The sequence below is a fragment of the Streptomyces sp. SKN60 genome, assembly GCF_026236535.1.
In the GTDB taxonomy this organism is placed as follows: Bacteria; Actinomycetota; Actinomycetes; order Streptomycetales; family Streptomycetaceae; genus Streptomyces.
In genome coordinates this window covers 1-113434 of the sequence record NZ_JAHTMW010000020.1, presented here as the reverse complement: position 1 = coordinate 113434, position 113434 = coordinate 1, and the positions used below count along the sequence as shown (strand labels likewise).

The 113434-nt window shown below is 73.1% G+C and carries 98 protein-coding genes, 1 pseudogene and 1 riboswitch; of the genes and pseudogenes, 34 read left to right on the top strand and 65 right to left on the bottom strand.

The window, feature by feature from the left end; genetic code table 11:
- Window positions 1–61 precede the first annotated feature (61 nt).
- Complete coding sequence (gene glyA, locus KV205_RS28685; protein ID WP_265867591.1) at window positions 62–1360, bottom strand: serine hydroxymethyltransferase; 1299 nt, start codon at window positions 1358–1360, stop codon at window positions 62–64.
- Window positions 1361–1424: 64 nt separating this feature from the next.
- Window positions 1425–1515, bottom strand: a riboswitch (ZMP/ZTP riboswitch).
- A 108-nt stretch (window positions 1516–1623) separates the two neighbouring features.
- On the opposite strand from glyA, the gene rocD reads away from it, so the two are divergent.
- The 3 genes from rocD to KV205_RS28670 all read left to right on the top strand — a co-directional run bounded on the left by rocD (window position 1624) and on the right by KV205_RS28670 (window position 3615).
- Window positions 1624–2838: an ornithine--oxo-acid transaminase gene (gene rocD / locus KV205_RS28680; RefSeq protein WP_265867590.1), complete on the top strand. Its 1215-nt coding sequence runs from the start codon at window positions 1624–1626 to the stop codon at window positions 2836–2838.
- A 109-nt stretch (window positions 2839–2947) separates the two neighbouring features.
- The gene (locus KV205_RS28675; protein ID WP_265867589.1) at window positions 2948–3223 is read left to right on the top strand and encodes a hypothetical protein; all 276 of its coding nucleotides are present in this window, start codon (window positions 2948–2950) and stop codon (window positions 3221–3223) included.
- On the top strand, window positions 3223–3615 hold the full coding sequence (locus tag KV205_RS28670; protein WP_265867588.1) for a DNA-binding protein: 393 nt from the start codon (window positions 3223–3225) through the stop codon (window positions 3613–3615). The genes KV205_RS28675 and KV205_RS28670 overlap by 1 nt, the downstream gene beginning before the upstream one ends.
- A gap of 49 nt (window positions 3616–3664) precedes the next feature.
- Here KV205_RS28670 and KV205_RS28665 read toward each other — a convergent pair whose 3' ends face one another.
- Together KV205_RS28665 and KV205_RS28660 are read right to left on the bottom strand one after the other, a co-directional pair.
- The gene (locus tag KV205_RS28665; protein WP_265867587.1) at window positions 3665–4849 is read right to left on the bottom strand and encodes a glutathionylspermidine synthase family protein; all 1185 of its coding nucleotides are present in this window, start codon (window positions 4847–4849) and stop codon (window positions 3665–3667) included.
- 6 nt (window positions 4850–4855) lie between these two features.
- Window positions 4856–5161, bottom strand: a complete 306-nt coding sequence (locus tag KV205_RS28660) for a hypothetical protein (RefSeq protein WP_265867586.1) — start codon at window positions 5159–5161, stop codon at window positions 4856–4858.
- 133 nt (window positions 5162–5294) lie between these two features.
- On the opposite strand from KV205_RS28660, the gene KV205_RS28655 reads away from it, so the two are divergent.
- On the top strand, window positions 5295–6146 hold the full coding sequence (locus KV205_RS28655) for a hypothetical protein (RefSeq protein ID WP_265867630.1): 852 nt from the start codon (window positions 5295–5297) through the stop codon (window positions 6144–6146).
- Between the two features lie 223 nt (window positions 6147–6369).
- Here KV205_RS28655 and KV205_RS28650 read toward each other — a convergent pair whose 3' ends face one another.
- A complete protein-coding gene (locus tag KV205_RS28650) occupies window positions 6370–7377 on the bottom strand; it encodes a GlxA family transcriptional regulator (RefSeq protein WP_265867585.1) in 1008 nt (335 codons plus the stop codon).
- 99 nt (window positions 7378–7476) lie between these two features.
- Here KV205_RS28650 and KV205_RS28645 point away from each other — a divergent pair, with 99 nt between their 5' ends.
- The gene (locus tag KV205_RS28645) at window positions 7477–8283 is read left to right on the top strand and encodes a dienelactone hydrolase family protein (RefSeq protein WP_265867584.1); all 807 of its coding nucleotides are present in this window, start codon (window positions 7477–7479) and stop codon (window positions 8281–8283) included.
- On the opposite strand, the gene KV205_RS28640 is transcribed toward KV205_RS28645, so the two are convergent.
- Window positions 8280–9719, bottom strand: coding sequence for a PLP-dependent aminotransferase family protein (locus KV205_RS28640; RefSeq protein ID WP_265867583.1), 1440 nt, complete (start codon window positions 9717–9719; stop codon window positions 8280–8282). The genes KV205_RS28645 and KV205_RS28640 overlap by 4 nt on opposite strands.
- A gap of 47 nt (window positions 9720–9766) precedes the next feature.
- Here KV205_RS28640 and KV205_RS28635 point away from each other — a divergent pair, with 47 nt between their 5' ends.
- Both KV205_RS28635 and KV205_RS28630 read left to right on the top strand, forming a co-directional pair.
- Window positions 9767–10291, top strand: a complete 525-nt coding sequence (locus KV205_RS28635) for a carboxymuconolactone decarboxylase family protein (RefSeq protein ID WP_265867582.1) — start codon at window positions 9767–9769, stop codon at window positions 10289–10291.
- Window positions 10288–11034, top strand: a complete 747-nt coding sequence (locus tag KV205_RS28630; RefSeq protein ID WP_265867581.1) for an isocitrate lyase/phosphoenolpyruvate mutase family protein — start codon at window positions 10288–10290, stop codon at window positions 11032–11034. Before KV205_RS28635 ends, KV205_RS28630 begins: the two co-directional genes overlap by 4 nt.
- A gap of 16 nt (window positions 11035–11050) precedes the next feature.
- On the opposite strand, the gene KV205_RS28625 is transcribed toward KV205_RS28630, so the two are convergent.
- The 5 genes from KV205_RS28625 to KV205_RS28605 all read right to left on the bottom strand — a co-directional run bounded on the left by KV205_RS28625 (window position 11051) and on the right by KV205_RS28605 (window position 14649).
- On the bottom strand, window positions 11051–11554 hold the full coding sequence (locus KV205_RS28625; protein WP_265867580.1) for a hypothetical protein: 504 nt from the start codon (window positions 11552–11554) through the stop codon (window positions 11051–11053).
- The gene (locus tag KV205_RS28620; protein ID WP_265867579.1) at window positions 11554–11799 is read right to left on the bottom strand and encodes a helix-turn-helix transcriptional regulator; all 246 of its coding nucleotides are present in this window, start codon (window positions 11797–11799) and stop codon (window positions 11554–11556) included. Before KV205_RS28620 ends, KV205_RS28625 begins: the two co-directional genes overlap by 1 nt.
- Before the next feature lie 113 nt (window positions 11800–11912).
- Window positions 11913–12902 (bottom strand): malate dehydrogenase, encoded by a 990-nt coding sequence (locus KV205_RS28615; protein ID WP_265867578.1) that lies wholly within the window; start codon window positions 12900–12902, stop codon window positions 11913–11915.
- A gap of 347 nt (window positions 12903–13249) precedes the next feature.
- A complete protein-coding gene (locus KV205_RS28610) occupies window positions 13250–13786 on the bottom strand; it encodes a DUF3017 domain-containing protein (RefSeq protein ID WP_265867577.1) in 537 nt (178 codons plus the stop codon).
- A gap of 2 nt (window positions 13787–13788) precedes the next feature.
- A complete protein-coding gene (locus KV205_RS28605; protein WP_265867575.1) occupies window positions 13789–14649 on the bottom strand; it encodes a bifunctional methylenetetrahydrofolate dehydrogenase/methenyltetrahydrofolate cyclohydrolase in 861 nt (286 codons plus the stop codon).
- A gap of 240 nt (window positions 14650–14889) precedes the next feature.
- Here KV205_RS28605 and KV205_RS28600 point away from each other — a divergent pair, with 240 nt between their 5' ends.
- Window positions 14890–15498, top strand: a complete 609-nt coding sequence (locus KV205_RS28600; protein WP_265867574.1) for a hypothetical protein — start codon at window positions 14890–14892, stop codon at window positions 15496–15498.
- Between the two features lie 95 nt (window positions 15499–15593).
- Here KV205_RS28600 and KV205_RS28595 read toward each other — a convergent pair whose 3' ends face one another.
- The 3 genes from KV205_RS28595 to purN form a co-directional block, all read right to left on the bottom strand.
- Complete coding sequence (locus KV205_RS28595; protein ID WP_374214738.1) at window positions 15594–17036, bottom strand: DUF2079 domain-containing protein; 1443 nt, start codon at window positions 17034–17036, stop codon at window positions 15594–15596.
- A 139-nt stretch (window positions 17037–17175) separates the two neighbouring features.
- Complete coding sequence (purH, locus tag KV205_RS28590) at window positions 17176–18741, bottom strand: bifunctional phosphoribosylaminoimidazolecarboxamide formyltransferase/IMP cyclohydrolase (protein ID WP_265867572.1); 1566 nt, start codon at window positions 18739–18741, stop codon at window positions 17176–17178.
- A complete protein-coding gene (gene purN, locus KV205_RS28585; RefSeq protein ID WP_265867629.1) occupies window positions 18725–19354 on the bottom strand; it encodes a phosphoribosylglycinamide formyltransferase in 630 nt (209 codons plus the stop codon). Before purN ends, purH begins: the two co-directional genes overlap by 17 nt.
- 265 nt (window positions 19355–19619) lie before the next feature.
- Between purN and KV205_RS28580 the strand changes: the two genes are divergently transcribed.
- Window positions 19620–20321, top strand: a complete 702-nt coding sequence (locus KV205_RS28580; protein WP_265867570.1) for a hypothetical protein — start codon at window positions 19620–19622, stop codon at window positions 20319–20321.
- Here KV205_RS28580 and KV205_RS28575 read toward each other — a convergent pair whose 3' ends face one another.
- Window positions 20322–21908, bottom strand: a complete 1587-nt coding sequence (locus tag KV205_RS28575; protein WP_265867568.1) for a DUF6350 family protein — start codon at window positions 21906–21908, stop codon at window positions 20322–20324.
- 111 nt (window positions 21909–22019) lie between these two features.
- Here KV205_RS28575 and KV205_RS28570 point away from each other — a divergent pair, with 111 nt between their 5' ends.
- Window positions 22020–23366, top strand: coding sequence for a helix-turn-helix domain-containing protein (locus tag KV205_RS28570; protein WP_265867566.1), 1347 nt, complete (start codon window positions 22020–22022; stop codon window positions 23364–23366).
- Window positions 23367–23453: 87 nt separating this feature from the next.
- Here KV205_RS28570 and sucD read toward each other — a convergent pair whose 3' ends face one another.
- The 5 genes from sucD to KV205_RS28545 form a co-directional block, all read right to left on the bottom strand.
- Window positions 23454–24338 (bottom strand): succinate--CoA ligase subunit alpha, encoded by an 885-nt coding sequence (gene sucD / locus KV205_RS28565; RefSeq protein ID WP_265867565.1) that lies wholly within the window; start codon window positions 24336–24338, stop codon window positions 23454–23456.
- Window positions 24339–24357: 19 nt separating this feature from the next.
- Window positions 24358–25536, bottom strand: coding sequence for an ADP-forming succinate--CoA ligase subunit beta (gene sucC, locus KV205_RS28560; RefSeq protein ID WP_265867563.1), 1179 nt, complete (start codon window positions 25534–25536; stop codon window positions 24358–24360).
- Between the two features lie 418 nt (window positions 25537–25954).
- Window positions 25955–27136 carry a VWA domain-containing protein gene (locus KV205_RS28555; RefSeq protein ID WP_265867562.1) on the bottom strand — a complete coding sequence of 394 codons (1182 nt, stop codon included), beginning with the start codon at window positions 27134–27136 and terminating at the stop codon, window positions 25955–25957.
- Window positions 27133–29616, bottom strand: coding sequence for a DUF5682 family protein (locus KV205_RS28550; protein ID WP_265867561.1), 2484 nt, complete (start codon window positions 29614–29616; stop codon window positions 27133–27135). Before KV205_RS28550 ends, KV205_RS28555 begins: the two co-directional genes overlap by 4 nt.
- On the bottom strand, window positions 29613–30752 hold the full coding sequence (locus tag KV205_RS28545; RefSeq protein ID WP_265867560.1) for an AAA family ATPase: 1140 nt from the start codon (window positions 30750–30752) through the stop codon (window positions 29613–29615). Before KV205_RS28545 ends, KV205_RS28550 begins: the two co-directional genes overlap by 4 nt.
- Window positions 30753–30891: 139 nt before the next feature.
- Here KV205_RS28545 and KV205_RS28540 point away from each other — a divergent pair, with 139 nt between their 5' ends.
- Together KV205_RS28540 and KV205_RS28535 are read left to right on the top strand one after the other, a co-directional pair.
- Window positions 30892–32265 (top strand): SWIM zinc finger family protein, encoded by a 1374-nt coding sequence (locus KV205_RS28540; RefSeq protein ID WP_265867559.1) that lies wholly within the window; start codon window positions 30892–30894, stop codon window positions 32263–32265.
- 183 nt (window positions 32266–32448) lie between these two features.
- On the top strand, window positions 32449–34044 hold the full coding sequence (locus KV205_RS28535; RefSeq protein ID WP_265867558.1) for a DUF5691 domain-containing protein: 1596 nt from the start codon (window positions 32449–32451) through the stop codon (window positions 34042–34044).
- Window positions 34045–34142: 98 nt separating this feature from the next.
- Here KV205_RS28535 and KV205_RS28530 read toward each other — a convergent pair whose 3' ends face one another.
- Complete coding sequence (locus KV205_RS28530; protein ID WP_265867557.1) at window positions 34143–34550, bottom strand: cobalamin B12-binding domain-containing protein; 408 nt, start codon at window positions 34548–34550, stop codon at window positions 34143–34145.
- A 224-nt stretch (window positions 34551–34774) separates the two neighbouring features.
- Here KV205_RS28530 and KV205_RS28525 point away from each other — a divergent pair, with 224 nt between their 5' ends.
- Together KV205_RS28525 and KV205_RS28520 are read left to right on the top strand one after the other, a co-directional pair.
- Window positions 34775–35602: a triacylglycerol lipase gene (locus KV205_RS28525; RefSeq protein WP_265867556.1), complete on the top strand. Its 828-nt coding sequence runs from the start codon at window positions 34775–34777 to the stop codon at window positions 35600–35602.
- A 241-nt stretch (window positions 35603–35843) separates the two neighbouring features.
- The gene (locus tag KV205_RS28520) at window positions 35844–37397 is read left to right on the top strand and encodes a peptidoglycan DD-metalloendopeptidase family protein (RefSeq protein WP_265867554.1); all 1554 of its coding nucleotides are present in this window, start codon (window positions 35844–35846) and stop codon (window positions 37395–37397) included.
- Between the two features lie 92 nt (window positions 37398–37489).
- On the opposite strand, the gene pcrA is transcribed toward KV205_RS28520, so the two are convergent.
- Window positions 37490–39940 (bottom strand): DNA helicase PcrA, encoded by a 2451-nt coding sequence (pcrA, locus tag KV205_RS28515; protein WP_265867553.1) that lies wholly within the window; start codon window positions 39938–39940, stop codon window positions 37490–37492.
- 313 nt (window positions 39941–40253) lie between these two features.
- On the opposite strand from pcrA, the gene KV205_RS28510 reads away from it, so the two are divergent.
- A complete protein-coding gene (locus KV205_RS28510) occupies window positions 40254–41432 on the top strand; it encodes a C40 family peptidase (protein WP_265867552.1) in 1179 nt (392 codons plus the stop codon).
- A 43-nt stretch (window positions 41433–41475) separates the two neighbouring features.
- On the opposite strand, the gene KV205_RS28505 is transcribed toward KV205_RS28510, so the two are convergent.
- A complete protein-coding gene (locus KV205_RS28505; protein ID WP_265867551.1) occupies window positions 41476–41829 on the bottom strand; it encodes a hypothetical protein in 354 nt (117 codons plus the stop codon).
- A 353-nt stretch (window positions 41830–42182) separates the two neighbouring features.
- Here KV205_RS28505 and KV205_RS28500 point away from each other — a divergent pair, with 353 nt between their 5' ends.
- Window positions 42183–43271 carry a C40 family peptidase gene (locus KV205_RS28500; RefSeq protein WP_265867550.1) on the top strand — a complete coding sequence of 363 codons (1089 nt, stop codon included), beginning with the start codon at window positions 42183–42185 and terminating at the stop codon, window positions 43269–43271.
- A 16-nt stretch (window positions 43272–43287) separates the two neighbouring features.
- On the opposite strand, the gene KV205_RS28495 is transcribed toward KV205_RS28500, so the two are convergent.
- Both KV205_RS28495 and KV205_RS28490 read right to left on the bottom strand, forming a co-directional pair.
- Window positions 43288–44001: a response regulator transcription factor gene (locus tag KV205_RS28495; protein WP_265867549.1), complete on the bottom strand. Its 714-nt coding sequence runs from the start codon at window positions 43999–44001 to the stop codon at window positions 43288–43290.
- Window positions 43998–45266 carry an ATP-binding protein gene (locus tag KV205_RS28490; RefSeq protein ID WP_265867548.1) on the bottom strand — a complete coding sequence of 423 codons (1269 nt, stop codon included), beginning with the start codon at window positions 45264–45266 and terminating at the stop codon, window positions 43998–44000. Before KV205_RS28490 ends, KV205_RS28495 begins: the two co-directional genes overlap by 4 nt.
- Before the next feature lie 168 nt (window positions 45267–45434).
- On the opposite strand from KV205_RS28490, the gene KV205_RS28485 reads away from it, so the two are divergent.
- Window positions 45435–46898, top strand: coding sequence for a PspC domain-containing protein (locus KV205_RS28485; RefSeq protein WP_265867628.1), 1464 nt, complete (start codon window positions 45435–45437; stop codon window positions 46896–46898).
- A gap of 156 nt (window positions 46899–47054) precedes the next feature.
- On the opposite strand, the gene KV205_RS28480 is transcribed toward KV205_RS28485, so the two are convergent.
- The 4 genes from KV205_RS28480 to guaA form a co-directional block, all read right to left on the bottom strand.
- Window positions 47055–47609, bottom strand: coding sequence for a DoxX family protein (locus tag KV205_RS28480; RefSeq protein ID WP_265867546.1), 555 nt, complete (start codon window positions 47607–47609; stop codon window positions 47055–47057).
- Window positions 47610–47766: 157 nt separating this feature from the next.
- Entirely contained in the window at window positions 47767–49008 is a 1242-nt protein-coding gene (locus tag KV205_RS28475) for a hypothetical protein (RefSeq protein WP_265867545.1), read from the bottom strand.
- 136 nt (window positions 49009–49144) lie between these two features.
- Window positions 49145–49951, bottom strand: a complete 807-nt coding sequence (locus KV205_RS28470) for a class II aldolase/adducin family protein (protein ID WP_265867544.1) — start codon at window positions 49949–49951, stop codon at window positions 49145–49147.
- A gap of 138 nt (window positions 49952–50089) precedes the next feature.
- Entirely contained in the window at window positions 50090–51682 is a 1593-nt protein-coding gene (gene guaA / locus KV205_RS28465) for a glutamine-hydrolyzing GMP synthase (RefSeq protein WP_265867543.1), read from the bottom strand.
- A 326-nt stretch (window positions 51683–52008) separates the two neighbouring features.
- Between guaA and KV205_RS28460 the strand changes: the two genes are divergently transcribed.
- Complete coding sequence (locus tag KV205_RS28460; RefSeq protein WP_265867541.1) at window positions 52009–52335, top strand: chorismate mutase; 327 nt, start codon at window positions 52009–52011, stop codon at window positions 52333–52335.
- A 661-nt stretch (window positions 52336–52996) separates the two neighbouring features.
- On the opposite strand, the gene KV205_RS28455 is transcribed toward KV205_RS28460, so the two are convergent.
- From KV205_RS28455 to KV205_RS28430, 6 genes are all read right to left on the bottom strand, one after another.
- The gene (locus tag KV205_RS28455) at window positions 52997–54802 is read right to left on the bottom strand and encodes a GMC family oxidoreductase (RefSeq protein WP_265867540.1); all 1806 of its coding nucleotides are present in this window, start codon (window positions 54800–54802) and stop codon (window positions 52997–52999) included.
- Window positions 54803–54842: 40 nt separating this feature from the next.
- Window positions 54843–56498: a succinic semialdehyde dehydrogenase gene (locus tag KV205_RS28450; RefSeq protein ID WP_265867539.1), complete on the bottom strand. Its 1656-nt coding sequence runs from the start codon at window positions 56496–56498 to the stop codon at window positions 54843–54845.
- Between the two features lie 194 nt (window positions 56499–56692).
- Window positions 56693–58450 (bottom strand): serine/threonine-protein kinase, encoded by a 1758-nt coding sequence (locus KV205_RS28445; protein WP_265867538.1) that lies wholly within the window; start codon window positions 58448–58450, stop codon window positions 56693–56695.
- 162 nt (window positions 58451–58612) lie between these two features.
- A complete protein-coding gene (locus tag KV205_RS28440) occupies window positions 58613–61504 on the bottom strand; it encodes a protein kinase (protein WP_265867537.1) in 2892 nt (963 codons plus the stop codon).
- An 80-nt stretch (window positions 61505–61584) separates the two neighbouring features.
- A complete protein-coding gene (locus tag KV205_RS28435; RefSeq protein WP_265867536.1) occupies window positions 61585–64119 on the bottom strand; it encodes a serine/threonine-protein kinase in 2535 nt (844 codons plus the stop codon).
- A gap of 164 nt (window positions 64120–64283) precedes the next feature.
- Window positions 64284–65990: a glycerol-3-phosphate dehydrogenase/oxidase gene (locus KV205_RS28430; protein ID WP_265867535.1), complete on the bottom strand. Its 1707-nt coding sequence runs from the start codon at window positions 65988–65990 to the stop codon at window positions 64284–64286.
- Between the two features lie 307 nt (window positions 65991–66297).
- Between KV205_RS28430 and KV205_RS28425 the strand changes: the two genes are divergently transcribed.
- A complete protein-coding gene (locus KV205_RS28425) occupies window positions 66298–67551 on the top strand; it encodes a nucleotide sugar dehydrogenase (RefSeq protein ID WP_265867534.1) in 1254 nt (417 codons plus the stop codon).
- 572 nt (window positions 67552–68123) lie between these two features.
- On the opposite strand, the gene KV205_RS28420 is transcribed toward KV205_RS28425, so the two are convergent.
- From KV205_RS28420 to KV205_RS28405, 4 genes are all read right to left on the bottom strand, one after another.
- Entirely contained in the window at window positions 68124–69248 is a 1125-nt protein-coding gene (locus KV205_RS28420; RefSeq protein ID WP_265867533.1) for a GuaB3 family IMP dehydrogenase-related protein, read from the bottom strand.
- A 118-nt stretch (window positions 69249–69366) separates the two neighbouring features.
- Window positions 69367–70866: an IMP dehydrogenase gene (gene guaB / locus KV205_RS28415; protein ID WP_265867531.1), complete on the bottom strand. Its 1500-nt coding sequence runs from the start codon at window positions 70864–70866 to the stop codon at window positions 69367–69369.
- A 187-nt stretch (window positions 70867–71053) separates the two neighbouring features.
- Window positions 71054–71656 carry a sigma-70 family RNA polymerase sigma factor gene (locus tag KV205_RS28410; RefSeq protein ID WP_265867530.1) on the bottom strand — a complete coding sequence of 201 codons (603 nt, stop codon included), beginning with the start codon at window positions 71654–71656 and terminating at the stop codon, window positions 71054–71056.
- 258 nt (window positions 71657–71914) lie between these two features.
- Window positions 71915–72526, bottom strand: a complete 612-nt coding sequence (locus KV205_RS28405; protein WP_003948568.1) for a response regulator transcription factor — start codon at window positions 72524–72526, stop codon at window positions 71915–71917.
- Window positions 72527–72997: 471 nt separating this feature from the next.
- On the opposite strand from KV205_RS28405, the gene KV205_RS28400 reads away from it, so the two are divergent.
- Complete coding sequence (locus KV205_RS28400; RefSeq protein ID WP_265867529.1) at window positions 72998–73366, top strand: WhiB family transcriptional regulator; 369 nt, start codon at window positions 72998–73000, stop codon at window positions 73364–73366.
- A 439-nt stretch (window positions 73367–73805) separates the two neighbouring features.
- Here KV205_RS28400 and KV205_RS28395 read toward each other — a convergent pair whose 3' ends face one another.
- Window positions 73806–74738, bottom strand: a complete 933-nt coding sequence (locus KV205_RS28395) for a LysR family transcriptional regulator (protein WP_265867528.1) — start codon at window positions 74736–74738, stop codon at window positions 73806–73808.
- 88 nt (window positions 74739–74826) lie between these two features.
- Between KV205_RS28395 and KV205_RS28390 the strand changes: the two genes are divergently transcribed.
- Complete coding sequence (locus KV205_RS28390) at window positions 74827–75501, top strand: MOSC domain-containing protein (protein ID WP_265867527.1); 675 nt, start codon at window positions 74827–74829, stop codon at window positions 75499–75501.
- Between the two features lie 116 nt (window positions 75502–75617).
- The gene (locus KV205_RS28385) at window positions 75618–76391 is read left to right on the top strand and encodes an SDR family oxidoreductase (protein ID WP_265867526.1); all 774 of its coding nucleotides are present in this window, start codon (window positions 75618–75620) and stop codon (window positions 76389–76391) included.
- A gap of 63 nt (window positions 76392–76454) precedes the next feature.
- On the opposite strand, the gene KV205_RS36450 is transcribed toward KV205_RS28385, so the two are convergent.
- Window positions 76455–77990: a right-handed parallel beta-helix repeat-containing protein gene (locus tag KV205_RS36450; RefSeq protein WP_265867525.1), complete on the bottom strand. Its 1536-nt coding sequence runs from the start codon at window positions 77988–77990 to the stop codon at window positions 76455–76457.
- Entirely contained in the window at window positions 77987–79804 is a 1818-nt protein-coding gene (locus KV205_RS28375; RefSeq protein ID WP_265867524.1) for a DUF2264 domain-containing protein, read from the bottom strand. The genes KV205_RS36450 and KV205_RS28375 overlap by 4 nt, the downstream gene beginning before the upstream one ends.
- Before the next feature lie 172 nt (window positions 79805–79976).
- Here KV205_RS28375 and KV205_RS28370 point away from each other — a divergent pair, with 172 nt between their 5' ends.
- From KV205_RS28370 to KV205_RS28345, 6 genes are all read left to right on the top strand, one after another.
- The gene (locus tag KV205_RS28370; RefSeq protein WP_265867522.1) at window positions 79977–81080 is read left to right on the top strand and encodes a substrate-binding domain-containing protein; all 1104 of its coding nucleotides are present in this window, start codon (window positions 79977–79979) and stop codon (window positions 81078–81080) included.
- Window positions 81081–81218: 138 nt separating this feature from the next.
- Window positions 81219–82529, top strand: a complete 1311-nt coding sequence (locus tag KV205_RS28365; RefSeq protein WP_265867521.1) for an ABC transporter substrate-binding protein — start codon at window positions 81219–81221, stop codon at window positions 82527–82529.
- Window positions 82530–82533: 4 nt separating this feature from the next.
- Complete coding sequence (locus tag KV205_RS28360; protein WP_265867519.1) at window positions 82534–83424, top strand: carbohydrate ABC transporter permease; 891 nt, start codon at window positions 82534–82536, stop codon at window positions 83422–83424.
- Window positions 83421–84287 (top strand): carbohydrate ABC transporter permease, encoded by an 867-nt coding sequence (locus KV205_RS28355; protein WP_265867518.1) that lies wholly within the window; start codon window positions 83421–83423, stop codon window positions 84285–84287. Before KV205_RS28360 ends, KV205_RS28355 begins: the two co-directional genes overlap by 4 nt.
- Window positions 84288–84304: 17 nt before the next feature.
- Window positions 84305–85324, top strand: a complete 1020-nt coding sequence (locus KV205_RS28350; protein WP_265867517.1) for a hydroxyacid dehydrogenase — start codon at window positions 84305–84307, stop codon at window positions 85322–85324.
- A gap of 93 nt (window positions 85325–85417) precedes the next feature.
- A complete protein-coding gene (locus tag KV205_RS28345; protein WP_265867516.1) occupies window positions 85418–86116 on the top strand; it encodes an ester cyclase in 699 nt (232 codons plus the stop codon).
- A 92-nt stretch (window positions 86117–86208) separates the two neighbouring features.
- Here the strand turns inward: KV205_RS28345 and groL are convergent, their stop codons facing one another.
- From groL to KV205_RS28325, 4 genes are all read right to left on the bottom strand, one after another.
- Window positions 86209–87837, bottom strand: coding sequence for a chaperonin GroEL (gene groL / locus KV205_RS28340; protein ID WP_265867515.1), 1629 nt, complete (start codon window positions 87835–87837; stop codon window positions 86209–86211).
- A gap of 119 nt (window positions 87838–87956) precedes the next feature.
- Window positions 87957–88265, bottom strand: a complete 309-nt coding sequence (gene groES / locus KV205_RS28335) for a co-chaperone GroES (protein ID WP_004955293.1) — start codon at window positions 88263–88265, stop codon at window positions 87957–87959.
- A gap of 174 nt (window positions 88266–88439) precedes the next feature.
- Window positions 88440–88655 (bottom strand): hypothetical protein, encoded by a 216-nt coding sequence (locus KV205_RS28330; protein WP_265867514.1) that lies wholly within the window; start codon window positions 88653–88655, stop codon window positions 88440–88442.
- Window positions 88652–89590: a polysaccharide deacetylase family protein gene (locus KV205_RS28325; protein ID WP_265867513.1), complete on the bottom strand. Its 939-nt coding sequence runs from the start codon at window positions 89588–89590 to the stop codon at window positions 88652–88654. The genes KV205_RS28330 and KV205_RS28325 overlap by 4 nt, the downstream gene beginning before the upstream one ends.
- A 133-nt stretch (window positions 89591–89723) precedes the next feature.
- Here KV205_RS28325 and KV205_RS28320 point away from each other — a divergent pair, with 133 nt between their 5' ends.
- On the top strand, window positions 89724–90929 hold the full coding sequence (locus tag KV205_RS28320) for a class I SAM-dependent methyltransferase (RefSeq protein ID WP_265867512.1): 1206 nt from the start codon (window positions 89724–89726) through the stop codon (window positions 90927–90929).
- Here KV205_RS28320 and KV205_RS28315 read toward each other — a convergent pair.
- Window positions 90926–91576, bottom strand: a complete 651-nt coding sequence (locus KV205_RS28315) for a hypothetical protein (protein WP_265867510.1) — start codon at window positions 91574–91576, stop codon at window positions 90926–90928. The two genes, KV205_RS28320 and KV205_RS28315, sit on opposite strands and share 4 nt — an antisense overlap.
- 42 nt (window positions 91577–91618) lie before the next feature.
- On the opposite strand from KV205_RS28315, the gene KV205_RS28310 reads away from it, so the two are divergent.
- A complete protein-coding gene (locus KV205_RS28310; protein ID WP_265867509.1) occupies window positions 91619–93136 on the top strand; it encodes a hypothetical protein in 1518 nt (505 codons plus the stop codon).
- Here the strand turns inward: KV205_RS28310 and KV205_RS28305 are convergent.
- From KV205_RS28305 to tsaB, 7 genes are all read right to left on the bottom strand, one after another.
- Window positions 93124–94374 (bottom strand): RNA polymerase sigma factor, encoded by a 1251-nt coding sequence (locus KV205_RS28305; protein WP_265867507.1) that lies wholly within the window; start codon window positions 94372–94374, stop codon window positions 93124–93126. The genes KV205_RS28310 and KV205_RS28305 overlap by 13 nt on opposite strands.
- Before the next feature lie 46 nt (window positions 94375–94420).
- On the bottom strand, window positions 94421–94786 hold the full coding sequence (locus KV205_RS28300) for a YciI family protein (protein WP_265867506.1): 366 nt from the start codon (window positions 94784–94786) through the stop codon (window positions 94421–94423).
- Between the two features lie 126 nt (window positions 94787–94912).
- Window positions 94913–95782, bottom strand: coding sequence for a polysaccharide deacetylase family protein (locus KV205_RS28295; protein ID WP_265867505.1), 870 nt, complete (start codon window positions 95780–95782; stop codon window positions 94913–94915).
- A 36-nt stretch (window positions 95783–95818) separates the two neighbouring features.
- Window positions 95819–96097, bottom strand: a complete 279-nt coding sequence (locus tag KV205_RS28290) for a hypothetical protein (RefSeq protein ID WP_265867504.1) — start codon at window positions 96095–96097, stop codon at window positions 95819–95821.
- Window positions 96094–97185, bottom strand: coding sequence for a tRNA (adenosine(37)-N6)-threonylcarbamoyltransferase complex transferase subunit TsaD (tsaD, locus tag KV205_RS28285; RefSeq protein WP_265867503.1), 1092 nt, complete (start codon window positions 97183–97185; stop codon window positions 96094–96096). Before tsaD ends, KV205_RS28290 begins: the two co-directional genes overlap by 4 nt.
- Window positions 97175–97645, bottom strand: a complete 471-nt coding sequence (gene rimI, locus KV205_RS28280) for a ribosomal protein S18-alanine N-acetyltransferase (protein ID WP_274710960.1) — start codon at window positions 97643–97645, stop codon at window positions 97175–97177. Before rimI ends, tsaD begins: the two co-directional genes overlap by 11 nt.
- 20 nt (window positions 97646–97665) lie before the next feature.
- Complete coding sequence (gene tsaB / locus KV205_RS28275; RefSeq protein ID WP_265867501.1) at window positions 97666–98325, bottom strand: tRNA (adenosine(37)-N6)-threonylcarbamoyltransferase complex dimerization subunit type 1 TsaB; 660 nt, start codon at window positions 98323–98325, stop codon at window positions 97666–97668.
- Between the two features lie 118 nt (window positions 98326–98443).
- On the opposite strand from tsaB, the gene KV205_RS28270 reads away from it, so the two are divergent.
- On the top strand, window positions 98444–99013 hold the full coding sequence (locus KV205_RS28270) for a L,D-transpeptidase (protein WP_265867500.1): 570 nt from the start codon (window positions 98444–98446) through the stop codon (window positions 99011–99013).
- A 49-nt stretch (window positions 99014–99062) separates the two neighbouring features.
- On the opposite strand, the gene KV205_RS28265 is transcribed toward KV205_RS28270, so the two are convergent.
- The 8 genes from KV205_RS28265 to KV205_RS28230 form a co-directional block, all read right to left on the bottom strand.
- The gene (locus KV205_RS28265; protein ID WP_265867499.1) at window positions 99063–99236 is read right to left on the bottom strand and encodes a hypothetical protein; all 174 of its coding nucleotides are present in this window, start codon (window positions 99234–99236) and stop codon (window positions 99063–99065) included.
- 110 nt (window positions 99237–99346) lie between these two features.
- Window positions 99347–99853, bottom strand: coding sequence for a tRNA (adenosine(37)-N6)-threonylcarbamoyltransferase complex ATPase subunit type 1 TsaE (tsaE, locus tag KV205_RS28260; RefSeq protein ID WP_265867497.1), 507 nt, complete (start codon window positions 99851–99853; stop codon window positions 99347–99349).
- 20 nt (window positions 99854–99873) lie between these two features.
- Window positions 99874–101013: an alpha/beta fold hydrolase gene (locus tag KV205_RS28255; RefSeq protein ID WP_265867496.1), complete on the bottom strand. Its 1140-nt coding sequence runs from the start codon at window positions 101011–101013 to the stop codon at window positions 99874–99876.
- Between the two features lie 13 nt (window positions 101014–101026).
- Window positions 101027–102175, bottom strand: a complete 1149-nt coding sequence (gene alr, locus KV205_RS28250; protein WP_265867495.1) for an alanine racemase — start codon at window positions 102173–102175, stop codon at window positions 101027–101029.
- Between the two features lie 170 nt (window positions 102176–102345).
- Window positions 102346–103803 carry an NAD(P)H-hydrate dehydratase gene (locus tag KV205_RS28245; RefSeq protein ID WP_265867494.1) on the bottom strand — a complete coding sequence of 486 codons (1458 nt, stop codon included), beginning with the start codon at window positions 103801–103803 and terminating at the stop codon, window positions 102346–102348.
- A gap of 4 nt (window positions 103804–103807) precedes the next feature.
- Window positions 103808–104176, bottom strand: a complete 369-nt coding sequence (locus tag KV205_RS28240; protein ID WP_265867493.1) for a holo-ACP synthase — start codon at window positions 104174–104176, stop codon at window positions 103808–103810.
- Window positions 104177–104199: 23 nt separating this feature from the next.
- On the bottom strand, window positions 104200–106047 hold the full coding sequence (gene glmS / locus KV205_RS28235; protein WP_265867491.1) for a glutamine--fructose-6-phosphate transaminase (isomerizing): 1848 nt from the start codon (window positions 106045–106047) through the stop codon (window positions 104200–104202).
- Between the two features lie 95 nt (window positions 106048–106142).
- The gene (locus KV205_RS28230; protein ID WP_265867489.1) at window positions 106143–106898 is read right to left on the bottom strand and encodes a hypothetical protein; all 756 of its coding nucleotides are present in this window, start codon (window positions 106896–106898) and stop codon (window positions 106143–106145) included.
- 297 nt (window positions 106899–107195) lie between these two features.
- On the opposite strand from KV205_RS28230, the gene KV205_RS28225 reads away from it, so the two are divergent.
- From KV205_RS28225 to KV205_RS28215, 3 genes are read left to right on the top strand one after another with little or no spacing between them, the layout of a single operon-like run.
- Window positions 107196–108392 carry an acyltransferase gene (locus KV205_RS28225; protein ID WP_308404106.1) on the top strand — a complete coding sequence of 399 codons (1197 nt, stop codon included), beginning with the start codon at window positions 107196–107198 and terminating at the stop codon, window positions 108390–108392.
- A gap of 56 nt (window positions 108393–108448) precedes the next feature.
- Window positions 108449–109444 (top strand): type I pantothenate kinase, encoded by a 996-nt coding sequence (gene coaA, locus KV205_RS28220; protein ID WP_374214737.1) that lies wholly within the window; start codon window positions 108449–108451, stop codon window positions 109442–109444.
- A gap of 19 nt (window positions 109445–109463) precedes the next feature.
- A complete protein-coding gene (locus KV205_RS28215) occupies window positions 109464–110429 on the top strand; it encodes a DUF389 domain-containing protein (RefSeq protein WP_265867488.1) in 966 nt (321 codons plus the stop codon).
- A 61-nt stretch (window positions 110430–110490) separates the two neighbouring features.
- Here the strand turns inward: KV205_RS28215 and glmM are convergent, their stop codons facing one another.
- The 4 genes and pseudogenes from glmM to KV205_RS28195 all read right to left on the bottom strand — a co-directional run.
- Window positions 110491–111849 (bottom strand): phosphoglucosamine mutase, encoded by a 1359-nt coding sequence (gene glmM / locus KV205_RS28210; protein ID WP_265867486.1) that lies wholly within the window; start codon window positions 111847–111849, stop codon window positions 110491–110493.
- Window positions 111850–112049: 200 nt separating this feature from the next.
- Complete coding sequence (gene rpsI, locus KV205_RS28205; protein ID WP_265867485.1) at window positions 112050–112562, bottom strand: 30S ribosomal protein S9; 513 nt, start codon at window positions 112560–112562, stop codon at window positions 112050–112052.
- A 42-nt stretch (window positions 112563–112604) separates the two neighbouring features.
- A complete protein-coding gene (gene rplM, locus KV205_RS28200; RefSeq protein WP_265867484.1) occupies window positions 112605–113048 on the bottom strand; it encodes a 50S ribosomal protein L13 in 444 nt (147 codons plus the stop codon).
- A 221-nt stretch (window positions 113049–113269) separates the two neighbouring features.
- A pseudogene (locus KV205_RS28195) lies at window positions 113270–113434 on the bottom strand (ABC transporter ATP-binding protein); the annotation flags it as partial.

Genomic DNA, 113434 nt, shown 5'->3' with positions numbered 1-113434 from the left:
CCGCCCACCGCGGGCCGGTGAGACGCGGAACACACGTCTCTCTTCGGACGGGTGAAGGGCGTCAGACGGGCAGGCCCGGGGCCGGGAAGGCGGCCATGAGCTCGGCGACCTCGGCGCGGATCACGGCGAGGGCGTCCTCGTCGCCCTTGCCCGCGGCGGTGACACCGCGGTCGATCCAGTCGGCGACCTGCGGCATGTGCGTGACGTCGAGGCCACGGGAAGTGAGGGACGGGGTGCCGATGCGGACGCCGGACGGGTCGAAGGGCTTGCGGGGGTCGTAGGGGACGGTGTTGTAGTTCACGACGATCCCGGCCCGGTCGAGGGCCTTGGCGGCGACCTTGCCGGGGACCTCCTTGGGGGTGAGGTCCATCAGGATCAGGTGGTTGTCGGTGCCGCCGGAGACCAGGTCGAAGCCGCGGGCGAGCAGCGCCTCGGCGAGCGCCCTGGCGTTGGCGACGACGGCGTGGGCGTAGTCCCGGAAGGCGGGCCGGGCCGCCTCGTGCAGGGCGACGGCGATGGCGGCGGTGGTCTGGTTGTGCGGGCCGCCCTGGAGGCCGGGGAAGACGGCCTTGTCGAGGGCCTTGGCGTGCTCGGCGCGGGACATCAGCATGGCGCCGCGCGGGCCGCGCAGGGTCTTGTGGGTGGTCGTGGAGATCACGTCCACGTGGCCGACCGGGGACGGGTGGGCGCCGCCGGCGATGAGGCCGGCGATGTGGGCGACGTCGGCGACGAGCACGGCGCCGGCCTCGCGGGCGATCTCCCCGAAGGCGGCGAAGTCGATCGTGCGGGGCAGCGCGGTGCCGCCGCAGAAGATCACCTTGGGCCGCTCGGCGAGGGCGAGCTCGCGGACCTGGTCGAAGTCGATGAGCCCGTTGTCCTGGCGTACGCCGTACTGCACGCCCCGGAACCAGGTGCCGGTGGCGGAGACGCCCCAGCCGTGGGTGAGGTGGCCGCCCATGGGCAGGGCCATGCCCATCACGGTGTCGCCGGGCTGGGCGAAGGCGAGGTAGACGGCGAGGTTGGCCGGGGAGCCGGAGTACGGCTGGACGTTGGCGTGGTCGACGCCGAAGAGGGCCTTGGCGCGCTCGATCGCGAGGGTCTCGACCTGGTCGATGTTCTGCTGGCCCTCGTAGTAGCGGCGGCCGGGGTAGCCCTCGCTGTACTTGTTCTGCAGGACGGTGCCGGAGGCTTCGAGGACGGCGGCGGAGACGTAGTTCTCGCTGGGGATGAGCCGCAGGGTCTCGGCCTGCAGCCGCTCCTCGGCGCCGACGAGCGCGGCGAGCTCGGGGTCGGCGGCGGAGAGGGCGGGGTGATGGGCGGGAAGGCCGGTGGGGGGAAGGCCGGTGGCGGGAAGGTTCATGGCGTGCGCTCCTCCGGGCAGCTGGGTCCCGACGCGCGTGGCGCACGGGACTCGACGGTGTGTCCCGTGATGCCCAGGCGGGCGGCACCTCGTGTGGTCTGCCGCGCACGGCTCCCCCGGGGTCGGTTCCCCGTACGCCAGTCGCCGTGCGTGTTTCCACAGTAGCGGGCGCGTCGTCGCCGGAGGTTTCCCCGTCCGGCATGCGAGCGACGATAAGAAAAGGGAGCCACACCCGCACCTGCCGCAGGACGAACGGAGATCCCGTGTCGAGTACGTCGAGGACGCAAGACGAGATCGCTGCCGCGGACGCGCACAGCGCCCACAACTACCACCCCCTGCCCGTGGTCGTCGCGTCCGCCGAGGGCGCGTGGATGACCGATGTCGAGGGGCGCCGCTTCCTCGACATGCTCGCCGGGTACTCGGCGCTCAATTTCGGCCACGGCAACCGACGCCTGATCGACGCCGCCAAGGCACAGCTCGACCGGGTGACGCTGACCTCGCGGGCCTTCCACCACGACCGGTTCGGCGAGTTCTGCGAGCGCCTTGCCGAGCTGTGCGGCAAGGAGGCGGTGCTCCCGATGAACACGGGCGCGGAGGCCGTGGAGACGGCGGTGAAGACCGCGCGGAAGTGGGGGTACGAGGTGAAGGGCGTGCCGGACGGGCACGCGAAGATCGTGGTCGCGGCGAACAACTTCCACGGCCGGACGACGACGATCGTCAGCTTCTCCACGGACCACGAGGCGCGCGACCACTTCGGCCCGTACACGCCGGGGTTCGAGATCGTGCCGTACGGGGACCTGACGGCCCTGGAGACGGCGGTCACCGAGAACACGGTGGCGGTGCTGCTCGAACCCATCCAGGGCGAGGCGGGCGTCCTCGTCCCGCCGCCCGGCTATCTGCGCGGGGTGCGGGAGCTGACGGCCCGGCGGAACGTGCTGTTCATGGCCGACGAGATCCAGTCGGGCCTGGGCCGTACGGGGAAGACCTTCGCGTGCGAGCACGAGGGCGTGGTGCCGGACGTCTACGTCCTCGGCAAGGCGCTCGGCGGCGGCGTGGTGCCGGTGTCGGCGGTGGTCGCGGACCGCGACGTCCTCGGGGTGTTCCGGCCGGGCGAGCACGGCTCGACCTTCGGCGGCAACCCGCTGGCCTGCGCGGTCGCCCTGGAGGTGATCGCGATGCTGCGCACCGGCGAGTACCAGCAGCGGGCCGCCGAACTGGGCGAGCACCTGCACGCGGAGCTGGGCCTCCTGGTGGGCGGCGGCGCGGTGGAGGCGGTGCGCGGCCGGGGCCTGTGGGCGGGCGTGGACATCGCGCCCTCGAAGGGCACGGGCCGGCAGATCTCGGAGCGGCTGATGGAGCGGGGCGTCCTGGTGAAGGACACCCACGGGTCGACGATCCGGATCGCGCCGCCGCTGGTGATCTCGAAGGAGGACCTGGACTGGGGGTTGGAGCAGCTGCGGGCGGTGCTGTCGGAGTGACGGCGGCCCGGACGGCCTGACGGCCTGAGCCGGTTGCGCTCCGGTGCGCCCCCTCGTCGTGCGGCGGAATGCGCCCTGACGAGGGGGCATGAGCAGTACGATCGGTGGCATGAGCGGTAGTAAGAAGTACTCGATCAGCCTGCCGGAGGAGCTTGCGGAGGACGTGCGCAGCCGTGTCGGGCCCGGCGGGTTCTCCGCGTACGTCGCCGAGGCGCTGGAGCAGCGGCTCGCCATGGAGCGGCTCCGGGAGATCGTGGCCGACTTCGAGATCGACAACGACCCGCTGACCGAGGAGGAGCGCGAGGCCGCCCGTGCCGAGCTGCGCCATCACTCGCCCGGCGTGGACGACGGCCGCGACGGCGAGCAGCCCCAGGCTGCCGCCTGATGGCGGGGACGCTGCTGCTGGACAGCGAAGGACTCTCGAAGCTCTACCTCAAGGACCGGCGTGTCGTGGTGCGCGTCGAGGTCGCGGCCGAGAAGGGCGTCCGGGTGGCCACCACGGCGATGACCCGCCTGGAGGCCGACTACGAGCGCGTTCACCCGGCGCGCATCCAGTGGGTCCTGTCCCGCATCGACGTGCACGACGTCACCCGGTCCGTGAGCGACGAGGCCGCCGTGCTCCTGCGAGAACACGGCCTGCACGGACACAAGTACGCGATCGACGCCGTCCTGGCCGCGATCGCCCGCCGCGCACCGGGCCCGGTCACCGTCCTGACCTCGGATCCGGAGGATCTGACGCTGCTCTGCGGCCCGGCCGTCACCGTCCTGAAGATCTGACGTCGGGCCAGGAGCCGGAGCGGACAGGCCCGCCAGGGCGTGACAGGCCCTACAGGATCACGTGCGGGATGAAGCGGGCGTACTCGTCCGTGACCAGGCCCGCCGACTCGCGGATGCCGAGCCCCGCCGACTCGTCGCCGACGGTCCACGCGCCGAGCACGACCCGGTTGCCGTCGAAGTCGGGCAGCGGGGCGAGCTCCTGGTAGCAGACCGGCTCGTCGCCGAGCACGACCGGGGCGCCCGGCTCGTGGATCGTGACGCCCGCGCCCTCGCGGCCGAGCAGCGGCTTGGCCACCCAGCCGGTGGTGGTGGCGAGTTCGCGCGGGCCGTCGAGGTAGGCGGGCAGCAGGTTGGGGTGGCCCGGGTAGAGCTCCCAGAGGATCGCCAGGAGCGCCTTGTTGGAGAGCAGCATCTTCCAGGCGGGCTCGATCCAGCAGGTGGTGCCGCTGCCGCCGCCGTTGTCCAGGGTGTCGAGGACGTACGGGCCGAAGGCGTCCGTGGTCAGCCACTCCCACGGGTAGAGCTTGAAGCACGCGCGGATGAAGCGCAGCCGGTCGTCGACGAAGCGCCCGGAGATGCGGTCCCAGCCGATCCGCTCGACCGACAGCGCCTCGGTCGCGAGGCCGGCCTGCTGGGCGGTCTCGCGGAGGTATGCGACGGTCATCAGGTCCTCGCCGAGCTCGTCGACGTCGGAGTGGACGAAGTGCACGGGACTGCCGGGCGGCAGCAGGTGCGCCTGCCGCTTCCAGGCGTCGACGAGGCGCTCGTGGAGGGAGTTCCACTGGTCGGCGCCGGGGAAGCGCTCCTCCATCCAGAACCACTGCGGGCTGGCGGCCTCCACGAGGGAGGTGGGGGTGTCGGCGTTGTACTCCAGCATCTTCGCCGGGCCCGTGCCGTCGTAACGCAGGTCGAAGCGGGCGTAGATGGTGGGGAGTTCGGCGCGGCGGCGCCAGGACTCGGCGACCCGGCGGGCGAGCCGGCGGTCGGTGATGCCGAGCTCGGCGAACCGGTCCTTCTCGACGATGTGCGCCGCCGCGGCGAGGCACATGGCGTGCAACTCCTCGACGACCTCCTCCAGGGTCTCCACCTCGGGCAGGCTGAAGGAGTAGTAGGCGCTCTCGTCCCAGTAGGGGCGCAGGGAGTCGTCGGGGTAACGGGTCAGGGGGTAGATCAGGCCCTGCTCCTCGACGGTCTGCTGCCAGCCGGGCCGCGGTTCGATGGTGTGGCGCCGCACGGGGGATCAGCCGCCGGAGGAGGAACCGTGGCCGCCGAAGCCGCCGCTGGAGACCGCGGACTTGTCGAAGCTGCCGCCGCTGACCTTGCCGTTGCTGGAGGAGCCGCCGTAGTAGTAGCGGCCGGAGTGGCTGTGGCTGGAGCTGCTGCCGTCGCTGTCGCCGTCACCGCCACCGCACTCGTAGTCCGGGAGCTCCTTGTAGGTCACCGGGTCGATGCAGCGGCGGTCGGGCTCGGACGAGCAGGCCGTCAGCGTCGCGGCGAGCAGGCCCACTCCGCCCAGGACCACCGTGGTCGACCTCACTCTGCGCATGTCCGTCCCCGTCCCTCCCTGTGGGCCGGGCTGGCGGCGGCTGCCGGCACCCGGTTGCGACCGCACAGTGTAGGCCCGGCGTGAACGCGCGTCCGATCCCCGTCGCACTAGAGTCCCTTTCGTGCTTCTTGGGATGATCTGCGCGCTCGGTTCGGCCGTCTGTTTCGGCGCTGCCTCCGTCTTCCAGGCGCTCGGCGCGCGGGCCGCCGGACCCGGCACGGGCGGCGGGGTCGACGTGGCGCTGCAGTGGCGGGCGCTGCGGCAGTGGCGGTACGTGGCCGGGCTCGGCATGGACGGACTCGGCTTCGTCCTGCAGATCGTGGCGCTGCGGACCCTGCCGATCTACGTGGTCGGCGCGTCGCTCGCGGCGAGCCTCGCGGTAACGGCGGTGATCGCCTCCCGGATGCTGAAGGTGCGGCTCAGCCGTACGGAGTGGGCGGCGGTCGCGGTGGTCTGCCTGGGGCTCGCGATGCTGGCGCTCGCGTCCGGCCGGGAGGGCCACGAGGGCGCCGACGCCGTGCTGTCCTGGGGCCTGCTCGCGGCCTCCTTCGGCGTCCTCGCGGCGGGCGCCGCCGCCGGCCGCCTCCCGAACCGCCCCCGCGCCCTCACCCTCGGCCTCGCGGGCGGCCTCGGCTTCGGCGTGGTCGAGATCGCGGTCCGCCTCCTCGACTCCTTCGACCTGACCGACCCGGCCCTCTACGCCCTCCTGGTCGGCGGCGGCAGCGCCTTCCTCCTCTACACCTCCGCCCTCAACCGCGGCGCCGTCACCACCGCCACCGCCGGCCTCGTCCTCGGCGAAACCATCGGCCCCGCCGTCGTCGGCATCACCTGGCTCGGCGACACCACCCGCCCCGGCCTGGGCTGGCTCGCCCTCCTGGGCTTCGCGGTGGCGGTGGCGGGCTCGCTGACGCTGGCGCGGTTCGGCGAGGCGCCGGCAGAGGCGGAGGGGAAGGCGTCGGCGAGGACGCCGGGGGCGGGGGGCTGAGGCCGCGGCGAGTGCGTCGGCTGGGGCCGGGGCCGGGAGCCGGCCGGGGGCCGGGAGCTAGCCGAAGGCGGGGGCCGAGCCCAGGGGCTGGCGGGGCCCGCTGTCAGCGCGGCGAACGCTCGGGCTCCGGCCGAAGGCCGGGAGCCGACCCTAGAGCCGGGCCAGGGCCCGGGCCGGAGGTCCGGCGGTGCCGGCCGGAGGCCCGGCGGGGCCGGCCGACCGGTCAGGGGGCGGGGTGCGAAGGGGCCGGGGCTTCGGCGTTGCGGCGGAAGGCCGTGCGGTAGGCGCTCGGGCGGTGGCCCGTGTGGCGGGTGAAGAGGGCGGCGAAGGTGCCGGGGTCCTGGTAGCCGACCGAGGCGGCGATGGCGGCGACGGTGCGGTCGGTGGTCTCCAGGAGGTGGCGGGCGCGGCGGACGCGGGCGGACTGGAGGTGGGCGAGCGGGGTGTGGCCGGTTTCGGCGGAGAAGCGGCGCAGGAGGGTGCGGGTGCTGACGCGGAAGGCGGCGGCGAGAGCGGGGAGGTCGTAGCGGGCGGCGAGGTTCTGGTCGAGGCGGCGCATGACCCGCTGGGAGAACTCGCTGCCGGGCTGCGGCAGCAGGCTCGGGTCGACGTACGGGGTCTGGGAGGTGCGGGCGTCGTCGACGAGGGCGAGCCGGGCGGTGGTCCGGGCGACCCGCGGGCCGCTGTGGTGGCGGATCAGTTCCAGCGCGAAGTCGTACATCGCGCCGAAGGCGGCCGTGGTCGTCACGCCCCGGTCGGTCACGACCAGGTGCTCGGGCCGTACGTCGGCCGCCGGGTACCGCCGGGCGAGGGCGTCCGCGTGCAGCCAGGACGTGGTGGCCCGGCGCCCGTCGAGCAGCCCGGCCTCGGCGAGCAGAAAGGCGCCGACGCACAGCGACACCACCGCCGTACCGGCCGCCGCCCGCGCGCGGATCGCGGCGATCTCGGGCGCGAGCCCGCCGAGCCACGCGTCCAGGTCCGCGCCCAGGCGCAGTTCGAACCCGGGGACCACGAGGACGTCCACCTCGCACAGCGGCCCCACGTCCAGGCTCGCGCCGCCCGACGCGACGACCCGGCGGCGGGGCGACACGATCACGCCCCGGTACCCGGGCGCCTCCGGGCCCGCCACATGCGCGGCCATCGTCAACAGATCGGGTACGCCGAAGACTTCGGACGCGAAGCAGCCCGGGTACGCGAGGACCCCGACCCGCAGCTCCCCCGGCGTCGCCATCCGCCGCCCCCTCCCCCCGTACCGACTGGCGAGATTACCCCCGGACCTGGCGATCCGGCCCCTCAACGGGACACCCCACGGCCCGTCACGCTGACGCCCATGACCAAAGACGATGCCATCGAGGACTTCGACCGCCGCCGCGTCACCGTCCACGGCGTGACCAAGCACGTGTACGTCGCCGGCGCCGGGCCCGCCGTCGTCGTGCTGCCCGAGATGCCGGGCATCAGCCCCGACGTGCTGCGGCTCGCCCGCTGGGTGCGGGACGCGGGTCTGACCGTGTACGTGCCGTCCCTGTTCGGTACCGACGGCGCCTTCCCGACGGCCGACGGCGGTCAGGAGGTGGTCCGCCGGGCCTGCGTCAGCGCGGAGTTCCGCGCGTTCGCCGGCGGCGGCACCAGCCCCGTCACCCGGTGGCTGCGCGGCCTTGCGCGCCAGGCGCACGCGGAGTGCGGCGGGCCCGGCGTGGGCGCGATCGGGCTCTGCTTCACCGGCAACTTCGCGCTCACCATGGCCCTGGAGCCGGCCGTCGTCGCGCCCGTCGTCAACCACCCCTCCCTCCCCCTCGACGACCCCGCCGGGATCGAGCTGGACCCGGCCGACGCGCGGGCCGTCCGCGACCGGCTGACCCGCGACGGGCTCACCGTCCTCGCCTACCGCTTCGCGGGCGACCGCTGGTGCACGGGGCAGCGCTTCGCCGCGTACCGCGCTCTCCTCGGCGACGCGTTCGACGGCCGGGTCCTGCCGGACAGCGCCGCGAACCCCGCCCCGCCGCCCTTCTTCGCCGAGGTCGTCGGCACTCCGCACAGCGTCGTCACCGCACACCTCGTCGACGAGGCCGGGCATCCGACCCTCCGCGCCCGCGACGAGATCCTCGCCTTCCTCACCGCCCGGCTGCTGCCTCGCTAGGGCAGCACCCGGCACAGCGCTTCGAGCGCGCCCGACCAGGCGCTGTCCGACGGGGTGCCGTAGCCGACGACCAGGGCGTCGCGGGTGCGCGGGACGGTGGGGTGTCGGAAGCGGTTGATGCCGAGCAGGGCCAGGCCCTGGAAGGCGGCGGCGCGCAGCACCGACTCCTCGGTGCCCTCGGGGAGTTCGAGGACCGCGTGCAGTCCGGCCGCGATGCCGCTGATCCGGGTCTCGGGCGAGGCGGCGGCGACCGCCGCGACGAGCTGGTCGCGGCGGCGCCGGTAGCGCAGCCGCATGGCCCGTACGTGCCGGTCGTACGCGCCGGAGGCGAGGAACTCCGCGAAGGTGAGCTGGTCGGTCGCGCTGGACACCCAGTCGACGGTGCCTTTCGTCGCGACGACCTCGTCGACGAGCTGTTCGGGCAGCACCATCCAGGCGATCCGCAGGCCCGGCGCGAGGGACTTGCTCGCGGTGCCGAGGTAGACGACCCGGTCCGGGTCGAGCCCCTGCAAAGCGCCCACCGGCTGCCGGTCGTAGCGGAACTCCCCGTCGTAGTCGTCCTCCAGGAGCAGCCCGCCGGCCGCCCGCGCCCAGTCGACGGCCGCCGCGCGCCGGTCGGGCCGGAGGGCGCCGCCGGTCGGGAACTGGTGGGCGGGCGTCAGCAGGACCGCCCCGATCGCACCCCGCTCCTTCGACGCCAACTCCTCGGTGCGGGTGCCGCGTTCGTCGAACGGCAGGGCCGGCATCCGCAGCCCGGCGCGGTCCAGCAGGTCCCAGTGGACGTCGAGGCCGTACGACTCGACGGCCACCTCCCGCACCCCGCGGGCCCGCAGCACCTGCCCCATCAGCATCAGGCCGTGCACGAACCCCGAGCAGAGCACGATCCGTTCGGGCCGCGCGTACACGCCGCGGGCCCGCGCGAGGTATTCGGCGAGCACGGTGCGCAGTTCGATCCGGCCGCGGGGGTCGCCGTAACCGAAGGCCTCGTGGGGCGCGGCCATGAGCGCCTTGCGGGCGGCCTTGAGCCAGTCGGCGCGGGGGAAGGAGGCGAGGTCGGGGGTGCCGGGGCGCAGGTTGTACGTGGGCTTGCCGGCGGGCGGCGCGGTGACGGAGCGGCTGTGCGGGGCGACGGCGGGGGCGGCCCGCAGGGCCTGGCGGCGGGGTACGGAGCGCTGGGCCACCCGGGTGCCGGAGCCCTGCCGGGCGGTGAGCCAGCCCTCGGCGACGAGTTCGGCGTAGGCGTCGGCGACGGTGTTGCGGGCCACGCCCAGGTCGACGGCGAGGGAGCGCGAGGACGGCAGCCGGGTCCCGGCGGCGAGGCGCCCGCTGCGCACGGCGTCCCGGAGCGCGTTCATCAGGCCCTCGCGCAGGCCCTCCCCCTGCCCGTGCGGTTCGAGGTGCAGGTCGGCGCCGAAAGTGGCCCAGTCATTCGCCATGGGAATGGACCATACCTGGGCACCACCCCGTCCGTACGGTGGTCGGCATGACCACCACCACGACGCAGGACACCGCACAGGCCGCCACGACGGCGTACGCCCCCGAGCACCCGGCCCGGCAGGCCTTCGCCGAGCGGCACCCCGAGTTCTACAAGGCCATGATCGGCCTGGAGATCGCCGCGTCCAAGCATGTCGAGCCGAAGCTCTACGAGCTGATCAAGATCCGCGCCTCGCAGATCAACAACTGCGCCTTCTGCCTGGACATGCACACCAAGGACGCGCTGGCGGCGGGCGAGAGCGTCCAGCGGATCGTGCAGCTGGCGGCCTGGCGCGAGTCGAAGCACTTCTACACGGAGCGGGAGCTCGCCGCGCTCGCCCTGACGGAGGCGGTCACCGTCCTCACCGACGGCTTCGTGCCGGACGAGGTGTACGCGGAGGCGGCCCGCCATTTCGAGGAGACCGAGCTCGCGCACGTCATCGGCGCGATCGTGACGATCAACTCCTGGAACCGGATCGCCGTCACCACCCGCATGGTCCCGGGCCACTACACCCCCGGGGCGTACAAGAAGTGAGCGAGCGCGCGAGCGAGCCGGCCCGCACGCTGCGCGCGCTGCACCTCGGCCGGGCGGCCGGCGATCCGCTGGTGCTGCCCGGCCCGTGGGACGCGGCGAGCGCCGTCGCCTTCGAGGCGGCCGGCTTCCCGGCCCTCGCCACGCCCAGCGCCGGGATCGCCCGGTCGCTGGGGTACGAGGACGGGAGCACGCCCGCCGACGAGATGTTCGCCCAGGTCGCGCGGATCGTCCGGGCGGTGTCCGTCCCGGTGACCGCGGACGTGGAGGGCGGTTACGGGCTCGCGCCGAAGGAGCTCGTCGAACGGGTCCTGGAGACCGGCGCGGCCGGCGTGAACCTGGAGGACTCCGACGCCCGGGGCGGTCTGAAGGACACCCATGAGCACGCCGACCTGCTGGCGGCGGTACGGGCGGAGGCCGGGGACGCGCTCTTCGTCAACGCCCGCGTCGACGTCTACCTGCGCGACGTCCCCGCACCCGCGACCGCGGCCGTGACCCGGTCCCTGCGGTACGCGGCGGCGGGCGCCGACTGCGTGTACCCCATCGCCGCCCCGGCCGCCGACCTGCCGGCCCTGCGAGCCGGCCTCGGCCCGGACCTGCCGCTCAACTTCCTGGCCCGCCCGGACAGCCCGCCGTTCGCCGAGCTCGGCCGCCTGGGCGCGACCCGGATCACCTTCGGCCCGGGCCTGTTGCTCCGTACGCTCGACCATGTCCGTGCTCTGGCCGAGGAGTTGCGCGGCGCGTAGGCCGGAGGCGGGCCGTTCAGCTCTCGTCGTCGGACGGCTCGTCCTGGACGCGCAGTCCGGCGACCCAGAGCGGGCTCAGCAGGTGCAGCACGAGGGCCGCGACCATGAGCGGCACCGTGAGGCGGGACAGGTCGACGTCGGTGTACAGCTCGGCTGCCACCACTGCGGCCGTGCCGGCGAGGAGCAGCCGGCCGGTCAGCTGGTGCGCGAGGGAGCGGACGCGGTCCCGCTCGACCAGCTGGCGCTCGTCGAGCATCCGGGCGCGCAGCTCCAGGAGTCCGCGGGTGGCCCCGTTGATCGCACCGGTCGCCACGACCCACGGCAGCAGCAGCGCCACCATGGTGATCGCCCCCGGGACCCCGCCCCAGCCGAAGAACGCGCCGAGCACGCCGGCCGTGAGCGCGATGTGCACGCCCACCAGGGCCTTGCGGCGCCCGGCGGTCGCGAACAGGGCCGCGGCCTCACGGTTGTTCATCACGGCGTACATGCGCCGGTCGTAGCGCGTCGCGGTCGTCGTCATCACTTCGTCCTCCCGTAGACCTCTGTGGTGAGCGGCTGGAACGGCTCCAGGGAGAACAGCGCCTCCACTGGCAGCTCGAAGTACCGGGCCACCTTCAGGGCCAGGTCGAGACTCGGGTTGTACTGGCCGCGCTCGATGTAGCCGATGGTCTGGTAGTGGACGCCCACTGCCTCGGCCAGCGCCTGCCGCGACACCTTCCGCTCGGCCCTGACGACCGAGAGCCTGTTGTGCACCTGCTCGCTCATGTATAAGAAGTACTACATTCCATTGTGGTTGCACAACACAGCGCCCCCGGCCGGAGAATCCGGCCGGGGGCGCTGTGGAAAGCGGTCAGGCGGCGATCAAGCGGCGGTCAGACTCAGATGAGGCCGAGCTCGCGCACGGCGTCGCGCTCCTCGGAGAGCTCGTTGACCGAGGCGTCGATGCGGGCGCGGGAGAACTCGTTGATCTCCAGGCCCTGGACGATCTCGTACTTGCCGTCCTTGCAGGTGACCGGGAAGGAGGAGATGAGGCCCTCCGGGACGCCGTAGGAGCCGTCGGACGGGACGCCCATGGAGGTCCAGTCGCCCTCGGCGGTGCCGTTGACCCAGGTGTAGACGTGGTCAATGGCGGCGTTCGCGGCGGAGGCCGCGGAGGACGCGCCACGGGCGTCGATGATCGCGGCGCCGCGCTTGGCGACGGTCGGGATGAAGGTGTCGGCCAGCCAGGCCTGGTCGCCGACGACCTCGGCGGCGTTCTTGCCGGCGATCTCCGCGTGGAAGATGTCCGGGTACTGGGTCGCGGAGTGGTTGCCCCAGATGGTGAGGCGCTTGATGTCCGTGACCGAGGAGCCGGTCTTCTGGGCCAGCTGCGTCAGGGCGCGGTTGTGGTCCAGGCGGGTCATCGCGGTGAAGCGCTCGGCCGGGACGCCCTTGGCGGCCGACTGGGCGATCAGGGCGTTGGTGTTGGCCGGGTTGCCGACGACCAGGACCTTGATGTCGTCCGCGGCGTGGGCGGCGATGGCCTCGCCCTGCGGCTTGAAGATGCCGCCGTTGGCGGCGAGCAGGTCGCCGCGCTCCATGCCCGGACCGCGCGGACGCGCGCCGACGAGCAGGCCGATGTTGGCGCCCTCGAAGCCCTTGTTCGGGTCGTCGAAGATGTCGATGCCCTTGAGCAGCGGGAACGCGCAGTCGTCGAGCTCCATGGCGGTGCCCTCGGCGGCCTTCACGCCCTGCGGGATCTCGAGGAGGCGCAGCTTGACCGGCACGTCCGCGCCGAGCAGGTGGCCGGAGGCGATGCGGAAGAGCAGCGCGTAGCCGATCTGGCCGGCCGCGCCGGTCACGGTGACATTCACGGGAGTGCGGGTCATGGCGATCTCCGTAAGACAGCTGGCGGTGGGGGTCCCTGCCCCTGATGCTGGACGTCTCCCCTTGATCGATCGATGTCTCGACGTGAAGAGATATCCAGCGGTCAGGCTATCGGACCCAGGGCGGTGCGCACCCCCACCCCCTTGTGGTGCGGCTCACCCCACACGTACGCATAACGAGCCACGTACCGGAATCGTCACTTCCGTCACCTCCGTGCCACAACGGTCCGGCGGGCCTTGATCGGGCATTGGCACGTACATGACCCTGGAGCGCAGCGGCGCCCGTCCTCCCACGGGGGAGAGGACGGGCGCCGTCACTTCTCTGCGAGGCAGGCCTCAGGCCTCAGGCCTCAGCTCACCGTCAGATGGAGGATGTCCTCCAGGAACGGGATCCGCAGCCAGGGCTCCGGCTGCACCATCAGCGCGAGCAGCACGATCAGGCCGCCCATCACCCCGTACGTGATCATGTCGGTGAAGCGGGAGCGCACCGCCAGCATGCCGACCGAGGGCAGTACGCGACGCAGCACCGCACCCGTCAGGAGCGCCGCCCCGACCAGCAGGGTGCCGACCCGGAAGGCCTGCGGGAACAGATCGGTGCCCACGATCAGCAGCCCGAGCGCGGTCAGGCCGAGCACGGTGAGCAGCGGCCACTGGCGCGCCGGCGCCGGCGCGTCGCCCGGCGCCGCCCGGCCGCCGCCCTCGGGGCGGGCGGTCGTGGTCGTGAGCGTGGCCCGGGGGTGGCGGCGCGGGCGTACGGCCTCGGCCCCATCGGCACCCACGGCCACGCCGGCACCGGCACCCATGGCCGCACCGGCATCCGCACCCGCACCCGCACCGGCGTCCGGCTCCTCCGGGATCCGCGGCGCCTCCGCGTCGGAGGAAGACATGGTCAGCGGACCCCGGCCGCGCGCTCGGCGGCCTCGACGACGTTGACGAGCAGCTGGGCGCGGGTCATCGGGCCGACGCCGCCCGGGTTCGGGGAGATCCAGCCGGCCACCTCGGTCACGCCCGGGTGGACGTCGCCGACGATCTTGCCGTCGGCGTCGCGCGAGACGCCGACGTCCAGCACGGCCGCGCCAGGCTTCACGTCCTCCGGCTTGATCAGATGCCCGACACCGGCCGCCGCGACGATGATGTCGGCGCGCCGCAGGTGTGCCGCGAGGTCCTTGGTGCCGGTGTGGCACTGGGTCACGGTGGCGTTCTCGGAGCGGCGGGTCAGCAGCAGCGGCATCGGGCGCCCGATGGTCACCCCCCGGCCCACGACCACGACCTCCGCGCCGTTGATCTCCACGCCGTGCCGCCGCAGCAGGTTGATGACGCCATTGGGGGTGCAGGGCAGCGGGGCGGGCTCGTTGAGGACGAGCCGGCCGAGGTTCATCGGGTGCAGGCCGTCGGCGTCCTTCGCCGGGTCCATGAGCTCCAGGATGCGGTTCTCGTCGATGCCCTTGGGGAGCGGCAGCTGCACGATGTAGCCGGTGCAGGCCGGGTCCTCGTTGAGCTCGCGCACGACCGCCTCGATCTCCTCCTGCGTGGCGGTGCCGGGGAGTTCGCGCTGGATGGAGGCGATGCCGACCTGCGCGCAGTCGCGGTGCTTGCCGGCGACGTACTTCTGGCTGCCCGGATCGTCGCCGACCAGGACGGTGCCGAGGCCGGGCGTGACGCCCCGCTCCTTGAGAGCCGCCACACGGACGGTCAGATCGGACTTGATCGCGGCTGCGGTGGCCTTGCCATCGAGAATCTGGGCGCTCATGCGGACATCTTCCCGGATGGGCCCCGCCGGATTCCAATTCGGAAGCAGAGGTTGCACTTGCACAACCGCACTGCGTATCGACTGGACAAGCAGTCGCCGTTTTGACGACGATGATCTGCGCAGTGCCGCGAGCAGTGCCGGGGGGCAACACCGCTCATACGTCGTGAGACACGCATGACACCTCCTCCGCGCAGGGCCGCGACGCACGTCCCCGCACAGGAATCAACGGAGGAACCCCCGATGAGCTTCGGCGACCCGAACAACCCCTACGGCCAGCAGCCGCAGGGCCAGCCCGGATACGGCCAGCCCCCGCAGGGCCAGCCCGGTTACGGCTACCCCCAGCAGGCCCCGCAGGGCGTCCCGCCGCAGCAGGGCTACGGCTACCCGGCGGCCCCGCCGGTGTCGCCGTACGGCGGCGGGTACCCGCAGGGCCCGGCCAAGATGCCCGGTCTGATGACCGCGGCGCGCGTGATCATGTACATCCTGTCCGGCCTGCAGATCCTGATCGCGATCATCGCGGGCATCGCCATCGGCGCCGCGTCCGGCGCCTCGGACTCGGAGGCGGCGGGGGCGCTGGCCGGCCTGGGCTTCGCCATCGTCGTGTTCCTGCTGATCATCGCCGGTCTCGGCATCTTCCTCGCCGTGAAGTTCGCCACCGGCGGCACCGCGATCCGCGTCCTCACGATCATCTACGCCTCGCTGATGATCCTCGGCGCGATCGGCAACTTCACCTCGGGCCAGGCGACCGGCGCGGCCGGCGGCATCATCAGCCTCGCCCTCGGCGGCATCATCCTCGCCTCGATGGTGGGCCCGCAGGCCTCGGCCTGGTTCAACCGCCCGCGCTTCTGATCCCGGTCTCGCGGCATACGCGAAGGGGCCCCCGTTCCGTCCGGAACCGGGGGCCCCTTCGCGTACGAACACGGTGGGGACGACGGGGCGGACCGTCACTGCCGCTTCAGCACCGCGAACTGCCCCGCCATCGCCGTCACCGCGTACCGCGCCTCCGGGTGCAGCTGGGCGGCCAGCGCGACCGGGTCGGTGACCGGCTGGGACCAGCCGGAGGAGAGGTCGAGGGCGAGGTAGTCGGGGTGGACGCCCTGCGCGCCGCCGACCCAGTAGACGGTGTGGTCGCCGGTGAGGTGGGCCATGAGCGTCACGTTCGTCTCGACGCTCGCGCCCGCCGGCACCGCCGCGACCGCGCGCCGCGCGTCGAGGGTGCGGGAGTCCGTGCGGTAGGTGTCGGGGCGGGTCAGCTCGCGCAGCGGCATGTCGAGGGCGTGCACGAGCGCGATCGCCGTGACGACGGGCACCGCCACCCTCCCGTACGCGACGAGCCAGGGCCGCGGCGAGGTGCGCACCGCGCGGACCGCGTCGACCAGGGCGAGGAACACCACCGGCATCAGGATCGCGTTGTAGTGCCAGAACATGCCCCAGTGGTTGGGGTCGTGCGAGAGGAAGCGCCAGCCGAGGGTGGGCAGCACCAGCAGCATCAGCGGGGAACGCAGGCACAGGAAGCCGGTGACGCCGACGAGGAAGAGGAGCATCTCCCACTTCTCGCCGTGCTGGAAGGCGCCGAGGAGCGAGTCGGCGAAGGAGACCTGGCTGCCGTCGCCGCCCTTCTCGATCTTGGCCCAGTAGTCGTACTGGCCGACCCGGCTGGCGGCCGGGATGAGCACGAGCACGGTGAGCGCGAAGAAGGCCGTGCCGAAGGCGGCGAGGGCGGCGCCGAGCCGCCGCTGCCCCTTCAGGAACAGCACCGCGCCGACCATGGCGACCGTCAGGCCCATGTCCTCCTTGACCAGGACCAGCGGCAGGGACCAGGCGACGGCGGCGGTCCAGCGGCCGAGGAGCAGCGCCCGGCAGGTCAGGGCGAGCAGCGGGACGGCGAAGGCGATCTCGTGGAAGTCGGACTTGACGGCCTCCTGGAGGCCCCAGGACAGCCCGTACGCCACGGTGAGGGCGATTCCGGCGGCCCGGCTGCCGAGCACCTGCTGGGCGGTGCGGCCGACCACGGCGGCGGAGGCGGCGAACAGCGCGGCCTGCGCGAAGAGCAGCGCGAGCGGGGAGGACCACACCCAGTAGAGCGGCGCGAGGAGTGCCGTCACGGGACTGAAGTGGTCCCCGAGTATGAGGAAGCCGGGGCTCTTGATGTCGACGATCGGGGCGCGCAGCTCGGCGTACGCCCGGACGGACTGCTCGAAGATCCCGAGGTCCCAGGAGGGCGTGCGGAAGTGTTCGTACTGCACCCAGGAGTAGAGGAAGTACAGCGCGCCGAACACCGCGGCGACGATCGCGTACGGGCGCACCGGGGCGGGCGCGAGACCGCCGTCCTCCGGTCTCTGCGCGTCGGCAGGGTCCGCAGCGGGTTTGTTCTGTACGTCCAACACCACGTCCCCCACTCACGGCGGCCGACAAAAGAGCAACCCATTAGACCAGAGTCCACCCGTTCGGCAGAGCCGCCCACCGGAGGGCCGAGCGGGGCCGTGCGGGGCCTTCCCGGGGAGGAAGGCCCCGCACGACGCCGTCTCAGTGGAAGAAGTGGCGCGTGCCCGTGAAGTACATCGTGACGCCGGCCTTCTTCGCGGCCTCGACCACCAGCTCGTCGCGCACCGAGCCGCCCGGCTGCACGACCGCCTTCACGCCCGCGGCGGTCAGGATCTCCAGGCCGTCCGGGAAGGGGAAGAAGGCGTCCGAGGCGGCGTACGAGCCGCGGGCGCGCTCCTCGCCGGCCCGCTCGACGGCGAGCTTCGCCGAGTCGACGCGGTTGACCTGGCCCATGCCGACGCCGACCGAGGCGCCGTCCTTGGCGAGCAGGATCGCGTTGGACTTGACCGCGCGGCAGGCCTTCCAGGCGAAGGCGAGCTCGGCGAGCTCGGCGGCCGACAGGGCCTCGCCGGTGGCCAGGGTCCAGTTCGCCGGGTCGTCGCCCTCCGCCTGCAGGCGGTCGGTGACCTGGAGGAGCGCGCCGCCGTCGATCGGCTTGACCTCGACCGGGTTGGCCGGGGCGCCCTCGGCGCGCAGCACGCGGATGTTCTTCTTCTTGGCGAGGACCTCGACCGCGCCGTCCTCGTAGCCGGGGGCCACGATGACCTCGGTGAAGATCTCGGCGACCTGCTCGGCCATGGCGACGGAGACCGGGCGGTTGACGGCGATGACGCCGCCGAACGCGGACAGCGGGTCGCAGGCGTGCGCCTTGCGGTGCGCCTCGGCGACGTCCGCGCCGATCGCGATGCCGCACGGGTTGGCGTGCTTGATGATCGCGACGCACGGCTCGGTGTGGTCGTACGCGGCCCGGCGCGCGGCGTCGGTGTCCGTGTAGTTGTTGTACGACATCTCCTTGCCGTGCAGCTGCTCGGCCTGGGCGAGGCCGCCCGTGCCGTCGACGTAGAGCGCGGCGCCCTGGTGCGGGTTCTCGCCGTAGCGCAGCACGTTGTTCCGCTCGTACGTGGCGCCCAGGAAGTCCGGGAAGCCACTGTCGTCGGCGGCGGCGTAGTCGTCGGCGAACCAGGAGGCGACGGCGACGTCGTACGCGGCGGTGTGCTGGAAGGCCTCGGCGGCGAGCCGCTTGCGGGCGGCCAGGTCGAAGCCGCCGGCCTTGACCGCGGTGAGCACGTCGGCGTACCGCTCGGGGCTGGTGACGATCGCGACCGACGGGTGGTTCTTGGCGGCGGCGCGGACCATCGACGGGCCGCCGATGTCGATCTGCTCGACGCACTCGTCGGCCGAGGCGCCGGAGGCGACGGTCTCGCGGAACGGGTAGAGGTTCACGACGACCAGGTCGAAGGGCTCCACGCCGAGCTCGGCGAGCTGCGCGCGGTGCGACTCCAGGCGCAGGTCGGCGAGGATGCCGGCGTGCACGCGCGGGTGCAGCGTCTTGACGCGGCCGTCCAGGCACTCGGGGAAGCCGGTCAGCTCCTCGACCTTGGTGACCGGGACGCCGGCCGCGGCGATCTTCGACGCGGTGGAGCCGGTGGAGACCAGCTCGACGCCGGCCTCGTGCAGCCCACGGGCGAGCTCCTCGAGCCCCGTCTTGTCGTAGACGCTGACCAGCGCTCGGCGGATGGGCTTAACAACGTCAGTGCTCACCGACATGAACCTTTCGTCCCTCAATGCTGTAGCCGTTGCGGGCGAGCCGCCCCACGACCTCGACGAGCAGCGATCGCTCGACTTCCTTGATGCGCTCGTGGAGCGCGGCCTCATCGTCCTCGTCCCGCACCTCGACCACGCCCTGGGCGATGATCGGGCCGGTGTCGACGCCGTCGTCGACGAAGTGGACGGTGCATCCGGTGACCTTCGCGCCGTAGGCGAGGGCGTCGCGCACGCCGTGCGCGCCGGGAAAACTGGGGAGAAGTGCCGGGTGGGTGTTGACGACCCGGCCGCCGAAGCGGGCGAGGAACTCCTTGCCGACGATCTTCATGAAACCGGCCGAGACGACCAGGTCCGGCTCGTACGCGGCGGTGGCCTCGGTCAGCGCCCGGTCCCACTCCTCGCGGCTCGCGTGGTCCTTGACCCGGCACACGAAGGTGGGGATCCCGGCGCGCTCGGCGCGCTCCAGGCCGGCGATCGCGTCGCGGTCCGCGCCGACGGCGACGATCTCGGCACCGTAGCCCTCGGGGCCCTCGGGGTCGGCGGCGATCGCGTCCAGCAGGGCCTGGAGGTTCGTGCCGGAGCCGGAGACCAGGACGACGAGGCGGGCGGCAGCCACTGCGGTCACTCTTTCCGTGGTGTTTGTGCGGTCGTACGAACGAATCGCATCCCTCGATACGGGGAACCCTACGAAGGGCCCGACCGTCAGCAACGATACCGGCACTCCGGACAACCCCCACGGGACGGGGGCGTGACCGGGGGGTAGCGTCAGGGTCCGACGACATGCGACACCGCGTCACATCACGACCGAGCCGCACGCCACAGCCGCACGCGCACCTGCACGCCACACCCGCGCACACAGACAGAGGGAAGACGTCCAGCACATGCCGGATCGCCAGTCCACGAACGACAGCAACCCGTTCGCCCCGCCGCCGGAGGGGCAGCCGGACCAGCCGTGGCAGCCAAGACTCCCGGAGGGCTCCGACCAGGGCTCGGCCGGTGGCTCGGCCGGAGGTCCGACCGGGGGTTCGGCCGGCGGACCGGGCTGGAGCAGCAGTCAGCCGGGCCGTTCCTCCGACGGCTTCGGCGGCCGCCCCGAGCGCTCTTCGGGCGGCGGCGGCCAGGGCGGCGGCCCCGGCGGCGGGCCGGACGGCGGCCAGGGCCCCGGGCTGCGCTGGGACCCGACGGACCCGGCGCAGCGGCGCGCGCGGTACGCGGTGCTCGCGGGCATGTGGGCCTTCTTCTTCTCCTTCTTCGTCCAGGAGCTGGCGCTGCTGCTCGGCGCGCTCGGCGTCTACTGGGCGATCAGCTCCCTGCGGGCCCGCGCGAAGGCACCGGAGGGTCCGCCGTCCGCCGAGCGCGTCGCCGCGGCGGCCACCGCGAACCGGGCCAAGCAGACCGCGGCGATCAGCGGCCTGGTGGCCTCCGCACTCGCCCTGATGATCGTCGGCAGCGGCTTCCTCGTGCACTTCGTCTACCGCGACTTCTACGAGTGCCGGGCCGACGCCCTGACCAAGCAGAGCCAGCTGGCCTGCAACGACCTGCTCCCGAAGCCGCTGCAGGACACGCTGGGCGTGCACGAGTAGTCAGTCGTCGTCGTCGGGGGCCGGGGCCGCGGCCGGTGGGACGGCCTGTTCGGGTTCCGATTTCGGTTCCGATTTCGATTTCGGTTCCGATTTCGGTTTCGGTTCCGGTGCGGGTTCCGCCGAGGGTTCCCAGGCGGCCGGCAGGAAGCCGTAGTCCTCGTCCACCCCGTCGTCCAGCTCCTCCAGCGCGTCGAGCCGGGCCAGGGCGCCGGCCGTCTCCGGTGCGGGCTGCGGCAGTACGGACTTGGGCGGTACGGGCTCCGCTTCCGGTACGGGGACGGGGCCCTGGACCTGGCCCGGGTCGGGCGCCGGGACCTGCGGGGCGGCGGGGGCCGCGGCGCGGCGTTGGGCGCGCCGACCCCAGGCCTGTACCGCGAACGCCGCCGGCACTCCGATCACCCCGCACCACAGCACCGCCGCCGCACCGGTCTGCCACCACACCGGGCCGAAGACGGCCAGCCGGCCCGAGCCGAGCGGGCCGCCGGCGAGCGCGGTGAGGACGGCGACGGCCGCCCCGCACACCCAGGCCGCGCCCAGCGCCGTCAGCGCCGTCTCCTGCGCCGTCCAGCCGCGCGCCGCCCGGCCCACCCGGTGCCCGGCGACGAGCGCCGCCACCACCGGGACCGCGAGCGCGGCCCAGTGCAGCCACCGGCCCGGGCCCGCGCCGGGCAGCGCGGCGAGCAGCGGGAAGTCGGGCGCGGCCGGGGTGCCGGTGAAGCCGAGCGGGGTGACCAGGGCGCCCGTACCGAGCGAGAAGCCGGGGCCGAGGCCGTACGCGAGACCCCAGAGGGCGGCGTTCGGCAGCAGCGCGCAGGCGAGGAGGGCGACCGAGGCCCGGCCCGACCACTCCCCCGCGAGCCCGTCGAAGGACGTCTGGGCGTCGCCGACGTGCCAGAACAGCGAGGCCCCGAAGAGCAGCGCGCCACCCGCACCGAGCACGGCCAGGGCCGGCACCGCGGCGCGCAGGGCGACCGCGTACCGCGCCCGGTCCGGCAGCGGCCGGCCGTGCGCGGTCCAGGCGCCCGCGGCGGCCGCCGCGCAGACGGTGACCGGCGTCCAGGCGCCCGTGGCGACCAGGTCCGCGGGCAGCGTCCCGGCCTCCGTGTAGACCACGACGGCCGCCACGACCAGCAGATATCCCGCGGTGACGGCCGCGACGGCGCCGGCCGGCGAGGGCCGGAGGCGACCCTCGCCCGGGTCCGGGTCCGAGTCGGGGTCGGGGTCGGGGTCCGGATCCGGATCCGTATCCGGGTCCAGGGTGTCGCGGGCCGCCCGGTGCGCCAGCCACAGCGGCAGGGCGGTGAGCAGCAGCGGGGTGACGCCGAGCGGGGCGGGCACGCCGGAGACGGTGTCGGTGCGGATCAGATCGGCGCCGTGCGCGAGCAGCCACAGCCCGGCGGCCGTGTGCAGGGCGCCGGCGGGGCCGCTGTCGGGGAACGGCGAGGCGATCCAGGCGGCGGTCACGAGCACGGCGACCGCGCCGAGGCCGAGGCCGGCCGCCACGCCGCCGCGCACGAAGGCGGTGGCCAGGGCGGCGGGCGCCAGGGCGGGGCGCTGCTCGACGGTCAGGTGCGTCACAGGGCTCATGCTGCCAGCGACACGCTGTTTGCCCTCGTAACAGGCGAATGGCCGTTGTGTCGCTCAAGATACGTTTATGTGCATTTCCGTCCGGAGTCGCGCTGTGGGAGGTCGACGCCGATGAGTCCGACGAGCCCCTCCGTCCAGCTCCCCTCCCCCAAGGAGCGGCGCCGGCTGCGGGAGTCGCTCTCCCTCAGCGAGGACCAGGTCGCGGAAGCCCTGGGCGTCACCCGGGCCACCGTCCGCGCCTGGGAGACCGGCCGCAGCTCCCCGCGGGGCCGCAAGCGTGAGGCGTACGCGAAGCTGCTCGGCGTCTACGAGGAGCCCGCCGCGCCCCGTACGGAGAAGCCCGCCCGGCCGTCCCCCGCGGCCACCCGGCCCCGCCCGGCCGCCAAGGGCGCCGCGCGCCCGCCGAAGTCCCCGGCCGCGCCGGGTCCGGCGAAGCCCTCGGCCCAGAAGCCCGCGGCCCCGAAACCGGTGCCCCTGACCGTCACCCGAACGGCCGAAGCCGTCGAGGAGCCTGCCGAGCCGCGGGCCCAGGAACAGGCCCAGGAGCGGCTGAAACCGGCACCGGTGGCGGAGGCGGAGGCGCCGGCCCCTGCTCCGGAGCCCGCGGCACCGGAGCCCGTCGCGCCCGCGCCCGCCCCGGCGGCCGCCACCTTCCCCGGCCCCACGCCGGAGGAGGCCTTCGACGCGCTCTACGACCACGCCGCGCCCGGCCTGGTCCACCAGACCTATCTGCTCACCGGGCGCCGCCGGCTCTCCCGCGAGTCGGTCGAGTACGCCTTCCACCACGCCTGGCAGCACTGGCCCGAGGTCGCCATGGACGGCGACCCGGTGGGCTGGGTGCGGGCGACGGCGTACGAGTACGCGCTCTCGCCCTGGCACCGCTTCCGGCGCCGTCACCGGCACCCGGACTCGCCGCCGACCGAGGCCGCGCGGCGGGCGCTGCTCGGCGCGCTGCTCGATCTGCCCGCCCCGTACCGCCGGACCGTGCTGCTCTACGACGGCCTGGGCCTGGATCTGCCGGAGACCGCCGCCGAGACCGAGGCGAGCACCCCGGCCGCCGGGAACCGGCTGCTGCACGCCCGTACGGTCATCGGGCAGAAGATCCCCGACCTCGCCGAACCCGAGGCGCTGCAGCGGCGGCTCGCCGCGCTCGTCGCGGAGGCGCCGACCGCCACCCTGCCCGCCGCGCGGGCGGTGCGGACCGGCAGCGAGCGCCGTTCGCGGCTGCTGACCAGGGCGGTGGTGGGAGTCACGGCGGCGCTGATCGCCGTCACGGCCCTCACCGCGGCGACCGCGCCGACCCAGTACATCCCGGTGAACGCGCCGGGCGAGGCCGTCGAGGGCGTCCCGGTCCGCGGCGGCCCGCAGAAGCTGCGCCCGGAGGACAAGGAGCTGCGCGACATGCTGCGCACGGCCCCGAACCCGGGCCCGGAACGCCTGGTGCCGGCCGCGGAGTAGACGCGTATGCGAGTGGGCCCCGCCCCGACCGTGAACCGGTCGGGGCGGGGCCCACTCATGTGGTGCTGCTGTGCGGATGTGCCGCGATCAGCCCGCGAGGATGGCGCGCGCCAGCTTGGCGGTCTCGGTCGGGGTCTTGCCGACCTTCACACCGGCGGCCTCGAGGGCCTCCTTCTTCGCCGCGGCGGTGCCGGAGGAGCCGGAGACGATGGCGCCGGCGTGGCCCATGGTCTTGCCCTCGGGGGCGGTGAAGCCCGCGACGTAGCCGACGACCGGCTTGGTGACGTTGGCCTTGATGAAGTCGGCCGCACGCTCCTCGGCGTCGCCGCCGATCTCGCCGATCATGACGATCAGGTCGGTGTCGGGGTCCGCCTCGAACGCCGCGAGGGCGTCGATGTGCGTGGTGCCGATGACCGGGTCGCCACCGATGCCGACGGCGGAGGAGAAGCCGATGTCACGGAGCTCGTACATCATCTGGTACGTCAGCGTGCCGGACTTCGAGACCAGGCCGATGCGGCCCGGCTTGGTGATGTCGCCCGGGATGATGCCGGCGTTCGACTGGCCCGGGGTGATGAGACCGGGGCAGTTCGGGCCGATGAGGCGGGTCTTGTTGCCCTTCTCCACGGCGTACGCGTAGAACGCGGCGGAGTCGTGCACCGCGATGCCCTCGGTGATGACCACGGCGAGCGGGATCTCGGCGTCGATCGCCTCGACCACGGCGGCCTTGGCGAAGGCCGGCGGCACGAAGAGGACCGAGACGTTGGCGCCGGTCTCCTTCATGGCCTCGGCGACGGTGCCGAAGACCGGGATCTCGGTGCCGTCGAAGTCGACCTTGGTGCCCGCCTTGCGCGGGTTCACGCCGCCGACGATGTTGGTGCCGTCACCCAGCATGAGCTTGGTGTGCTTCATGCCCGTGGCACCGGTCATGCCCTGGACGATGACCTTGCTGTCCTTGTTGAGGAAGATAGCCATGGCTGTGTGTCCTCGTCCCTTACTTCGCAGCCGCGAGCTCGGCGGCCTTGTCGGCCGCGCCGTCCATGGTGTCCACGCGCTGCACGAGCGGGTGGTTGGCGTCCGACAGGATCTTGCGACCCAGCTCCGCGTTGTTGCCGTCGAGGCGCACGACCAGCGGCTTGGTGACTTCCTCGCCCTTCGAGGCGAGCAGCTCCAGGGCCTGCACGATGCCGTTGGCGACCTCGTCACAGGCGGTGATGCCGCCGAAGACGTTGACGAACACGGACTTGACGTCCGGGTCGCCGAGGATGATCTCCAGGCCGTTCGCCATGACCTCGGCGGAGGCGCCGCCGCCGATGTCGAGGAAGTTGGCCGGCTTCACGCCGCCGTGGTTCTCACCGGCGTACGCGACGACGTCCAGGGTCGACATGACCAGGCCGGCGCCGTTGCCGATGATGCCGACCTCGCCGTCGAGCTTGACGTAGTTGAGGCCCTTGGCCTTGGCAGCAGCCTCGAGCGGGTTGGCTGCGGCCTTGTCCTCGAGCGCCTCGTGCTCGGGCTGACGGAAGTCGGCGTTCTCGTCGAGGGACACCTTGCCGTCGAGGGCCAGGATGTCGCCGGAGGCGACCTTGGCCAGCGGGTTGACCTCGACGAGGAGCGCGTCCTCGGCGACGAAGGTCTTCCACAGGGTCACGAGGACCTCGGCGACCTTCTCGGCGACCTCGGCCGGGAACTGCGCCTGGGCGACGATCTCGCGGGCCTTGACGATGTCGACGCCCTTGTTGGAGTCGACCGGCACCTTCGCGAGCTTCTCGGGGGTCGTCGCGGCGACCTCCTCGATGTCCATGCCACCGGCCACGGAGGCCATGGCGAGGAAGGTGCGGTTGGTGCGGTCGAGGAGGTACGAGACGTAGTACTCCTCGACGATCTCCGGAGCGGTCTCCGCGATCATCACCTTGTGGACCGTGTGGCCCTTGATGTCCATGCCCAGGATGTCCGTCGCGCGGGCGACGGCCTCGTCCGGGGTGGCGGCGAGCTTGACGCCGCCGGCCTTGCCGCGGCCGCCGACCTTCACCTGCGCCTTGACGACCGACTTGCCGCCAAGCCGCTCGGTGGCCTCGCGCGCCGCCTCAGGCGTGTCGATGACTTCACCGGCCAGCACCGGTACACCGTGCTTGGCGAAGAGGTCCCTCGCCTGGTACTCGAACAGGTCCACGCGCGTCCCTTTTCTAGATGATCGCGGTTCGTTGTCTGCGTGGGCGTGCCGCGGAGGGCAACGTGACTGCGCTGTCACTAGGGAGGCGTACACGGTGTCCGTGGACGCGGCATGTCCGTCTCGCAGGTTATCCCCGTGGGCCGTGGGTCCCTAAATCGCAGATCACAGGAGAGCGGTGATACGGGTCACAGAACGTAGGCGCGAGGGGGCGGACCGGAGCGGTGGGGCCCCGGGCCCGGTGAGCCCTTGTGGCAGGCGGGGAGCGGGGATTGACCCGCTCACGGCTCGCCGGTGTGCGGAGTGAGGACGGGTGGGGTGCGACTGTGATATGGACCTCAGTCGCGCCGGCGGCGCCCGTCCGGGTGGCCGGCGGCGACGGATTCCGCACCCGGGCCGGTCCTTGCGGGCGAGGGCCCCGTCACGCCTCGGGTATCGGGAGCGGGCGCTTCTCCAGGGCGGCGGCCATGATCTCCGGGAACAGGTCGGGGGTGCAGGCGAAGGCGGGGGCGCCGAGCGCGGCGAGCGCCGCGGCATGGTCCCGGTCGTAGGCGGGCGCGCCCTCGTCGGAGAGCGCGAGCAGGGTCACGAACTGCACCCCGGAGGCCTTCATCGCCGCGACCCGCTTCAGCATCTCGTCGCGGATGCCGCCCTCGTAGAGGTCGCTGACGAGGACGACGACGGTGTCGGCGGGGCGGGTGATCCTGGACTGGCAGTAGGCGAGCGCCCGGTTGATGTCGGTGCCGCCGCCGAGCTGGGTGCCGAAGAGCACGTCGACCGGGTCGTCGAGCTGCTCGGTGAGGTCGACGACGGCGGTGTCGAAGACGACGAGCCGGGTGGCGAGGGAACGCATGGAGGCGAGGACGGCGCCGAAGACGGAGGCGTAGACGACGGAGGCGGCCATGGAGCCGGACTGGTCGATGCAGAGCACCACCTCCTTCTTCACCGCCTGCGACGCCCGCCCGTGTCCGACGAGCCGCTCGGGGACGACCGTGCCGTGCTCGGGCAGGTAGTTCTTGAGGTTGGCGCGGATGGTGCGGTCCCAGTCGATGTCCCGGTGTCGCGGGCGGCTGATCCGGGCCGAGCGGTCGAGCGCGCCGGTGAGGGTGGCCCGGGTGCGGGTGGCGAGCCGCTTCTCCAGGTCCTCGACGACCTTGCGGACCACGGCACGCGCGGTCTCCTTGGTGGTCTCGGGCATCGCCTTGTTGAGCGAGAGCAGCGTCCCGACGAGGTGCACGTCCGGCTCGACGGCCGCCAGCATCTCCGGCTCCAGGAGCAGCGTGGCGAGCCCGAGCCGCTCGATGGCGTCCCGCTGCATGACCTGCACGACGGAGCTGGGGAAGTACGTGCGGATGTCCCCGAGCCAGCGCGCCACGGAGGGCGCGGACCCGCCTAGCCCGCCGCCGCGCGCCCCCTTGTCGCTCTTGCCGCCGCCCTTGCCGCCGTTGCCGCCGTTGTCGTAGAGCGCGGTCAGCGCTCCGTCCATGGCGGCGTCGGTCCCGGTGAGCGCGCGTCCGGTGCCGTCGGCCTCGCCCCCGCCGAGGACAAGGCGCCAGCGGCGCAGCCGCTCGTCGTCGGGGGTGCGGATGCCGAGGGTGCTCATGCGGGGACCTCCGTACCGAGGATGAGGTGGAGCAGGGGCAGTACGGCGTCGGCCCGGCGCTCGTCGGGCTCGGGCGCGAAGCCGGGGGCGGTGACCGCGGCCGCGGCGGGGCCGCCGGGGCCGGCCGGGCCGCGGGCGACGAGCTCGCCGAGGGTGCGCCGGACCCCCGGCTCGTACGCGGCGAAGGTGCGCCGCAGCAGCGGCAGTACGTCGGTGAACGCGTCGGCGCTGACGCCGCCGAGCCAGTCGTCGACCAGGCCGAGCAGCCGCTCGTCGTGCACGAGCAGCAGCCCGCCCCCGGAGGCCCCGCCGACGAACCCCTCGACCCAGCCCGCGGCATCGGCGGGCGGAGCCCCGGGCGACAGGGCGAGTCCCATCAGCCGGGCCGCCTCGTCCACCGCGAACCGCCCCTCGTCGAGCAGCAGCCGCACGGCTCTCCCCCGCAGCACCCCGGGCACCCGCTCCCGCCCGGCCAGCCGCCGCAGCACCCCGGCCCAGCGGTCGGCGAGATCTCCCCGGTCGGTGAGGAGCGCGATCGCCGTGTGGACGCCGTCGAGGCGTTCGCGCATCTCCGCGGCGGCGTCCACGTCGAGGGCCGCGCAGGCGGGCGGCAGGCCGACGCAGATGCGTTCGGCGAGACCGGCGGCGACCTCGCGGAGGGCGGTGGTGTCGGTGGCGCGCACGTCGCCGTAGCGCAGGGCGCGGGCCAGGGCCGGGAGGGCCTGGGCGAGGTGGGCGACGTCGGTGTCGAGGGCGGCGCGGTCGGCGAGCGCGTGGAGGACGCCGGGCAGGGCGTCGGTGAGGCCGGCGAGCAGACAGCGCTCGGCGAGCGAGGTGATGGCGGCGAGGTCAGAGGCGGCCGCCGCCTGGGACTCGGCCCGGGCGGTGGCGGCGGCCTCGACGGTGGTGCCCCAGACGCCCGCCTCGGCGACCTGGACGTGGAGTTCGGGCTCCCAGCGCAGCCGCCAGCTCTCCCGGAAGGTGCCGGTGGAGCCGCGGCCTGCGACGGGGCCGCCCCAGGTGACGCCGAGCAGCCGGAGGCGGTGCAGCAGTCGGCTGCGGGCGGCGTCGTTGTCCTTGCGCAGGTCGAGGTCGAGCTCGCGCTCCTGGGCCTCCGGCTTGAGGCGCAGCGAGCGCTGGAGCCGTTCGAGGTCGCGCTGGAGCGGGACGGCGGGCGCGGCGGCCGGGACGGTGCCGAGGACGTCGCCGACGACGAGCCGGTCGCGGACCAGGTCGAGGGCGACGTCGGAGCCGTCGCCCATGACGGCGCGGATCGCGTCGGTGGTCTCGCCGAGCCCGGCGAGCGGCCGGCCGCGCAGCGCGGCGAGGGTGTCGGCGAGCCGTACGGCCTCGATGACATGGGCGGAGGAGACGGGCAGGTCCTCGGCCCTGAGCAGGCCCGCGACCTTGGTCATCCAGCGCTCGACGGGCCGGTCGGGGGCGGTGAACAGATGCGCGTACCAGCCGGGGGCCTCGATGCCCGCGCCGTATCCGGAGCGGCGGGCGAGCCGGCGGTGGGTCCAGGGCACCCAGGTCAGTTCGGTCTTCACCTTGGGCAGGCCCTTGAGCAGGGCGCGGTCGGCGGTGACGGTGCCGCGGCGGCGCAGCGCGGGCACGTGCCAGGCGCCGCAGACGACGGCGACGTCGTCGCCGAACTCCTTCCGCGCGGCGCGCAGCCGGATCCGCATGTGCGCCTCGCGCACCAGGTCGCGCGGGTGGCCGCCGTGCCCGTACGCCTCGCGCAGCGCGCCCATCGCGTCGGCGAGGGCCTCGAAGGGCGCGAACGGGTCGGTGGGGCCCCGCAGTTCGACGGCGTCCTCCCACCAGCGCTCCGCGTCGTCGTGCCCGGCGGTGCGGGCGAGCTCGGCGACGGGGTCGAGGCGCAGCCCGGCCCCCGCGTCCTCGGGGGCGTACTCCTCGCTGTCGTCCCAGGTGGGGTCGGAGGCGGCCAGGGTGTGCACGGCGGGCAGGTCGATGAACCGGACCTCCGCGCCGTGCGCCAGGGCCCAGCGGATCGCGGCCCATTCGGGCGAGAACTCGGCCATCGGCCAGAACGCGGCCCGCCCCGGGTCGTCCACGGCATGCGCCAACAGCGCGACCGGAGGCCGCATCCCCTCCTCGGCGGCGAGCCCGACCAGCCCGTCGGCCTCGGGTGGCCCCTCTATGAGGACGGCCTTGGGCCGTCCGGCATCGAGCGCGGCCACCACGGCCCGCGCGGACCCGGGCCCGTGGTGGCGAACGCCGAGCAGGAGGGGACCGGCGGCGGGTGCAGGGTGGGCGGAAGGTTCTGGGTGGGCGGCGGGTTCGGGGCGGCCCGTCGCTCCCGGCCCGGCGGCCGGGGCGGGCGTGGCGGCGGGTTCCGGGCGGGCGCCGGGTCCCGGCCCGGCGGCAAGTCCCTGCCCGGCGGCGGGTTCGGGGCGGCCCGTCGCTCCCGGCCCGGCGGCCGGGGCGGGCGCGGTGCCGCGCGTCAGGCGGGTCATGCGCTCACCTCGCGGCAGGCGCGGTAGAAGTCCTTCCATCCGTCTCTCTCCCGGACCACCGTCTCCAGGTACTCCTGCCAGACGACCCGGTCGGCCGCCGGGTCGCGGACCACCGCGCCGAGGAGCCCCGCGGCGACGTCGGCGGAGCGCAGCACGCCGTCGCCGAAGTGGGCGGCGAGGGCGAGGCCGCCGGTGACGACGGAGATCGCCTCGGCCGTGGACAGCGTCCCGGAGGGCGACTTGACCTTGGTGCGCCCGTCGGTGGTGACGCCGTCGCGCAGCTCGCGGAAGACGGTGACGACCCGGCGGATCTCGTCCACGCCGTCCGGCACGGCGGGCAGGTCGAGCGAGCGCCCGATCTGGTCGACCCGGCGGGACACGATGTCCACCTCGGCGTCCGGGGTGGCCGGCAGCGGCAGCACGACGGTGTTGAAGCGGCGGCGCAGCGCGCTGGACAGCTCGTTGACACCGCGGTCCCGGTCGTTGGCGGTGGCGATGAGGTTGAACCCGCCGACCGCCTGGACCTCTTCGCCCAGCTCGGGGATCGGCAGGGTCTTCTCGGACAGGATGGTGATGAGGGTGTCCTGCACGTCGGCGGGGATGCGGGTGAGCTCCTCGACGCGGGCGGTCATGCCCCGGTCCATGGCGCGCATGACGGGGCTGGGCACGAGGGCGTCGCGGCTGGGGCCGTGGGCGAGCAGCTGCGCGTAGTTCCAGCCGTAGCGGACGGCCTCCTCCGGCGTGCCCGCGGTGCCCTGCACCAGCAGGGTGGAGTCGCCGCTGACGGCGGCGGCCAGGTGCTCGGACACCCAGGTCTTGGCGGTGCCGGGGACGCCGAGGAGGAGCAGGGCGCGGTCGGTGGCGAGCGTGGTGACGGCGACCTCGACGATGCGGCGCGGGCCGACGTACTTCGGCGTGATCACCGTGCCGTCGGGCAGCGTGCCGCCGAGGAGATAAGTGGCGACGGCCCAGGGCGAGAGCTTCCAGCGGGCGGGCCGGGTCCGGTCGTCCTGGGCGGCGAGCGCGGCGAGTTCGTGGGCGAAGGCGTCCTCGGCGTGCGGCCGCAGCGCGCGGTCCTTCGCGCTGCCGATCCTGCTCTCTGCCGGAGTGGTCGTGGTGGTTTCGGGCAGGGTCATGGGTCCCCCTCCAGATCGTTCGACCTGCTGTGAGATCCACGGTGCACCATGCCACTGACAATCGGCCCCGACCGGGGGAAATCGCAGGTGGGAGCGGTGCGCGAGGCGGTTGTCAGTGGTGGCCCGTACGGTCGTTCGCATGACTGAGCAGGGGGTGCGCTGGACGGCGGACCAGGTGCTGGCACTGGCTCCTGACGACGCGTCGCGCAGAGCGGGAAGCAAGCTGGGCACGCCCGGGCCGTGGTCCGGCGCGGGCTTCGACGGCCGGGCCGTCTGGGGCCTGTGCAGGGGCAGCGGAAGCACGCCGTACCGGACGGTGGTGGACACCACGTGCCCGGCGTACTCGTGCAGTTGCCCGAGCCGGAAGTTCCCGTGCAAGCACGGGCTCGGACTGCTGTTGTTGTGGGCCGGGGACCCGGACGGGGCGGCGATACCGGCGGCCGGCGAGGCGCCCGACTGGGCGGAGACCTGGCTCGCGGGCCGGCGCGCGCGGGCGGAGGCGGCACGGACCGCTCCGGACGCGGGGCCCGCCGACCCGGAGGCCGCGCGCCGCCGGGCGGAGCGCCGGGCGGCCCGGATCACCGCGGGCGCCCAGGAGTTGGAGCAGCGGCTCGCCGATCTGCTGCGCGGCGGGCTCGCCTCGGCGGAGCAGGCGGGGTACGGACTGTGGGAGGAGACGGCGGCCCGCATGGTCGACGCGCAGGCGCCCGGACTCGCGGGCCGGGTGCGGGAGTTGGGCGCTATACCGGGTTCCGGGCCGGGCTGGCCGGTGCGGCTCCTGGAGGAGTGCGCGCTGACCCATCTCCTCGACCGGGCCTGGCTGTCCGCGGACCGGCTGCCCGGCCCGCTGGCCGCGACCGTCCGCAGCCGGGTCGGCCTGTCGGCGCCGCCGGAGGGCCCGCCGGTGCGGGACCACTGGCTGGTGCTCGCCCAGTACGACACGGCGGACAGCCGGCTGACGACCCGTCGCATCTGGCTGCACGGCCGCGGCAGCGGACGTACGGCCCTGCTGCTCTCCTTCGGCGCGGCCGGCCGCGCGCCCCAACTGGCCCTGCCCGTCGGCGCCGTCCTGGACGCCGAGCTGCGCCCGCACACGTCCGGCGGCGGACTCCGCGCCGAACTGGTGGAGCAGTTCGCCCCGCCCGCCCCCGCCGGCCCACCCCCGGAGGGCACCCCCGTGGGCGCCGCCCTCGACACCTACGGACGCGCGCTGCGCGAGGACCCGTGGTTGGACGCCTGGCCGGTCACCCTCACCGACGTGGTCCCGGCCCGCGCGGAGTACGGCTGGCAGCTCGCCGACTCGGCGCCGTACGGGGCCGCCCCGGGCGCGGCCCCGGAGCGCGAGGCGATACCGCTGACCCGGTCCGCCCAGCAACAGCCCGGCCTCTGGCGCCTGGTCGCCCTCTCGGGCGGCGCCCCGCTCCGCGTGTTCGGCGAGATCGGCCACCAGGGCTTCACCCCGCTCGCCGCCTGGTCCCCGGACGCGCCTGGGGAGACGGTGCCGCTGGTGTAGGAAGCCGTGCCTCATGCAGCCCCGCGCCGGGGCGGACAGCGCCGCGCTCGCGGAGTCGGCCGGGCGGTTCCGTATCCGGCCCGGGTACGGAGCCTCAGCTCGGCGGCAAGGCGCCGGCCCTCGGCCCGACCCGTGCGACCTGCTCGAAGGCCACAGTCCACCCACCCACCTCTGGAGGAGTCCATGAACGCCTGGGAAGACCTCGTCACGTCCGCGCTCCTCGGCACCGACCGGAAGCCGCTCGCACCGGGCGGCGGGGACGGCGGGCCGGTCGCGCTGCTCGATGCCGCCGCCGTGCACACCGTGCGGCGCAGGGCGGGGCTGCGGCCCGGGGCGGCCGCGGCGCCGTTGGAGATGGCGCCGGAGGACGCGCGGCCCGTGCTGCCGGCGGCGGCGCGGCGGCGGTTGGGGCAGTTGCTCGCGGGCCGGGCCGCGCCCGCGCCGGCCGGGGGGCGGCGCGGGGCGGCGCCGGATCTGGCGGAGCTGTTGCCACAGTGGCTGGCGGCCGCCAACGAGCGGGGCTGTCGCGCGCCGGCCGCCGCACTGCCCGCGCTGCTCGACGCGGCGCGCGCCCGGACGGATCTGCGGCCCCAGGCGCTGGCCTTCGCCGGGCCCCGGGGCCTGTGGCTGGCCCGGCTGAACCCGGAGTGGAAGTTCGCCCTGCGCGGCACGGGCGGGGGCGGCGGCGCGGGGGCGCTGCCCGATCCGGCCGATGCGGAGGCGGTGCGCGCGCTGTGGGAGGAGGGCCTGTTCGCGGAGCGGGTCGCGTTGCTGGCCGCCGTGCGGGCCGAGGATCCGGCGCGGGGCCGGGAGTTGCTCGCCTCGACCTGGGTCGCGGAGCGGGCCGAGGACCGGCTGATGTTCCTGGACTCGCTGCGGGCGGGGCTCGGCCCGGCGGACGAGGAGTTCCTGGAGGCGGCCCTGTCCGACCGCAGCCGTAACGTACGGGCGACGGCCGCCGAACTGCTCTCGGCGCTGCCCGCGTCCGCGCTGGCCGGCCGGATGGCGGGGCGCGCCGCGTCGTGCGTGTCCCTGGACCGTACGCGGGGCGCGGAGACGATCGTGGTCGAGGCGCCGCACGAGTGCGACGCGGGGATGCGGCACGACGGGGTGGTGCCGAATCCGCCGACCGGGCGGGGCGAGCGGTCCTGGTGGCTGGGCCAGCTGGTGGAGGCGGCGCCGCTGGGCTGCTGGCCGGACCGGTTCGGCGGGCGGTCGCCGGAGGAGATCGTGGCGCTGCCGGTCGCGGACGACTGGCAGGCCGAGCTCCACGCGGCCTGGTGCCGGGCGGCGGTACGGCAGCGGAACGCGGCCTGGTCGCGGGCGCTGCTCGGTTCTCCGGCCGCCCCGCAGGCCACGGGCCCGGGCACGTCCTCCCTCGCGGAGCGGGCGCAGCTGCTCTCGACGCTCGGCGCGGAGGAGCGGGCCGGCTGGGTCGCCTCGTTCATAGCGGCGCACGGCCTGTCGGAGGCGTTCCAGCTGCTCGGGGTGTGCGCGGTGCCGTGGGCGGAGCCGCTGGGCCGGGCGGTCGTGGACGCCCTGGACATCGCCCGGGACGCCGGCAGCTATCCGTGGAGCTTCAGCGGCGTGATGGGGCTGGCCGAGCGCTGTCTGGCACCGGACGCGGCGCCGCAGCTCGCGGCGCTCACCACCGTGTCCGCCGAACCGGAGGACGCGTCGCCGGGCGCCGCGGGCTACTGGTCGGAGGCCTTCCAGCGGCTGGTGTCCACCCTGGAGCTGCGGGCGGCGATGCACGCGGAGCTGACCGGCGCGAGCTGAGCGACCCGAGCCGACCGGGCCCGGTCCGACCGGGGTCCCAGGGCGACCGGCCCGGTCCGACCGGGGTCCGAAGGGACCCCGGGACGGAGAGGGAGACGTCAGGCCGCCACGCGCACGTTGGCGTTGACCCACTCCACGATCGCGGCGGTGGTGGCGCCGGGGGTGAAGATCTCGGCGACGCCCTTCTCCTTGAGGGGGGCGATGTCGGCGTCCGGGATGATGCCGCCGCCGAAGACCTTGATGTCCTCCGCGTCGCGCTCCTTCAGCAGCTCCAGGACCTTCACGAAGAGCGTGTTGTGCGCGCCGGAGAGGATGGACAGGCCGATCGCGTCGGCGTCCTCCTGGATGGCGGTGTCGACGATCTGCTCGGGCGTCTGGTGGAGGCCCGTGTAGATGACCTCCATACCGGCGTCGCGCAGCGCCCGCGCGATCACCTTGGCCCCGCGATCGTGGCCGTCGAGACCCGGCTTGGCGACCACCACGCGGATCGGACCGGTCACACCCATCACTGCCTCCACATGCGACCCCCGCGCGTCTTTGCCGGGGAGGTGAACGAACGTTATCGCCAGCATCCCGCACGCGCCCGTTTCGCGGTGGACAGGGAGGGGGAAATCACACGTGGGACATGGATCGCTCCCCGGAGGAGCCGCATCGGGGTCGCCGTACACCCGCGCCGCCAGCCGCACGGCACGGAGGTGCGGCGCACCGCCGTTCGGGACGGAGGTCGGCGATGGAGCTCTTCCCCACCGCGCTCGCCGACCGGATGAAGGCCGCCGCCCTGGAGCTGGCGGTCCTCGCGGGACATCTGGCCCTGTATCCCTCGGGACTCGTCGGTGAACGCCGCACCACCGCCGGCCCCGCAGCCGCCTCCGCCTCCGGCGCCACCGACGGTGCCCGCGGTCCGGCCGCCCGCCCGGTGGTGCTGCTGCACGGCTTCGTCGACAACCGCTCGGTCTTCGTCCTGCTGCGCCGCGCCCTGGCCCGGCACGGCCGCGACTGTGTCGAGTCGCTCAACTACTCCCCGCTCACCTGCGACCTGCGCACCGCCGCGGAACTGCTCGACCGCCGGGTGACCGAGCTGCTCGACCGCACCGGACACGCCGAGGTCGATCTGGTGGGCCACAGCCTGGGCGGGCTCATCGCCCGTTATTACGTACAGCGCCTGGGCGGTGACGCCCGGGTGCGCACCCTGGCCATGCTGGGCACCCCGCACTCCGGCACGGCCTTCGCGCCGCTGGCCGTGGCGGACGCGCATCCGCTGGTGCGCCAGATGCGGCCGGGCTCGGAGGTGCTGCGTGAGCTGGCGGGCCCGGCGCCGGGCTGCCGTACCCGTTTCGTGAGTTTCTGGAGCGATCTGGACCAGGTGATGGTCCCGGTGGAGACGGCGCGGCTTGAGCACCCGGACCTCATCGTGCAGAACGTGCGGGTCAGCGGTATCGGGCATCTGGCGCTGCCGGTGCATCCGACGGTCGCGGCCGGCATCCTGCGCGCCCTCGACGAGGGCGGTCCGGCGGCCGGCGCGCGGGACGATGCGGCGGGGGCGTCCTCGGTGGCCTGACCCTTCTGGCCCTTCTGACCGAATTTCCGGACCTGACGGACCTGACGACCCATCAGAATGCGTCCGTTCTTCGAACGTTCTTCGAACACAGAGCCAAACCTGTCCCCGGTACCCACCGAAAGACGGCCGATTGCCCGGTTCCGGGCGGCTCGAAACACCTTGAAGATTGTCCGCCGCGCGTACCGCCGGGTACAGTCACGCCACTGCTTGACCCCCTGCTGCCGAGGCGAGAGAGAAGTTGGTGAACGACCAGCACCCCCACGCCGGGTACGTCACGGACGCCACCCAGACCACAGGCAGCTTCGCCGTAGACCCCCTGTTCGGCACCGGTGCCACCGGCACCGAGTACGCCTCCGCCTACGGATACGACACGGGTCAGAGCGCATACGGCGACTACACCGGTTACGCCGACCAGAGCGGCCAGAGCGGCCAGTGGGACACCGGCTCCTACGGGTCCTACACCGCAACCGGCCAGTGGGACGCCACCGCGTGGACCGAGGCCCAGCAGACCGGCCAGTACGAGGCCGCCGCCTTCGCCTCGTACGACACCACCGCCCAGTGGACGACCCCGGGCTACGAGACCGGCGCCTACGACGCCACCGCCTGGAACCAGGGCACGGCCGAGCCGATCGTCCCCCAGCAGTACACACCTGATCACAGCGCGGAGTTCTCCGCCACCGAATTTCCCGCCGCCGAATACGCGGCCCCGGAGTACTCCGCGTCCGAGTACGGCACGGCGTACGACTCCGGCTACGCCTACGCCGAGTACCCCGCGTACTCCGAGCACGCCGAACAGCCCGAGCTCTCCGAGCACGCCGCGTACGCGGACTACACGGACGCGGACTACGCGGACGCGGCCCACGAGACCTACGCGGACGCCGGGACCGAGCGGGAGCACGGCGAGCCGGACTCCGGCCCCGACACCTTCCACGACGCCGAGACCATGGTCGCCCTGGAGCTCGACGGCGCCGCGCTCGCCGCCAAGGCCACCGCGCCCGGCGCCGAGCTGCCGGCCCGCCCGGTGCGCCGCGCAGGCGGCGGAAGCCGTGGCCGGCGCCGTACGCCCGCCAAGCGCTCCGCGCTCCTCACGGTCGCCGTCCCCTCCGCCTGTGTGATGGGCGTCGCCGGCATCGCCGCCGCCTCCGTGAGCGGACTCACCGACTCCGGCGCCGACCAGAAGGACGACACGACCTCCCTCGCCGCCGCCGACCCGGCCTCGGTGCAGCAGGTCGCCGCCAACAGCAAGCTGGACACGCAGCTCGCCGCGCTCAGCGCCGACGCCCGTGACTTCGGCGACCGCGCCAGCCGCACCCAGGAGCGCATCGACCTGAAGCTCCGCCAGGAGGCGGAGAAGAAGAAGCGCGAGGAGGAGGCCGCCCGCAAGGAGGCCCTCCGACCCAAGTTCCTGCTCCCGGTGAAGCTGCACCAGCTCAGCGCCCGCTACGGCCAGGCCGGCGTCAACTGGATGTCGCTGCACACCGGCATTGACTTCCCGGTCCAGTACGGCACGCCCGTGATGGCCGCGACCGACGGCACCGTCCGCACCCAGTGGAACAGCGCTTACGGCAACATGGCGATCGTGACCTCCCCGGACGGCACCGAGACCTGGTACTGCCACCTCAGCAGCACCAAGATCCGCTCGGGCAAGGTCAAGGCCGGCGACGTCATCGCGTACTCCGGCAACTCCGGCAACTCCACCGGCCCGCACCTCCACTTCGAGGTCCGGCCGGGCGGCGGCTCGGCGATCGACCCGCTGCCCTGGCTGCTCAAGCACGGTCTCGACCCGACCAGCTGAGCCCGCACCCGTACGCGAAGGGGCCCCGACCGATCACCGGCCGGGGCCCCTTCGCCGTAACGCCCGCGACAAGGCAGCCGCTACGGCTGCGACTACAGCTTCTCCACCGGCGCGTACCGCAGCAGCAGCCGCTTCGGCTTCTCGCCGCCGAAGTCGATCGTCGCCTGCGCGTCGGCGCCCGCGCCCTGCACGGCCATGACCGTGCCGAGGCCGAACTGGTCGTGGGTGACCCGGTCGCCGATCTGCAGCGAGATCACCGGCTTGTCGCTGGTGCGGCGGGTGGCGAAACCGGACGGGCCGGAGCGGGAGCGCGAGGAGGACAGCGAGGACGTGATCCCGGAGGTCGGGCCGGCCGGCTTGGCCATCGGGCCGGTCCGCTTCCACTCCAGATACGTGGCCGGGATCTCCTCCAGGAAGCGCGAGGCCGGGTTGTACGAGGGCTGGCCCCAGGCGCTGCGCATCGCGGAGCGCGTCAGATAGAGCCGCTCGCGGGCGCGGGTGATGCCCACGTACGCCAGACGGCGCTCCTCCTCCAGCTCCTTGGTCTGGCCGAGGGCGCGCATGTGCGGGAAGACGCCGTCCTCCATGCCGGTGAGGAAGACCACCGGGAATTCGAGGCCCTTGGCGGTGTGCAGGGTCATCAGGGTGATGACGCCGGCGCCCTCCTCGTCCTCGTCGGGGATCTGGTCGGAGTCGGCGACGAGCGCGACCTGCTCCAGGAACTCCGGGAGCGTGCCGCCCTCCTCGCCCCGCTCCTGCTCGAACTCGAGGGCCACGGCGGCGAGTTCCTGGAGGTTCTCGATCCGGGTCTCGTCCTGCGGGTCGGTGGAGGCCTGCAGTTCGGCGAGATAGCCGGTCCGTTCGAGCACGGCCTCCAGGACCACGGCGGGTCCGGCGCCCGAGTCGACGATGGTGCGCAGCTCCTCCATGAGGGTGTTGAAGCGCTTGACGGCGTTGGCGGAGCGGGCCGCCATGCCGTACGCCTCGTCGACCCGCTTGAGGGCCTGCGGGAAGGTGATCTTCTCGCGCAGGGAGAGGGCGTCGATCATCGCCTCGGCGCGCTCGCCGATGCCGCGCTTGGGCACGTTGAGGATGCGGCGCAGCGGCACGTTGTCCTCGGGGTTGGCGAGGACGCGCAGGTAGGCGAGGACGTCCCGGACCTCCTTGCGCTCGTAGAAGCGCACGCCGCCGACGACCTTGTAGGGCAGGCCGACGCGGATGAAGATCTCTTCGAAGACGCGGGACTGGGCGTTGGTGCGGTAGAAGACGGCGACGTCGCCGGCCTTGGCGTCGCCGGCGTCCGTCAGCCGGTCGATCTCGTCGGCGACGAACTGCGCCTCGTCGTGCTCGGTGTCGGCGACGTAGCCGGTGATCTGCGCGCCGGCACCCGCGTTGGTCCAGAGGTTCTTGGGGCGGCGGGACTCGTTGCGCTCGATGACGGCGTTGGCGGCGGACAGGATCGTCTGCGTGGAGCGGTAGTTCTGCTCGAGCAGGATCGTGGTCGCGTCCGGGTAGTCCTCCTCGAACTGGAGGATGTTGCGGATGGTCGCGCCGCGGAAGGCGTAGATCGACTGGTCGGCGTCGCCGACGACGCACAGCTCGGCCGGGCCGAGGTCCTCGTACCCGGTGCCGACGAGTTCGCGTACCAGCGTGTACTGGGCGTGGTTGGTGTCCTGGTACTCGTCGACGAGGACGTGCCGGAAGCGGCGGCGGTAGTGCTCGGCGACGTCCGGGAAGGCCTGGAGCAGGTGGACCGTCGTCATGATGATGTCGTCGAAGTCCAGCGCGTTGGCCTCGCGCAGCCGGGCCTGGTACATCCGGTAGGCCTCGGCGAGGGTCTTCTCGAACCCGTCGGCGGCCTGGTCGGCGAAGGTCTCATCGTCGATCAGCTCGTTCTTCAGGTTGGAGATCTTGGCGCTGAAGGACTTCGGCGGGAACTTCTTCGGGTCGAGGTCCAGGTCGCGGCAGACCAGCGCCATCAGGCGCTTGGAGTCGGCGGCGTCGTAGATCGAGAAGGACGACGTGAAGCCGAGCTTCTTCGACTCGCGGCGCAGGATGCGCACGCACGCGCTGTGGAAGGTGGACACCCACATGGCGTTGGCGCGCGGGCCGACGAGCTGCTCGACGCGCTCCTTCATCTCGCCGGCGGCCTTGTTGGTGAAGGTGATGGCGAGTATCTGGCCGGGGTGGACGTGCCGGGTGCCCAGGAGGTACGCGATGCGGTGGGTGAGCACCCGGGTCTTGCCGGAGCCCGCGCCCGCGACGATGAGCAGCGGCGAGCCGGTGTGGACGACGGCGGCCGCCTGCTGCTCGTTGAGCCCGTCCAGGAGCGCGGCGGGGTCCGCGACGGGGCGGTGGGCGCCGTCGCGGTAGTAGGCGTCGCGGCCGGCCGGGGGCGCGTCGAAGTGCTCCCCGAAGAGGTCGTGCGGGACCTCCTCCGCGGCGGGGGCGCCGTGCTCGTCGTCCTCGGGCAGGGGCGGGGGCTCCTCCGCGTGGTGCTGGAGGCTCGCCAGGAAGCTGTCGTCAAAGAGGCTGTTGCTCATCGCCTAACGAGTCTAGGGCGCCGGACTGACAGCCGGTCCCGGTCCCGTGAACGCGACCGCCAACGTGACCGCGATCTCACGGAGGGCGACGATCCGCTTCAGGTCACGAAAATGTATCGGACATAAGGCACACCGGGCTTCCCACCCGTCCCAGGGGTCGCTAGCGTGCACGCCCAAGCAGCCCGTCCCCTACCGCACTCCACCGTCGGCGAACCACGCCGAGCGGGCGGCCCACGCCGACCCACGTCGTACCCGGCCCACCCCCACGCCACTCGGGCCGTCACGTGCCGGGTGCCGGCGTCCACGGAAGGAGATGCCGGCCTTGGCGACCCATCGCAAGCCGCGCACCACCCGTCCCCAGTCCTCCGCCGTCGGCGTCACGGCGGCCGCGCTCGCCTCGGTGACCCTGCTGTCCGGGCAGAGCGCGCAGGCCGCCCCGGCGGCGCCCGCGCCCGCGGCCAAGCCGACGGTCGAGGAGATCAAGGAGAAGGTCGACCAGCTGTACCGGGAGGCCGGCGTGGCCACCCAGGAGTACGACCGGGCCAAGGAGGCCACCGACCGGCAGCGGCGCGAGCTTGCCAAGGTCCTCGACGACGTGGCCCGCCGCACCGACGAGATCAACACCTCGCGGCGCGCGCTCGGCGCGTACGCGGCGGCCCAGTACCGGGGCGGGGCGGTCGGCCCGACCGCCACCCTGATCTTCGCGGACAGCCCGCAGGACTACTTCGACCAGACCCACCTGATGGACCGGCTGTCGCAGCAGCAGCGCGAGGCGGTCCGGACGTACGAGTCCCAGCGCGCCGCCGCCGCGAAGCAGCGGCAGGAGGCCACCCGGAGCCTGGCCGCCCTCACCGCCTCGCAGAACAAGCTGCGGCGCACCAAGCAGACCGTGCAGGGCAAGCTCGCCGAGGCGCGCACGCTGCTCGCGAAGCTGACGGCCGAGGAGAAGGCTCGGCTCGCGGAGCTGGAGCGCAAGCGGGAGGCCGAGGCGCGCCGCAAGGCAGAGGAGAAGGCCAAGGCGGAGGCGGCCGCGAAGGAGGCGGCCGAGGAGGCGGCCCGCAAGGAGGCCACCCCCACGCCCACCGCGCCCACGCCGGACCCGACGCCCACGACGCCGCCGCCGACCGGCGACTCCTCGTACGCGACGAAGGCCGCCGAGGCGCTGGCCTTCGCCCGTGCCCAGATCGGCAAGCCGTACGTGTGGGGCGCGACCGGCCCCGAGTCGTACGACTGCTCCGGCCTCACCCAGGCCGCCTGGCGCGCCGCCGGCGTCGACCTGCCCCGGACCACCTGGGACCAGGTGAAGGTCGGCACCCGGATCGCCACCGCCGACCTGCTCCCCGGCGATCTCGTCTTCTTCTACGACGACATCAGCCACGTCGGCATCTACATCGGCGGCGGCAAGATGATCCACGCCCCGAAGCCGGGCGCCTACGTCCGCGAGGAGTCCATCTACTACATGCCGATCTACGGCAGCGTGCGCCCGGCCTGAGCGTCAGGCGATCAGGCGATCAGGCGGTCAGGAGGTCAGGCGGTCAGACCCAGAGGGTGGCGATGAAGATGTTCGCCAGGGTCAGGCCGCCGACCGTGCCGAAGAGGGCCTTGTCGACCTGCTCCTCGTCGCGCTTGACGTAGACCAGGCCGAGGATGACGACCAGGATCGCGAGCTTCACGCCGATCTTGATGTTGTTGACGGTGTGGCCCTCGGCCTGGTGTATGCCGACGAGGGCGACGCCGGTGACCAGCATGGTCAGGGCGCCGTGCAGCATCGCCGGGGTGAAGCGGGCCGTACCGGCACCCATCGCCTTCATCTGGGTGAGGAATCCGCCGAGCAGCGCGCCGATTCCGATGATGTGCAGGGCGACGAAGACATGAATGAGTACGTCCATGGGGCGGAGCCTAACCGGGGCCATACCAGCGGCTTCGGGGCGGGTCCACCTTGTCCCGCGCATCGGCGCGCATCGGTCAGGGGGATGCCGGAAGGGCCGTCCGAGCAACGCCCCGGACGAACGGGAACGGTCCCGAAACGCCATCCCGCGCCAATAGCGGTCAACGCCGGGCCGTCGGGCGGGAGCCAGGTTTAGCGTCCTCCCCCAGGTGGCCGGCTCCCCACCACCGCCGTACTCCGGCGGTTGTCGGCCGCCCCCGCCGAGAAAACCGGCGGCGGCGCGTTCCCCTGTGCGGGCCGCCGCCGGCCCCGGCGGGCAGCGTCCCCCACAGGGAAAGGATGTGACCCGCCCTCGTGGCAGCACACCGCAGGCCCAAGCAGTCCCCCCTCGGCGGCCAGGCCGTCCGCACCGCCGCCACCCTGGCCCTCGCCTCGGCGGCCACCGCGACCGTCTTCGAAGGCTCCGGGCACGCAGCGCCCAACCCCACTCCGGCGCAGGTCAAGGCCCAGGTCGACCGGCTGTACGAGGAGGCCGAGGTCGCGACCGAGAAGTACAACGGGGCGAAGGAGCAGGCCGACGCGGCACGGGCCGGCTTCGACCGGCTGCGCGACGAGGCCGCCCGGCGGACCGAGCGGCTCAACCGCTCCCGCGACGCGCTCGGCGCGGTCGCCGCCGCCCAGTACCGCTCCGGCGGGCTCGACCCGGCCGTCCAGCTCGCACTGACCTCGGACCCGGACCAGTACCTGGAGCGGGCCGCGCTCGCCGAGAAGGCCGGGGACCGGCAGGCCGCCGCCCTCACCGCCGTACGGCGTGAACTCACCGCCGTCCGGCAGCTGCGGGCCCAGTCCGAGGGCCGGCTGACGGAGCTGCGGGCGCACGAGGCCGAACTACGGCGGCAGAAGACCACCGTGCAGACCAAGCTGGACGCCGCCCGCACCCTGCTCGCCCGGCTCACCGCCGAGGAACGGGCCCGCTACGAGGCCGCCGTCGCCGCCGGCAGCCACGACGCGGCGGGCGCCTCCTCCGCCGGCCCGGCCGCCGCGGACCGGGCCGACCGGGCGGGCACCGTGCGCGGGCCGATCTCCGCCCCGACCGGCCGCGCCGCGGCGGCCATCTCCTTCGCCCGGGCGCAGCTCGGCAAGCCGTACGTGTGGGGCGCGACCGGACCGTCCGCCTACGACTGCTCGGGGCTCACCCAGGCCGCCTGGCGGGCGGCCGGGGTGTCGCTGCCGCGCACCACCTACACCCAGATCAACGCCGGCCGCCGGGTCTCCCGCTCCGAACTGGCCCCCGGCGACCTGGTGTTCTTCTACTCCGGCATCAGCCATGTCGGCCTCTACATCGGCGGCGGCCAGATGATCCACGCCCCGCGCCCGGGCGCCCCGGTGCGGGTCGCCCCGATCGACGAGATGCCCTTCGCGGGCGCGACCCGGGTGGGGTGACCCGGATCCCGCCCGGTCAGACGAGGCGGCGGGCGGCGGCCCAGCGGGTCAGCTCGTGCCGGTTGGACAGCTGGAGCTTGCGCAGCACCGCCGAGACATGGGACTCGACCGTCTTCACCGAGATGAAGAGCTGCTTGGCGATCTCCTTGTACGCGTAGCCGCGGGCGATCAGCCGCAGCACCTCGCGCTCCCGCTGGGTGAGCCGGTCGAGGTCCTCGTCCACCGGCGGGGCGTCGGTCGACGCGAAGGCGTCCAGGACGAAGCCCGCGAGGCGCGGCGAGAACACCGCGTCGCCCTCCTGGACCCGGAAGATCGAGTCGACCAGGTCGGTGCCGGTGATCGTCTTGGTGACATAGCCGCGGGCGCCGCCCCGGATCACCCCGATGACGTCCTCGGCCGCGTCGGAGACGGACAGGGCCAGGAAGCGGACCGGGTTCTCGGCCGCCGCCATCAGGGCGGCGCAGCGGCGCAGCACCTCGACCCCGCCGCCGCCCGGCAGGTGCACGTCGAGGAGGACGACCTCGGGTCGGGTGGCGGTGATCACGGTGACCGCCTGGTCGACGTCGGCGGCCTCGCCGACCACCTCGACGCCCGTCACATCGGTGCGGCCGATCTCGGCCTGCACCCCGGTGCGGAACATGCGGTGGTCGTCGACGAGCACGACCCGCACCCGGCGCCCCGCGTCCGCCGCCGCCCCGTCTCCGGTCACGGCCTCGGTCCCGTCGCTCATCCGTCCGCCCTCTCCATCTCCAGCTCCACTTCGGTGCCCCCGCCCGGCACGGATCTCAGCCGTGCCGATCCGCCGTTGCGCTGCATCCGGCCGATGATCGATTCTCTTACGCCCATCCGGTCGTCCGGCACCGCGTCCAGGTCGAAGCCGGGGCCGCGGTCCCGCACGGAGACGAAGACCATCCGGCCCTCCACCTCCGCGTACACCTGCACCGGCCCGCCCTCGCCACCGTACTTGGCGGCGTTGACCATCGCCTCGCGCGCGGCCTGCATCTGCGCGCCCAGTTTCTCGTCGAGCGGGCAGTCGCCGACGACCACGACCTCCAGCGGCACGCCGTGCTTGTCCTCGACCTCGGCCGCCGCGCGCTTGACGGCCTCGGCGAGGGTCGAGGGCTCTTCGTCCTCGTCCTTGCCGGTGCCCTCCGGCTTGTACAGCCAGTTCCGCAGCTCCCGCTCCTGGGCGCGGGCGAGCCGGCGCACCTCGCCCGGGTCCTCGGCGTTGCGCTGGATCAGGGTGAGGGTGTGCAGCACCGAGTCGTGGACGTGGGCGGCGACCTCGGCGCGCTCCTGGGCGCGGATGCGCAGCGTCCGCTCCTCGCCGAGGTCCTGCGACATGCGCACCAGCCAGGGCCCGGCGAGCAGGGCTATGCCGGTGAGCACGGCGACGGCGGCGGTCAGCGCGGTGCCGAGCTGGGCGGCGGAGCCGCGGACCACCATGAAGACGGCGAGTCCGGTGCCGACCAGGCCGACGCCGACGAGGCCGCGCGCGAGTTGGAAGACCCGGCGGCGCCGGTCGGGGTCGGTCCAGCTGGCCCGCCGCGCGTTGTCGGCCTGCCGCCAGACGAGGACGACGCCGACGCCGATCAGCAGCGAGGGCCAGATGTAGCGGCCGGCCTGCTTGTCCACGTTGAGGTTGCCGACGAAGGCGGAGATGCCGACGGCCAGCGCGATCAGCGCGAAGACCTGGCCACGGTCGGGCTTGCGGAGCCGTTTGCGGCCGTCGGGGGTGGTCTCGAACATCGGGCGGGGCGCGGAGCGGCCGCCGACGCCGAGCGGGACGACGATCCAGAACACCGCGTACAGCAGCGCGCCCAGGCCGTCGGCGAGCATGAGGGCCACGAAGAACGCGCGGACCCAGATCACCGGCAGGCCGAGGTGTCCGGCGAGACCGCGCGCGACACCGCCGAGCCACCGGCCGTCGGCGCTGCGGTAGAGCTTGCGCACGGGCGGTTCGTCGAGGTCGGTGACACGAGCGGATGCGGACATGTACCGATCGTCACACGTCCGGCGGCCCTCGGGCATCAGGGTCCGCCCGGATATCGGCCCCGGAACCGTCTCGGGGTACGGGGCCCCGGGAAGATCAGGGTCAAGGCAGGGTCGGTCCCGGTGCCGCGGGGCGTCACGGGCGGTCACCATGGACGCATGACGAGTTCCATGCCTTGGCCCCACGAGGCCCCGCCGCCGGCGGACGCCCCGCCCGCCCCGCCGTTGCGGCGGTCGCGCGGGCAGAAGGTCGTGGCCGGCGTGTGCGGCGGCCTCGGCCGGCACTTCGACCTGGACCCGGTGATCTTCCGCGTCGCGCTGGGCGTGCTCGCGGTGACGGGCGGCGTCGGACTGATCTTCTACGGCTTCGCGTGGCTGGTGATACCGCTCGCGGGCGAGGAGGACAACGAGGGCCGCCGGCTGCTCACCGGCCGGGTGTCGGGCTCGTCGCTGTCCGCGGTTCTGATGGCGCTCGTGGGCTGCGGGATCTTCCTGTCGATGCTGCGGAACGGGGGGACGCTGGCGTTCGCGCTGATCCTCTCGGTCGCGGTGAGCGGGGCGGCGGTGTGGTCGCAGCGGCGGCCGTCGGTCGCCGCGACGGCCGAGGAGGGCGGCCGGATAGACACGGCCGCGGCGCTCGCGGTCGCCGAGGCGCCGCCGGAGACCAAGGCTCCGCCGCTGGTGGAGTGGCCGTCCTGGTGGCGCGACCCGCTCGTCAAGGACGGGTCGACCGGCAAGGTCGCCATCGGTTATCTCTGGGGCCCGCACGGGATCGTCGACAAGGACGGCAAGGTCAACGGGGAGGTGCCGACGCCCGGCGGGCAGTGGGGCACCCCGCTGCCGGGGCGTCCGACGCCCTCGGCCCGGGTGGGCGGCGAGCCGCTGTCGATCGGCGGCCTGGTGTTCCTGCTGGCGCTGATGGCCGGCGGTCTGGGCACGGGTCTGTCGTGGGACGCGCATCCGCTGGGCACGAGTCTGCAGATCGGTCTCGCGGCGGCGCTCGGGGTGATCGGTGTCGGGCTGCTCGTCAGCAGCTTCCTCGGCCGCACCGGGTTCGGCACGCTGTGTCTGATGGTCCTCACGGCGGGTCTGCTCGCGGTCGCCTCGGCGCTGCCGAAGGAGATCTCGACCGTCTGGGCCCGGGAGACCTGGCGGCCGGCGGCGGTCGCCGGGGTGCAGCCGCGGTACGAGCTGGGCACCGGAGTGGGCACGCTCGACCTGTCGCGGCTGGCCGTCCCCGCGGGGACGAAGGTGTCGACGCGGGTGGAGGTCGGCGCGGGCAAGCTGGAGGTGATCGTGCCGCGGAACGCGACGGTGACGCTCCGCGCCCAGGTGGGCCTGGGCGATCTGCAGCTGCCGCCGGACCAGCCGAGCCGCCCGGTGCCGCCGGTCGCCCCGCCCGCCCCGACGGCCCCGGCGGATCCCGGGCGGCCGTCGGTGTCGCCGAGCGCGATACCGGCGCCGGTGGTGCCGACCGCGCCGACGGGCCCCTCGGGCGATGACATCGACATCGCGCCGGACCTGGACGAGACCCGGACGCTCGTCCCGCCGCCGGGGGTCGCCCCGGGCGGCACGATCGACCTCTTCCTGGAGGTCGCCCTCGGACAGGTGGAGGTCACCCGTGCTGCTTCATGAGTTCCGGCCCGGGCGGCTGGTCCTGGGCCTGGCGGCGCTGGCGCTGGCGGCGCTGTTCCTGGGCGACGCGAGCGGTGCCTGGTCCGTCGCCTGGTACGTGGTGATACCGGTGCTGTGCGGGGGCCTCGGCCTCGCGGCCGTGACGTCCTGGACGGCCTATCGCATACGCCGGCGGTCGGCGAGGAGCGCGTCCAGCGAGAGCACGGGAGCGCCGGCGAGCAGCAGCGGCAGCCAGGACATGAGGTAGGCGAGGTCGTTGCCGAGGTAGTACGGGTTCACCTGCCAGCTGACGGTCAGCCACAGGCTCAGCGAGATCAGCGCCCCGCCGAGCGCGGCCACCCGGGCGAAGAGCCCGAAGAGGGTGCCGATGCCGACGGCGAGCTCGCCGAGGGCGATGGCGTAGCCGAAGCCGACGGGGCTCTTGAGGGCCAGGTCGACGAGGGCGGGCAGGGCCGAGGTGTCCCGGACGCCCCGCATGACCTCGCCGATGGACTCGGGGCCGGTGTCGGCGAGGAAGGAGGGGTCGGTGAGCTTGTCGAGTCCGGCGTAGATGAAGGTGATGCCGAGGAAGATCCGCAGCGGCACGAGGGCGTAGCGGGTGGCGAGCGCCTTCCAGCCGCCGGGGCCGCCCGGGCCGGTGAGGAGTGCCGAGCCGCCGGACCGGCCGCCGGAGTCCGGGCCCTCGGTCGTTCCGTCCGTCCGTCCCGCCATCTTCCGGCCACCTCTCCGAGCCCCGTACCTGCGTTCAGGGCACGATTCTCCCCGCATTCGCCGCGCGGGGACATTCCCGGGGCAGGGAAAGGAGCGGGAAATGGGGTGGGAAGGGGGCTGGAAAGGGACGGAGACCCGTCCGGGGGCCTGGCGGCGGTCAGTCGAGGACGTCGATGGTGACCCGGTTGGTCTCGACGCCCGCGGCGGTCACCACCGACACCTCGACCCGGCCCGGTTCCACGTCGGCGGGGAGCGGGACGGTGAGGACGGTGTCGGTGGGGTTGGCGAAGCCGCCGGGGACGGGGACCAGCGGGACATGGGCGTGGACCGGGCCGATCCGGACGACCAGGCGGGTCAGCGGCTCGGGGGCGGCGGCGCCGGCCGGGACGAAGCCGGTGCCGCGGATCTCGATGTCGTCGCCGGTGCGGATCGGGGCGTCGAGGTCGCCCGCCTCGCGGGAGCGGACCACGGAGAAGATCTTGGGCCGGCCGCCCTGGGCGCACTTGGCGGCGAGGTGGCAGGTCACCGAGACGGCGAGGAGCAGCACCAGGGCCCAGGGAAGTTCGGGCAGCCGGTCGGGGGCGCGGCAGAGCCGGACGGCGGCGACGGCGAGGACGGAGGTGGAGACGAGGACGTACTGCACATCGGCGAGGTCGGCCCGGCCGTCGTCGTCGCACAGCAGGTCGGCGGGCCGGGGCCGGTCGGCGCGGACCTTCTGCAGCCGGCGGGCGGCCACCCGCAGCGACACCACGAGCCGCGAGGTCACCACGGTCCAGCCGGTGAGGGCGAGGACGGCGAGCAGTCCGGCGCCGCGCCGCAGTCCGAGGTCCACGGAGGGGGCGCCGAGGGCGAGGAGGAGGGCGAGCTGGAGCAGGGCGAGGACGGAGAGGAGGAGCCAGCAGGCGGCGACGGTGCGGGAGGTGGACAGCCGGTTGTCCTCGCCGAGCAGCGGGGCGAGGACGCCGCCCCGGTCGCGGTGCAGCCGGGCCGCGCCGGTGAGGGCGGCGGCGAGCAGTGCGGCGGCGCCGAGGGCGGCGGTGCGCGGCGCGGTCCATCCGGTGCCGAGGGCGGTGAGGGCCTGCCCGAGGAGCAGGGCCAGGACGGCGCCCCACACGGCGGCCAGGGTGCCGCGGTGGACGCGGCCGGAGCGGGCGTGGCCGGCGGCCGGGCCGTGCGCCGCCACCGTACGGGCGGACTGGGCGAGCTCGTCGGAGACCCACTGGCGGGAGGCGACCGGCGAGTGGGCCAGGGCGGCGGGCACTCCGTGGCCGGCGGCGAGTTCGTCGCGCCGGGCGAGGAAGGCGGCCACGGCCCGCCGGTGGCCGGAGCGTTCGCAGTGCGGGCAGCCGCCGCCCTCCGCGAGGCACGCCCCGTCCTGTCTCGCCTCTTGCACCGCCATGGCGCGCCCCCTTCCCGATCGGTCAACTGCCTGTTGATTCCTGGGAATTGTGCCGCACGCGGTGCCCGCTCACAGGGTCCGGCACCCCTCGCGCAGGAGTGATTGAAGAGTCATCACATTGACGGAAAGGAGTGTTCTACGACAGGAGTTCGGGCTCCGCCCGGCTGATCCGCCGCCACAGCGGCTGGTAGTTGATCCAGGCCACCAGGTCGCTGCCCAGCTGCTCGCGGGTGGCGACGGCGTCGCGGTGGTCGATCAGGACCGGTTTGCCGGCGGCCCGGGCGGCCAGCTGCACCTGGGCGCAGCGTTCCATGGCGATGAACCACCAGGCCGCCGCGTCGACCGAGGAGCCGACGGTGAGCAGTCCGTGGTTGCGCAGCACGATGCCCTTGAAGGTGCCGAGCGCGACGGCGATCCGGCGCCCTTCCTCGGGGTCGACGACGACCCCGGTGTAGGCGTCGTAGAGGGCGTGGTCCTGGTAGAAGGCGCAGGACTCCTGGGTGATCGGGTCGAGCAGTTCGCCGAGCGCGGCGAGCGCCCGGCCGTGCGGGGAGTGGGTGTGGGCGACCGCGACCACGTCGGGCCTGGCCCGGTGCACGGCCGCGTGCACGGTGAAGGCGGCCTGGTTGACGTGGTGGTCGCCGTACACGACCTGTCCGGCGCCGTTGACCAGGATGAGATCGCTCGCGGTGAGGTCGGCGAAGGGGGCACCGAAGGGGTTCACCCAGTAGCAGTCGGGGTGCTCGGGGTCGCGGGCGGTGATGTGCCCCGAGACGCCCTCCTCGTAACCGAGCCGCCCGAAGGTCCGCAGCGCGGCGGCGAGCCGCTGCTTGCGGTGGGCGCGCTCCTCGCCGGCCGTCGCGTGGACGGGCGGCATGGCGAAGTGGAGCCGGTCGACGGGGACGGGGGCCGGGGCGGGGGTGGGCGCCGGGATCTCGGTCATGCGCCGGAAGGTAACGCCCGGAAGGTCAACTCACCAGAGTCCGTACGGACAAACGGCGAAGCCGCCGCCCCCGGTGCGAAACAGGGGCGACGGCTTCCATCCCGTACGGCTACGCGTACGGCTGCGCGTACGGGAGGACTACTCCCACTCGATGGTGCCCGGCGGCTTGCTGGTCACGTCGAGGACGACGCGGTTGACGTCGGCGACCTCGTTGGTGATGCGGGTCGAGATGCGGGCGAGCACCTCGTACGGCAGGCGCGACCAGTCGGCGGTCATGGCGTCCTCGGAGGACACCGGGCGCAGCACGATCGGGTGGCCGTAGGTGCGGCCGTCGCCCTGGACGCCGACGGAGCGGACGTCGGCGAGCAGCACGACCGGGCACTGCCAGATCTCGCGGTCGAGACCGGCGGCGGTCAGCTCCTCGCGGGCGATGGCGTCGGCCTCGCGCAGCAGGTCCAGGCGCTCCTTGGTGACCTCGCCGACGATGCGGATGCCGAGGCCGGGGCCGGGGAACGGCTGGCGCTGGACGATCTCGTCCGGCAGGCCGAGCTCCTGGCCGACCATGCGGACCTCGTCCTTGAAGAGCTGCCGCAGCGGCTCGACGAGCTCGAACTCGATGTCGTCGGGGAGTCCGCCCACGTTGTGGTGGGACTTGATGTTGGCGGTGCCGGTGCCGCCGCCGGACTCGACGATGTCCGGGTACAGGGTGCCCTGGACCAGGAAGGCGACCTCGGGGCCCTCCTCCTGGAGGATCTCCAGCTGCGCCTGCTCGAAGACGCGGATGAACTCGCGGCCGATGATCTTCCGCTTGGTCTCCGGGTCGGAGACGCCGGCGAGGGCGTCGAGGAAGCGCTTCTCCGCGTCGACGACCACCAGGCGGGCGCCGGTCGCGGCGACGAAGTCCTTCTCGACCTGCTGGGTCTCGCCCTTGCGCATCAGACCGTGGTCGACGTAGACGCAGGTGAGCTGGTCGCCGATGGCCTTCTGGACGAGCGCGGCGGCCACGGCGGAGTCGACGCCGCCGGACAGACCACAGATGGCGCGCTTGCCGCCGACCTGGGCGCGGATGGCCGCGACCTGCTCCTCGATGACGTTGCCGGTCGTCCAGGTGGGCTCGATGCCGGCGCCGCGGTAGAGGAAGTGCTCCAGGATCTGCTGGCCGTGCGTGGAGTGCAGCACCTCGGGGTGGTACTGGACGCCGTACAGCTTCTTCTCGTCGTTCTCGAAGGCGGCGACCGGCACGACGTCGGTGGACGCGGTGACGGCGAAGCCCTCGGGCGCGGCGGAGCAGGCGTCGCCGTGCGACATCCACACCGACTGCTCGGCCGGGGTGCCCTCGAAGAGGGTGGAGCCGGACTTGGAGACGTGCAGCGGGGTGCGGCCGTACTCACGGGCACCGGTGTTGTCGACGGTGCCGCCGAGCGTGGTGGCCATCAGCTGGAAGCCGTAGCACATGCCGAAGACGGGGACGCCGGCCTCGAAGATCTCGCGGTCGAGGCGCGGGGCGCCCTCGGCGTAGACCGACGACGGGCCGCCGGACAGGATGATCGCCTTCGGGTTCTTGGCCAGCATCTCGGCCACCGGCATGGTGGACGGGACGATCTCGCTGTAGACCCGCGCCTCACGGACGCGTCGGGCGATGAGCTGGGCGTACTGGGCCCCGAAGTCGACAACGAGGACTACGTCCGGGTTGGTGACGTCGGGCGCGGCAGCGGGGGGCGCTGATGACACTACGGCGGCCTTCCGGCGGTAGGAGCGGTTCCCCCGAAGGGGGCTATTTGTCGATTCTACCGGCGCGCCGCGGCTGGATTTCGTCTCACCATCCGAACCCGGGTTGCCTCCGGCTTCCGCGCGGGGTCCATACTGGGGCCATGCGCAAGCTCACGACCTTCGTCTTTACCTATGGCAACCGGCCCACCGGCTGCCATGGTCGTGCTGCTTGAGCAACTGACAAGCGACTTCCCAGGCGCCCCGGGCCGACAAGGCCCGGGGCGTTCTGCTTGTCCCGGGCCATCCGGCCCCGGGACTCCCGGACCCGACACCCCGAGGAGCCCACCATGAGCACGCAGACCGCCACCGCCCAGACCGCCACCGCCACCACCCAGACCCCCACCGAGCAGACCGGCGCCCGGACCGCCGAGGCCGCCGCCCTGATCGGCGACGCCCGCGAGCGCATCGACGCGCTCGACGACCGGATCATCGGTCTGATCCAGGAACGGATGGCCGTCTCGGCCGTCATCCAGGAGGCCCGGATCTCCTCCGGCGGCCGGCGGGTGAACCTCGCCCGCGAGATGGAGGTGCTCGGCCACTACCGCGACGCGCTGGGCAAGCCGGGCACGGCGCTCGCGATGACGATGCTGGAGCTGTGCCGCGGCCGCGTCTGAGCCGCCCGGGTGCGCCCCCGCACCCGAGTTCGGTGCCGTTCTCACCCGTACGGCGCGTGACCGCGCCCGGCACCCCTTCGTTGGGCGTGTTGTCCGTGCCAGCCAGGGGCGGGCCCGAAAAAGACCACGCGTGGCTTCGCTGGGGCGTGTGACGTACCTCTGGTGCGTCGTGGGACCTCGCCCCAGCGCATGTGACCGGACGGCAGGGGACAGCAGCCCGGTCACCCATCAAGGGCGGTCGGCCCCGGGGACGCCCGGGGCCGACCGCAACCGGCCGAACGATCCAGGACCCCCGATCGGAGACCCCGATCCGAGACCCTCGTCCCGCTCCCCCACCCCCACGATCCCCGCGCCCCCCACGAACTCCCGACACCACCACGGCGCTCCACCCCCCGGCGCCGTTCCCCAGGCACCGCCGCAGCCCTGACGCCGGTGCCGCTTCCAGGGGCCCCGCGCCCGCGACCGGAATCGCGACGCGGGGCCCCTGTGTTGTACGTCCCCACCCCACGTGACGCGCGTCACATAAAGATCTCGTGAGCGGGCTACAACCAATCCCCCAGGTCACCGGTCATCTATGCAGCACCACCCGAAAGCTGGAGGGGCGCTGCACTCGGAGGGGGGTGCAGCGCCCTTTCCATTTTCCGGAGTCCCCGAGAACGGTTCAGGCCTTCTTCGGCGGGACCGCCGGCATGCCCAGGAACGGCAGCTTCAGCGCGCCGAAGGCCTCCGCCGGGACGGCCGGGGAGGCCGGCTCGACGGCCGCGACCCGTACGTACGCCTCGCCCTGGCCCGGCCGCGGGTCCGGCTCGCCCTTGTTCGGCCAGAAGGACATCGCCCGCTCCGCCTGCGCCGTGATCGTCAGCGAGGGATTGACGCCGAGGTTGGCGGAGACGGCCGCGCCGTCGACCACCGAGATGCCCGGGTGGCCGTAGAGCCGGTGGTACGGGTCGATGACGCCGGACGCGGCGTCGGCGCCGATCGGGCAGCCGCCCAGGAAGTGGGCGGTGAGCGGGGTGCCCATCAGCTCGCCGACGTTGGAGCCGGCGAAGCCGTTGATCTCCTCGGCCATCAGGGAGGCGGCGCGGGTCGCGGCCTCGATCTGGGTCGGGTTGGGCGCGCCGTGCCCCTGGCGGGCGGTGAGCAGGCCCTTGCCGAGGCCGCCGGGCTTGCGGAAGGTGGTCAGGGAGTTGTCCAGGGACTGCATGACCAGGCCGATGATGGTCCGCTCCGACCAGCGGCGGTTGGACAGCGACCGCAGCGCGAGGGTCGGGTGCTTGACGATCTCCAGGAGCCACTTGCGGACCCGGTGCGCGCCGTAGGGCACCTGGAGGACGGTGAGGCCGCCCATGGAGTTGGAGCCCTTGCCGTAACGGACCGGCTCGATGTGGGTGTTCTCGTCGGGGTGGATGGACGAGGTGATCGCGACGCCCTTGGTGAAGTCGGCGCGCTCCTTGCCGTGCCGCTTGCGGTAGCGGCGGTCGGTGGTCTGCGAGCCGACCAGGGCCTCGGAGTTGGTGCGGGTCAGCTCGCCGAGCCGGCCGGAGATGTGCGGAAGGAGCCCGGTGTCCTTCATCCGGTGCAGCAGGGTCTGCGTGCCGTACGTACCGGCGGCGACGACCACCCGGCGGGCGGTGAAGGTGCGTCCGGCGCCCTTCTTGCGGTTGTCGGTGGGCAGCGTCTTCACGGCGTAGCCGCCGCGCGAGTCCTCGGTGAGGGCGACCACGGTGGTCATCGGGTGGACGACCGCGCCGGCCTTCTCGGCGAGGTAGAGGTAGTTCTCGTTGAGGGTGTTCTTGGCGCCGTGCCGGCAGCCGGTCATGCACTCGCCGCACTCGGTGCAGGCCTTGCGGGCCGGGCCCGCGCCGCCGAAGTATGGGTCGGCGACCTCGCCGCCCGGCCGCGCCTTCGCCGTACCGTCCGCGTCGGAGCCGTCGCCGAAGAAGACGCCGACCGGCGCCATGTGGAAGGTGTCGCCGATGCCCATGGCCTGGGCGGTGGCCTTCAGGTGCACGTCGGACGGGGTCATCGTCGGGTTGAGCCGGACGCCCAGCATCCGCTTGGCCTGGTCGTAGTACGGGGCGAGCTCGTCGCGCCAGTCGGTGATGTCCTTCCACTGCGGGTCGTCGAAGAACGGCGCGAGCGGCTCGTAGAGGGTGTTGGCGTAGTTGAGCGAGCCGCCGCCGACGCCGGCGCCCGCGAGCACCATGACGTTGCCGAGCAGATGGATGCGCTGGATGCCGTAGAGACCGAGGGTCGGGGCCCAGAGGAAGTTCTTCAGGTCCCAGGAGTTCTTCGGCAGGCTCTCCCGGGTGTACCGGCGGCCGGCCTCCAGGACGCCGACCCGGTAGCCCTTCTCGGTGAGCCGGAGGGCCGTGACCGAGCCGCCGAAGCCGGAGCCGACGACCACGACGTCGTAGTCGTACGAACCGTCCTCGGCCTGATTCTGGGCAGGGGGTACCGCGGTCATGGCTCTCCTCGTACGAGAAAGGGGTGATCGGGGAAGGGCGTCAGCGGAGGCGCAGGGCCTTCATGACCTTCAGGGAGGTGCTCATGAAGGCGGCGTACTTCTCGTCGTCCATCCCGAAGGAGGGCGCGAGCGGAAGCAGCCGCTGCTGGGCCACGGTCTGGGCCTCGGTGTACTTGAGGATGCCCTCGGAGCCGTGGCGCCGGCCGAGGCCGGAGTCCTTCATGCCGCCCATCGGGGACTGCACGCTGCCGTACGCGGGCGCGTACCCCTCGTTGATGTTGACGGTGCCGGTGCGCAGCCGGGCGGCCACCGCGTGGCCGCGGCGGGAGTCGGTGGTCCAGACGGAGGAGTTCAGGCCGTACGGGGTGGCGTTGGCGAGCGCGACGACCTCGTCCTCGTCCCGGAAGCGGTAGATCGAGACGACCGGGCCGAAGGTCTCCTCGGTGCAGACGGCCATCGGGGCGTCGACGCCGTCGAGGATGGTCGGCTCGAAGAAGTACGGGCCGATGTCGGGCCGGGCGACGCCGCCGGCGACCAGCGTGGCGCCCTTGGCGACGGCCTCCTCGACGTGCCGGGTGACGGTCTCCAGCTGGCGCTCGCCGACCAGGGAGCCCATCTCGGCGCCGTACGCGAGGGAGTTGCCGAGCCGCATGGCCTTGGTGCGGGCGGCGAACCGGGCGACGAAGTCGTCGGCGATCGACTCGTGGACGTACAGCCGCTCGATGGAGATGCACAGCTGGCCGGCGGAGGAGAAGCAGGCGCGGACGGCGCCGGCGGCGGCCTTCTCGACGTCGGCGTCCTTGAGGACCAGCATGGCGTTCTTGCCGCCGAGCTCCAGGCTGACGCCGACCAGACGGGCGGCGGCGCCCTGGGCAACCTCGCGGCCGGTGCGGGTGGAGCCGGTGAAGGAGACGTAGTCGGCGTGCTTGACGACCTCGGGGCCGACGACCGGGCCCTCGCCGAGCACGACCTGGAAGACCTCGGCGGGCAGACCGGCCTCGATCAGCAGGTCGCGGGCCCACAGGGCGGTGAGCGCGGTCTCGGTGTCCGGCTTCATGACGACGGCGTTGCCGGAGACGAAGGCGGGCAGGGCGTCGCCGACCGACAGCTCAAGGGGGTAGTTCCAGGGCGCGATCTGGCCGACGACCCCGCGCGGCTGGCGCAGCTCGGTGACCTTGGTGAGGGTCGGGACGACGCCGGTGTGGTGCTTGGGACGCAGGTACGAGGGGGCCTTGCGGCCGTAGTGGCGCGCGGCGACGGCGACGGCCTGCACCTCCTCGTGGGCGTGCAGCCGGGCCTTGCCGGTCTCCAGCTGGATGAGGTCGAGGACCTCGGCCTGGCGCCGGAGGACCAGGTCGTGGAAGCGCAGCAGCACGGCGGCGCGGGTCTTGACGGGGGTCGCGGCCCAGGCGGCCTGGGCGGCGCGGGCGCGGCGGTAGGCCTCGGCGACGTCCTCGGGGGTGGCCTCGGGCAGGTCCGCCAGCTTCTCCCCGGTGAAGGGGGTGTGGTTGGCGGTACGGCCGGAGCCGGCGACCCCGCGGGTGAGCCGGGCGACCAGCTCGGGCGTGACCACGCCGGCGGCGGTGCGCGCACCGGCGGGGGCGGCGGCGACGGGGTTGGTGCCGGGGGTCGCCGGGGCCGGGGTGGCGGTGGCCGTTGCCGTGACCGTGGTGGAGGGTGCCTGCGAGTCCGTCATGAGGGCGAGAGTAGGCGGCATTCCCGGCTTTGGGTACCCGTCGGTAACGCGTTTTCACCGGGTGCGCACATCGTGCCAGTGTTCGCTGGCACATAAGCCCTGATCAGGGGCTTGTGCCCGGTCGGGCGTGCGATTCGCCTCCGGCCGGTCCGTTCGGTCGGGCCGCTCGGGCCGGGCCGCTCAGGTGGGGCCGCTCAGTCCGACTGGCCGCCCGGGGCCTGCCAGTGCTGCGTCACCACGTCGAACTGCTCCCGGGTGGTCTCCCAGCTCTCCTCCGGCGAGGCCATGTACAGGGCGTACTCGGTGCCGTCGTCCGCGTAGTAGATCTGGTCGATCGCGTGCCGGGGGCCCGGGAACTCCTGCTTCTCGGTCCAGCTGAACTCCCACCGCGCGGACTTGACCTGGTCCCGGTAGGTGTTCTGGTTCAGCAGGATCCGCTGGTAGTCGAGCCGCTTCTTGAGCGTCTTCTCCAGGTCGAGGACGTGCATGTAGGGGTTCTCGAAGTCGGGCGAGGGGTCGATGCTGATCCGGATGCGGTGCTTGCCGTTGTCCGGGGTGTAGTCGATCTGGTCGCCGTCCTTCTGCCGCTTCCAGCCGTCGGGGACGACCAGGCTGAAGCCCTTCGGGTCCTGGACCCGGTGCCAGCCGGCCGGAACGTCGCCCTTGGCCGGATCGGCGGCGGGATCCTTCGAGGAGCCCTGGGACGGGTCCTTCGTGCCGTGCTGCCCGGTCGGGTCGCCCTTGTCGCCGAACTGCGTCATCGCGACGAAGACCGCGCCGCCCGCGAGCAGACCCGCGAGGACGGCGGCGAGCAGGGCGGGGCGCCAGCGCCCGCGGCCCCCACCGGAGGACCGGCCGGCGCCGGGCGGCAGACCGCCGGGGACGGTCGCGCCGGGCGGCGCGGCGGCCGGGGCGTGAACAGGGTGCGAAACGGGCTGAACCGGCTGACGGGGCTGAACGGGCTCGGGGGCGTGGGCGGAGCCGGGGGCCTGGCCGGGGCCGCCGAGCTGCTCCTCGTACGGTACGGGCAGCGGGGTCGTCGTCCCGGGCGCGGCGGCGGCCAGCTCCTCGGCCTCGATCCGCTGCGTCGGCACGTACGCCTGCGCGGACTGCGGCGCGCGCCCCTCCATGGCGTCGAGCAGCATCCGCTCGGCCTCGTCGGCCTGCGGGCGCTGGTCGGGGTCCTTGCGCAGCAGCGCCACGATCACGGGCGCGAGCGCGCCGGCCCGCTCCGGGTACGGCGCCTCCTCCGTCACCACGGCCTGCATGGTGCTGATCGGCGAGCTGCGGCGGAACGGCGAGTTGCCCTCCACCGCCGCGTACAGCGTGGCGCCGAGCGACCACAGGTCGGAGGCCGGGCCGGGATCGCCGCCGCGCACCCGCTCGGGCGCCAGATAGTCGATGGAGCCGACGAGTTCGCCGGTGCGGGTGATCGAGGAGTCGCCCTCGATGGCGGCGATCCCGAAGTCGGTGATGAGCACCCGGCCGTCGCGCGCAAGCAGCACGTTGCCCGGCTTCACGTCGCGGTGCAGCACCCCGGCGGCGTGCGCGGCGCGCAGCGCGCCGAGGACGTGCAGACCGATCCTGGCCGCCTCGCGCGGGACGATCGGCCCGGCCTCCTTGGTCGCGTCCGCGAGCGAGGGCCCGTCCACGTACTGCATGACGATCCACGGGCGGTCGTCGTGCTCCAGGACGTCGTGCACGGTGACGACGCCCGGGTGGGTGATCCGGGCGGCCGCCCGGGCCTCCTTCTGGGTCCGGGCGTGCAGAACCAGTCGATCGGCCTCGGCCACGAACCGGCCCGCCGTCAACTCCTTGACGGCCACGACCCGGTGCAGCACCTCGTCGTGGGCGCGCCAGACCTTGCCCATGCCGCCGCGTCCGATGGACTCGGCCAGCCGGTAGCGCCCGGCCAGCAACAGCCCGGTGCCGGCGCTCTCAGAGTGTTCCACGTGCCCCCGCTTATTCGCTTCGGAGACAGATTACGGAGGGGAGGACGGCGTGCGGAACCTCGGGGCGGGCTTTGGGAACAACCTGTAACCATAGGCGGTTTCAAGCCACCCTGTGTGAGCGCCCGTCAGCGGGTTGCGGTCGGATGGGATCAGCGGGTGGGGTCAGCGGGTGGCGCGGTAGGCCTTCACCGCCTGGTCGTAGATTTCGGACACCTTGTCCCGCTCGTTCTCCGGGCCGATGACCTGCACGATGTGATAGCTCCCGCCCTGGATCAGGGCGAGGTTGCGCACGAACACCTCGCGCCCGGTGCTGTCCTGCCAGGTGAACTGACCGACCGCCATGGCCTGGGTGCCGATGTCGATCCGGCGCAGACCGGAGGCGCCGGACCAGGACGAGTCCCGCCAGGGCTGGAGCTCGCGCTCCTTGGTCCGCTGGTACGCCAGCGGGTCCGCGCCGTTGGCCGCCACGGTGTCCCGGCCGGGCACCACGATTAGGGTGAAGTCCCCGCCGGTGAAGCGCACTTGTCCGGCGTCGTTGATCGGGCTGCGGCGCCAGCCGCGCACCACGCCGATCTGGAAGCCCTCGGGGTCCTTGCGCAGCTCGTAACCGGCGCGCAGGGAGGGCGCGGAGGGGTCGACGGCCGGCGGGGTGGCGGTGGCCGGTTTCGTCGGGGTGGGCGCGGTCGTGGTGCCGGCCGTCGGGCGGTCGCCGCCGTCGGCGGGCGGCGCCGAGGGGCCGGCCGGGGTGCCGGACTTGGCCGGGGGCGCGCCGGAACCGTCCGTCTGCTCGCCCGACTTGGGCAGGAACCACACGGCGTACGCGACGGCTCCGGCGAGCAGCAGCAGGATCAGGAGCAGCAGCGTCCGACCGAGGGAGCGCGGGGAGCCCGAGGGGCGCCCGGGGTCGCGGGGAGCTCGGGAGGCGCGCTGCGGTATCTCCTCGTGCGCCGCCTCGTCGGGGTACGCGGCGTACGCCGTCGAAGCGTGCGCCGTCGCCTGGTGGGCGGGGTGCGCCGAGTACGGCATGTCGCGCCCGGTGCGTCCCTTGGCCTGGCGGTGGCGGTGCCGGCCGCCGCCCGCTCCCCCGCGCCTGCGGCGCACCAGTTCGCCGCGGCGGCGGATGATGGGCAGCCGGGTGGCGTCGGGCGAGGGCAGCGGGACGACGCCGAGGCCGGCCTCGGGCTCGGGCGCGGAACGGACCAGGGAGCGCAGCCAGCCGCTCAGTTCCTCGACGTCGGGGCGCTCGGTGGGGTCCTGGCGCAGCAGCGACTCCACGACCGGCCGCAGCGGGCCGCACTCCTCGGCGAAGGCGGGCGGCTCGGCGCAGACCAGCTGGACCAGCTCGGCGGCGCTGTCCTCGGGGTACGGGGCGTGGCCCTGCACGGCCCGGTAGAGCAGCGCGCCGAGCGCCCACAGGTCGGTGGCGGGGCCGATGGGCGGGGCGAGCCGCCAGTGCTCGTGGACCGGGCCCGCCTGCTCGGGCGCCCACCGCTCGGTGACGGCGCCGACCACGGCCATCCTGGTCTGCCGGGCCCGCTCGGCGGCGAGCCGGGTGGCCGGGCCGCGGTACGCGTCGGCGACACGGCCGGCGCCGGGCTCCGACGGCCCGGCGGGCACGGCGGCCGGCTCGGGCGTGGCCGCCCGGTACCCGGCGGGGAGCGCGGGCAGCGCGGAGCCGCCGCCGGCCGGGAGGGAACGCCCGCCGTCGCGGGAGGCGTGCGGGCCGTCGGTCCAGTTCCCCTTCAGGTACGCGCGGGGCGGCGGCGTGCGCCCGTACGTGCCGCCCGTCTCGTCGTCGTCCCCGTCATCGTCGTCGTCCTCGCCGACCCGGGTCCACCACTGGGGCTCGGGCGGGGCGGGCGGCCCCGCGGGCGGCCCCGCGGGTTCGGTGGACTGCTCCGACTGCTCGGGCTGCTCGGGCTCGGCGGGGCGCTGGGCCGGGAGGGCGCCGGTCTCGCCGATCCGGGCGGCGGCGCGGGCGCCCGCGCGGTACGCGGCGATGGCCCCGGCGCGCGCCTGGCGCAGATCACCGGCGGGCGGCACGGCGGGCGCCGGCACGACCGACGCCGGGGGCAGCTCGGGCCGGACGGCGCGCCCGGGGCCGTACGGGGTGCCGCCGTGCGGGCCGTATCCGGTGGCGCCGGGCGCCTCGGGGTCCTCGTCGGGGTCCTGGTCGTCGCCCTCGTAGGCGTCCGGGGCGCGGCCGGGCTCGTCGAGATAGGCCTCGTCGGGCGCCGTCCCGGCCAGATAGGCCTCGTCGGGATAGGCCTCGTCCGGGTCACCCTCCTCGGGCTCCCGGGCCGGGGGCAGCACGGTGGCGCCGCCGAACTCCTCGTACGCCTCGGTCTCGTACGGGTCGTAGGCCTCGGTCTCGTACGACTCCGGACCGGCCTCGTGGGCCTCGGCCTCGGCCTCGTACGCGTACGGCTCCGGCGTCTCCGGGTACACCGGGAAGTCGTCCGGCTCCTCCTCGTCCGGCACCGGGGCGTAGCCGCAGAGGGCCTCCTCGGCGGCGCCGGCGGCGAGGCCGGTGAGGACGACCCGGCCGTCGTCGCAGACGAGGACGGTGCGGGCGGTGACGTTGCGGTGGGTCCAGCCGTGGGCGTGCAGGGCGCGCAGGGCGGTGAGCAGGTCGGCGCCCATCTCGGCGGCGCGGTAGGGGCTGAGCGGGCCCTCGGCGAGGAGTTCGGAGAGCGGGACGGCGGCGACGAACTCGCTCACTATCCACAGCGAACCGGCCTCGGCGAAGACGTCGAAGACCTGGTCGAGGCGCGGGTGGTCGGGGATCCGGGCGGCGGCCTGGGCCGCCTCGACGGCGCGCCGGACGGTCGGGTCGGCGGGGCGCCGGGTGGCCCGGCCCGGCTCGGCGTAGGGCCGGTCGTCGAGGAGTTCGGCGTCGACGATCTCGGGCAGCGGCACCTGACGGATGCGCACTTCCTGGCCGCTGTAGGTGTCGAAGGCGCGGGTCTCCGCGGATTCGGTCTCGTACGCGTCCGGCGGTGGCAGGGGCAGGCGGTAGCGGTCCGCGAGCACCCTTCCGGCGTAGTCGTCCACGACGCCTCCCCACGCGCCTGCTGTCCCCCGTGCCCCGCCCTCACGGTGTCGGGCGGGGCCTCTCACGATACGTGCGCCGTTCAGTCCTTGGGGCTGAACGTGGCGAACGCGGTCTCCCGCAGGGTCTTGCACTCCGCCTCGTTCCAGGCGTCGGCCTGGCAGCTGATCATGATCGAGTAGCCGTGGTCGGCGTCGACCTTGAAGCCGCGGTTGAGGACGTGGATCCGCTGCCCGGCCTGGGTGCGCTCGAACTCCCAGTCCGCGACGGTCGGATAGCCCTTGTAGGAGACCGGCCCTATGCCGATGTGCTTGTACCCGTTGCTGCTGGCGGCGACGCCGGCCATGGCGGCGCGCCAGGCGGCGGCCGCGTCGTCCTTCGGGCTGTCGTTGAAGTCGACCTGGACGCGCGGGAACGAGCCCTTGGAGGCGTTGAATATCCCGCCCGAGTTCTCGCCCGCTATGGCGGTCATCCTGAACGAGGAGGGCATCGCCATGGAGAAGTGGAAGCGGTCGTTGCTGACCATGACATAGCCGGCGGGCAGCTTGGCTCCCGTGCCGCCGCCGGTGTCGTCGCCCTGGTCGCCGTCCTGGTCGCCGCCGCCGGGCTGCCCGGAGGGCGTGGTGCCGCTCTGGCCGCCGCCCGTGTCGGCCGGCCGGCCGCCGCTGCCCTGCTGGCTGGGGTCGCCGGAGGTCTTGTCCTTGTTCTGCCCGTCGGTGCCGGCGGAGGCGCTTCCGGCGGAGGCGGTGGTGCCGCCGTTCGTGCCGCCCTTGCCCTGGTCGGCGGCGTCCCCGCCGCCGAGGGCGACGTACAGGATCGTGCCGAGCAGTGCGGCGACGACGACCGCGGCGATGATCACCAGGGTGCGGCGCGGGACGACGTCGGTGAGCGAGGCCCGGGTGGGCGCGGGCCGGCCCGGGGTGCCGGGGCCGGTGGCCGGGCGCTGCGGCTCCGGGCGGGCCGCGGAGGCGTTGCGCACCGACTTCAGGGCGCCGCGCATCCGCTCGGCGACCGCGTCGGCGGGCTTCGCCTCGGGGGCGGCCGGCGGGTTCTCGGGGAGCGGGGGCAGCGGCACGATCCGGGTCGCCTCGGGCGAGGGCTCCGGCGGTGCCTCGGGCGCGTCGAGCACGGCGCGCAGCAGGGCACGGGCGCCGGTGTCGTCGAGCCGCTGGTCGGGGTCCTTGGCGAGCAGGCCGTAGATGACCTTCTCCAGGTGCGGCCCGGCGTTCTTCGGCGGGTCGACCGGCTCGGTCATCACCGCGGTGAGGGTGGCGATGGCGGAGCCCTTGTCGTAGGGCGGGCTGCCCTCGACGGAGGCGTACAGGAGTCCGCCGAGCGACCAGAGGTCGGCGGCGGGGCCGGGCTTGTGGCCGCGGGCGCGCTCGGGCGAGATGTACGAGGGGGCGCCGACGAGCATGCCGGTGGAGGTGATCGAGGGGTCGCCCTCGACCTGGGCGATGCCGAAGTCGGTGAGGACGACCCGGCCGTCCTCGGCGATGAGCACGTTGGACGGCTTCACGTCGCGGTGCAGGATGCCCTCGCGGTGCGCGGAGCGCAGCACGTCGAGGATGGCGAGGCCGACCTCGGCGGCGCGGCGCGGGGTGAGCGTGCCGTCCTCGCGCACGGCGTCGGCGAGGGACTTGCCCTCGATGAGCTCCATGACGATCCACGGGCGGTCGTCCTCGTCGACCACGTCGTAGACGGTCACGGCGCCGTTGTTGCGGATCCGGGCGATGGCCTTGGCCTCGCGCAGGGTGCGGGTGATGAGCCGGCGCTTCTCGTCGTCGTCGATGCTGTTGGGGAAGCGGAGCTCCTTGACGGCGACGGTCCGGCCGAGCGTCTCGTCGACCGCCCGCCACACCGTGCCCATGCCGCCGCGGCCGAGGACCACCCCGAGCCGGTACCGCCCGGCGAGCAGCCGCCCCTCGGCGGACGCGGCGTCAGCGCGCCCGCTCCGACCTCCGGTTCCGGTCGCGTCGGCGCCGAACCCGGCCACGGGAGCGACCCCGTCGGTGGACCCGCTGCGGGCGGCGCTCGTGGCCTTGCCGAGCCCGACCGGCGCGGTGCCGGGCTTCGCACCGGCATCAGCCTCGGGCTTCGCCCCGGTCCTGGCGCCGGAGTCGGCCTCGGACTTCGCCCCGGACCGGGGCTTGGTCAGACCGACCGGCGCGGCGTCGGCGACGGCGTCCTTCGGCGCGTCCTCGCGCCCACCGCCTCCGCCCGGCCCGTCGGCGGAACCGTCCACCGACGTGCCCGTCCGCCCGTCCGACGGCCCGTCACCGCCGTCCCGCGGATCCGCCGTCGTCGCCGCGCCCTTCGCCGCCGTCGCGTCCTCGGCCTTCACATCGGCCGTGGCCTCGGGCTTCGTACCCGCCTTGGTCAGGCCGACCGATGCGGCGGCCTTCTTCCCGGCGGGCGTGTCCGCCGGCTCGGCGGCCTCGCGCGCCGCGCCGTCGGACGTGGCCGCGCCCGCGCCCTTCGCCGCCGTCGCCGCCTCGTCCCGCTCCGCCTTGCGCGCGGCCGGGACCGCGCCCCGGTCGCCGTCGGTGGCGGCGCCCGCGGCGGAGTCCCGCCGGGGGTCCTGCCCCGTGTCCCGCGACTGCTCCGCCTCCGACATGCGTCCCCTCTGCGATCCCTGTTTCTCGCCCGCGTCCGGCGCTCCCGCGCGATGCGGCAACCAGCCCTGGAAGAGAGCTCATTGTCCCTCACTCCGGGACCGGTGACTCCCCCGGGTCCGCACTCCGAGAACGCCGGCCACCCCCGGGAAGTGCCCCTATCGGGTCAGATGGGCACGATGTCCGGTGCTCCGAGGCGGGCCGCGTCCGCCGTCAGGTCGTCGGGCTGGCGCTGGGATTCGCGCTCGGCCTCGACCCTTTTCTCGTAGTGCTCGACCTCCTTGTCGATCTGCCGGGCGTCCCAGCCGAGCACCGGGGCCATGAGTTCGGCGCACTCGCGGGCGCTGCGGGTGCCCCGGTCGAAGGTCTCGATGGAGATGCGGGTGCGCCGGGTGAGGACGTCGTCGAGGTGGCGGGCGCCCTCGTGCGAGGCGGCGTAGACGATCTCGGCCTTCAGATAGTCCTCGGCGGCGGGGAGCGGGGCGCCGAGGGCCGGGTCGGCGGCGATCAGGTCGAGGATCTCCTCCGTCAGGGAGCCGTAGCGGCCCAGCAGATGCTCGACCCGGGCCACATGGAGGCCGGCCCGGGCGGCGGTGCCCGCCCGCGCGTTCCACAGCGCCCGGTAGCCCTCGGCGCCGAGCAGCGGGGTGTCCTCGGTGACGCAGGCGGCGACCCGCTTGTCGAGGGCGTGGACGGCCTCGTCGACGGCGTCCTGGGCCATCACCCGGTAGGTGGTGTACTTGCCGCCGGCCACCACGACCAGGCCGGGCACCGGGTGGGCGACGGTGTGTTCGCGGGAGAGCTTGCTGGTGGCGTCGGACTCGCCGGCGAGCAAGGGCCGCAGGCCCGCGTAGACGCCCTGGACGTCGTCGCGGGTGAGCGGGGTGGCGAGCACGCTGTTGACGTGTTCCAGGAGGTAGTCGATGTCGGCGCTGGAGGCGGCCGGGTGGGCCTTGTCGAGGTCCCAGTCGGTGTCGGTGGTGCCGATGATCCAGTGCCGGCCCCAGGGGATGACGAAGAGCACGGACTTCTCGGTGCGCAGGATGAGTCCGGTGGTGGAGTGGATGCGGTCCTTCGGCACGACGAGGTGGATGCCCTTGGAGGCGCGGACGTGGAACTGGCCGCGCTCGCCGATGAGGGCCTGGGTGTCGTCGGTCCACACCCCGGTGGCGTTGACGATCTGGCGGGCCCTGACCTCGTACTCCCCGCCGGCCTCGACGTCCTGGACGCGGGCGCCGACCACCCGCTCGCCCTCGCGCAGGAAGCCGACGACCCGGGCCCGGCTGGCCACCCGCGCCCCGTAGCTCGCGGCGGTGCGGACCAGGGTGGTGACGAAGCGGGCGTCGTCCATCTGGGCGTCGTAGTACTGCAGGGCGCCGACCAGGGCGTCCTTGCGCAGACAGGGGGCGACCCGCAGGGCGCCGCGGCGGCTGAGGTGCCGGTGCACCGGGAGGCCGCGGCCGTGTCCGGAGGAGACCGACATCGCGTCGTACAGCGCGACGCCCGAGCCCGCGTACAGCCGCTCCCAGCCCTTGTGCTGCAGCGGGTAGAGGAACGGGACGGGTTTCACGAGATGGGGTGCGAGCCGTTCGAGCAGCAGGCCGCGCTCCTTCAGGGCCTCGCGGACCAGTGCGAAGTCGAGCATCTCCAGATAGCGCAGGCCGCCGTGGATCAGCTTGCTCGACCGGCTGGACGTGCCGGAGGCCCAGTCGCGGGCCTCGACGAGGCCGGTGGCGAGGCCTCTGGTGGCGGCGTCCAGGGCGGTGCCGGCGCCGACCACTCCGGCGCCCACGACCAGGACGTCCAGTTCGCGCTCGGCCATCGCCGCGAGCGCCTCGGTGCGCTCGGCGGGTCCCAGTGTCGCTGTCCTCACGGTGGCTGCCTCCCGTCGTCCCCCGACTTGCCGGACCTGCCGGACTTCCCGACGTCCCGGCTTCCAGCACGCGAACCGGGTCGCTGTGGCCCGGCTCACACACTCGATTCTGTCCCGGCCCTCCGACTTCAGCCACCGCCCCCGCCCCACCCTGTGGATAACACTCGGCGACCTTCGACCGCACAATCCCGCAAATCGGTCATATTTACTCTTAGTCTGACATTGCGTTCGCCCCCTTCGGTCCACAGGGCTTGCGCACCGCGTCCCCTCCGGCTACCCGGCTTCTGGGAAGGACGGCCCATCCCCCATGCCCGCTGATCTCGCCGTCATCGGCCTCGGCCACCACGGACTCCCGCTCGCCCGGGCCGCCACCTCGGCCGGCATCGACACCGTCGGCTACGACACCGACCCGCGCGCCGTCGCCGAACTCGCCGCCGGACGCTCCCCCGTGGACGGCTCCCTCACCGCCGCAGAGATCCGCCGGATGCTGTCCGCCGGCTTCCGGCCCGCCACCGACCCCGCCGAACTCGGCCGGGTCCGCACCGCCGTCATCTGCGCCCCCACCCCGCCCGGCCCGGACGGCGCCCTCGACCTCGGCGCCGTCACCGACGCCGCCCGCGCGCTCGCCGCGCGCCTTCGCCCGCACACCACCGTGATCCTGGAGTCCCCGGTGCCGCCCGGCACCACGGAGGGCCCGCTGCGCGCGCTCCTGGAGACCGGCTCCGGGCTGCGCGCGGGCCGCGACTTCCACCTCGCGTACTCCCCCGGCCGCCTCGACCCCGGCAGCCGGGTGCACGGCGGCGCCCACGGCTTCGCCGTCACCCCCAAGGTGATCGGCGGGCTCACCCCCGCCTGCACCGAAGCCGCCGCCGCCTTCTACGGGCGCCTCACCGACAAGGTGGTGCGCGCCCGCGGGCCGCGCGAGGCGGAGACCGTCAAGCTCCTGGAGACCAACTTCCGGCACGTCAACATCGCCCTCGTCAACGAGATGGCGGTGCTCTGCCACGAACTCGGCGTCGACCTCTGGGACGTCATCCGCTGCGCCGAGACCAAGCCCTACGGCTTCCAGGCCTTCCGCCCCGGCCCCGGAGTCGGCGGCCACGGAGTCCCCGTCGACACCGTCGCCGGCCACCGCCCGCTACGGCTCGTCGAACTGGCCGGCCAGGTCAACGAGCGGATGCCGCAGTACGTCGTCCAGCGCTGCGCCACGCTCCTCAACGAGCACGGCAAGTCCGCGCGGGGCGCCCGGGTCCTGCTGCTCGGGGTCACGTACAAGCCCGATCTCGCCGACCGCCAGGCCTCGCCCGCCGACGAGATCGCCCGCCGGCTCATGGACCTCGGCGCGGCGGTCAGCTACCACGACCCGTACGTCCCCGACTGGCGCGTCCGCGACCTCCCGGTCCCGCGCGCCGACTCCCTCTACGAGGCCGCCGCCCACGCCGACCTGACGATCCTCCTCCAGCACCACCGCACCTACGACCTCCAGGGCCTCGCGGTGAAGGCCCAACTCCTCCTCGACACCCGGGGGGCGACCCCGGCGGGAGCGGCGCACCGGTTGTGACGAGGGGGCGCACACGCGCGCGCACCTCGCGGAACCGCGCCGGGCGAGGCCGGGTCCGGTACCGTACGAAGTAGGCGGAGCCCGCCGCAAAGGCCAACAAGTGCGGCAGGCTCCTGGATGGTGCACGGAGTGTCCGCCCCTAGTTGCTATAGGGGCGGCCGCTCACCATCCGAAAAGCCGCAAGATCCACCTCCTCCGGCACTTCACCGTCCACTGACGGATGCGGTCCCATCGGCTGGGCTTGCGGTGGCGTCCCATGGGCGCGCCCCCTTCCACGACACCGCCCAGATGGCCCGGTGGACGGTCCGATCGGCACTCGGGCCGGGCCCCGACGGCCGGGGTCCGGAACCTTGTCCTTGGAAGGGGGCGACCCCACACAACTGGGGCGCCGCGACCGGACATTACCGGCCGTGCACCCCTGTTACCCGCGGCATATGCCCCCTTCGCGACCGTGCGCCCTCACGCCGCACCGCGCGCCCCGCATCGACTAGCCCGCGCAGGTCCGCCGTACGTATGCGAGAGGGCCCCGCACCACCCGGTGCGGGGCCCTCTCGCGTACGTACGACAGCAGGTCAGCGCTTGTGCTCGGACTCCGCGACCGTGACCTCGACGCGCTGGAACTCCTTGAGCTCGCTGTAGCCCGTGGTGGCCATCGCGCGGCGCAGGGCGCCGAAGAAGTTCATCGAGCCGTCGGGGGTGTGGGACGGGCCCGCGAGGATCTCCTCGGTGGTGCCGACCATGCCGAGGTCGACCAGCTTGCCGCGCGGCACGTCCTCGTGGACGGCCTCCATGCCCCAGTGGTGGCCCTTGCCGGGCGCGTCCGTGGCGCGGGCCAGCGGGGAGCCCATCATGACCGCGTCGGCGCCGCAGGCGATCGCCTTCGGGAGGTCGCCGGACCAGCCCACGCCGCCGTCGGCGATGACGTGCACGTAACGGCCGCCGGACTCGTCCATGTAGTCGCGGCGGGCCGCGGCCACGTCCGCGACGGCGGTGGCCATCGGGACCTGGATGCCGAGCACGTTGCGCGTGGTGTGCGCGGCGCCGCCGCCGAAGCCGACCAGGACGCCCGCGGCGCCGGTGCGCATCAGGTGCAGGGCGGCGGTGTAGGTGGCGCAGCCGCCGACGATCACGGGGACGTCGAGCTCGTAGATGAACTGCTTGAGGTTGAGCGGCTCGGCGGCGCCGGAGACGTGCTCGGCGGAGACGGTGGTGCCGCGGATGACGAAGATGTCCACGCCGGCGTCGACCACGGCCTTGGAGAACTGCGCGGTGCGCTGCGGGGAGAGCGCGGCGGCGGTGACCACGCCCGAGTCGCGCACCTCCTTGATGCGCTGCCCGATCAGCTCCTCCTTGATCGGCGCGGCGTAGATCTCCTGCAGACGGCGGGTCGCGGTGGCCTCGTCGAGCTCGGCGATCTCGTCGAGCAGCGGCTGCGGGTCCTCGTAGCGGGTCCACAGGCCCTCGAGGTTCAGCACGCCGAGGCCGCCGAGCTCGCCGATGTGGATGGCGGTCTGCGGCGAGACGACCGAGTCCATGGGGGCGGCCAGGAAGGGGAGCTCGAAGCGGTAGGCGTCGATCTGCCAGGCGATCGAGACCTCCTTCGGGTCCCGGGTGCGCCGGCTCGGTACGACGGCGATGTCGTCGAACGCGTACGCCCTGCGGCCGCGCTTGCCGCGCCCGATCTCGATCTCAGTCACGTTGTGTGGCCTTTCCCTCTTGGTCTGCGCCTACCAGTATCCCCGAACCACGCCGAAGGGGCGGCTCCGGTCACATGCCGGAACCGCCCCCGTGGATCACGCCGTGTTACTTCGGGTGTTACTTGCGGCTGTAGTTCGGCGCCTCGACCGTCATCTGGATGTCGTGCGGGTGGCTCTCCTTGAGGCCCGCCGCGGTGATCCGGACGAAGCGACCCTTGGACTCCATCTCGGCGACGGTGGCCGCGCCCACATAGCCCATGGTCTGGCGCAGACCGCCGACGAGCTGGTGCAGCACGTTGGCCAGCGGGCCGCGGTAGGGCACCTGGCCCTCGATGCCCTCGGGCACGAGCTTGTCGTCGGAGGCGACGTCGGCCTGGAAGTAGCGGTCCTTCGAGTAGGACCGGCCCTGGCCGCGGGACTGCATGGCGCCGAGCGAGCCCATGCCGCGGTACGACTTGAACTGCTTGCCGTTGATGAAGAGCAGCTCGCCGGGCGACTCCTCGCAGCCCGCGAGCAGGCTGCCGAGCATCACGGTGTCGGCGCCGGCGGCCAGCGCCTTGCCGATGTCGCCGGAGTACTGCAGGCCGCCGTCGCCGATGAGCGGGATGCCCGCCGAACGGGCCGCGAGGGAGGCCTCGTAGATGGCGGTGATCTGCGGGACGCCGATGCCGGCGACCACGCGGGTGGTGCAGATGGAGCCCGGGCCGACGCCGACCTTGATGCCGTCGACACCGGCGTCGATCATCGCCTGCGCGCCGTCGCGGGTGGCGACGTTGCCGCCGATCACGTCGACGTTCACGCTGGACTTGATCTTCGCCATCCAGCTCAGCGCGTTGCTGTTGTGGCCGTGCGAGGTGTCCACGACCAGGAAGTCCACACCGGCGGCGGCGAGCGCCTGGGCGCGCTCGAGCGACTCCGGGCTGGCGCCGACGGCGGCGCCGACGAGCAGCCGGCCCTCGGCGTCCTTCGCCGCGTTCGGGTACTTCTCCGCCTTGACGAAGTCCTTGACCGTGATGAGGCCCTTGAGGACGCCTTTGTCGTCGACCAGCGGCAGCTTCTCGATCTTGTGGCGGCGCAGCAGCTCCATGGCGTCGACGCCGGAGATGCCGACCGTGCCGGTGACCAGCGGCATCGGGGTCATGACCTCGCGGACCTGGCGGGAGCGGTCGCTCTCGAAGGCCATGTCGCGGTTGGTGACGATGCCGAGCAGCTTGCCGGCCGGGTCGGTGACCGGGACGCCGCTGATGCGGAACTTGGCGCAGAGCGCGTCCGCCTCGGCGAGGGTGGCCTCCGGGTGCACGGTGATCGGGTCGGTGACCATGCCGGACTCGGAGCGCTTCACCAGGTCGACCTGGTTGACCTGGTCCTCGACGGACAGGTTGCGGTGCAGCACGCCGACGCCGCCGAGCCGGGCCATGGCGATGGCCATCCGGGACTCGGTCACCTTGTCCATCGCCGCGGAGAGCAGCGGGATGTTCACCCGGACATTGCGGGAGATGCGGGACGAGGTGTCGACCGCGTTGGGGAGCACCTCGGATGCACCCGGCAGCAACAGCACATCGTCGTAGGTCAGCCCGAGTGTCGCGAATTTCTCGGGCACTCCGTCGACGTTGGTCATGACACCTTCCCCAATGGCCTTGATCGGTGCGGATGTCCATGCTAACGGGCCCGGACCGTGTCTCATTCCACGATCAAGATCAGCGAGGATCTTTGGACATTCCTACGTGTACGTGAGGGACACCCGCGAACGGAGACCCTTACTGCCCGGCTAGCGCCCGCAGCCACGGTTCGGCGAGCGCCTGCGGCTACTGCTCGGCGAGCGCCCGCAGCCGGCTCAGCGCGCGGTGCTGGGCGACCCGGACCGCGCCCGGGGACATCCCGAGCATCTGCCCGGTCTCCTCGGCGGTCAGCCCCACGGCCACCCGCAGCACGAGGAGTTCGCGCTGGTTCTCCGGGAGGTTGGCGAGCAGCTTCTTGGCCCATTCGGCGTCGTCGCTGAGCAGCGCGCGCTCCTCGGGGCCGAGGGAGTCGTCGGGCCGCTCGGGCATCTCGTCGGAGGGCACGGCCGTCGATCCGGGGTGCCGCATGGCGGCCCGCTGGAGGTCGGCGACCTTGTGTCCTGCGATGGCGAAGACGAAGGCCTCGAAGGGCCTGCCGGTGTCCTTGTAGCGCGGCAGCGCCATGAGGACGGCGACGCAGACCTCCTGCGCGAGGTCCTCGACGAAGTGACGGGCATCACCGGGCAGCCGGTTCAGCCGGGTGCGGCAGTAGCGCAGGGCGAGCGGATGCACGCGCGCGAGGAGGTCGTGGGTGGCCTGCTCGTCGCCCTCGACCGCACGGTGCACCAGTGCACCGATCTCACCCTGCCCGGCAGGCACGGGTGATCCCGCGGTCTCGTCGTCGCGCATCGCTCCATGGTGCCCCGACGCCCGCTGGTTCGCGGCACCGCGTCCGTAGTTGTGCACCGAAGCGTTATGAGCAGGTGCGCCGGGACTCATCTCCTGCGCCCTCCCCTTCCGCTCGATCTCCGCCGGCTCGTTCGTCTCGTCCCCGAGGAACTCCACGTCTTCAAGGATGCGGCATTCCGCGGGGAAGTGACACAAGCCCACCCCGTCCGCCCCTCGACAGACGGGGATGCGGACGGGGACACGGCCGATGGCCGCAGGTCAGCGGACCAGGCCCCAGCGGAATCCGAGCGCGACGGCGTGCGCCCGGTCGGAGGCGCCCAGCTTCTTGAAGAGGCGCCGGGCGTGGGTCTTGACCGTGTCCTCGGAGAGGAAGAGCTCGCGCCCGATCTCCGCGTTGGACCGGCCGTGGCTCATGCCCTCCAGGACCTGGATCTCGCGCGCGGTGAGGGTGGGCGCGGCGCCCATCTCGGCCGAACGCAGCCGGCGCGGGGCGAGCCGCCAGGTCGGGTCGGCGAGGGCCTGGGTGACGGTGGCCCGCAGCTCGGCGCGCGAGGCGTCCTTGTGCAGATAGCCACGGGCACCGGCGGCGACGGCGAGCGCGACGCCGTCCAGGTCCTCGGCGACGGTCAGCATGATGATGCGGGCGCCGGGGTCCGCGGACAGCAGCCGGCGGACGGTCTCCACGCCGCCCAGGCCGGGCATGCGCACGTCCATCAGAATCAGGTCCGAGCGGTCCGCGCCCCAGCGGCGGAGGACTTCCTCGCCGTTGGCCGCGGTGGTCACGCGCTCGACGCCGGGCACGGTCGCGACCGCGCGGCGAAGCGCCTCTCGGGCAAGCGGGGAGTCGTCGCAGACGAGGACGGATGTCATGACTGACCTCCGCGGCTCTCGCAGCTGATGCGCGTCACCTTGAGCCTCCAGGGCTGGTACGTCGGGTCACCTGTGCGGTTGACGCCCTCGGACACCTGCCCGAGCGCTTGTTCCTTCAACCGCCTCCGCACTCTCAACGATGGTCACTCGAAAGAGTTACGGGTCGGACGGCCGCCTTCGGCACTCTACGTGAGGGACCGTACGCGGAGGAGAGCGTCGCAGGTCATCCGTCCTTCGCCCGAAGCTATGCCCCATTTAGCGGGTTTTCTTCCCTTTTTGCGGTGTCTGTGGCTAGATTCGCAATGAGTCATATTTACATCTACTCAGTCAGTAGTTGTACGGTCGGACTCGAACCCGCGAGAGCGGGAACCCGAGACCCAGCGGGGGGCGAAGGGCCCCCGTTCGATCAGCCATCCACCCGCCCACCTATCCGTTCGAAACGGTTTCAACGGTTTCAAGGGGACAAGCGCAATGGCAGATTTCTCCCGCCTTCCCGGACCCAACGCCGATCTGTGGGACTGGCAGCTCCTCGCGGCCTGCCGCGGGGTCGACAGCTCCCTGTTCTTCCACCCCGAGGGAGAGCGCGGCGCGGCACGGAGTGCGCGCGAGAACTCGGCGAAAGAGGTCTGCATGCGGTGCCCGGTGCGCGCGGAGTGCGCGGCACACGCGCTCGCCGTACGCGAGCCCTACGGCGTCTGGGGCGGCCTCACCGAGGACGAACGCGAGGAACTCATGGGCCGGGCGCGCAATCGCCTGGTCACCACGGCGGCCGCGTCGGCGACGGCGGCGGCAGCCCGGGCGTCCGCGGCCGGTCCCGCCGGCCTGACGACGCACGTCTGACGACACACGCCTGAAGGAACGTTTCTGCGCAGGACTTTCGAGTGACGTGATGTGACGTGACGTGCCCCGCACCGCACGCGGCCCGGGGGCGTGCGGCGCGGGGACGTGCGGCGTGGGTACGGCGTGCGGCCGTGCGGCGCAGGCGGCTCCCGGACCGGCCCTGAGCCCGGGGCCCGTCACCCGGACGGCCCGACCCGGCCGTCCCGTACGGCGGCGGCCCGGTGCGGGGTCGTGCCCCGCACGGCCCACCGGCCCTCACCCGGACGGCCGCCCGCCGCTCACTCCGACGGCCCGCACGGCCTCACCCGTACGGCCCGGGGGCGCACGCCCGTACGCCCGTTCACGCTCGGCCGGTGCAGCGGGGCGGCTCACCCGTACGGCCGAGGGCGGGACCACCCGTACGGACGCGACCGCGCGTCACTCGAACGGCGCACAGGCCTCAGGCTCCGGCGGGCTCCGGGGTGCGGCCGATGCGGGCCGCGGCGCGGGTGAGTTCGTCGAGCGTGGCGGCGACCGCCGGGACCTGTGCCAGGTCCGGAAGGGTGAGCGCCACGATCTCCCGCTCCACGGCGGGCTCCACGGTGACGGTGACGGCGCCCCTGGGCCGTACGGAGTCGATGGCGAGCTCCGGAAGCACCGCCACGCCCAGGCCCGCGCCGACCAGGCCCACCACGGCCGGGTAGTCGTCGGTGGCGAAGTCGATCCGCGGGGTGAAGCCGGCCGTCTCGCAGACGTCGACCAGTTGGCGGCGGCAGCGCGGGCAGCCCGCGATCCAGGGGTCCTCGGCGAGTTCGCCGATCGCGACCGAGCCGGTGCCGGCCAGCCGGTGCGCCTCGGGGACCAGGCCGACCAGCCGGTCGGCGAGCAGCGGGCGGACCACCAGGTCGTCCCAGGCGTCGGCGCCGTTGGCCGGCCCCGACCCGTACCGGAAGGCGAGCGCCACGTCGCAGTCGCCCTCGCGCAGCATCTCCACCGAGCGCGGCGGCTCCGCCTCCACCAGGGAGACCCGGGTGCCGGGGTGGGCGGCGCGCAGCGCGGCGAGGGCGGTGGGGACCAGGGCGGAGCTGCCGCTGGGGAAGGAGACCAGGCGCACCCGGCCGGCCCGCAGGCCCGCGATGGCGGCGACCTCCTCCTCGGCGGCGGTGAGCCCGGCGAGGATGCCGGAGGCGTGCCGCACCAGGGCCTCGCCCGCCTGGGTCAGCCGCATCTCGCGGCCGGTGCGCACGAGGAGCGGGGTGCCCGCGGAGGATTCGAGCGCTTTCATCTGCTGGCTCACCGCGGGCTGGGTGCAGCCGAGTTCGCGCGCGGCGGCGGAGAACGAGCCGGTGGCGGCGACGGCGCGCAGGACGCGGAGGTGGCGGGCCTCGATCATGTATCGAGCATAAGCGAATCTTGGACTCGACCGCGAATCCAAAGAAATCCCTTTGAGGTCTGGACCACTCGCTGGCTACGCTTCCCCCATGGAGCTGCTGAGCGTGAACGTGGGCCAGGCCAAGACCGTGGAGTACACCAACGCCCCTTCCGGGACGTCGGGGATCGACAAGCGTCCGGTGGAGGGACCCGTAAGGGTCGAGGCGCCGCTTCCCGGCGGGGCGAGCGGGGTCGAGGGCGACGACGTGTGCGACCTGCGCTTCCACGGCGGCCCCGACCGGGCCCTCTACGCCTTCGCCCGCGAGGACCTGGACGCCTGGGAGCGGGAGCTCGGCCGGACCTTCACGCCCGGACAGTTCGGCGAGAACCTCACCACCCGGGGCCTGGACGTCAACAACGCCCTGATCGGGGAGCGCTGGCGGATCGGCGACACCGTGGTCGTGGAGGTGACCGGCGGCCGCATCCCGTGCCGTACGTTCGCGGGCTTCGTCGAGGAGTCCGGCTGGGTGCGCCGCTTCAACGAGTCGGCGGCCGGGCCGGGGGCGCTGCTCCGGGTCGTGGTCCCGGGCGAGATCCGGGCCGGCGACCCGATGGAGATCGTGCACCGCCCGGCGCACGGCGTCACCGTCGCCCGGCTGCACCACGCGGCCGTCCGCGACCGCTCGCTGCTGCCGGAGACCCTGGTGGCGGCCGAGTGGATGGAGTCGGGGCTGCTCGGCCTCGCCCGTACGTACACGGAGAAGTACGCGGGCACCGAGAAGTAGGCAGGCGGCGGGACGTACGCGGGCGGCGACGCGGAGTGACCCCGGGTCCGCGCCCGCCGCGGACCCGACGATTTCCCGCACACGGCGTTCACCCGGCGCGAGTTAACGTGCCGCCTATGACGACTGCACTCATCACGGGGGCCACCGCCGGTATCGGCGCCGCCTTCGCACGGCGGCTCGCCGCGGACGGACATGACGTGGTGCTCGTGGCGCGCGACGTGAAGCGGCTGCGCGAGCAGGCGACCGAACTGCACGACCGGCACGGGATCGAGGCCGAGGTGCTCGCCGCGGACCTGTCCACGGAGAACGGGATCGCCGCGGTCGAGGCCCGGCTCTCGGACGCCAAGCGGCCGGTCGATCTCCTCGTGAACAACGCGGGGTTCGGCAACAAGGGCCGGTTCCTCGAAGTGTCCATGGCGGACGAGCTGACGATGCTGAAGGTGCACTGCGAGGCGGTGCTGCGGCTGACCTCCGCGGCGGCCGCCTCGATGCGCACCCGGGGCCGCGGCGGGGTCGTGAACGTCGCCTCCGTCGCCGCGTTCGTGCCGCGCGGCACCTACGGGGCGTCGAAGTCGTGGGTCGTGCAGTTCACCCAGGGCGCGGCGCGCGACCTCGCGGGCAGCGGGGTGCGGATGATGGCGCTGTGCCCCGGGTTCGTGCGGACGGAGTTCCACGAGCGGGCGGGGATGGGGACGGACAACATCCCGGGCTGGATGTGGCTGGACGCCGACAAGCTGGTGGCCGCGGCCCTGGCCGACCTGGCCCGGGGACGGACGCTGTCCATCCCCGATCCCCGGTACAAGGCGCTGATGGGTGTGGTGAAGCTGGCCCCGCGCGGGCTGCTCGGCGGGGTGTCGTCGAAGGCGGGCCGCAAGTACGGGCCGAAGTAGGGCGGCCCGAAGTGACCTCAGGAACCTTAGGGGCCTTAGGGGCCTTAGGGGCCTTACGGGTGGTCAGTTCACGCCCGGTCCCTCGTACGCCCCGATGTTGGGGGCCGCCGTCGCCGACACGGCGTTCCCGAACCAGTCCCTGCCGCCGTTGTCCTCGATCGGGACACCGGCGGACAGGGCCGGGGATCCGGCGCCGAGGCGCAGGTCGGGGCGGAGCAGCGGGTCGGCGGTGAGACCGCCGGGGTTCGGGCGGGTCATCGTGATGCCGTGGAAGAGGTTGTGGTCGAAGGTGAGCCCGGGGGTCGGGTTCTTGAAGGCGTAACCGCCCGGGGCGCCCTGGTTGACGAAGACGTTGTTCCTGAAGGCGAGTTCGTGGCGGGTAGTGGCGGGGCTGCCCGCGTCGTCCTGGACCAGATGGCCGGGGACGGCGGTCCGGCTGACGAAGGTGTTGTTGTAAATCTTCGTGTTGAGAATGGGACCCCAGCAGTTCTGGACGAGGCGCGCGCCGTCGTCGGTGCTGAGGTTGTAGCGGACGACGGTGTCGAGGGTCTGCGCCCCGCTGTAGGGGCAGATCAGCAGGAAGCCGCCCTTGTTGTCGTGGCTGAGGTTGTACTGGAAGACGGTGCCCTTGGAGGCGCCGTCGGCGTCGAAGGACATGCCGTCGCGGGTGTTGCCGCCGCCGGAGACCTCGTTGTACTCGACCACCGTGTCGTCGGTGTTGAAGGTCCAGATGCCGGCGTTGGCGGCCTTGGAGCGCAGCTGGAAGCCGTCGAGGCGGTTGTGGTCGACGCGGGCGCCGCGGGTGGTGTCGAGCTTGATGCCGTCGCCGGCGATCGAGGTCAGGGTGTTGTGGTGGACACGGACACCGAGGCTCGGGGTCCAGGCTCCGGGGTAGGCGTTCGGGTCCTGCTGGTTGCCGACCAGATCGCGCTTGGAGAACCGGGACTTGAAGTAGACGCCCTCGCGGTCGACGTCCCTGATGTCGTTGTGGTGGATGTCCAGGCCCTCGTACCAGCTGGGCACGTCGGTGCCCTCGACGGCGATGTGGATGGCGCTGGAGCCGGTCAGGGTCTTGAAGTCGCCGCCGCGCACGTCGTGGATGGCGAGGTGGTCGAGGGTGATGCCCCTGGCGGCGCCGAAGTCGGCGAGCCGGAGGCGGACGCCGTTGCGCTCGCTGCCGGGCGCGGCCGCGTTGGTGATCTCCAGGCGGGTGAGGCGGGTGTACGGGGTGTTGGCGAGGAGTACGGCGTCGTGGGCGCCGCCGCCGTCGATGACCGCGCGGCCGGGCGCGGTGCCGTAGTCGGCGATGGTGAAGGGGTACGCGGCGGAGCCGGCGCCCCGCGGATCGAGGGTGCCGGTGCAGGTGGTGCCGCGCTTGAACAGGAGCCTGTCGCCGGGCCCGTAGGGGTGGGCGTTGGCCTCGGCCAGGGTCGTCCAGGGGTGCTGGACGGAGCCGTCGCCGGGGCCGGCCGCCGTGCAGTCGACGTGGTGGCGGTCGCCGGGCGGGATGGCGGCGTGGGCGGTCGGGGCGGTCGGGGCGACGGCAAGCAGGGGGAGTGCCAGGGCGGTGAGGGCGGCGTACGTACGGCGTCGGGTCACTGATCCTCCGCGTCAGAGAAGTCGAGATCGAGATCTGCGGTGGTGCCGTTCTGCCAGGTCACCGTGAGTGTGCGCGGGCCGGTGACCCGGACGTCTGCGAGGTCGGCCACGGGGGCCGGTTCGGGTTCTCCCGTAAGGGAGGCGAGGGCCACGAAGAGGGACTCGGGGCCGCTCGTGGTGCCGGTGAGGGCGGGGGTACGGGTCGGGCCGGGGCCCTGGAGGGTGGCGCCGGTGGGGAGTTCGGCGACCTCGGGGCCGTACCCGTGGACGGGGTGGAGCTGGGAGACGGGCGCTTCGGGATCGTCGGCGTGGGTCGTCCAGCCGGTCTGCCGTACGGGGGTCCCCCCCGGGGCGCCGAGGACGAGGTGGGCGCGGAGCTCGGCGCGGCCGTGGGCGAGGGTGGCGGACAGGACCCGGACGCCGGGCAGCGGGGTGTGCCGGGAGGCGGCCCGGTCGGGGCCGGCGCCCAGCGGGACGGCGGGGCCGCGGGTGGTGGCGGTGCCGTCGGGGCGGAGCAGCGCGAAGTGGTTGTCGGCCGGGTCGGGGCCGGTGGTGGGCCCCGTACGGGTGGCGTACGCGAAGCGGGCGTAGCCGGGCTCGTCGTCGGTGCCCCACGCGGTGCTGCCGACGTGGTTGCTGCCGTGGTTGTGGAGACGGACCAGGCCGTCGGCGGCGGTGGTCTGGACGAGCAGGCCGGTGGGGCCGAGGGGCCGTACGGTGTCGGCGCGTTCGGCGGGCAGCGGTTCCTCGGTGGCGGTCCACAGGGGGTGGTCGGCGGGGGCGAGGAGTCCGAGGAAGCCCTTGGACGCCCAGTAGGGGGAGCCAGGGCCCGAATAGCCCTGGACGGCCGGCCCGTAGGGGCCGTACCAGCCGAGGGTGAGCAGTCCGCGCTCGTCGGTGGCGCCCCGGTCGAGGAAGTGCCGCAGGGCGCCGGAGGCGAGCCGGCGGGTGGCGCCGGGGCCCAGCGGGGTGTGGCCGGTGAGGGCGCCGAGCCAGGGGGCCGCGGCGGCGGCGAAGCGGTAGATCAGGGAGCGCCCGTACGGGACGGGGGCGCCGTTGCCGTCGAAGAGGTGCACGTGGTCGTCGAGCTGGGCGCGCAGCCGGGGGCCGTAGCGGTCGAGGAGCGCGCGGTCGCCGGCGAGGTGGGCGTGCAGCACCGGGTAGAAGTGCAGGGCCCAGGGGTTGTAGTGGTCGAAGGCGCGGTTGTCGCCGTCGCTGTACCAGCCGTCGCCGAGCCACCACTGCTCGATCCGGTCGAGGGAGCGGTCGATGGTGGCGGCGGCGCGGTCGGTCTCGATGCCGGCGTCCTGGAGGAAGCCGGCGACGGTGAGGCCGAAGAGCCACCAGTTGTTGTCGACCGGGGAGGGGTCGAGGGCGGGCAGCAGCCAGTCGGCGATCCGCTCGCGGACGGGTTCGTCGAGCCGGTCCCAGAGCCGCGCGCGGGTGAGGCGCAGGGCGAGGGCGACGGAGGCGGACTCGACGATCGCCTGCCGGGTGTCGGTCATCAGGGGCCAGGACTCGGGGTCGTCGCCGCCGGGTTTCTCGGTGCCGGCGGCGAGGCCTTCGGCGTAGCGGTCGAGGTGGGCGGGGTCGCCGAGGAGGGCGGCGAGGAGGAAGGTGCGGGCGTAGCCCTCCAGACCGTCGGAGCGCGGTCCCGACCAGCTGGGGCGGGGCCCGGGCAGGTCGATGAGTGCGCCGCGGGGCGAGGCGTGGGGGCGGACGGCGCGCAACAGCCGGTCGGCGGTGTGCTCCCAGTGGGCCCGGGTCCACCCCGTACGGGGACTGAGCTCACGGTTCTCGGGCGGCGTGGGCATGATGCTCCCTGGAACTCGCTGGGACGTCGGCGTCGCCCGGAATCCTGAGGACGCTTCGATCGAACGTCAAGAGGGGACGGAGCGAATGATCGAAATTCCTTCCGTTCGATCATTTCGCTTCGGCCTGGTCTAAGGTCGGGTGACCACCACCACCGCAAGGGGGAACCGCACCGTGCGCGAGAGTGCTGCCGAACGACACGACCGACTGCTGGCCCTGGTGCGCGAGCGCGGCACCGCCCGGGTCTCCGACCTGGCCGGGCTGCTCGGGGTCTCCCCGGTGACCGCGCGCCGGGACGTCGAGGCGCTGGCCGCCAAGGGCCTGCTCGACCGGGTGCACGGGCAGGTGTCCTGGCCCCGCGCGCAGGGCCCGGCCGGCCCCGCGGCGGGCGGCGGCCCGGTGCTCGGTCTGCTCGCGCCGTCCGCCGGCTACTACTTCGCCGAGGTCATCCGGGGCGCGCACGAGGCCGCCGCGCGGGCGGGCGCGCGGCTCGTGCTGCGGATCTCGGACTACCGGCCCGAGGAGGACCGGGCGCGCGCCGAGGGGCTGATCGCGGCGGGCGCCGAGGGCGTGCTCGTCGCGCCGGGCTGGCGCGGCCCGGAGGACCGGCTCGCGTACGGGGACTGGCCGGCCGAACTGGCGGTGCCGACCGTGCTCCTGGAGCGCCGGGCCGTGCCGGGCAGCGCGCTCGACGACCTGGACCGGGTGTCCTCGGACCACGCCCACGGAGTGCTGCTCGCCCTGCGCCACCTGCTCGGCCTCGGCCACGCGACCCCGCTCCTGGTGGCCCGCGGGGACAGCCCGACGGCGCTCGCGGTGCGCGCCGGGTACGCCGAGGCGCTCGGCACCCTGGACCTGGCCGCGCCGCACCCGGTCATCGACTCCGTACCGGCCGAGACCGACCCGGCGGGGTTCGAGGCGGCGGTCCGGGCGCTGCACACGGCGGTGACCTCGGGGACGGCGAGCGCGGCCCTCGTGCACAACGACGTGGACGCGATCCAGATCGTGCAGCGGCTCGCCGAGCTCGGGGTGCGGGTCCCGGAGGACCTGGCCCTGATCGCGTACGACGACGAGGTCGCCGCGCTCGCCGACACCCCGCTCACGGCGGTCGCCCCGCCCAAGCGCGAGGTGGGCAGGGCCGCCGCGGAACTCCTGGTGGAGCGGCTGACGGGCGCCGCCGCGGGCGACGGCGAGGAGCCCGTACGGCAGCATCTGAGCCTGCTGCCGCGGCTGCGGGTGCGGGCCTCGTGCGGGGCGCGGCCGGCCGAGAGGAGCTGATCTCTCACCCGATCTCCAGCCCGATCTCCCGTCTGATCTTTTTTCGATCAATCAATCTTTCGCTCTTGACTTCGCTCAGGAACGGTTTCAGGATCACGGCCACAACGTCCCAGCCGCCCCGTCCTCAGGAGCCGTGCCGTGAGCCGTAGTTGGAGCAGAACGTCCCGTGTCATAGCAGGCGCCGCCACCGCCCTGGCCGTCCTCACGGCCTGCGGCGGAGGCGGCGCCGGCGAGACCGACGCGGACGGGCCCGTCACCATCACCTTCTGGGGCTGGGCCAAGGGGTCCAAGGACGTGGTCGACGCGTTCAACGCCTCCCACAAGAACATCCAGGTGACGTTCGAGGAGATCCCCTCCGGCACCGCCGGCGGCTACGCCAAGATCTCCAACGCCGTGAAGGCGGGCAACGCCCCCGACCTCGTCTCCATCGAGTACGCCTCGCTCCCCGAGTTCGTCTCCTCCGGCGCGCTCCAGGACATCGGCGACCAGTTCACCGAGCAGGACCGCGGCAAGCTGCTGCCGCAGGCCGTAGAGCTCACCACGCTCGGCGGCAAGAGCTGGGCGGTGCCCTTCGACGCCGCCCCGCAGGCCTTCTTCTACCGCAAGGACCTGTTCGCGAAGTACCAGGTCGACGTCCCCAAGACCTGGGACGAGTTCAAGACCGCCGCCGAGAAGGTCAAGAAGGCCGACGCCAAGGCCCGGATCGCCACCTTCTTCCCGGACGACCCCACCACCTTCGAGGCCATGGCCTGGCAGGCCGGCGCCCAGTGGTTCAAGGCCGAGAACGACACCTGGAAGATCGACACCACCGACCCGGCCACCACCAAGGTCGCCGGCTACTGGCAGGGCCTGCTCGACGCCGACCTCGTCCACAAGGACGCCTCCTTCAGCCCCGAGTGGACCGGCTCCCTCAAGAACGGCACCACCATCGGCTACCTGGGCGCCTCCTGGGGCGCCGGCGTCCTCAAGGGCACCCTGCCCGAGCAGAGCGGCAAGTGGGCCGTCGCCCCCATGCCGAACTGGGGCACCCCCGCCAGCGGCATGCTCGGCGGCACCTCCTTCGCCGTCACCAAGGACAGCGGGAAGAAGGCCGCGGCCGTCGAGTTCGCCGAGTGGATGTCCACCACCGAGGCCGGCGTGAAGGCCCGCATCGCCTCCGGCACCTCCAGCGCCTTCCCCGCCGCCACCGCACTGCGCCCGGTCGCCAAGTCGGTCTTCGACGCCGGCTACTACGGCGGCCAGGACATCTACGCCCTGTTCGAGGAGGCCGGCGCCTCCATCGACGGCACGTGGGCCTGGGGGCCGACCACCGGCACCACCAACACCACCATCAAGGACCAGTTCGGCAAGCTCGCCCCGGGCGGCCCGCGCATCACCGACGCCGTCAAGGCCGGCCACGACGCCACCGTCGCCGAGCTCACCAAGCGCGGACTGAAGGTCGAGGGCTGATCCCGTGAAGGCCCGCACCCGCGCGGCGGCGACCCTGCTGACCCCGTTCTTCCTGCTCTTCACCGCGGTGATGGTGATCCCGATCGGCTACGCGGTCTGGCTCAGCCTCTTCACCGAGAAGCAGTCGGGACTGGGCTTCGGCGGCGCCGAGACCGTCTTCAGCGGACTCGACAACTACACCGCGGCGCTGGGTGACCGGGCCTTCCGCGAGGGCTTCGGCGTGCTGCTCGGATACTGCCTGTTCTACATCCCGCTGCTGCTCGCCGGGGCCCTCGGCCTCGCCCTGCTGCTCGACTCGACGCTGGCCCGCGCCCGCCGCTTCTTCCAGCTCGCGCTGTTCCTGCCGCACGCCGTCCCCGGCATCATCGCCGCGCTGATCTGGGTCTACCTCTACACCCCGCAGCTCAGCCCGGTCGTGCGGGCCATGGAGTCCGGCGGCATCGGCTTCGACTTCTTCTCCCCCGAAGGCACCCTCCCCTCCGTCGTCAACATCGCGCTGTGGGAATGGCTCGGCTACAACATGGTGATCTTCTACGCGGCCCTGCAGGCCATCGACCGCTCCGTCCTGGAGGCCGCCACCGTCGACGGCGCCGGCGCCTGGCGGATCGCCCTCGCCATCAAACTCCCGCTGATCCGGGCCTCCCTGGTGATGGTGGCCCTGTTCACCCTCATCGGCTCGCTCCAGCTCTTCACCGAGCCGCTCATCCTCAACAAGGGCACCGGCTCCGCCGTCACCTCCACCTGGACGCCCAACATGTACGCGTACACCGCCGCCTTCGACCGCAACGACTACGGGCTCGCCGCGGCCGCCTCCGTACTCCTCGCCCTGACGGCCGCCCTGCTCTCCTTCGCCGTGACCCGGCTGACCGGACGCAAGAAGGGGAGGGCAGCATGAGCCGCACCGCCACGGGCCACCGCCGGCCCTCCGTCTGGCTGTCGAAGACCGCCGTCAACGGCGCCCTGCTGCTCGCCGTCGGCTACATGCTCTTCCCGCTGGTCTGGCTGCTGACCGCCGCCACCAAGAACACCGGCGACCTCCTCGCCGGAGACGCCTTCTCCTTCGAGGGCTTCGACCTCGGCGGCAACCTGAGCCGGCTCGCCGCGTACAACGACGGCGTCTACTTCCACTGGTACCTCAACAGCCTGCTGTACGCGGGCGTCGGCGCGCTCGCCTGCTCGCTGATCAGCGTCGCCGCGGGCTACGCCTTCGACAAGTACGACTTCCCCGGCAAGGAGAAGCTGTTCGGCGTCGTGCTGCTCGGCGTGCTCGTGCCCACCACCGCGCTCGCCCTGCCCATGTATCTGCTCGCCAGCGAGATCGGCATCGTCAACACCTACTGGGCCGTGCTCGTCCCCGTCCTCGTGAACCCCTTCGGCGTCTACCTCGCCCGGGTGTTCAGCGCCGGCTACATCCCCGACGAGGCCCTCGAAGCCGCCCGTATCGACGGGGCCGGCGAACTGCGCACCTTCTGGTCCATCGGACTGCGCATGGTCATGCCCGGCTTCGTGACCGTCTTCCTCTTCCAGTTCACCGCGATCTGGAACAACTTCTTCCTCCCCCTGGTGATGCTCTCGGACCAGAAGCTCTTCCCGCTGAGCCTCGGCCTCTACGCGTGGAACAGCAACGCCCACGCCGAACCCGACTACTACCCCCTCGTCGTCACCGGATCCCTGCTCGCCGTCGTCCCCCTCGTGGTCGCCTTCGTCTCCCTGCAGCGCCACTGGAAGGCGGGACTGACCGCCGGCAGCGTCAAGTGAGGAACACAGATCCCACGATGCACCCCACCACTGACCATCGCCCCCGGCTCCTCCTCGCCATGGGCCCCGGCGTCGCCGAACGCCTGCTCACCGAGGACCACCGGACCCGGCTCGCCGCGCTCACCCGCACCGACCCGCAGCTCGTCGCCCACGACCTCACCGCACCGGAAGGCCCGGCCGCCGAAGCCCTCGCCGAGGCCGAACTCCTGCTCACCTGCTGGGGCGCCACCCCGCTCACCCCCGAGGTGCTCGCCCGCGCCCCGCGCCTCAAGGCGGTCGTCCACGCGGCCGGCTCGGTCAAGCACCACATCACCGACGCCTGCTGGCAGCGCGGCATCACGGTCACCTCGGCCGCCGCCGCCAACGCCCTGCCGGTCGCCGAATACACCCTCGCCGCCATCCTCTTCGCCGGGAAGCGGGTGCTGCGCTCCGCCCAGCAGTACGCCGAACTCCGCACCGACCAGGCCTGGCTCGCCGAGTCCACGACCTGGGGCAACTACCGCAGGACCGTCGGCATCGTCGGCGCCTCGCGCATCGGCCGCCGGGTCCTCGACCTGCTGCGCCCCTTCGACCTCGACGTGCTGCTCCACGACCCGTACGTCACCGAAGCCCCGCCCGGAGTCGAACTCGTCGGCCTGGACGAACTGTGCGCCCGCGCCACGGTCGTCTCCGTGCACGCGCCCCAACTCCCCGCCACGTACCGCATGATCGGAGCCCGCCAGCTCGCCGCGATGCCCGACGGCGCGACCCTGATCAACACCGCCCGCGGCTCCCTCGTCGACGAGGACGCGCTCCTCCCCCACCTCGTCGCGGGCCGGCTGCACGCGGTCCTCGACGTCACCGACCCCGAGCTCCCGCCCCCGGACTCCCCGCTCTACACCCTCCCCAACGTGCTGCTCACCCCGCACGTCGCCGGCTCCCTCGGCAACGAACTGCACCGGATGGCCGACCAGGCGCTCGCGGAGGTGGCGCGGTACGCGGCCGGGGAGCCGTTCGCGGAGGAGGTACGGGCGGCGGACCTGACGCGCTCGGCGTAACAGGCGCACCGTCGGCGTAAAGGGCGCACCTGGAGGGGGCGGACCTAGACTGGAGAGGTCCTACCCCGCCCTCGGACGTCTCCGGGAGGCGTCATGAGTTTCGTACAGATCATCGACTGCAAGACCAGCCGGATCGACGACCTGAACCGGCTGATGGACCAGTGGGTCGAGCAGACCAAGGGCAAGCGGACCGCCACCCACAGCATCGTCGGCAAGGACCGCTCCGACGCCTCCCACGTGGTGGAGATCGTCGAGTTCCCCTCGTACGACGTGGCCATGCGGAACTCGCAGCTCCCCGAGACCGACCGGATCTTCCGCGAGATGGTCGCGCTCTGTGACGAGATGCCGACCTTCACCGACCTGGACGTGGTGCGCGACGAGGCGCTCTACAAGGCGAACGCCCGGCGGCTCCTGGACATGTTCGCGAACGAGCCGGAGCTGGCGCTGCTCGACGAGGTCCTCGCCGAGGGCTACCACGACCACGATCCGACCAACGAGCAGGACGTCATCGGGATGGACGCGGTCCAGCGCGAGGTCGCGATGTGGCGGGGCGGCTTCGACTTCGCCTTCACCGTGGACGACCAGATCGCCGAGGGCGACCGGGTCTGCACCCGGTGGACCTGGCGGGGCAGCCACACCGGGGACTTCATGGGGCTCCAGCCGACCGGCATGGAGGTGTCGATGACCGGCACCGTCATCCACCGCTGCCGGGACGACGGGAAGATCGTGGAGGGCTGGTGGCAGTACGACCTGCTCGGTCTGATGGGGCAGCTCGGCGCCGTGGAGGCCTAGATCGGAACAGCACCGAGGCCCGGTGCTCCCGCGACGGGAGCACCGGGCCTCGGTCTTACGCGTCAGGCGTCAGGCGTCAGTGCCTCAGTGCCTCAGTGGGAGTGGCCGTGACCGTGGCCGTGACCCGCGTCCGCCGGCTCCTCCTCCTTCTTCTCCACCACGAGGGTCTCGGTGGTGAGAAGCAGGGAGGCGATCGACGCGGCGTTCTCCAGGGCGGAGCGCGTGACCTTCACCGGGTCGATGACGCCGGCCTTGACCAGGTCGCCGTACTCGCCGGTGGCGGCGTTGAAGCCCTGGCCCTTGTCGAGCTCGGCGACCTTGGAGGTGATGACGTAACCCTCAAGGCCGGCGTTCTCGGCGATCCAGCGCAGCGGCTCGACGGCGGCGCGGCGGACCACGGCGACACCGGTGGCCTCGTCGCCGTCCTTGCCGAGGTTGCCCTCGAGGACCTTGACGGCGTGGACCAGAGCGGAGCCACCACCGGAGACGATGCCCTCCTCGACCGCGGCGCGGGTCGCGGAGATGGCGTCCTCCAGACGGTGCTTCTTCTCCTTCAGCTCCACCTCGGTGGCGGCGCCGACCTTGATCACGCACACGCCGCCGGCCAGCTTCGCGAGGCGCTCCTGGAGCTTCTCGCGGTCCCAGTCGGAGTCCGTGGCCTCGATCTCGGCCTTGATCTGGTTGACGCGGCCGAGGACGTCCTCGGAGGTGCCGGCGCCGTCCACGATCGTGGTGTCGTCCTTGGTGACGGTCACGCGGCGGGCGGTGCCGAGCACGTCGAGACCGGCCTGGTCGAGCTTGAGGCCGACCTCCTCGGAGATGACGGTGGCACCGGTGAGGGTGGCCATGTCCTGGAGCATCGCCTTGCGGCGGTCACCGAAGCCGGGCGCCTTGACGGCGACGGCGTTGAAGGTGCCGCGGATCTTGTTGACGACGAGGGTGGAGAGGGCCTCGCCCTCGACGTCCTCGGCGATGATCAGCAGCGGCTTGGAGCCACCGGACTGGATGACCTTCTCGAGCAGCGGCAGGAGGTCCTGGATGGAGGAGATCTTGCCCTGGTTGATCAGGATGTACGGGTCGTCGAGGACGGCCTCCATACGCTCCTGGTCGGACACCATGTACGGGGAGAGGTAGCCCTTGTCGAAGGCCATGCCCTCGGTGAAGTCGAGCTCCAGGCCGAAGGTGTTGGACTCCTCGACGGTGATGACACCGTCCTTGCCGACCTTGTCCATGGCCTCGGCGATGAGCTCGCCGACCTGCTGGTCCTGGGCGGAGAGCGCGGCGACGGCGGCGATGTCGGACTTGTCCTCGATCGGGCGCGCGGTGGCGAGCAGCTCGTCGGAGACGGCCTTGACGGCGGCGTCGATGCCCTTCTTCAGGGCGGACGGCGAGGCGCCGGCGGCGACGTTGCGCAGACCCTCGCGGACCAGGGCCTGGGCGAGCACGGTGGCGGTGGTGGTGCCGTCACCCGCGATGTCGTTGGTCTTGGTCGCCACCTCCTTCACGAGCTGGGCGCCGAGGTTCTCGTACGGGTCCTCGATCTCGACCTCGCGGGCGATCGTGACACCGTCGTTGGTGATGGTCGGCGCGCCGAACTTCTTGTCGATGACGACGTTGCGGCCCTTGGGGCCGATCGTCACCTTCACCGTGTCGGCCAGCTTGTTGACGCCGCGCTCAAGGGCGCGACGGGCGTCCTCGTCGAACTTCAGGATCTTCGCCATGGGAGCGGTTCAGCCCTCTCGGAAATCGTTGAACGAAAACTGCGCCCCTGGACGCCCACGGGGAAACCAGGGGGTCAGGGGCGCAGCTCAAAGCATCTGGCTTCAGGTGCCTTGGTGAATTACTTCTCGATGATCGCGAGCACGTCGCGAGCCGAGAGGACGAGGTACTCGTCGCCGTTGTACTTCACCTCGGTGCCGCCGTACTTGCTGTAGAGCACGACGTCGCCGACCTTCACGTCGAGCGGAAGACGCTCGCCGTTCTCGAAGCGGCCCGGGCCCACGGCGAGGACGGCGCCCTCCTGGGGCTTCTCCTTCGCGGTGTCCGGGATGACCAGGCCAGAGGCCGTGGTCTGCTCGGCGTCGAGCGGCTGGACCACGATGCGGTCCTCAAGCGGCTTGATGGCAACCTTGGAGCTGGCGGTCGTCACGATCCGACCTCCCCCTTCGGTGATCTCACGGGGTTGACTGTCTGAGGTGGCGACCAGGTGGATCCGTCGTCGCGGGTGCCGGACCTGCCCGTCGCTGTGTTGGCACTCTCCTGCGGGGAGTGCCAGAGCCGAGACTATGACCGCGATTAGCACTCGGTCAAGCGGAGTGCCAATTCACGACCCCGTGGCGTGATGCGGCGCCTCCGGGCGGACTTCCGGACGGGCTTCCGGGCGGACCGCACGATGGGGGTGCGGGCGCGGGGTGACCCGCTCCGCCGCCTTGCGGCCCAGCCGCTCGAACGGGTCGACCGAGGGGGCGCAGGCCGGGAGGGCCGCGAGCAGCGCGCCGGCCAGGGCCAGGGCGGCGATCGGCCGGCGCGCCCGGCTCATACGTAGTCCTCGAGCTTCGCCACCGCGTACCCCTTGGCCGTGATCGTCTTCATCACCAGACGGATCATGTCCGGCATGGAGCCCTTCCAGTCCTCCTTGCCGCGGAAGTGGGTGAGGATGATGTCGCCGGGGTGCAGGTCCCGGTCCCACTCGCGCCACTCCATGTGGTCGGCGAAGGCCTCCGAGGCCCACAGCGGAACGGCCTTCACGCCGCAGGACTTGGCGGCGCGCAGGGTGTCCTCGTTGTAGTTGCCGTACGGCGGCCGGAACAGCCGGGGCCGCTGGCCGAACTGCTTCTGGATGATGTCCTGCATCCCGCAGATCTGCCGCTTCTGGTCGTCGTAGTCGAGACCGGGCAGATAGGGGTGGGTGAGCGTGTGGTTGTTCAGGGTCACGCCCTCGCCCTGCATCTTCTTGAAGTAGCCGTAGTCGTCCTTCACCAGGTAGTTGCTGAGGAAGGCGCTGTACGGGATCTTCAGCTCGCTCATCATGCGCAGCAGCGCGGGGTCCTTCTCGGCGCCGTCGTCGATCGTCAGGAAGACGATCTTCTGCTTGGTCGGCACGGTGGTGAAGACCGGCGGCAGGCCCGTTCCGTCGGTCTCGAAGCCCTTGCGGGTGGTGATCCTCGGCTTCGCCTTCGGCGGCTCGGGCGCCTCGATCGGCGGCTGGGCGAGACCCCACTTCTTCGCGGCGGCGACCCGCGCGGCCCGCGCCTTGCGGACCCGCTCGACGTACGCGTCGAGCGCGCCGGCCGCGCCCTCGGCGCGCGGCTGCTGACCGGCGGCCGGCTTGGCCGGGGCGGGCTTCTCCTCGGCGGCGGGGCTCGCGCAGGCGGAGCCCAGGGCGGCGACGAGCAGGGCGGCCCCGACCACCCGCACGGACGCCCGCACGGACCGGAATCCATGCCTCTGTTCTTTTTGTCGTACTAGCTGCATGGCGCCGCATCCTGTCAGCGCCACGCCCCTCCGGAGCCCCGACACCACCGGCGGACCCGCACCGTCCCCCGGGCGGCCCGCACCCGTACGGACCACGGTCTTCGGGCCGCCGGACCACGGCGACAATGGGAGGGTGACCGACCTCGCCGCCTTCACCACCCTGCTCGCCCCCGAGGGGCAGGCCCTGCTCGCCACCCTGCGCGACTACGACCCCGCCCAGGAGCTGGCGGTCGCCTCGCGGCTGCGCCGCGACCACCCGGCCGAACTGGTGTCGGCGGCGCTCGGGCAGGCCCGGCTGCGGCAGCGGGCGGTGGCGAAGTTCGGCGCCGAGGACGCGTACCGCATGTACTTCACCCCGAACGGCGTCGAGCAGTCGACGCGGGCGACGGTCGGGAGCTACCGGGCGGAGCGGATGAAGGCGCTCGGCGTGCGCGGCGTCGCCGACCTCTGCTCCGGCATCGGCGGCGACGCGATCGCGCTCGCCCGCGCCGGGATCTCCGTCCTCGCCGTCGACCGCGACCCGCTGACCGCCGAGGCGGCCCGTGCCAACGCCGCCGCGCTCGGCCTCGCGGAGCTGATCGAGGTGCGGTGCGCGGACGTGACGGAGATCGACACCAGCCCGTACGACGCGGTGTTCGTCGACCCGGCGCGGCGCGGCGGCCGGGGCCGGATCTTCGACCCCGAGGCGTACTCGCCGCCGCTGTCCTGGGCGATCGAGGCGGCCCGCAAGGCCCCGCACGCGGCCCTGAAGATCGCGCCCGGCGTCCCGCACGAGGCGGTGCCGGAGGAGGCCGAGGCCGAGTGGATCTCGGACGGCGGCGACGTGAAGGAGGCGGTGCTGTGGTTCGGCACCGAGCCGGGCGCCCGCCGCGCCACCCTGCTGCCCGGCGGCGCCACACTCACTGGGGGTACCTCCCATGCCGAAGGCCATGGGGGAGAGCGGCTGCCGGACCCGGCGGTCCGGCCCGTCGGCCGCTATCTGTACGAGCCGGACGGCGCCGTCATCCGCGCGCACCTGGTCGCCGAGGTGGCGAAGGAGCTGGACGGCGGTCTGATCGACGAGACCATCGCGTACGTCACGGCGGACGAGCTGCGCCCCACGCCGTACGCCGCCGCCTACGAGATCACCGACGAACTCCCCTTCAATCTCAAGAAGTTGAAGGCGCTGCTGCGCGAGCGCGAGGTCGGCGTCCTGACCGTGAAGAAGCGCGGCTCGGCCGTCGAACCCGAGGAGATCCGGCGGAAGGTGAAGCCCAAGGGCCCCAACTCGGCGACGGTGCTGCTCACTCGGGTCGCGGGCGCGCCGACGATGCTGATCGGGCGGCCGGTCCGCCCCTAGGCGGTGAGCGGGGCGTTGAGCCGGACGGCCAGGCGGTAGTGCGCGACGGCCTTGTTCAGGCCGATGAGCCCGTTGATCCAGAGGATGAGGCCGATCCCCATCCCGTACGCGACCATGCCGTAGCCGTCGCCCGACCGGGTCGCGGTCCCGGCGGGGACGGTGAAGCCCAGGAACAGGCCGAGCCCGCACAGCACGGCGGACAGCAGCAGCCAGCAGACGCTCAGCGCCGGGGCCCGCAGCCGCGCGTCCGTCGGCCCGTGCCGGTCGAGCGCCGCCCACAGCACGAGCCGCTCCCGCACCACCCGGTCCCGGCGCACGCTGCGCACGGTCAGCCAGACCGCCGGCCCGAGCACGCCGATGCCGAGGCCGGCCATGATCAGGCCGATGAGCATCGAGATCGGGTCGCTCAGCGCGCTGGAGAGCGAGGTGAGCAGCACACCGACCATCGCCCACCCGAGCTGGAGCAGCGCCAGCCAGGTCAGGAACAGCGCGAGCCGCCCACCGCCGAGCAGCCGCCGCGACAGATCCCCGAGCGCGACCGCCCGGTCGGCGAGCAGCGCCTCCCGGTCCGGCCAGCTGCGCAGCTCGACGGGCGGTGGGGGCGGCGGCAGTTGGGGCAGGCGGGGCAGTGCGGTACGGCGAGACATACCGGCGAGCCTAGCGACCGGCCGGGTCGTAGGGTTTCCCCGGTGACCGGATCCAAGGGGGAGATCATGACGCTGCGTCCGGAGGGGACGCCCACCCCGTACACCGCCTTCCACGACGAGCCCTTCCCCGAGGTGTTCGGGCACCCGACGGAGGCGGTCGTCAGCGCCGACGGGCAGTGGCTCGCGGTCAGTTCGGTCATCTCGGACCTGAGCCGGGTCGTGGTCTACCGCACCGCCGACCTCTCCTGCGCGCAGGTCCTGCACTTCGCCATGGAGACCGACACCATGGCCTTCCACCCCACGCTTCCGCTGCTCGCCATCGGCTTCGACAACGGCGACGGGTACACGCGCGAGGGCAACCTGATCCTGCTCGAACCCGAGAGCGGCCACCGTGTCGACCTCCCCGACACCAACTGGGGTGTCGAGCTGGTCCGCTGGACGGACGCGCACACCCTCGAACTCACTCTCTGTGCCATGGACGACGGGGACACGTACGAGCGCTCCCGGGCCACCTTCGTCCGCGAGGACTGGCTCGGTCTCGCCCCCGACGACCTCGCGCCGCACCCCGTCGACGCGCCGCTGATCGACCCGGACGCCCAACTCCCGTACCCCGAGCTCGAACCCGCGCCGTCCGTACTTCAAGCGCTCGCCGAGCGGGCCGGCCGGAGCTACGCATGCAAGGGCGGGGTGCGGGCCGTGGCCGGGCTGAGCGACGGCCGGGTGCTCGCCACCCGCCGCGACACCACGCTGGAGTGCCGGCGCTCGGACGGGGAGGTGCTGTGGAGCGTTCCCGCGCCCACCGCGGCCCCTGGCACCCGGATCGTGGTCTCGGCCGACGAGCGCACGGCCCGGGTCTCCGTCCCCGGCCCCGACTCCCGTACCCGGACCGACTTCCCCCTCGTCGACCTCGCCGACGGCACGGTCCTGGACACCCCGTCGGTGCCCTTCTCGGCCGCGTTGTCGGCCCGTACGGACGGAGTGTGGGCGATCCGCGACACGTACGACCGCGACGTCTACCGGATGGCGGATCCCGTCCCCAACACTCTGGTCTTCGCCCCCGACGGCACCCCGCTGGGCGCGGTCTACGAGCCCGACCGCTACGAGCTGGACCCGCTCGACGCCCGCCGCTGCCCGGAGCTGCTGTTCACGCGCCGGCGGCGCCGGGACGTGATCGCGCTCGGCCCCGGCGCCGCCGGTTCCGCCGTCGAGACACCGCTCTTCACCCTGGACGAGCCGGCGATCCTGGCGGTGTACGTCTCCGACGCCGCCGGGCCCGCGCTGCTGACCGGGTGGGGCGAGCTGGTCCGGCGGACCTTCCCCGCCGGGGAGGTCGTCTGGCGCCGCCCCATGGACGCGGTGATCGCCGCCCTCGACGCGTACGACGGCGTCGTGCACGCCCTGTGCGAGGACGACACCCTCGTCTCGCTCGACGCGACGGACGGCACCGTCCTCGAACGGCGCACGCTGCCCCCGTACGGGAAGCTCTCGCTGCACGCGGCCCCCGACGGCACGGTCCTCGTCGGCACCACGGCCGGACAGATCCTGCGCTACCCCTCCTGAGCCCGGGCCTCCCTGGCGCGGGCAAGCAACAGGTCGCGTTCCCGTTCGTTGCGGGTGAGTTCCGCCGCCCGCTCGAACTCCGCGCGCGCCTCCGCCGTACGGCCCAGGCGGGCGAGCAGGTCGCCGCGGACGCTGGGCAGCAGGTGGTAGCGGTCGAGGCCGGGGGCGGTGGCCAGGGCGTCGACGAGGGCGAGGCCCGCCGCGGGGCCCTCGGCCATCGACACCGCGACGGCGCGGTTGAGCTCGACGACCGGGGAGGGCGCGACGGCGGCGAGCCGGGCGTAGAGGGCGGCGATGGTGGGCCAGTCGGTGTCCGCGTAGGCGGGCGCCCGGGCGTGGCAGGCGGCGACGGCGGCCTGCAGGGCGTACGGGCCGGAGGCGCCGCCCGTCTCGACGGCGCGCTCCAGGGCGGCGTAACCGCGCCGGATCAGCAGCCGGTTCCAGCGCCGGCGGTTCTGGTCGGCGAGCAGCACCGGCGCCCCGTCCGGCCCGGTGCGGGCGGCGGTGCGCGAGGCCTGGATCTCCAGGAGGGCGGCCAGGCCGTGCACCTCGCTTTCCGCCGGCATCAGCGCGGCCAGGCCGCGGGCGAGCCGCAGCGCGTCCTCGCAGAGCCCGGGCCGCAGAAGATCGTCGCCGGCGGTCGCCGCGTACCCCTCGTTGAAGATCAGGTAGATGACTTCGAGGACCGAGCCGAGCCGGGCGGCGCGCTCCTCCCCGTACGGCACCTCGAACTCCACGCCCGCCTTCGCGAGGGTCCGCTTCGCGCGGGTGATCCGGGCGGCGACGGTCGCCTCCGGGACGAGGAAGGCCCGGGCGATCTCGTCGGTGCGCAGGCCGCCGACGAGCCGCAGCGTGAGCGCGGCGCGCGCCTCGGCGGAGAGCACCGGGTGGCAGGTGGTGAAGACGAGGCGGAGCACGTCGTCGTCGATGTCGCCGGGGCCGGCGGGCTCCGGGTCGTACGACTCCTCCGCGAGGGCCCGGCCGACCTCGGCGAGCTTGCGGGCGTACGTCTCGCGGCGGCGCACCAGGTCGACGGCGCGGTGCTTGGCGGCGGCCGTCAGCCAGGCGCCCGGCCGGTCGGGGACCCCGGAGCCGGGCCACTGCTCCAGGGCCGCCAGGAACACGTCCTGGGCGATCTCCTCGGCGATGCCGAGGTCCCGGACGATCCTCGCCGCGGTGGCCACGATCCGCGCGGACTCCAGCCGGAAGACCGTCTCCAGCGTGCTCTGCACCGTCACGGGTCACATGACAGCACAGAGCACTGACAACCGCCGCGAACCGGGCTCAGCCCTCCGGCATCTCCTCGACCTCGCGGACCTCCAGGCCGACCTTCCAGTGCTTGGGGTGCACCTCCAGGAAGCGCTTCCCCCACTCGATCGCCTCGGCCATGTCCTTGCACTGCATCATGGCGTAGCCGCCGACGACCTCCTTGGTCTCGGTGAACGGGCCGTCCGTGTACGACAGCTTCCCGTCCGACCAGCTGATCCGGGTGGCCTCGGCGGTGGGCTTCAGACCGGCCGTGTCCAGCATGACGCCGGCCTTGGTGATCTCCTCGAACAGCGCGCCCATGCGCTCCTCGAAGCCGGGGTCCGCCGACGCCAGGTCGATGGTGTTCTCCTCGATGCGGACGAGGGAGAGGTAGCGGGGCATGGTGACTCCTCGGGTGCGGTGGGGCGGGGCCGTTCCCCGCCTTCCACTCATACGTCGAACGGGACGCGGCCGCATCGACACCCACCCGAAGTTTTTCCGGACCTGGTTTTCTCCGGACCCGGTCTTCTAGACGTAGTCCTCCAGGCGCGCGACCGTGAAGCCCTGCTCCTCGATGTGACGCAGCAGGTTGGCCATCATCTCGGTCATCGTGCGGCCCTTGAGCTCGGACGGGCCGCGGAAGTGGGCCAGGATGATGTCGCCGGGGTGCAGCTTCTTGTCGTCGCGCTGGTACTGCATGTTCTGGATCTGCATGGACTCGCGCCACAGCACGATCGCCTCGACCCCGCACTCCTCGGCGGCGGCGCGGGTGGCCTCGTTCCAGTTGCCGTACGGCGGGCGGAAGAGCCGGGGCCGGATGCCGTACTCCTTCGCCAGCTTCTCCTGCTGGCCGCAGATCTCCCGGTGCTGGGCGTCCGGGGAGAGGGTGCGCAGGTTGGGGTGGGTGAGGGTGTGGTTGGCGAGGCCGTGGCCCTGGGCGAGCAGCGGCTCGAAGTAGCCGTAATTCGCGCGGATGGTGGCGTCGGTGAGGAACATCGTCACCGGCACCTTGAGGTCCTTCATCATCGCGACGAACTCGGGGTCCTTCTCGGCCCCGTCGTCGATCGTGATGAAGACGACCTTCTGGTCCGTCTCGATGTCGCTGATGACCGGGACGGGACCGCCGACCGCGCGCGTGACCGGCTTCTTCGCGGGCGGGGCGGGCGGCGCGGCGAGCGGCTTGAGGCCCCATTTGCGGTACGCGGCGGCAGCGGCGGCCGCCGCGTCCGGGGCCTTCGGGGCGGCCGGGGCCTGGGCACCGGGGGCCTTGTTCCCGGCCGACGGGGTCGCCGTACCGGCTCCCGGGGCCGGGGCGTCGGCGTCGGCGGTGGTGCAGCCGGTCGCCGCGAACAGAGCGACGGCGGTCAGGGCCGCCCACAGCGCGATCGTCTTCTTCACGCGCTGTGGGATGCCCGAATCCGGCGAAAGGTTGCCTTAGATACGACTATCCGACTGAAGGGAGACCGATTCGAAGCGCCAGCGGTGCACCGAACGGGTGATCAGCTCCCCGTCCGGCTCCGGCAGCTCGGGGAGTTCGGCGTCGAGGCCGTCCGCCGTCTCCCACCAGGTGAGGACGAGGACCCGGTCCTGCGGGGCCCGGAAGGTCTCGCGGCGGAGCGGGGCGGGCGACAGCTCCTGGGCCCGCGCCCAGGCGAGGAGTTCCTCACCCCGCCCGTCGGCCGCCCGCGCCTCCCACATCAGAGTGACCCTCACGAGTAGAGGTTCTCCTTGCTGACCTCATGAACATGGTCGTGGTTCCCCGGCACGTGCGACTCCGTCACCGGCAGCGAGGAGTCCGCCGACAGCTCCAGGTCGGAGGCGGCCCGCCCGCGCGCCACCATCTCGGCGCCCAGCGCCGCCACCATGGCGCCGTTGTCGGTGCACAGGCCGGGGCGCGGCACGCGGAGCCGGATGCCGGCCCGCTCGCAGCGCTCCTCGGCGAGGGCGCGCAGGCGCGAGTTGGCGGCCACGCCGCCGCCGATCATCAGGTGGTCGACGCCCTCGTCCCGGCAGGCCCGGACGGCCTTGCGGGTGAGCACGTCGACGACCGCCTCCTGGAAGGACGCGGCGACGTCCCGTACCGGCACGTCCTCGCCCGCGTTCCGCTTGGCCTCGATCCAGCGGGCCACGGCGGTCTTCAGACCGGAGAAGGAGAAGTCGTACGCCGGGTCCTTGGCGCCGGACAGGCCGCGCGGGAACGCGATGGCGGCCGGGTCGCCCTCCCTGGCGAGCCGGTCGATGACCGGGCCGCCCGGGAAGCCGAGGTCGAGGACGCGGGCGATCTTGTCGAAGGCCTCGCCGGCGGCGTCGTCGATGGTGGCGCCCATGGGCCGCACGTCGGCGGTGATGTCGGAGGACAGCAGCAGCGAGGAGTGGCCGCCGGAGACCAGCAGCGCCATCGTCGGCTCGGGCAGCCGGCCGTGCTCCAGCTGGTCGACGCAGATGTGCGAGGCGAGGTGGTTGACGCCGTAGAGCGGCTTGCCGAGCGCGTACGCGTACGCCTTGGCGGCCGAGACGCCGACGAGCAGCGCGCCCGCGAGGCCGGGCCCGGCGGTCACGGCGATGCCGTCGAGGTCCTTCGGGGAGACCCCGGCCTCCTTCAGGGCGCGCTCGATCGTCGGGACCATGGCCTCCAGGTGCGCGCGGGAGGCGATCTCGGGGACGACACCGCCGAACCGGGCGTGGGTGTCGACGCTGGAGGCGACGGCGTCGGCGAGCAGGGTGGTGCCGTGGACGATGCCGACGCCGGTCTCGTCGCAGGAGGTCTCGATGCCGAGTACGAGCGGTTCGTCAGCAGCCATCTGAATCAGTCTCTGTTCCTTGAACGGTCAGTCGCATCACGAGCGCGTCCACGTTTCCGGGCTGGTAGTAGCCGCGCCGGAAACCGATGGGCTCGAAGCCGAAGCGCTCGTACAGCTTCTGGGCCCGGGTGTTGTCCACGCGCACTTCGAGCAGGACCTCGTCGCACTCGAAGGCCGTGGCGTGCTGGAGCAGGTCGGTGAGGAGGCGCCCGCCGAGGCCGGTGCCCCACTGCTCGCGGGCGACGGCGATGGTCTGGACGTCGCCGAGGCCGCCGGCCGCCGCGAGCCCCGCGTACCCGACGAGACGTCCGTCCGCCGTCTCGGCGACCACGTAGTGCCGGGTCGCCCGCGGCCCGCGGGCGTGCGCGAGCTCCGACCAGAACATCCCCTCCGACCAGGCGTCCTCGGGGAACAGCTCGGCTTCGAGCGCGAGCACCGGCGCCAGGTCCCACCAGCGCATCTCGCGCAATTGCACGCCGCTCACTGGGGCGTGACCACCTTGTAGTTCTTCGGCACCTGGGCGTCGGGGCGGCGCAGGTACATGGGGAGCGGCTCCAGGAACGCGTCCTGGTCCCCCGCCGCCAGCCGCTCGGCCGCGAGGGCGGCGAGCGCGGCGGCCGACTGGTGCTCGGGGTCGCGGGCGTCCGGGAAGGCCTCGGGGTAGAGGCGGGCGCCGGCGCCGACCACCGGGAGCCCGGCGAGCCGCTCGGCGATGTCGGCGGGACGGTCGACCGACGCCTCCGTGACGCGCGTGCGGGAGTTCTCGTACCGCGCCCAGTAGACCTCCTTGCGCCGCGCGTCGGTGGCGACGGCGAAGGGCTCCTGGATGCCGGAGGCGTACGCGAGTCCGTCGAGCGTGCACAGGCCGTGCACCGGCACGCCGAGCGCGGAGGCGAAGGCGGCGGCGGTGACCAGACCGACGCGCAGTCCGGTGTACGGGCCGGGGCCGACGCCGACCACGAGTCCGGTCACCGCGTCGAGCGCGAGCCCGGCCTCCTTCATGACCCGGTCGACGGCGGGCAGCAGCAGCTCCCCGTGTCTGCGGGCGTCCACCTGGGAGGACTCGGCGACGACGGTCTCGCCGTCGTGGAGGGCGACGGTGACGGCGGGTGTGGCGGTATCCATGGCGAGCAAGAGCACGCGAACAGCCTACGGCGCCGGAGCGCCGGACATGGTGCCCCGCTCGTCGGGGGGCGGCGGTGCTACGGTCGGGGCGATCAGACACCGATACGTACGTACGACAGAAGGTGGGCGCACGGTGGCACGGAGCAGCTCGGGATTCGTGGCCGGGCTCACCGCGGCGGCGGTCGCCGTGGTCGGCTTCCTCGCCTATCAGGCCTCGGCCGCCGCGCCGTCGCCGGCCGAGCTGGCGGCGAAGCCCCGCACCCCGAGCACGGCCCCGTCGGCCGAGGCGAGCGGAAAGCCGAAGCAGCCCGCCAAGGATCCGCTGGCGCTGCCCGCCGACTCCGGCAAGGGCGCGCGCGTGGTGTACGCGCTGAAGGACCACCGGGTGTGGCTGGTGGACGCGAGGAACCAGGTGACGCAGACCTTCTCGGTGATGCCGAGCACGGTCTCGCCGCCGCCCGGCACGTACGCGGTGACCTCGCGGTCCGGCGCGGTGCGCGGCTCGGACGGGGTGCAGATCGAGCACGTGGTGCGGTTCGCGACGGTGCAGGACGTGTCGATCGGCTTCAGCGCGGCGGTGGACGGCTCGACGCCGGAGCCGGACCCGGCGAAGAAGACCGGCGGCATCCGGATGAAGCGCGCGGACGGCGACGCGATGTGGACGTTCGCGTCGATCGGCGCGAAGGTCGTGGTCGTCGCCTGACCCGCGGAGGGGCGCGCGTTCGCGGCGCGGCGCAGCCGGCCCAGGCGGCCTAGGCGGCCTCGTCCTGTACGGCGGGGGTGCCGGGCTCCTCGTCCACGGTCTCGCGTGCGCGCGGCGGGGTGGACACGGCGGTCGCGGCCGCGCAGGCCGCGAGCAGCACTCTCATCGGGACGGTGTCCGTGCTGACATCCGCGGTGCGGTCCTCGCGCTCGGGCGTCGCCATGCCTGCCTCCCGTAGGTTAGGTACACCTAACCAGCTCGTGCATCCATGTGACCACGCCCGCGCGCACCGGCGCAACATTTTCCCGACACGTTGTCGGAACGTACGTACGTTCAGCCCAGCCGCAGGTCCTCGGCCGCCCAGCGGGCGCCGATGCCGTTGAGGACGACGGTCCGCCGGTCGTCGTCGGTGTCGCCGACGACCCGGTGGATCAGCACGTGCAGCCGGTCGTCGGTCAGCTCCTCGACCTTGCCGTCGCCCCACTCGACCACGACGACGGAGTCGGGCAGCGAGACGTCGAGGTCCAGGTCCTCCATCTCGTCGAGACCGCCGCCGAGCCGGTACGCGTCGACGTGCACCAGCGGCGGGCCCGCCACCAGCGAGGGGTGGACGCGGGCGATCACGAAGGTCGGCGAGGTGACCGCGCCGCGCACCCCCAGGCCCTCGCCGAGCCCGCGGGTCAGAGTCGTCTTGCCGGCGCCGAGCTCGCCGGTGAGCATCACGAGGTCTCCGGCGCGCAGCAGCTTCGCGAGCCGGCGGCCGAGCTCCTGCATCCGCTCGGGCGAGTCGACCTCGACGGTGGCCTGGTTGACAGTGGCCTGGTCGTGCGGTGTGTCCATACCCGCCAACCTATCCGTCCCTATCCCGGTACGGGGACGGCTCCGGCGCGTACCAGCAGGTCGGCGATGCGGTCGGTGACCGCCTCGGGGTGTTCCAGCATCACCAGGTGCCCGGCGTCGGGCACGATCACCAGCTCCGCGTCCGGCAGCAGGTCGGCGATGACCTCGGTGTGCGAGCTGGGGGTGACCAGGTCGCGGTCGCCGGCGAGGGCGAGCACCGGGAGCTCGCGGAAGGCGGCGAGCGCGGCGGTGCCGTCGTGGTCGGCGAAGGCCGGGTAGAACGCGGCGACCACGTCGATCGGGGTCGACTCGATCATCCGCTCGGCGAACCGGGCGACCGCCGGGTCCACGTCCTTCGAGGAGAAGGAGTACTTCTTGATCAGCCCGGCGAACAGGTCGGCGGTGGCCCGGCGGCCCCGCTCCACCAGCTCGGCCTGCGAGCCGAGCGCCCGCAGCACGCCCGGCAGCACCCGGCGCACCGCGTTGACGCCGGCCACCGGCAGGCCGTAACTGACCTCGTCGAGCCGTCCCGACGAGGTGCCGACGAAGCCGACGCCGACCACCCGCTCGCGCACGAGCTCCGGGTACTGCTCGGCGAGCGCCATGATCGTCATGCCGCCCATCGAGTGCCCGACGAGCACCAGCGGGCCCTCGGGCGCGGCGGCGTCGAGCACCGCCTTCAGGTCGCGGCCGAGCTGGGCGATGGAGACCGGCACGCCGTCCGGGCCCTCCTGGGCGAGCCCGGGGCCGGAGTGCCCGTGGCTGCGCTGGTCCCAGTGGACGGTGCGGACCAGTCCGCGCAGGGCGGCCCGCTGGAAGTGCCAGGAGTCCTGGTTGAGGCAGTAGCCGTGGCTGAAGACGACGGTGACGGGGGTGGGGGCCTTGCGTCCGAAGAGGCGGCGCCGACGGGGTGCGGAGGGGTCGGGTTCGACCTCGTCGACCTCGTAGTAGAGGGCGGTGCCGTCGTCGGCGACCGCCTTGCCGGGGGTGCCGCGCAGGGCGCCGTACGGACCCTCGGCGTCGAGCGCGAGCCGCGCCTTCTGCCGTACCGAACGCCCCACGGTGAGCCGCTCGATCGCGACCCCGGCCGCCGCGCCGGCGGCGAGCACGCCTATCGCGGCCCCGGCCCAGCCGGCCCTACGCCAGGTCTCGTCACCCACGCCGGAGCCCCTTTCAGTCCCCCACGTAGACGCGCGGGACGCGCGCGCCGATCCGGGTGACGATCTCGTACGCGATGGTGTCGGCGGCCTCCGCCCAGTCCTGGGCCGTCGGCTCGCCCCGGTCGCCGGGCCCGAAGAGCACGGCCTCGGTGCCGGGCTCGGGCGCGTCGCCGCCGAGGTCGACCACGAACTGGTCCATCGCGACCCTCCCGGCCACCGTCCGCACCCGGTCGCCGACCAGGACCGGGCCGCGGCCGGAGGCGTGCCGGGGGATGCCGTCCGCGTAACCCAGCGGGATCAGGCCGAGGGTGGTCTCGTCCGGGGTGACGTAGTGGTGCCCGTACGAGACGCCGTGCCCGGCCGGCACCTGCTTCACCAGGGCGATGCTCGCCTTCAGCGACATCACCGGGCGCAGACCGAGCTCGGCGGAGGTGCCGAGGGCCGGGTCGGGCGACACGCCGTACATCGCGATGCCGGGCCGGACGAGGTCGAAGTGCGTCTCGGGGAGGGTCAGGGTGGCGGGCGAGTTGGCGATGTGCCGGACCTCGGGCTCGACGCCGGCCTTCTCGGCGAAGTCGAGCATCGAGCGGAAGACGTCCAGCTGGGCCGGGATGGAGGGGTGCCCGGGTTCGTCGGCGCAGGCGAAGTGCGACCACAGTCCGGTGATCCGCACGAGGCCCTGCGCCTGGGCCTTCAGGGCCTCGCCGACGAGTTCGGGCCAGTCGGCGGGCTGGCAGCCGTTGCGGCCGAGGCCGGTGTCGGCCTTGAGCTGGATCCGCGCGGGACGCCCGACCGCCTGCGCGGCCTCCGTCACCTCGCGCAGCGCCCACATCCCGCTGACGGACATGTCGAGCCCGGCCTCGATGCCCTCCGCCCACGGGTCCCCGGGCGTCCACAGCCAGCACATGATCCGCGCCTCGGTGAGCCCCGCCGCCCGCAGCGCCAGCGCCTCCTGCGGCGTCGCCGTCCCCAGCCACGTCGCCCCGGCGTCGAGCGCGGCCCGCGCACACCGCACGGCGCCGTGTCCGTACGCGTCCGCCTTCACCACGCCCATCACCTGAACGTGTGGCGCGACCCGGGCGCGCAGCGTGCGGACGTTCGCACGCAGCGCCCCGAGGTCGATCTCGGCGCGGGCTCGGCGGGGCGGCTGTGTCTGACTCATCGGCCCCAGTCTCTCAGGTGCGGGCCGCGGCACTGCGTAGGCGGTCGGTGGCCCGGGTCACGCGGGGCGCCACGCCCCGGTACGAACCTTCGCCCACACCCGCCTGCGGCGGCGCCCTCCCGCACGGGCGGTGCCCGCCGGCGGGGAGCAGAGCGCCCGCGATCGCCCCGTCAGCTCACCACGTCCCGCCACGCCCCCGGCAGCCCCTCCGCCACGTCGCTCGCCGCGATCGGAGCCCCGCCGCCCGACGCGCGGCGGGCCGCCAGGCCGTGGAGGTACGCACCCACCGACAGCGCGTCCAGGGGCGGCAGGCCCGACGCCAGGAGGGCGCCGGAGAGGCCGGAGAGGACGTCGCCGCTGCCGGCGGTGGCGAGCCAGGAGGTGCCGGTCGGGTTCACGCGGATCGCGGCGGCGGCGTCCGGGGCGCAGACGAGGGTGGTCGAGCCCTTGAGGAGGACCGTGGCGCCGTAGCGGGCGGCCAGTTCGCGGACGGCCGACAGGCGGGCCGCCTCGACCTGCTCGCGGGGGACGCCGAGGAGGGCCGCCGCCTCGCCCGCGTGGGGGGTGAGGAGGGTGGGGGCGGAGCGGGCCCGGACGGCGGCCGGGGTCAGGGCGCGCAGGCCGTCCGCGTCGATGAGGACGGGGACGTCGGTGGCGAGGACCTGGTCGAGGGCGACGGACACGCCGGGGCCCTCGCCGAGGCCCGGTCCGGCGACCCAGGCCTGGACGCGGCCCGCCTGCTCCGGCGGGCCGGAGTGGACCAGGGTCTCGGGGTGCGCCGCGATGACCGCGTCGCCCGCCGGCCCGACGTACCGCACCGCGCCCGCCCCGCCCCGCAGCGCGCCGGAGACGGCGAGCACCGCGGCGCCGGGGTAGCGGGCGGAGCCGGCGACGATGCCGACGACACCGCGCCGGTACTTGTCGGACTCCGCGCCCGGCACCGGCAGCCGCCGCGCCACGTCCTCGTGCTGCAGCGCCTCCAGGTCCGGCACGGACGGCAGGGTGGCGCCGAGGCCGATGTCAACGAGCCGCAGCGCGCCCGCGTACTCCCGGGCCGGGTCGACGAGGAGCCCCGGCTTGTACGTGCCGAAGGTGATCGTCGCGTCGGCGCGCAGCGCCTCCCCCGCGACCTCGCCGGTGTCGGCGTCCACGCCGCTCGGCAGGTCCACGGCCACGACGACCGCGTCGGAACCGCGCGCGGCGCGGGCGACGGGCACGGCGTCGGGCCGCAGCCCGCCCCGCCCGCCGATCCCCGTGATGCCGTCGAGCACCAGGTCGGCGGCGGCCAGCGCGCCGTACGGATCGTCGTGCGGGCCGGTCACCCGTCCCCCGGCCCGCCGCAGCGCCGCGAGCCCGCCCTCGTGCGCCCGGTCGCCGAGCAGCACCGCCGTCACCCCGGCGCCGCGCCGGGCGAGCCGGGCGCCCGCGTACAGGGCGTCGCCGCCGTTGTCGCCGCTGCCGACGAGCAGGACGACCCGCGCCCCGTACACCTGCCCCTTGCCGAGCAGCGAGCAGCAGGCGGCGGCGAGTCCGGCCGCGGCGCGCTGCATCAGCGTGCCCTCCGGCAGCCGGGCCATCAGTTCGGCCTCGGCGGCCCGTACGGTCTCCACGCGGTAAGCGGTACGCATGGGATCAACCCTCCGCGATCACCACGGCCGACGCCACTCCCGCGTCATGGCTGAGGGACACGTGCCAGTGCTTCACGCCGAGTTCGGCGGCCCGCGCGGCGACGGTGCCGCGCACCCGGAGGCGGGGCTGCCCGCTGTCCTCGACGTACACCTCGGCGTCCGTCCAGTGCAGGTTGCCCGGCGCGCCGAGCGCCTTGGCCAGGGCCTCCTTCGCCGCGAACCGCACCGCGAGCGAGGCCGGTCCGCGCCGCTCGCCGCTCGGGAGCAGCAGCTCGGCGTCGACGAAGAGGCGCCCGAGCAGCCCCGGTGTGCGTTCGAGCGACGCGGCGAACCGGTCGATCTCCGCCACGTCGATCCCCACCCCGATGATCATGTCCTTCTTCTTTCACTCCACCGTCACTCCACGGTCACGGACTTGGCCAGATTGCGCGGCTGGTCGACCTCGTTGCCCCGGGCCGTGGCCAGTTCGCAGGCGAAGACCTGCAGCGGCACGGTGGAGACCAGCGGCTGCAGCAGCGTAGGCGTCGCGGGGATCCGGATGAGGTGGTCGGCGTACGGGACGACGGCCTCGTCGCCCTCCTCCGCGATCACGATGGTGCGGGCGCCCCGGGCCCGGATCTCCTGGATGTTGGAGACGATCTTGTCGTGGAGGACGGACCGGCCGCGCGGCGAGGGGACGACCACGACGACCGGCAGGTCCTCCTCGATGAGGGCGATCGGGCCGTGCTTGAGCTCGCCGGCGGCGAAGCCCTCGGCGTGCATGTACGCGAGCTCCTTGAGCTTCAGCGCGCCTTCGAGAGCCACCGGGTAGCCGACGTGCCGGCCGAGGAAGAGGACGGTGTTCTTGTCGGCGAGGGAGCGGGCGAGCGCGCGGACCGGCTCCATGGTCTCCAGGACCCGCTCCACCTCGTCGGCGATCCGGGCGAGCTCGCGGACGACGGCGTGGATCTCGTCGCCCCACTTGGTGCCGCGGACCTGCCCGAGGTAGAGCGCGAGGAGGTAGCAGGCGACGAGCTGGGTGAGGAAGGCCTTGGTGGACGCGACGGCGACCTCGGGCCCGGCGTGGGTGTAGAGGACGGCGTCCGACTCCCGGGGGATCGTCGACCCGTTGGTGTTGCAGACGGCGAGCACCTTGGCGCCCTGTTCGCGGGCGTGCCGCAGCGCCATCAGGGTGTCCATGGTCTCGCCGGACTGGGAGATGGCGATGACGAGGGTGCGCTGTCCGAGGATCGGGTCGCGGTAGCGGAACTCGCTGGCGAGCTCGACCTCGCAGGGGATCCGGGTCCAGTGCTCGATGGCGTACTTCGTGATGAGTCCGGCGTGGAAGGCGGTGCCGCACGCGATGATGACGATCTTGTCGGCCTCGCGGAGCACCGCGTCCGGGATGCGCACCTCGTCGAGGCGCAGGCGCCCGTCGGCGCCGATCCGGCCGAGGAGGGTGTCGGCGACCGCCTTGGGCTGCTCGGCGATCTCCTTGAGCATGAAGTAGTCGTAGCCGCCCTTCTCGGCGGCGGAGGCGTCCCAGTCGATGTGGAAGGCGCGTACGTCGGCGGGGGCGCCGTCGAAGTCGGTGACGGTGACGCCCTCGCGGGTGAGCTCCACGACCTGGTCCTGGCCGAGTTCGATGGCGGAGCGGGTGTGCGCGATGAAGGCGGAGACGTCGGAGGCGAGGAAGTTCTCGCCCTCGCCGACGCCGACGACGAGCGGGGAGTTGCGGCGGGCGCCGACGACGACGTCGGGCTGGTCGGCGTGCACGGCGACCAGTGTGAACGCCCCGTCGAGCCGCCGGCACACCAGCCGCATGGCCTCGGCGAGGTCGCCGACGGAGGAGAACTCCTCGGCCAGCAGATGGGCCACGACCTCGGTGTCCGTCTCGGACGCCAGGTCGTGGCCCCGCTCCGCCAGCTCCGCGCGGAGGGCGGCGAAGTTCTCGATGATGCCGTTGTGGACGACGGCGACGCGGCCCGCGTTGTCGAGGTGCGGGTGCGCGTTGACGTCGGTGGGGCCGCCGTGGGTGGCCCACCGGGTGTGTCCGATGCCGGTGGAGCCGCTCGACAGCGGGCGGTCCACCAGCTCCTTCTCCAGGTTGACGAGCTTGCCGGCCTTCTTGGCGGCGGCGAGCCCTCCGTCGGAGAGCACGGCGACGCCGGCCGAGTCGTAGCCGCGGTATTCGAGCCGCTTGAGCCCTGCGATCACCACTTCGAGCGCCGACTGTCCGCCGACGTAACCCACGATTCCGCACATAGCGGCAGCCTACGGCTCAGCGGCCCGGAGCGGCCGGATCCGGGCCGGACCGGCTTGATGGGCCGGACGGGCCGGACGGGCCGGATGGGCCCGGCTCAGCGCAGCTTGGCGGCCTGGACCTCGATGACGGTCTTGGGCTGCTCCTTGACCTCGCCGCCGAGGCTCATCGTCGCGAAGCCGGCGAGGGTGTTGCCCTTGCGGAGCACGGCGAGCTTGGTGACCATCGGGGTGCCGTCGAGATCGCTGGTGATCGTCCAGGCCAGTGTCTCGTCGCCGCCGGCCGCGGTGTCCGCGGCGACCTTGGTGACCTTGACCTTCTCGCCGCTCGCGGTGGCGGTGAAGCCGCCGGCGCAGTCGGTGCCCGCGGTCTTGAGCGAGGCGAAGGCCTGCTCGGCGCCCTGACCGGCGTACGAGCCGAGGGTCACCGTGGTCATGGGCGTGGCGAGGGCGCCGAGGGCCTTCTCCGGGTCGGCGGCCGCGTCCTGGGCGGGGACCTGGATGGCCTTGCGGACCACCTTGGCGCCGGGGGTGCCGGGCGCGATCCAGGACATGGCCTCGGCGAGCGGCTCGCAGGCGGGCTTGTCGGCGCTGACGTCGCCGGGGTTCAGCACCTCGTCGCTCTTGGCCTTCTTCACCTGGTAGCCCTTGAGGTCGGCCTGGCCGACGACGAGCTTCTCGAGCTCCGCCGCCGACAGCGCCTTCACGTCGGGCTTCGCCGCGGCGGACGCGGAGGCGTCCGCCTTGCCGGTGTCCTCCTGCTTCTTCTCCTCGCCGCCGCAGGCGGTGAGGGCGAGCGCGAGGGTGGTGACCGCGGCGACGGCACCGGCGTGACGAAGGGCACGTGCTCTCATGGATCGAACTCTCTCTTCGGCTTTGCGTTGTCTTGGCGAACCCTATGTGCGCAGGTCACGTGAGCACAGCGAGGACCGGCAGGTCGGTCAGGTCGGTCAGGTCGGTGTACGGGATCCGGAGAGACGACCGGCCCTTCGATATTCCGACATCGGGCCGAATCGCCCGATCCATACGGGCATAAGCAGCGCGGGCCGTCTTCGCAATTCTCCGGCCGCGGGTGTTACGTTGCGGGACCGGCCGAAGCAATTCGCGGCTCTTTTTCGCCTGCCGTCGGGATCCCTTAGGAGTGGGCCACCATTTCCTCGATCACGAAGAATTCCACCACCCCCACACAGCATGTTCACACCCCACCGCGCGCCGCCCCCGCCCGCCGGCCCCCCGCAGTCCCCTGGACCCTGCCGCTCGGCGGCACCCGCGTCGACTCGCTGACCGGATTGCGCTGGTTCGCCGCGTTCAGCGTCTTCCTTTTCCACGCAAAGGGCTACGTCGGGGAAAGCCGGGCGCTCACCGACCTGGCCGCCCTCGGGTACGAAGGCGTCCCGTTCTTCTTCGTTCTGTCCGGTTTCGTCATGACCTGGGTGGCCCGCCCCACCGACACCACTCCGCATTACTACTGGCGGCGCTTCGCCCGTATCTGGCCACTGCTCGCGGTGACCACACTGGCGACGGCCGCATTGACGAAATGGTGGTGGCATGCGCCGATTTCGAAACCGAACATCCTGTGGACCCTCACATTTTCCCAGGCATGGACCACAGATCACTTCATGACGCTGAACATCGTCACCTGGACGCTGTCCGTCGAGGCCTTCTTCTATCTCTCTTTTCCGCTCGTCCTGCGGATTCTGCTGCGCCGGTCGTCGGGGACCCTCGCGCTCGTGGCCGCGGCCGCCGTCGCGACCACCGCGGCCACCCGGGTCGCCGCACAGCTGCTCGACCACCCGGCCGCCTCCGAGCGGCTGCTCGTGGCCTCGCCGCTCGCGCTGAGCCCGATGTTCGTCCTGGGCGTCTGCACCGGCCTGCTCGTCCGCCGCGGCCGGCGGCCCCCCTGCGGCACCGGCACGGCCGCCGCGCTGACCGGCGGCACGATCCTGCTCTGCTGGGCCTGGGAGCAGTGCCCCGACCTGCTGCACCCCTTCCCCTTCCGGGGCGAGATCGGCTTCTTCGACGCCGTCCTGATGCCGGTGTTCGCCCTGCTGATCGCCTGCGCCGCGCTCTCCGACGTACGCGCCGGCCAGGGCACCCGCTCGGTGCTGCGCTCCCGCACCCTGGTGAAGCTCGGCGAGTGGTCGTTCGCGTACTACCTCTGCCACGCGGTCGTCCTGAAGGTCTTCGCCCACGCCGGCTTCCGCCCGGGCCCGGGCCCGCTCCGCGACGCCGCCGAGATGGGCGCGGCCGCCCTCGGCGCCCTCGTGGTCGCCGCCCTCCTGCACGAGCTGGTGGAGCAGCCGGCCGAGCGCCGGCTGCGCAGACTGCTGCCCGCCCGCCGAGCGTGACCCACCCCACGGCCCCCGGTCCCCCACAACCAAGTCCCAGCCACGACAATGGCCGGGTGATCACTTCGCCGCCACGAAGCAACGGCACGGGCAGCGGCCCGCGCCGCGTCGCCGAGCCGACGCCGTACGTCGACCTCACGCGGGCCGAGTGGAGCGCCCTGCGCGACAAGACGCCGCTGCCGCTCACCGCCGACGAGGTCGAGCAGCTGCAGGGGCTCGGCGACGTCATCGACCTCGACGAGGTACGGGACGTCTATCTGCCGCTGTCCCGGCTGCTCAACCTGTACGTGCAGGCCACCAGCGGGCTGCGCGGGGCGCTCAACACCTTCCTCGGCGAGAAGGCCGAGCAGCGCGGCACGCCCTTCGTCATAGGGGTGGCCGGGTCCGTGGCCGTCGGGAAGTCGACCGTCGCCCGGCTCCTCCAGGCGCTGCTCGCGCGCTGGCCGGAGCACCCGCGGGTGGAGCGGATCACCACCGACGGCTTCCTCTACCCGATGGAGGAGCTGAAGGCGCGCGGCCTGATGTCCCGCAAGGGCTTCCCCGAGTCGTACGACCGGCGCGCCCTCACCCGCTTCGTCGCCGACGTGAAGGCGGGCAAGGACGAGGTCACCGCGCCCGTCTACTCGCACCTCATCTACGACCGGGTGCCGGACGAGAAGCTCGTGGTGCGCCGCCCCGACATCCTCATCGTCGAGGGCCTCAACGTCCTCCAGCCGGCCCTGCCCGGCAAGGACGGGCGGACCCGGGTCGGGCTCGCCGACTACTTCGACTTCTCGGTGTACGTGGACGCGCGCGCCGAGGACATCGAGGGCTGGTACCTCAACCGCTTCCGCAAGCTGCGCGAGACCGCCTTCCAGGACCCGTCCTCGTACTTCCGGCGCTGGACCCAGGTCTCCGAGGAGGAGGCCCTGGAGTACGCCCGCACGATGTGGCGGACCGTCAACAAGGTCAACCTCCTGGAGAACGTGGCCCCGACCCGCGGCCGGGCGACCCTGGTCGTCCGCAAGGGCGCGGACCACAAGGTGCAGCGCCTTTCGCTGCGCAAGCTCTGAGCTCCGTAAGCTCGGGCCCATGCTGCACCTGCGCCTGATCGTTCCGCCCGACCGCACGGACGCGGCCGTCTCGCTCATCGAGCGGACCGTCGGCACCACCCACCTGGTGGTGCTGCCGGGCGCCGCCCGCGACCCGGCCGGCGACCTCGTGCTGTGCGACGTGGCCCGCGAGGCCGGGCAGGAACTCATCCACGGCATGCGGGAGTTGAAGGTCGACGAGGACGGCTCGATCGCCGTCGAGAACATCGACCTGTCGCTGTCGACCCGGGCGACCGCCGCCGAGGAGGAGGCGCCCGGCGAGGCCGCCGACGCGGTCATCTGGGAGCAGCTGACCGACGCCACCCACGAGGAGTCGACGCTCACCATCACCTACAGCGCCTTCATGATCCTCGCGACGATGATCGCGGCCTGCGGTGTGGTCCTCGACAACGCGATCCTGATCGTGGGCGCGATGGCGGTCGGCCCGGAGTTCGGCCCGCTCGCCGGCATCTGTACGGGGATCGTGCGGCGCTCGCCGAAGCTGGTGCTCCGTTCCTCGTACGCGCTGATCATCGGCTTCGCGGCGGCGATCGTCGCGACGACCGTGTTCAGCCTGGGGATGGACGCGCTCGGCCTGTTCAGCGTGGAGCAGCTGGACGCGCCGCGCGCCAACACCAGCTTCATCTGGAAGCCGGACCCGTTCTCGTTCGTCGTCGCCCTGCTGGCGGGCGCGGCGGGCACGCTCTCGCTCACCTCGACGAAGTCGGGGGCGCTGATCGGGGTCGCGATCTCCGTGACGACGGTGCCGGCCGGGGCCAACGCGGCCGTGGCGCTGAGCTACGGGCAGTACGCCCAGATGTGGGGCTCGATCGAGCAGTTGCTGCTCAACCTGACCGGCATCATCGCGGCCGGCACGCTCACGCTCTTCGGGCAGGTGCTGCTGTGGCGCACCCAGCGCGGCCACTGGACCCGTAAGCCCCGCCCGTCCCGTAACGGCAAGGGCTGAGCACGCCGACGGCCCCCACCGGAGCGGGGGCCGTCGGAAAGCCTTCAGTGCGTCACATGCCTTAGCCGAGCGCGGACTTCACCACATCGGCGAGCCGTCCCGCGACCGAGCGGGCCTGCTCGATGTCCGCGGCCTCGACCATGACCCGGACCAGCGGCTCGGTGCCGGAGGGGCGGAGCAGCACGCGGCCGGTGGTGCCGAGCTCGCGCTCGGCCTCGGCGACGGCGTGGGAGAGTTCGGCGGAGGTCTGCACCCGGGACTTGTCGACGTTCGGGACGTTGACGAGGACCTGCGGGAGGCGCTCCATGACGCCGGCCAGGTCGGCGAGCGAACGGCCGGTGGCGGCGACGCGGGCCGCCAGCATCAGGCCGGTGAGGGTGCCGTCGCCGGTGGTGGCGTGGTCGAGGACGATGACGTGCCCGGACTGCTCGCCGCCGAGGGCGTAGCCGTGCTCCTTCATCGACTCCAGGACGTAGCGGTCGCCGACCGCGGTCTGCACGAGGGACAGGCCCTCGCGCTCCATCGCCAGCTTGAAGCCGAGGTTGGACATCACCGTGCCGACGACGGTGTCGCCGCGCAGGGTGCCGGCCTCGCGCATGGCGAGGGCGAGGATCGCGAGGATCTGGTCGCCGTCGACCTCGGCACCGGTGTGGTCCACGGCAAGGCAGCGGTCGGCGTCGCCGTCGTGGGCGATGCCGAAGGCGGCGCCGTGCTCGACCACGGCGGCCTTGAGCAGGCCGAGGTGGGTGGAGCCGCAGCCGTCGTTGATGTTGAGGCCGTCCGGCTCGGCGCCGATGGTGACGACGGTGGCGCCGGCCCGGGAGAAGGCCTCGGGCGAGACGCGGGCGGCGGCGCCGTGCGCCTCGTCGAGGACGATCTTCAGACCGTCGAGGCGGTTGGGCAGTACGGCGATGAGGTGGGCGACGTACTTGTCGAAGCCCTCGTCGTAGTCGCGCACCCGGCCGACGCCGGAGCCGGTGGGACGGGTCCAGGGGGCGCCGGTGCGGTGCTCCTCGTAGACGGACTCGATGCGGTCCTCGAGGTCGTCGGCGAGCTTGTGGCCGCCGCGGGCGAAGAACTTGATGCCGTTGTCGGGCATGGCGTTGTGCGAGGCGGACAGCATCACGCCGAGGTCGGCGCCGAGCGCGCCGGTCAGATACGCCACGGCCGGGGTGGGCAGCACGCCGACGCGCAGCACGTCGACGCCCGCGCTCGCCAGGCCGGCCACGACGGCGGCCTCCAGGAACTCTCCCGAGGCGCGCGGGTCGCGCCCCACCACGGCGGTCGGCCGATGGCCCTCAAAGGTGCCCGTCTCGGCGAGCACATGCGCGGCCGCGACCGACAGGCCGAGCGCCAGCTCCGCCGTCAGGTCGGCGTTGGCCACGCCGCGTACCCCGTCCGTGCCGAAGAGTCGTCCCACAGCTGTCCTCCGAAAGTGCTCCGAAATGCGATCCCCCATGCATCCCCTGACCGGCTGGTGCCCGCTTTTGGCTCAGGGAAGTCAGGGAAGTGCCCGGGTTCGTGCCCAAGATTATGAAACCAGGGTCCGGAAAAGCCGGACGCCCCGGCAGCACGGGCAGTGCCACCGGGGCGTCCGGGCCAAGCAGACCGAGCAGGCGATTAGCGCTTGCTGTACTGCGGGGCCTTACGGGCCTTCTTGAGACCGGCCTTCTTGCGCTCGACCGCACGGTCGTCGCGGGAGAGGAAGCCGGCCTTCTTCAGCGCCGGGCGGTTGTTCTCGACGTCCGCCTCGTTCAGGGCGCGGGCCACGCCGAGGCGCAGGGCGCCGGCCTGGCCGGAGACGCCGCCACCCGAGATGCGGGCGATGACGTCGTAGCGGTTGTCCAGCTCGAGCACCTTGAAGGGCTCGTTGACTTCCTGCTGGTGCACCTTGTTCGGGAAGTAGTTGTCGAGCGTGCGCCCGTTGATCTTCCACTTGCCGGTGCCCGGAACGATCCGGACGCGGGCGATGGCGTTCTTGCGACGGCCCAGGCCGGCGGCCGGCTGCGGGTCGCCGAAGCGGGAGGCGAGGGACTCGGAGGTGTAGTCACCCTCGACGATCTCGGTCTCGGTGGTGTACTCCTCGACGCCCTCGAACTCGTCGACGGGGGTCTCGGGGGTGGTCTCGGCCACGATGCTCCTCAGATTTCTTTCGTTCTTAGGGGGTGGCCGGAACTACTGCGCGACCTGGGTGATCTCGAACGGGACCGGCTGCTGGGCAGCGTGCGGGTGGTTCTCGCCCGCGTAGACCTTCAGCTTCGAGAGCATCTGACGGCCCAGGGAGTTCTTGGGGATCATGCCCTTGATGGCCTTCTCGACGGCCTTCTCCGGGCTCTTCTCGAGGAGCTCGTCGTAGCGGATCGAGCGCAGACCACCCGGGTAGCCGGAGTGGCGGTACGCCATCTTCTGGGTCTTCTTGTTGCCCGACAGGTGGACCTTGTCAGCGTTGATGATGATGACGAAGTCGCCCATGTCCATGTGGGGCGCGTAGACGGGCTTGTGCTTGCCTCGCAGGAGGTTCGCAGCCGTCGTCGCCAGGCGGCCCAGGACGATGTCCTGCGCGTCGATGATGTGCCACTGGCGAGTCACATCGCCGGGCTTGGGGCTGTACGTACGCACTTCGTAGCCTTCGCTTCTTCAGTGGATGGAGTCCAGACACACCTGAAGCGATCATGCAGCTGGGGCCTGCACTGCCGGGTCATTGCCCGTATGCGAGCCACTGGTAACTGCTCCAGGGAACTTGCGCAAGGCCCCTCGCGTGAGAACGACGAAGCCAATACGCATAACAAACCGCAACAGTACCCGCGCCACCCCGGACGGGTCAAAACGCGCCGCGACCCCTACCGGGCCCGCTCGACCCGCCGCTCGTCCCACACCGGCTCGCTGGTCTCCCGCACCACACCGTCCGAGCCGAAGACCAGATAGCGGTCGAAGGAGCGGGCGAACCAGCGGTCGTGGGTGACGGCCAGGACCGTGCCCTCGTAGGACTCCAGGCCGTCCTGGAG

Excerpts from the sequence above, each read along its gene's own strand:
- glyA (WP_265867591.1), bottom strand. The coding sequence starts at position 1,360 with ATGAACCTTCCCGCCACCGGCCTTCCCCCCACCGGCCTTCCCGCCCAT.
- KV205_RS28675 (WP_265867589.1), top strand. The coding sequence starts at position 2,948 with ATGAGCGGTAGTAAGAAGTACTCGATCAGCCTGCCGGAGGAGCTTGCG.
- KV205_RS28670 (WP_265867588.1), top strand. The coding sequence starts at position 3,223 with ATGGCGGGGACGCTGCTGCTGGACAGCGAAGGACTCTCGAAGCTCTAC.
- KV205_RS28660 (WP_265867586.1), bottom strand. The coding sequence starts at position 5,161 with ATGCGCAGAGTGAGGTCGACCACGGTGGTCCTGGGCGGAGTGGGCCTG.
- KV205_RS28655 (WP_265867630.1), top strand. The coding sequence starts at position 5,295 with ATGATCTGCGCGCTCGGTTCGGCCGTCTGTTTCGGCGCTGCCTCCGTC.
- KV205_RS28650 (WP_265867585.1), bottom strand. The coding sequence starts at position 7,377 with ATGGCGACGCCGGGGGAGCTGCGGGTCGGGGTCCTCGCGTACCCGGGC.
- KV205_RS28645 (WP_265867584.1), top strand. The coding sequence starts at position 7,477 with ATGACCAAAGACGATGCCATCGAGGACTTCGACCGCCGCCGCGTCACC.
- KV205_RS28640 (WP_265867583.1), bottom strand. The coding sequence starts at position 9,719 with ATGGCGAATGACTGGGCCACTTTCGGCGCCGACCTGCACCTCGAACCG.
- KV205_RS28635 (WP_265867582.1), top strand. The coding sequence starts at position 9,767 with ATGACCACCACCACGACGCAGGACACCGCACAGGCCGCCACGACGGCG.
- KV205_RS28625 (WP_265867580.1), bottom strand. The coding sequence starts at position 11,554 with ATGACGACGACCGCGACGCGCTACGACCGGCGCATGTACGCCGTGATG.
- KV205_RS28620 (WP_265867579.1), bottom strand. The coding sequence starts at position 11,799 with ATGAGCGAGCAGGTGCACAACAGGCTCTCGGTCGTCAGGGCCGAGCGG.
- KV205_RS28615 (WP_265867578.1), bottom strand. The coding sequence starts at position 12,902 with ATGACCCGCACTCCCGTGAATGTCACCGTGACCGGCGCGGCCGGCCAG.
- KV205_RS28610 (WP_265867577.1), bottom strand. The coding sequence starts at position 13,786 with ATGTCTTCCTCCGACGCGGAGGCGCCGCGGATCCCGGAGGAGCCGGAC.
- KV205_RS28605 (WP_265867575.1), bottom strand. The coding sequence starts at position 14,649 with ATGAGCGCCCAGATTCTCGATGGCAAGGCCACCGCAGCCGCGATCAAG.
- KV205_RS28600 (WP_265867574.1), top strand. The coding sequence starts at position 14,890 with ATGAGCTTCGGCGACCCGAACAACCCCTACGGCCAGCAGCCGCAGGGC.
- purH (WP_265867572.1), bottom strand. The coding sequence starts at position 18,741 with ATGTCGGTGAGCACTGACGTTGTTAAGCCCATCCGCCGAGCGCTGGTC.
- KV205_RS28580 (WP_265867570.1), top strand. The coding sequence starts at position 19,620 with ATGCCGGATCGCCAGTCCACGAACGACAGCAACCCGTTCGCCCCGCCG.
- KV205_RS28575 (WP_265867568.1), bottom strand. The coding sequence starts at position 21,908 with ATGAGCCCTGTGACGCACCTGACCGTCGAGCAGCGCCCCGCCCTGGCG.
- KV205_RS28570 (WP_265867566.1), top strand. The coding sequence starts at position 22,020 with ATGAGTCCGACGAGCCCCTCCGTCCAGCTCCCCTCCCCCAAGGAGCGG.
- sucD (WP_265867565.1), bottom strand. The coding sequence starts at position 24,338 with ATGGCTATCTTCCTCAACAAGGACAGCAAGGTCATCGTCCAGGGCATG.
- KV205_RS28555 (WP_265867562.1), bottom strand. The coding sequence starts at position 27,136 with ATGAGCACCCTCGGCATCCGCACCCCCGACGACGAGCGGCTGCGCCGC.
- KV205_RS28550 (WP_265867561.1), bottom strand. The coding sequence starts at position 29,616 with ATGACCCGCCTGACGCGCGGCACCGCGCCCGCCCCGGCCGCCGGGCCG.
- KV205_RS28545 (WP_265867560.1), bottom strand. The coding sequence starts at position 30,752 with ATGACCCTGCCCGAAACCACCACGACCACTCCGGCAGAGAGCAGGATC.
- KV205_RS28540 (WP_265867559.1), top strand. The coding sequence starts at position 30,892 with ATGACTGAGCAGGGGGTGCGCTGGACGGCGGACCAGGTGCTGGCACTG.
- KV205_RS28535 (WP_265867558.1), top strand. The coding sequence starts at position 32,449 with ATGAACGCCTGGGAAGACCTCGTCACGTCCGCGCTCCTCGGCACCGAC.
- KV205_RS28530 (WP_265867557.1), bottom strand. The coding sequence starts at position 34,550 with ATGGGTGTGACCGGTCCGATCCGCGTGGTGGTCGCCAAGCCGGGTCTC.
- KV205_RS28525 (WP_265867556.1), top strand. The coding sequence starts at position 34,775 with ATGGAGCTCTTCCCCACCGCGCTCGCCGACCGGATGAAGGCCGCCGCC.
- pcrA (WP_265867553.1), bottom strand. The coding sequence starts at position 39,940 with ATGAGCAACAGCCTCTTTGACGACAGCTTCCTGGCGAGCCTCCAGCAC.
- KV205_RS28510 (WP_265867552.1), top strand. The coding sequence starts at position 40,254 with ATGCCGGCCTTGGCGACCCATCGCAAGCCGCGCACCACCCGTCCCCAG.
- KV205_RS28505 (WP_265867551.1), bottom strand. The coding sequence starts at position 41,829 with ATGGACGTACTCATTCATGTCTTCGTCGCCCTGCACATCATCGGAATC.
- KV205_RS28495 (WP_265867549.1), bottom strand. The coding sequence starts at position 44,001 with ATGAGCGACGGGACCGAGGCCGTGACCGGAGACGGGGCGGCGGCGGAC.
- KV205_RS28490 (WP_265867548.1), bottom strand. The coding sequence starts at position 45,266 with ATGTCCGCATCCGCTCGTGTCACCGACCTCGACGAACCGCCCGTGCGC.
- KV205_RS28485 (WP_265867628.1), top strand. The coding sequence starts at position 45,435 with ATGCCTTGGCCCCACGAGGCCCCGCCGCCGGCGGACGCCCCGCCCGCC.
- KV205_RS28480 (WP_265867546.1), bottom strand. The coding sequence starts at position 47,609 with ATGGCGGGACGGACGGACGGAACGACCGAGGGCCCGGACTCCGGCGGC.
- KV205_RS28475 (WP_265867545.1), bottom strand. The coding sequence starts at position 49,008 with ATGGCGGTGCAAGAGGCGAGACAGGACGGGGCGTGCCTCGCGGAGGGC.
- KV205_RS28470 (WP_265867544.1), bottom strand. The coding sequence starts at position 49,951 with ATGACCGAGATCCCGGCGCCCACCCCCGCCCCGGCCCCCGTCCCCGTC.
- KV205_RS28460 (WP_265867541.1), top strand. The coding sequence starts at position 52,009 with ATGAGCACGCAGACCGCCACCGCCCAGACCGCCACCGCCACCACCCAG.
- KV205_RS28455 (WP_265867540.1), bottom strand. The coding sequence starts at position 54,802 with ATGACCGCGGTACCCCCTGCCCAGAATCAGGCCGAGGACGGTTCGTAC.
- KV205_RS28450 (WP_265867539.1), bottom strand. The coding sequence starts at position 56,498 with ATGACGGACTCGCAGGCACCCTCCACCACGGTCACGGCAACGGCCACC.
- KV205_RS28435 (WP_265867536.1), bottom strand. The coding sequence starts at position 64,119 with ATGTCGGAGGCGGAGCAGTCGCGGGACACGGGGCAGGACCCCCGGCGG.
- KV205_RS28425 (WP_265867534.1), top strand. The coding sequence starts at position 66,298 with ATGCCCGCTGATCTCGCCGTCATCGGCCTCGGCCACCACGGACTCCCG.
- guaB (WP_265867531.1), bottom strand. The coding sequence starts at position 70,866 with ATGACCAACGTCGACGGAGTGCCCGAGAAATTCGCGACACTCGGGCTG.
- KV205_RS28410 (WP_265867530.1), bottom strand. The coding sequence starts at position 71,656 with ATGCGCGACGACGAGACCGCGGGATCACCCGTGCCTGCCGGGCAGGGT.
- KV205_RS28405 (WP_003948568.1), bottom strand. The coding sequence starts at position 72,526 with ATGACATCCGTCCTCGTCTGCGACGACTCCCCGCTTGCCCGAGAGGCG.
- KV205_RS28400 (WP_265867529.1), top strand. The coding sequence starts at position 72,998 with ATGGCAGATTTCTCCCGCCTTCCCGGACCCAACGCCGATCTGTGGGAC.
- KV205_RS28395 (WP_265867528.1), bottom strand. The coding sequence starts at position 74,738 with ATGATCGAGGCCCGCCACCTCCGCGTCCTGCGCGCCGTCGCCGCCACC.
- KV205_RS28390 (WP_265867527.1), top strand. The coding sequence starts at position 74,827 with ATGGAGCTGCTGAGCGTGAACGTGGGCCAGGCCAAGACCGTGGAGTAC.
- KV205_RS28385 (WP_265867526.1), top strand. The coding sequence starts at position 75,618 with ATGACGACTGCACTCATCACGGGGGCCACCGCCGGTATCGGCGCCGCC.
- KV205_RS28375 (WP_265867524.1), bottom strand. The coding sequence starts at position 79,804 with ATGCCCACGCCGCCCGAGAACCGTGAGCTCAGTCCCCGTACGGGGTGG.
- KV205_RS28355 (WP_265867518.1), top strand. The coding sequence starts at position 83,421 with ATGAGCCGCACCGCCACGGGCCACCGCCGGCCCTCCGTCTGGCTGTCG.
- KV205_RS28350 (WP_265867517.1), top strand. The coding sequence starts at position 84,305 with ATGCACCCCACCACTGACCATCGCCCCCGGCTCCTCCTCGCCATGGGC.
- KV205_RS28345 (WP_265867516.1), top strand. The coding sequence starts at position 85,418 with ATGAGTTTCGTACAGATCATCGACTGCAAGACCAGCCGGATCGACGAC.
- groL (WP_265867515.1), bottom strand. The coding sequence starts at position 87,837 with ATGGCGAAGATCCTGAAGTTCGACGAGGACGCCCGTCGCGCCCTTGAG.
- KV205_RS28330 (WP_265867514.1), bottom strand. The coding sequence starts at position 88,655 with ATGAGCCGGGCGCGCCGGCCGATCGCCGCCCTGGCCCTGGCCGGCGCG.
- KV205_RS28325 (WP_265867513.1), bottom strand. The coding sequence starts at position 89,590 with ATGCAGCTAGTACGACAAAAAGAACAGAGGCATGGATTCCGGTCCGTG.
- KV205_RS28315 (WP_265867510.1), bottom strand. The coding sequence starts at position 91,576 with ATGTCTCGCCGTACCGCACTGCCCCGCCTGCCCCAACTGCCGCCGCCC.
- KV205_RS28300 (WP_265867506.1), bottom strand. The coding sequence starts at position 94,786 with ATGCCCCGCTACCTCTCCCTCGTCCGCATCGAGGAGAACACCATCGAC.
- tsaD (WP_265867503.1), bottom strand. The coding sequence starts at position 97,185 with ATGGCTGCTGACGAACCGCTCGTACTCGGCATCGAGACCTCCTGCGAC.
- rimI (WP_274710960.1), bottom strand. The coding sequence starts at position 97,645 with ATGCGCTGGTGGGACCTGGCGCCGGTGCTCGCGCTCGAAGCCGAGCTG.
- KV205_RS28265 (WP_265867499.1), bottom strand. The coding sequence starts at position 99,236 with ATGGCGACGCCCGAGCGCGAGGACCGCACCGCGGATGTCAGCACGGAC.
- tsaE (WP_265867497.1), bottom strand. The coding sequence starts at position 99,853 with ATGGACACACCGCACGACCAGGCCACTGTCAACCAGGCCACCGTCGAG.
- alr (WP_265867495.1), bottom strand. The coding sequence starts at position 102,175 with ATGAGTCAGACACAGCCGCCCCGCCGAGCCCGCGCCGAGATCGACCTC.
- KV205_RS28245 (WP_265867494.1), bottom strand. The coding sequence starts at position 103,803 with ATGCGTACCGCTTACCGCGTGGAGACCGTACGGGCCGCCGAGGCCGAA.
- KV205_RS28240 (WP_265867493.1), bottom strand. The coding sequence starts at position 104,176 with ATGATCATCGGGGTGGGGATCGACGTGGCGGAGATCGACCGGTTCGCC.
- glmS (WP_265867491.1), bottom strand. The coding sequence starts at position 106,047 with ATGTGCGGAATCGTGGGTTACGTCGGCGGACAGTCGGCGCTCGAAGTG.
- KV205_RS28230 (WP_265867489.1), bottom strand. The coding sequence starts at position 106,898 with ATGAGAGCACGTGCCCTTCGTCACGCCGGTGCCGTCGCCGCGGTCACC.
- KV205_RS28215 (WP_265867488.1), top strand. The coding sequence starts at position 109,464 with ATGCTGCACCTGCGCCTGATCGTTCCGCCCGACCGCACGGACGCGGCC.